Source organism: Ruegeria sp. HKCCD6647-2 (assembly GCF_057221075.1).
The window spans coordinates 398,631-513,973 of sequence record NZ_JBWVBD010000002.1; the positions used below are offsets into that span (position 1 = coordinate 398,631).

The 115,343-nt window shown below is 58.5% G+C and carries 104 protein-coding genes, 2 tRNA genes, 1 other RNA gene and 1 riboswitch (2 of these 108 cut by a window edge); of the genes, 48 read left to right on the plus strand and 59 right to left on the minus strand.

The window, feature by feature from the left end; genetic code table 11:
- A protein-coding gene (phnG, locus tag AC2TDJ_RS07995) for a phosphonate C-P lyase system protein PhnG (RefSeq protein WP_480840977.1) crosses the window boundary here: on the minus strand, positions 1-67 show its beginning. The gene continues 392 nt to the left of window position 1, outside the view; 67 of the gene's 459 nt are visible here — the first part of the coding sequence; it begins with the start codon at positions 65-67; the stop codon falls past the left edge of the window.
- Positions 68-170: 103 nt separating this feature from the next.
- On the opposite strand from phnG, the gene phnF reads away from it, so the two are divergent.
- The gene (phnF, locus tag AC2TDJ_RS08000) at positions 171-881 is read left to right on the plus strand and encodes a phosphonate metabolism transcriptional regulator PhnF (protein WP_480840979.1); all 711 of its coding nucleotides are present in this window, start codon (positions 171-173) and stop codon (positions 879-881) included.
- Positions 882-1,044: 163 nt separating this feature from the next.
- Here the strand turns inward: phnF and AC2TDJ_RS08005 are convergent, their stop codons facing one another.
- The 5 genes from AC2TDJ_RS08005 to phnC form a co-directional block, all read right to left on the minus strand.
- Positions 1,045-1,659 carry an LbetaH domain-containing protein gene (locus AC2TDJ_RS08005; RefSeq protein WP_480840981.1) on the minus strand — a complete coding sequence of 205 codons (615 nt, stop codon included), beginning with the start codon at positions 1,657-1,659 and terminating at the stop codon, positions 1,045-1,047.
- Positions 1,660-1,682: 23 nt separating this feature from the next.
- The gene (gene phnE / locus AC2TDJ_RS08010; protein WP_480840983.1) at positions 1,683-3,050 is read right to left on the minus strand and encodes a phosphonate ABC transporter, permease protein PhnE; all 1,368 of its coding nucleotides are present in this window, start codon (positions 3,048-3,050) and stop codon (positions 1,683-1,685) included.
- On the minus strand, positions 3,047-3,928 hold the full coding sequence (phnE, locus tag AC2TDJ_RS08015; protein ID WP_480840985.1) for a phosphonate ABC transporter, permease protein PhnE: 882 nt from the start codon (positions 3,926-3,928) through the stop codon (positions 3,047-3,049). The genes phnE (AC2TDJ_RS08010) and phnE (AC2TDJ_RS08015) overlap by 4 nt, the downstream gene beginning before the upstream one ends.
- 67 nt (positions 3,929-3,995) lie before the next feature.
- Positions 3,996-4,898 carry a phosphonate ABC transporter substrate-binding protein gene (phnD, locus tag AC2TDJ_RS08020; protein WP_480840987.1) on the minus strand — a complete coding sequence of 301 codons (903 nt, stop codon included), beginning with the start codon at positions 4,896-4,898 and terminating at the stop codon, positions 3,996-3,998.
- Between the two features lie 66 nt (positions 4,899-4,964).
- The gene (gene phnC, locus AC2TDJ_RS08025; protein ID WP_480840989.1) at positions 4,965-5,786 is read right to left on the minus strand and encodes a phosphonate ABC transporter ATP-binding protein; all 822 of its coding nucleotides are present in this window, start codon (positions 5,784-5,786) and stop codon (positions 4,965-4,967) included.
- Positions 5,787-5,954: 168 nt separating this feature from the next.
- Between phnC and rpe the strand changes: the two genes are divergently transcribed.
- On the plus strand, positions 5,955-6,644 hold the full coding sequence (gene rpe, locus AC2TDJ_RS08030) for a ribulose-phosphate 3-epimerase (RefSeq protein WP_480840991.1): 690 nt from the start codon (positions 5,955-5,957) through the stop codon (positions 6,642-6,644).
- 181 nt (positions 6,645-6,825) lie between these two features.
- On the opposite strand, the gene AC2TDJ_RS08035 is transcribed toward rpe, so the two are convergent.
- A complete protein-coding gene (locus tag AC2TDJ_RS08035; RefSeq protein ID WP_480840994.1) occupies positions 6,826-8,913 on the minus strand; it encodes a 3-hydroxyacyl-CoA dehydrogenase NAD-binding domain-containing protein in 2,088 nt (695 codons plus the stop codon).
- Positions 8,914-9,173: 260 nt separating this feature from the next.
- Between AC2TDJ_RS08035 and AC2TDJ_RS08040 the strand changes: the two genes are divergently transcribed.
- The 9 genes from AC2TDJ_RS08040 to AC2TDJ_RS08080 all read left to right on the plus strand — a co-directional run bounded on the left by AC2TDJ_RS08040 (position 9,174) and on the right by AC2TDJ_RS08080 (position 16,245).
- Positions 9,174-9,992 carry a cyclase family protein gene (locus tag AC2TDJ_RS08040; protein ID WP_480840996.1) on the plus strand — a complete coding sequence of 273 codons (819 nt, stop codon included), beginning with the start codon at positions 9,174-9,176 and terminating at the stop codon, positions 9,990-9,992.
- 151 nt (positions 9,993-10,143) lie between these two features.
- The gene (locus tag AC2TDJ_RS08045) at positions 10,144-10,350 is read left to right on the plus strand and encodes a hypothetical protein (protein ID WP_480840998.1); all 207 of its coding nucleotides are present in this window, start codon (positions 10,144-10,146) and stop codon (positions 10,348-10,350) included.
- A 232-nt stretch (positions 10,351-10,582) separates the two neighbouring features.
- Positions 10,583-11,785, plus strand: a complete 1,203-nt coding sequence (gene pcaF / locus AC2TDJ_RS08050) for a 3-oxoadipyl-CoA thiolase (protein WP_480840999.1) — start codon at positions 10,583-10,585, stop codon at positions 11,783-11,785.
- A gap of 72 nt (positions 11,786-11,857) precedes the next feature.
- Positions 11,858-12,850 (plus strand): 1,2-phenylacetyl-CoA epoxidase subunit PaaA, encoded by a 993-nt coding sequence (paaA, locus tag AC2TDJ_RS08055; protein ID WP_480841001.1) that lies wholly within the window; start codon positions 11,858-11,860, stop codon positions 12,848-12,850.
- Positions 12,851-12,873: 23 nt separating this feature from the next.
- Complete coding sequence (gene paaB, locus AC2TDJ_RS08060; RefSeq protein WP_170404692.1) at positions 12,874-13,158, plus strand: 1,2-phenylacetyl-CoA epoxidase subunit PaaB; 285 nt, start codon at positions 12,874-12,876, stop codon at positions 13,156-13,158.
- Complete coding sequence (gene paaC, locus AC2TDJ_RS08065) at positions 13,158-13,916, plus strand: 1,2-phenylacetyl-CoA epoxidase subunit PaaC (protein ID WP_480841003.1); 759 nt, start codon at positions 13,158-13,160, stop codon at positions 13,914-13,916. Before paaB ends, paaC begins: the two co-directional genes overlap by 1 nt.
- A 4-nt stretch (positions 13,917-13,920) precedes the next feature.
- A complete protein-coding gene (gene paaD / locus AC2TDJ_RS08070) occupies positions 13,921-14,379 on the plus strand; it encodes a 1,2-phenylacetyl-CoA epoxidase subunit PaaD (protein WP_480841005.1) in 459 nt (152 codons plus the stop codon).
- A gap of 13 nt (positions 14,380-14,392) precedes the next feature.
- Positions 14,393-15,466, plus strand: a complete 1,074-nt coding sequence (locus tag AC2TDJ_RS08075) for a 2Fe-2S iron-sulfur cluster-binding protein (protein ID WP_480841007.1) — start codon at positions 14,393-14,395, stop codon at positions 15,464-15,466.
- A gap of 17 nt (positions 15,467-15,483) precedes the next feature.
- Positions 15,484-16,245, plus strand: a complete 762-nt coding sequence (locus AC2TDJ_RS08080; RefSeq protein ID WP_480841009.1) for a Phenylacetic acid catabolic protein — start codon at positions 15,484-15,486, stop codon at positions 16,243-16,245.
- Here the strand turns inward: AC2TDJ_RS08080 and AC2TDJ_RS08085 are convergent, their stop codons facing one another.
- The 5 genes from AC2TDJ_RS08085 to paaG all read right to left on the minus strand — a co-directional run bounded on the left by AC2TDJ_RS08085 (position 16,246) and on the right by paaG (position 19,702).
- Positions 16,246-16,461 carry a hypothetical protein gene (locus AC2TDJ_RS08085; protein ID WP_480841011.1) on the minus strand — a complete coding sequence of 72 codons (216 nt, stop codon included), beginning with the start codon at positions 16,459-16,461 and terminating at the stop codon, positions 16,246-16,248. It abuts the gene before it with no gap.
- An 84-nt stretch (positions 16,462-16,545) separates the two neighbouring features.
- Positions 16,546-17,142 carry a TetR/AcrR family transcriptional regulator gene (locus AC2TDJ_RS08090; protein WP_480841013.1) on the minus strand — a complete coding sequence of 199 codons (597 nt, stop codon included), beginning with the start codon at positions 17,140-17,142 and terminating at the stop codon, positions 16,546-16,548.
- A gap of 21 nt (positions 17,143-17,163) precedes the next feature.
- Complete coding sequence (paaK, locus tag AC2TDJ_RS08095; RefSeq protein ID WP_480841015.1) at positions 17,164-18,471, minus strand: phenylacetate--CoA ligase PaaK; 1,308 nt, start codon at positions 18,469-18,471, stop codon at positions 17,164-17,166.
- Between the two features lie 15 nt (positions 18,472-18,486).
- Positions 18,487-18,915 carry a hydroxyphenylacetyl-CoA thioesterase PaaI gene (paaI, locus tag AC2TDJ_RS08100; RefSeq protein WP_480841017.1) on the minus strand — a complete coding sequence of 143 codons (429 nt, stop codon included), beginning with the start codon at positions 18,913-18,915 and terminating at the stop codon, positions 18,487-18,489.
- Between the two features lies 1 nt (position 18,916).
- Positions 18,917-19,702, minus strand: a complete 786-nt coding sequence (gene paaG, locus AC2TDJ_RS08105; RefSeq protein WP_480841019.1) for a 2-(1,2-epoxy-1,2-dihydrophenyl)acetyl-CoA isomerase PaaG — start codon at positions 19,700-19,702, stop codon at positions 18,917-18,919.
- Positions 19,703-19,902: 200 nt separating this feature from the next.
- On the opposite strand from paaG, the gene AC2TDJ_RS08110 reads away from it, so the two are divergent.
- The 18 genes from AC2TDJ_RS08110 (at position 19,903) to speB (ending at position 39,781) form a co-directional block, all read left to right on the plus strand.
- A complete protein-coding gene (locus AC2TDJ_RS08110) occupies positions 19,903-20,922 on the plus strand; it encodes a TRAP transporter substrate-binding protein (RefSeq protein WP_480841020.1) in 1,020 nt (339 codons plus the stop codon).
- 54 nt (positions 20,923-20,976) lie between these two features.
- Positions 20,977-21,480 carry a TRAP transporter small permease gene (locus AC2TDJ_RS08115; RefSeq protein WP_480841022.1) on the plus strand — a complete coding sequence of 168 codons (504 nt, stop codon included), beginning with the start codon at positions 20,977-20,979 and terminating at the stop codon, positions 21,478-21,480.
- A complete protein-coding gene (locus AC2TDJ_RS08120; RefSeq protein WP_480841024.1) occupies positions 21,480-22,832 on the plus strand; it encodes a TRAP transporter large permease in 1,353 nt (450 codons plus the stop codon). The genes AC2TDJ_RS08115 and AC2TDJ_RS08120 overlap by 1 nt, the downstream gene beginning before the upstream one ends.
- A 34-nt stretch (positions 22,833-22,866) precedes the next feature.
- Complete coding sequence (gene paaZ / locus AC2TDJ_RS08125) at positions 22,867-24,891, plus strand: phenylacetic acid degradation bifunctional protein PaaZ (RefSeq protein ID WP_480841026.1); 2,025 nt, start codon at positions 22,867-22,869, stop codon at positions 24,889-24,891.
- 59 nt (positions 24,892-24,950) lie between these two features.
- Positions 24,951-25,754: a PaaX family transcriptional regulator C-terminal domain-containing protein gene (locus AC2TDJ_RS08130; protein ID WP_480841028.1), complete on the plus strand. Its 804-nt coding sequence runs from the start codon at positions 24,951-24,953 to the stop codon at positions 25,752-25,754.
- A gap of 81 nt (positions 25,755-25,835) precedes the next feature.
- Positions 25,836-27,308 (plus strand): flavin-containing monooxygenase, encoded by a 1,473-nt coding sequence (locus AC2TDJ_RS08135; protein ID WP_480841030.1) that lies wholly within the window; start codon positions 25,836-25,838, stop codon positions 27,306-27,308.
- A 1-nt stretch (position 27,309) separates the two neighbouring features.
- Positions 27,310-28,287: an alpha/beta fold hydrolase gene (locus AC2TDJ_RS08140; RefSeq protein WP_480841032.1), complete on the plus strand. Its 978-nt coding sequence runs from the start codon at positions 27,310-27,312 to the stop codon at positions 28,285-28,287.
- An 80-nt stretch (positions 28,288-28,367) separates the two neighbouring features.
- Positions 28,368-28,444 (plus strand) — tRNA-Met (locus AC2TDJ_RS08145).
- Between the two features lie 280 nt (positions 28,445-28,724).
- Positions 28,725-29,993 (plus strand): imelysin family protein, encoded by a 1,269-nt coding sequence (locus tag AC2TDJ_RS08150; RefSeq protein WP_480841034.1) that lies wholly within the window; start codon positions 28,725-28,727, stop codon positions 29,991-29,993.
- A gap of 133 nt (positions 29,994-30,126) precedes the next feature.
- Complete coding sequence (locus AC2TDJ_RS08155) at positions 30,127-30,420, plus strand: (2Fe-2S)-binding protein (protein ID WP_480841036.1); 294 nt, start codon at positions 30,127-30,129, stop codon at positions 30,418-30,420.
- The gene (gene bfr, locus AC2TDJ_RS08160) at positions 30,368-30,853 is read left to right on the plus strand and encodes a bacterioferritin (protein WP_480841038.1); all 486 of its coding nucleotides are present in this window, start codon (positions 30,368-30,370) and stop codon (positions 30,851-30,853) included. The genes AC2TDJ_RS08155 and bfr overlap by 53 nt, the downstream gene beginning before the upstream one ends.
- A 13-nt stretch (positions 30,854-30,866) precedes the next feature.
- The gene (locus AC2TDJ_RS08165; RefSeq protein ID WP_480841443.1) at positions 30,867-32,357 is read left to right on the plus strand and encodes a di-heme oxidoreductase family protein; all 1,491 of its coding nucleotides are present in this window, start codon (positions 30,867-30,869) and stop codon (positions 32,355-32,357) included.
- A gap of 3 nt (positions 32,358-32,360) precedes the next feature.
- Positions 32,361-33,371, plus strand: coding sequence for an imelysin family protein (locus AC2TDJ_RS08170; protein ID WP_480841040.1), 1,011 nt, complete (start codon positions 32,361-32,363; stop codon positions 33,369-33,371).
- A gap of 3 nt (positions 33,372-33,374) precedes the next feature.
- Positions 33,375-34,451 (plus strand): DUF1513 domain-containing protein, encoded by a 1,077-nt coding sequence (locus AC2TDJ_RS08175; RefSeq protein ID WP_480841042.1) that lies wholly within the window; start codon positions 33,375-33,377, stop codon positions 34,449-34,451.
- Between the two features lie 111 nt (positions 34,452-34,562).
- The gene (gene speA, locus AC2TDJ_RS08180; protein ID WP_480841044.1) at positions 34,563-36,452 is read left to right on the plus strand and encodes a biosynthetic arginine decarboxylase; all 1,890 of its coding nucleotides are present in this window, start codon (positions 34,563-34,565) and stop codon (positions 36,450-36,452) included.
- 24 nt (positions 36,453-36,476) lie between these two features.
- Positions 36,477-37,688: a saccharopine dehydrogenase family protein gene (locus tag AC2TDJ_RS08185; protein WP_480841046.1), complete on the plus strand. Its 1,212-nt coding sequence runs from the start codon at positions 36,477-36,479 to the stop codon at positions 37,686-37,688.
- Between the two features lie 84 nt (positions 37,689-37,772).
- Positions 37,773-38,942: a carboxynorspermidine decarboxylase gene (gene nspC / locus AC2TDJ_RS08190; protein ID WP_480841048.1), complete on the plus strand. Its 1,170-nt coding sequence runs from the start codon at positions 37,773-37,775 to the stop codon at positions 38,940-38,942.
- On the plus strand, positions 38,939-39,781 hold the full coding sequence (gene speB / locus AC2TDJ_RS08195) for an agmatinase (protein ID WP_480841050.1): 843 nt from the start codon (positions 38,939-38,941) through the stop codon (positions 39,779-39,781). The genes nspC and speB overlap by 4 nt, the downstream gene beginning before the upstream one ends.
- A gap of 48 nt (positions 39,782-39,829) precedes the next feature.
- Here speB and AC2TDJ_RS08200 read toward each other — a convergent pair whose 3' ends face one another.
- Entirely contained in the window at positions 39,830-40,432 is a 603-nt protein-coding gene (locus AC2TDJ_RS08200) for an HD domain-containing protein (RefSeq protein ID WP_480841052.1), read from the minus strand.
- A gap of 100 nt (positions 40,433-40,532) precedes the next feature.
- Between AC2TDJ_RS08200 and AC2TDJ_RS08205 the strand changes: the two genes are divergently transcribed.
- Complete coding sequence (locus AC2TDJ_RS08205) at positions 40,533-41,363, plus strand: LysR family transcriptional regulator (RefSeq protein WP_480841054.1); 831 nt, start codon at positions 40,533-40,535, stop codon at positions 41,361-41,363.
- Here the strand turns inward: AC2TDJ_RS08205 and lptF are convergent.
- From lptF to AC2TDJ_RS08245, 8 genes are all read right to left on the minus strand, one after another.
- Positions 41,360-42,499 carry an LPS export ABC transporter permease LptF gene (lptF, locus tag AC2TDJ_RS08210; protein ID WP_480841056.1) on the minus strand — a complete coding sequence of 380 codons (1,140 nt, stop codon included), beginning with the start codon at positions 42,497-42,499 and terminating at the stop codon, positions 41,360-41,362. The two genes, AC2TDJ_RS08205 and lptF, sit on opposite strands and share 4 nt — an antisense overlap.
- Positions 42,500-42,568: 69 nt before the next feature.
- The gene (gene qhpG, locus AC2TDJ_RS08215) at positions 42,569-43,975 is read right to left on the minus strand and encodes a flavin-dependent monooxygenase QhpG (protein WP_480841058.1); all 1,407 of its coding nucleotides are present in this window, start codon (positions 43,973-43,975) and stop codon (positions 42,569-42,571) included.
- Between the two features lie 3 nt (positions 43,976-43,978).
- Positions 43,979-45,289 (minus strand): radical SAM protein, encoded by a 1,311-nt coding sequence (locus AC2TDJ_RS08220; RefSeq protein WP_480841060.1) that lies wholly within the window; start codon positions 45,287-45,289, stop codon positions 43,979-43,981.
- A gap of 2 nt (positions 45,290-45,291) precedes the next feature.
- A complete protein-coding gene (locus AC2TDJ_RS08225) occupies positions 45,292-47,049 on the minus strand; it encodes a ferritin-like domain-containing protein (RefSeq protein WP_480841062.1) in 1,758 nt (585 codons plus the stop codon).
- Positions 47,042-48,727, minus strand: coding sequence for a hypothetical protein (locus AC2TDJ_RS08230; protein ID WP_480841063.1), 1,686 nt, complete (start codon positions 48,725-48,727; stop codon positions 47,042-47,044). Before AC2TDJ_RS08230 ends, AC2TDJ_RS08225 begins: the two co-directional genes overlap by 8 nt.
- A gap of 40 nt (positions 48,728-48,767) precedes the next feature.
- A complete protein-coding gene (locus AC2TDJ_RS08235; RefSeq protein ID WP_480841065.1) occupies positions 48,768-50,327 on the minus strand; it encodes an FAD-binding oxidoreductase in 1,560 nt (519 codons plus the stop codon).
- A gap of 123 nt (positions 50,328-50,450) precedes the next feature.
- Positions 50,451-53,750: an adenylate/guanylate cyclase domain-containing protein gene (locus AC2TDJ_RS08240; protein ID WP_480841067.1), complete on the minus strand. Its 3,300-nt coding sequence runs from the start codon at positions 53,748-53,750 to the stop codon at positions 50,451-50,453.
- A 754-nt stretch (positions 53,751-54,504) separates the two neighbouring features.
- A tRNA-Trp gene (locus tag AC2TDJ_RS08245) sits at positions 54,505-54,580 on the minus strand.
- A gap of 143 nt (positions 54,581-54,723) precedes the next feature.
- Here AC2TDJ_RS08245 and AC2TDJ_RS08250 point away from each other — a divergent pair.
- Positions 54,724-55,449, plus strand: coding sequence for a lysophospholipid acyltransferase family protein (locus AC2TDJ_RS08250; protein ID WP_480841069.1), 726 nt, complete (start codon positions 54,724-54,726; stop codon positions 55,447-55,449).
- 14 nt (positions 55,450-55,463) lie between these two features.
- On the opposite strand, the gene AC2TDJ_RS08255 is transcribed toward AC2TDJ_RS08250, so the two are convergent.
- The 5 genes from AC2TDJ_RS08255 to rpsL all read right to left on the minus strand — a co-directional run bounded on the left by AC2TDJ_RS08255 (position 55,464) and on the right by rpsL (position 61,814).
- Positions 55,464-57,389, minus strand: a complete 1,926-nt coding sequence (locus AC2TDJ_RS08255) for a DUF3604 domain-containing protein (RefSeq protein ID WP_480841071.1) — start codon at positions 57,387-57,389, stop codon at positions 55,464-55,466.
- A 195-nt stretch (positions 57,390-57,584) separates the two neighbouring features.
- Positions 57,585-58,760, minus strand: coding sequence for an elongation factor Tu (gene tuf, locus AC2TDJ_RS08260; RefSeq protein WP_480841073.1), 1,176 nt, complete (start codon positions 58,758-58,760; stop codon positions 57,585-57,587).
- A 60-nt stretch (positions 58,761-58,820) separates the two neighbouring features.
- Positions 58,821-60,938, minus strand: a complete 2,118-nt coding sequence (gene fusA / locus AC2TDJ_RS08265; RefSeq protein ID WP_480841075.1) for an elongation factor G — start codon at positions 60,936-60,938, stop codon at positions 58,821-58,823.
- 18 nt (positions 60,939-60,956) lie between these two features.
- The gene (rpsG, locus tag AC2TDJ_RS08270) at positions 60,957-61,427 is read right to left on the minus strand and encodes a 30S ribosomal protein S7 (RefSeq protein ID WP_010441203.1); all 471 of its coding nucleotides are present in this window, start codon (positions 61,425-61,427) and stop codon (positions 60,957-60,959) included.
- A gap of 15 nt (positions 61,428-61,442) precedes the next feature.
- The gene (rpsL, locus tag AC2TDJ_RS08275) at positions 61,443-61,814 is read right to left on the minus strand and encodes a 30S ribosomal protein S12 (RefSeq protein ID WP_005621086.1); all 372 of its coding nucleotides are present in this window, start codon (positions 61,812-61,814) and stop codon (positions 61,443-61,445) included.
- Between the two features lie 398 nt (positions 61,815-62,212).
- On the opposite strand from rpsL, the gene AC2TDJ_RS08280 reads away from it, so the two are divergent.
- Positions 62,213-63,019 carry a putative rhamnosyl transferase gene (locus AC2TDJ_RS08280; protein WP_480841077.1) on the plus strand — a complete coding sequence of 269 codons (807 nt, stop codon included), beginning with the start codon at positions 62,213-62,215 and terminating at the stop codon, positions 63,017-63,019.
- Here AC2TDJ_RS08280 and AC2TDJ_RS08285 read toward each other — a convergent pair.
- The 9 genes from AC2TDJ_RS08285 to rplK all read right to left on the minus strand — a co-directional run bounded on the left by AC2TDJ_RS08285 (position 63,004) and on the right by rplK (position 77,037).
- The gene (locus tag AC2TDJ_RS08285) at positions 63,004-63,873 is read right to left on the minus strand and encodes a DMT family transporter (protein WP_480841445.1); all 870 of its coding nucleotides are present in this window, start codon (positions 63,871-63,873) and stop codon (positions 63,004-63,006) included. The two genes, AC2TDJ_RS08280 and AC2TDJ_RS08285, sit on opposite strands and share 16 nt — an antisense overlap.
- A gap of 113 nt (positions 63,874-63,986) precedes the next feature.
- Positions 63,987-64,442, minus strand: a complete 456-nt coding sequence (locus AC2TDJ_RS08290) for a macro domain-containing protein (protein ID WP_480841079.1) — start codon at positions 64,440-64,442, stop codon at positions 63,987-63,989.
- A gap of 262 nt (positions 64,443-64,704) precedes the next feature.
- Complete coding sequence (gene rpoC, locus AC2TDJ_RS08295; protein ID WP_480841081.1) at positions 64,705-68,946, minus strand: DNA-directed RNA polymerase subunit beta'; 4,242 nt, start codon at positions 68,944-68,946, stop codon at positions 64,705-64,707.
- 50 nt (positions 68,947-68,996) lie between these two features.
- Complete coding sequence (gene rpoB / locus AC2TDJ_RS08300) at positions 68,997-73,133, minus strand: DNA-directed RNA polymerase subunit beta (protein ID WP_480841083.1); 4,137 nt, start codon at positions 73,131-73,133, stop codon at positions 68,997-68,999.
- Positions 73,134-73,385: 252 nt separating this feature from the next.
- Positions 73,386-73,763 (minus strand): 50S ribosomal protein L7/L12, encoded by a 378-nt coding sequence (rplL, locus tag AC2TDJ_RS08305; RefSeq protein WP_093964343.1) that lies wholly within the window; start codon positions 73,761-73,763, stop codon positions 73,386-73,388.
- 81 nt (positions 73,764-73,844) lie between these two features.
- A complete protein-coding gene (rplJ, locus tag AC2TDJ_RS08310; RefSeq protein WP_480841085.1) occupies positions 73,845-74,363 on the minus strand; it encodes a 50S ribosomal protein L10 in 519 nt (172 codons plus the stop codon).
- Between the two features lie 399 nt (positions 74,364-74,762).
- Positions 74,763-75,710 (minus strand): AEC family transporter, encoded by a 948-nt coding sequence (locus AC2TDJ_RS08315; RefSeq protein ID WP_480841087.1) that lies wholly within the window; start codon positions 75,708-75,710, stop codon positions 74,763-74,765.
- Between the two features lie 177 nt (positions 75,711-75,887).
- Positions 75,888-76,586, minus strand: coding sequence for a 50S ribosomal protein L1 (gene rplA / locus AC2TDJ_RS08320; RefSeq protein WP_480841089.1), 699 nt, complete (start codon positions 76,584-76,586; stop codon positions 75,888-75,890).
- A gap of 1 nt (position 76,587) precedes the next feature.
- Complete coding sequence (gene rplK / locus AC2TDJ_RS08325; RefSeq protein WP_010440985.1) at positions 76,588-77,037, minus strand: 50S ribosomal protein L11; 450 nt, start codon at positions 77,035-77,037, stop codon at positions 76,588-76,590.
- 274 nt (positions 77,038-77,311) lie between these two features.
- Here rplK and AC2TDJ_RS08330 point away from each other — a divergent pair, with 274 nt between their 5' ends.
- The gene (locus tag AC2TDJ_RS08330) at positions 77,312-78,493 is read left to right on the plus strand and encodes an adenylate/guanylate cyclase domain-containing protein (protein WP_480841091.1); all 1,182 of its coding nucleotides are present in this window, start codon (positions 77,312-77,314) and stop codon (positions 78,491-78,493) included.
- 50 nt (positions 78,494-78,543) lie between these two features.
- Here the strand turns inward: AC2TDJ_RS08330 and nusG are convergent, their stop codons facing one another.
- The 7 genes from nusG to AC2TDJ_RS08365 all read right to left on the minus strand — a co-directional run bounded on the left by nusG (position 78,544) and on the right by AC2TDJ_RS08365 (position 84,754).
- Complete coding sequence (gene nusG / locus AC2TDJ_RS08335) at positions 78,544-79,077, minus strand: transcription termination/antitermination protein NusG (RefSeq protein ID WP_039539910.1); 534 nt, start codon at positions 79,075-79,077, stop codon at positions 78,544-78,546.
- A gap of 188 nt (positions 79,078-79,265) precedes the next feature.
- On the minus strand, positions 79,266-79,463 hold the full coding sequence (gene secE, locus AC2TDJ_RS08340) for a preprotein translocase subunit SecE (protein ID WP_480841093.1): 198 nt from the start codon (positions 79,461-79,463) through the stop codon (positions 79,266-79,268).
- A gap of 80 nt (positions 79,464-79,543) precedes the next feature.
- Positions 79,544-79,702, minus strand: a complete 159-nt coding sequence (ccoS, locus tag AC2TDJ_RS08345) for a cbb3-type cytochrome oxidase assembly protein CcoS (protein WP_170335604.1) — start codon at positions 79,700-79,702, stop codon at positions 79,544-79,546.
- Positions 79,703-79,707: 5 nt separating this feature from the next.
- Positions 79,708-81,885, minus strand: coding sequence for a heavy metal translocating P-type ATPase (locus AC2TDJ_RS08350; RefSeq protein ID WP_480841095.1), 2,178 nt, complete (start codon positions 81,883-81,885; stop codon positions 79,708-79,710).
- Between the two features lie 4 nt (positions 81,886-81,889).
- Complete coding sequence (locus tag AC2TDJ_RS08355) at positions 81,890-82,348, minus strand: FixH family protein (RefSeq protein WP_480841097.1); 459 nt, start codon at positions 82,346-82,348, stop codon at positions 81,890-81,892.
- Between the two features lie 2 nt (positions 82,349-82,350).
- Positions 82,351-83,778, minus strand: a complete 1,428-nt coding sequence (ccoG, locus tag AC2TDJ_RS08360; protein ID WP_480841099.1) for a cytochrome c oxidase accessory protein CcoG — start codon at positions 83,776-83,778, stop codon at positions 82,351-82,353.
- A 100-nt stretch (positions 83,779-83,878) separates the two neighbouring features.
- On the minus strand, positions 83,879-84,754 hold the full coding sequence (locus AC2TDJ_RS08365) for a LysR family transcriptional regulator (protein WP_480841101.1): 876 nt from the start codon (positions 84,752-84,754) through the stop codon (positions 83,879-83,881).
- Positions 84,755-84,854: 100 nt separating this feature from the next.
- On the opposite strand from AC2TDJ_RS08365, the gene AC2TDJ_RS08370 reads away from it, so the two are divergent.
- Positions 84,855-85,013 (plus strand): hypothetical protein, encoded by a 159-nt coding sequence (locus AC2TDJ_RS08370; protein ID WP_480841103.1) that lies wholly within the window; start codon positions 84,855-84,857, stop codon positions 85,011-85,013.
- 146 nt (positions 85,014-85,159) lie between these two features.
- Here the strand turns inward: AC2TDJ_RS08370 and ccoP are convergent, their stop codons facing one another.
- The 4 genes from ccoP to ccoN are packed head-to-tail and all read right to left on the minus strand — an operon-like array spanning position 85,160 to position 88,566.
- Positions 85,160-86,023, minus strand: a complete 864-nt coding sequence (gene ccoP / locus AC2TDJ_RS08375; protein ID WP_480841105.1) for a cytochrome-c oxidase, cbb3-type subunit III — start codon at positions 86,021-86,023, stop codon at positions 85,160-85,162.
- Positions 86,020-86,205, minus strand: a complete 186-nt coding sequence (locus tag AC2TDJ_RS08380; protein WP_480841107.1) for a cbb3-type cytochrome oxidase subunit 3 — start codon at positions 86,203-86,205, stop codon at positions 86,020-86,022. Before AC2TDJ_RS08380 ends, ccoP begins: the two co-directional genes overlap by 4 nt.
- 10 nt (positions 86,206-86,215) lie before the next feature.
- Entirely contained in the window at positions 86,216-86,944 is a 729-nt protein-coding gene (ccoO, locus tag AC2TDJ_RS08385) for a cytochrome-c oxidase, cbb3-type subunit II (protein ID WP_480841109.1), read from the minus strand.
- Positions 86,945-86,958: 14 nt separating this feature from the next.
- A complete protein-coding gene (gene ccoN, locus AC2TDJ_RS08390; protein ID WP_480841112.1) occupies positions 86,959-88,566 on the minus strand; it encodes a cytochrome-c oxidase, cbb3-type subunit I in 1,608 nt (535 codons plus the stop codon).
- A 195-nt stretch (positions 88,567-88,761) separates the two neighbouring features.
- Between ccoN and AC2TDJ_RS08395 the strand changes: the two genes are divergently transcribed.
- Positions 88,762-89,601 (plus strand): universal stress protein, encoded by an 840-nt coding sequence (locus AC2TDJ_RS08395; protein ID WP_480841114.1) that lies wholly within the window; start codon positions 88,762-88,764, stop codon positions 89,599-89,601.
- 50 nt (positions 89,602-89,651) lie between these two features.
- On the opposite strand, the gene AC2TDJ_RS08400 is transcribed toward AC2TDJ_RS08395, so the two are convergent.
- A complete protein-coding gene (locus AC2TDJ_RS08400; protein WP_480841116.1) occupies positions 89,652-89,906 on the minus strand; it encodes a GlsB/YeaQ/YmgE family stress response membrane protein in 255 nt (84 codons plus the stop codon).
- Between the two features lie 45 nt (positions 89,907-89,951).
- The gene (gene fnrL / locus AC2TDJ_RS08405) at positions 89,952-90,695 is read right to left on the minus strand and encodes a transcriptional regulator FnrL (protein ID WP_480841118.1); all 744 of its coding nucleotides are present in this window, start codon (positions 90,693-90,695) and stop codon (positions 89,952-89,954) included.
- Positions 90,696-90,756: 61 nt separating this feature from the next.
- On the opposite strand from fnrL, the gene hemN reads away from it, so the two are divergent.
- Both hemN and AC2TDJ_RS08415 read left to right on the plus strand, forming a co-directional pair.
- Positions 90,757-92,112 (plus strand): oxygen-independent coproporphyrinogen III oxidase, encoded by a 1,356-nt coding sequence (hemN, locus tag AC2TDJ_RS08410; protein WP_480841120.1) that lies wholly within the window; start codon positions 90,757-90,759, stop codon positions 92,110-92,112.
- A gap of 215 nt (positions 92,113-92,327) precedes the next feature.
- Complete coding sequence (locus tag AC2TDJ_RS08415) at positions 92,328-94,253, plus strand: elongation factor G (RefSeq protein WP_480841122.1); 1,926 nt, start codon at positions 92,328-92,330, stop codon at positions 94,251-94,253.
- Positions 94,254-94,277: 24 nt separating this feature from the next.
- On the opposite strand, the gene AC2TDJ_RS08420 is transcribed toward AC2TDJ_RS08415, so the two are convergent.
- The 5 genes from AC2TDJ_RS08420 to AC2TDJ_RS08440 form a co-directional block, all read right to left on the minus strand.
- Positions 94,278-95,855 carry an ABC transporter ATP-binding protein gene (locus tag AC2TDJ_RS08420; RefSeq protein ID WP_480841124.1) on the minus strand — a complete coding sequence of 526 codons (1,578 nt, stop codon included), beginning with the start codon at positions 95,853-95,855 and terminating at the stop codon, positions 94,278-94,280.
- A complete protein-coding gene (locus AC2TDJ_RS08425) occupies positions 95,852-96,958 on the minus strand; it encodes an ABC transporter permease (RefSeq protein WP_480841126.1) in 1,107 nt (368 codons plus the stop codon). Before AC2TDJ_RS08425 ends, AC2TDJ_RS08420 begins: the two co-directional genes overlap by 4 nt.
- On the minus strand, positions 96,959-98,053 hold the full coding sequence (locus AC2TDJ_RS08430) for a microcin C ABC transporter permease YejB (RefSeq protein ID WP_480841128.1): 1,095 nt from the start codon (positions 98,051-98,053) through the stop codon (positions 96,959-96,961).
- A 1-nt stretch (position 98,054) separates the two neighbouring features.
- Positions 98,055-99,965, minus strand: a complete 1,911-nt coding sequence (locus AC2TDJ_RS08435; protein WP_480841129.1) for an extracellular solute-binding protein — start codon at positions 99,963-99,965, stop codon at positions 98,055-98,057.
- Between the two features lie 170 nt (positions 99,966-100,135).
- The gene (locus tag AC2TDJ_RS08440) at positions 100,136-100,645 is read right to left on the minus strand and encodes a c-type cytochrome (protein WP_480841447.1); all 510 of its coding nucleotides are present in this window, start codon (positions 100,643-100,645) and stop codon (positions 100,136-100,138) included.
- Between the two features lie 119 nt (positions 100,646-100,764).
- Between AC2TDJ_RS08440 and AC2TDJ_RS08445 the strand changes: the two genes are divergently transcribed.
- Complete coding sequence (locus AC2TDJ_RS08445) at positions 100,765-101,598, plus strand: prephenate dehydratase (RefSeq protein ID WP_480841131.1); 834 nt, start codon at positions 100,765-100,767, stop codon at positions 101,596-101,598.
- Positions 101,599-101,600: 2 nt separating this feature from the next.
- Here AC2TDJ_RS08445 and AC2TDJ_RS08450 read toward each other — a convergent pair whose 3' ends face one another.
- Genes AC2TDJ_RS08450 through nudC form a run of 3 tightly spaced genes read right to left on the minus strand, consistent with a single transcriptional unit; the run spans position 101,601 to position 103,681 of the window.
- Positions 101,601-102,146 carry a chloramphenicol phosphotransferase CPT family protein gene (locus tag AC2TDJ_RS08450; RefSeq protein ID WP_480841133.1) on the minus strand — a complete coding sequence of 182 codons (546 nt, stop codon included), beginning with the start codon at positions 102,144-102,146 and terminating at the stop codon, positions 101,601-101,603.
- Between the two features lie 41 nt (positions 102,147-102,187).
- Entirely contained in the window at positions 102,188-102,655 is a 468-nt protein-coding gene (locus AC2TDJ_RS08455; protein WP_480841135.1) for an SRPBCC family protein, read from the minus strand.
- Between the two features lie 42 nt (positions 102,656-102,697).
- Positions 102,698-103,681 (minus strand): NAD(+) diphosphatase, encoded by a 984-nt coding sequence (gene nudC, locus AC2TDJ_RS08460; protein ID WP_480841137.1) that lies wholly within the window; start codon positions 103,679-103,681, stop codon positions 102,698-102,700.
- Positions 103,682-103,820: 139 nt separating this feature from the next.
- On the opposite strand from nudC, the gene AC2TDJ_RS08465 reads away from it, so the two are divergent.
- The 3 genes from AC2TDJ_RS08465 to rsgA all read left to right on the plus strand — a co-directional run bounded on the left by AC2TDJ_RS08465 (position 103,821) and on the right by rsgA (position 107,068).
- Positions 103,821-105,740 carry a bifunctional 2',3'-cyclic-nucleotide 2'-phosphodiesterase/3'-nucleotidase gene (locus AC2TDJ_RS08465; RefSeq protein ID WP_480841139.1) on the plus strand — a complete coding sequence of 640 codons (1,920 nt, stop codon included), beginning with the start codon at positions 103,821-103,823 and terminating at the stop codon, positions 105,738-105,740.
- A 39-nt stretch (positions 105,741-105,779) separates the two neighbouring features.
- Positions 105,780-105,878, plus strand: an RNA gene (gene ffs, locus AC2TDJ_RS08470) — signal recognition particle sRNA small type.
- A 161-nt stretch (positions 105,879-106,039) separates the two neighbouring features.
- Positions 106,040-107,068 carry a ribosome small subunit-dependent GTPase A gene (gene rsgA, locus AC2TDJ_RS08475; protein ID WP_480841141.1) on the plus strand — a complete coding sequence of 343 codons (1,029 nt, stop codon included), beginning with the start codon at positions 106,040-106,042 and terminating at the stop codon, positions 107,066-107,068.
- A 29-nt stretch (positions 107,069-107,097) separates the two neighbouring features.
- On the opposite strand, the gene AC2TDJ_RS08480 is transcribed toward rsgA, so the two are convergent.
- Positions 107,098-107,958: an alpha/beta hydrolase family protein gene (locus tag AC2TDJ_RS08480; RefSeq protein ID WP_480841143.1), complete on the minus strand. Its 861-nt coding sequence runs from the start codon at positions 107,956-107,958 to the stop codon at positions 107,098-107,100.
- Between the two features lie 165 nt (positions 107,959-108,123).
- Positions 108,124-108,346, plus strand: a riboswitch (cobalamin riboswitch).
- A 91-nt stretch (positions 108,347-108,437) separates the two neighbouring features.
- Here AC2TDJ_RS08480 and AC2TDJ_RS08485 point away from each other — a divergent pair.
- Positions 108,438-108,845, plus strand: a complete 408-nt coding sequence (locus AC2TDJ_RS08485; protein ID WP_480841145.1) for a hypothetical protein — start codon at positions 108,438-108,440, stop codon at positions 108,843-108,845.
- Position 108,846: 1 nt separating this feature from the next.
- On the opposite strand, the gene AC2TDJ_RS08490 is transcribed toward AC2TDJ_RS08485, so the two are convergent.
- Positions 108,847-109,350 carry a protein-tyrosine phosphatase family protein gene (locus tag AC2TDJ_RS08490; protein WP_480841146.1) on the minus strand — a complete coding sequence of 168 codons (504 nt, stop codon included), beginning with the start codon at positions 109,348-109,350 and terminating at the stop codon, positions 108,847-108,849.
- A gap of 138 nt (positions 109,351-109,488) precedes the next feature.
- On the opposite strand from AC2TDJ_RS08490, the gene AC2TDJ_RS08495 reads away from it, so the two are divergent.
- The 5 genes from AC2TDJ_RS08495 (at position 109,489) to AC2TDJ_RS08515 (ending at position 114,548) form a co-directional block, all read left to right on the plus strand.
- A complete protein-coding gene (locus AC2TDJ_RS08495) occupies positions 109,489-111,246 on the plus strand; it encodes a DNA polymerase III subunit gamma/tau (protein ID WP_480841148.1) in 1,758 nt (585 codons plus the stop codon).
- Between the two features lie 89 nt (positions 111,247-111,335).
- Positions 111,336-112,205, plus strand: coding sequence for a TauD/TfdA dioxygenase family protein (locus tag AC2TDJ_RS08500; RefSeq protein ID WP_480841150.1), 870 nt, complete (start codon positions 111,336-111,338; stop codon positions 112,203-112,205).
- A gap of 229 nt (positions 112,206-112,434) precedes the next feature.
- On the plus strand, positions 112,435-112,779 hold the full coding sequence (locus AC2TDJ_RS08505) for a YbaB/EbfC family nucleoid-associated protein (RefSeq protein WP_480841152.1): 345 nt from the start codon (positions 112,435-112,437) through the stop codon (positions 112,777-112,779).
- A gap of 65 nt (positions 112,780-112,844) precedes the next feature.
- Complete coding sequence (recR, locus tag AC2TDJ_RS08510; RefSeq protein ID WP_480841154.1) at positions 112,845-113,438, plus strand: recombination mediator RecR; 594 nt, start codon at positions 112,845-112,847, stop codon at positions 113,436-113,438.
- Between the two features lie 621 nt (positions 113,439-114,059).
- The gene (locus tag AC2TDJ_RS08515) at positions 114,060-114,548 is read left to right on the plus strand and encodes a hypothetical protein (protein WP_480841156.1); all 489 of its coding nucleotides are present in this window, start codon (positions 114,060-114,062) and stop codon (positions 114,546-114,548) included.
- Here the strand turns inward: AC2TDJ_RS08515 and AC2TDJ_RS08520 are convergent.
- On the minus strand, positions 114,545-115,186 hold the full coding sequence (locus AC2TDJ_RS08520) for a ribonuclease T2 family protein (protein ID WP_480841158.1): 642 nt from the start codon (positions 115,184-115,186) through the stop codon (positions 114,545-114,547). The genes AC2TDJ_RS08515 and AC2TDJ_RS08520 overlap by 4 nt on opposite strands.
- A 130-nt stretch (positions 115,187-115,316) precedes the next feature.
- Here AC2TDJ_RS08520 and AC2TDJ_RS08525 point away from each other — a divergent pair, with 130 nt between their 5' ends.
- On the plus strand, positions 115,317-115,343 hold the 5' end (the start) of the coding sequence (locus AC2TDJ_RS08525) for a DUF1013 domain-containing protein (RefSeq protein ID WP_480841160.1). The gene runs 735 nt beyond the window's last position; only the first 27 of its 762 coding nucleotides appear in the window; its start codon is at positions 115,317-115,319; its stop codon lies off the right edge, out of view.

A 115,343-nucleotide genomic window follows, 5' to 3' on the forward strand; every position in this document is an offset into this window, starting at 1 on the left:
GGGCACGCGCCAACAGCCCCATCCATTCCTGCCGCGCCGCGGTATCGGTTTCTGTCTGTTCTTTCATCGAAAGCCCTTGTCGCGGTTGTCTATACGAACTATACAACTAGACAAATATTACAGCTCGCGGCCGCGTGCTGCAATCCTCGATTCCATGAAGTTTTGGTGACATGAACAAAACACCTGTCTGGAAAAGCATCGCCCTGAGCCTCACATCAGATATCGCCGAAGGGCGTTACGGGACCGGAGATCGCCTGCCGACCGAAGCGCAACTGTCGGCGACGCACGGTGTCAATCGCCATACCGTTCGGCGCGCCCTGTCCGAGCTTGCCGATCAGGGCCTGGTCCACGCCCGCCGTGGCGCAGGTGTATTTGTGACAGCGCGACCCACGGACTATCCAATCGGTAAACGGGTCAGATATCACAAAAGCATATCTGCCAGTGGAAAGATTCCGGGCAAACGTATTCTGTCACTAACGACACGCGTCGCTGACGTAGCGGAGGCTGAGGCGCTTGGGCTGAACCCCGGCGACGCGGTGCACGTCTATGACGGCTTGTCCCTTGCCGATGGTCGGCCCGTGGCAGTGTTTCAAAGCAGTTTTCCGGCAATCCGCTTTCCGGACATCCTGCAGACCCTGACCGAAACACAATCCGTCACAAAAGCGCTGCAACGATGCGGTGTTGAGGATTACATCCGAATCTCCACGCGCCTGACCGCGCGGGCTGCTACTGCGACACAAGCCCTGCACCTGAACCTGAGTGAAGGGGCTCCGGTTTTGCATTCGGTCGGTATCAATGCCGACCCGGACGGGCGACCGGTTGAATATGGCAAGACAGTCTTTGCCGGTGAACGTGTCACGCTGACCATCAGCGATCCTTGATTGTCAGACATGCTCCCGCCCGTCTTCGGCCTCCTGTCGGAGTCCTCATCCGGTTGGGCCCGGCGCCGCGCGCTGCGCGGCGCCGGGCCCAAGGCCGCCAGGGGGTATCGGCGTAGCCGATGCGCCAGCGGGCGCGGGAGGGCCATGGCTCAAGAAATCCGCGTTATTCGTACTTTTCCAGGAATGCCTCAGCCTGAAGAGCGCGAAAATCTGGCAGCACTTCACGCAGTCTCGCATGGTCCCAGTCCCACCAGGCAAGCGCCATCATACGCTCAGAAATGTTCTCAGAGAACCGGCGACGAACCGGCTTGGCGGTCACACCGGCGACAATGGTATATGGCGGCACATCCTTGGTTACGATTGCTCCGGATGCGACCACCGCTCCGTGGCCGATGGTCACTTCGGGTTTGATGATCGCCGCATGCCCAATCCAGGTATCATGGCCGACATAAGTCGTCCGACCCGCACGATGGGCGAACCAGTCCGCATCGTGCTCGGCATCGTCCCAATAGTCTCCCGAGCGATAGTGGAAATGATGCAGCGAGGCCTTCTCCATCGGATGATCCGTGGCCCCGATCCGCGTAAAGCTGGCGATATTGGCAAACTTGCCGATCCGCGCATTTGCGATGTCACAGGTTCGGTCGCAGTAGGAATAGTCCCCAAAATCGGAGTTCGCCACGCGTGTACCGGCTCCGATCTCGACATACGCGCCAAAGGTACTTTCTGTGATCTGGCAATCGGGCTGGATGAACGGCTGATCGAAACGCAGTCGCGCCATGGTCTTGTCGTCCTTTTTCTTTCTTAAGGCAGCAGGAACGGCTTGGCCTTCGGGTCGCGCGGCTTGCGCTTTTTGCCGGCCTCACCCTGGATCAGGCGTTTGCGCAACCAGCCTGAGAACCAGTCCATCAGCATCACCATCAGGATAATCAGGACGATGTAATAGGCGACTTCTTCCCAGTCCTTCTGGGTGATAATCGCCTGCGTCAGCAACAGACCGATCCCACCGCCGGTGATCGCCCCGATCACGGTGGCGCTGCGGGTGTTGGATTCGAGAAAATAGAGAAGCTGGCTCAGCAGCACCGGAGTGATCTGCGGGATCACCCCAAACCGATAGCGCTGCGGTGCGTTCGCGCCGGTGGACTGGACGCCCTCGATCTGCTTCTGGTCGACGTTCTCCAGAGCTTCCGAGAAGATCTTGCCGAACGTTCCGGTATCCGTCACCAGAATGGCAAGCGCACCGGTTAGCGGGCCAGGGCCAAAGGCTCGGGCCAGAACGACCGTCCAGATCAGCGCGTCCACACCACGGACAAAGTCGAACACCCGTCGGGTGACAAACCGGACCGACCGCAGCGGGTTGAAGTTGCGTGTCGCCAGGAAGGCAAGCGGCAAGGCGATCATGCCTGCGCCCAAAGTCCCGAGGAACGCCATCAGAATGGTCTCGAAGATCGCCCAGGCCACGTCCTGATGCCGCCACATCTTGTTGGTCCAGAAATCGTTGAAGATCGCCCCGGCCTCTCCTGATGCCGCGCGCGCTGTCAATTCGGGAAAAGACTTGCCGTAGAAGGGGCTGTCGAGTGTGAACCAGAACAGCTCCCACCCGGTAAAATAGCGAAACACCTCGGACCGATTTCGGGTGACGGTCAGGCGGCCAGCGTCGGTGGTGATCGCCAATCGGTTCTTTGACACGTTGATCCAGTCAGGCACTTCACCTGCTGGCAACTCGGCCTGCACTCCGGCCGATCGGCTGGGCGTCGCGCGCACCGTGCCATAGCCCGGGATGTCGTACTCGACCGTTTCAGGGCCGAAGCGCACCACATGACCGTCTTCCAGATCAATCACCGTCGTCTCACCCAGCGCGACCCATTCGGGCGAGGTGCCCTCGGGATAAGCGCCTTTGCGTTCGCCCTCGATTGCGACGGATATTTCACCATTGCGATTGTCGCGCTCGACATGGGTTTTGTAGCTGTAGCTGTCAGACACAAGCGTCTTGCCGTTTTCCCAGTTGGCGCGTTCGGCCAGACCGGGGACATCGAAGGCAAAGACGACGTAGGTCAGGTATACAAGCACCAGCCCCGGCAGACCGAAATTCATGATACGCTTGCGGTTGAACAGGCGGTCGGCCTCGGCCTTGAGTTCGTCGATCGACAGGTCTGTGGCAAAGGTGCTCATGCGGTGGTTCCTTTTTCGGACCCGTGGGTCAGACGGTCGCGCAGATACCCGGACAGTTGATCCACAACGACGATGGTAACGAAGAGAAGGATAAAGATGGCTGCGGCCTCATCGTAACGACCCTGCCCCCAGGACATGGCGTTGCGCAGTTCGTAACCCAGACCGCCCGCTCCGACGAAGCCAAGGATGGCCGAGGCACGGATGTTAATTTCAAACCGCAGCAATGCATAGCTGACATAGTTCGGACCGACCTGCGGGATAACGCCCAGATACATTCGCTGTGACCAGTTGGCCCCTACGGAATGCAACCCTTCGACCGGTTTAAGTGAAGCGTTTTCATTAACTTCCGAGAACAACTTACCCAGCGCACCAGCCGTATGGATGGCAATGGCGATCATCGCAGGGATCGGGCCGCCACCCAGAATGAAGATCAGCACCAGCGCAATCACGATCTCCGGGATCGCGCGGAAGATATCCGAGATACGGCGGAAGACCGGGATCAGCGACGGCCAGAGCGCCATGCCGCGTGTCGACATGAGCGCAAGGAATGTTCCACCAATTGTCCCGACCAGTGTCGCGGCTGCGGCGATATTCAGTGTCTCAACCAGCGCCGGGAAAAACTCGACAAGATTTGCCGGCATCGCGCCGATCTTTTCCCACGCCTCGGACAACACCTCGGACGGGTAGTCCAGAATACGATGCCAGCCATCTGTGAAACTGCCCGCATTGCGGCTGTCTGCTGTGCGGAAGCCCGCAGCCATCAGCGCAACAAACAGGATCAGAAGGATACCACCATAGACCCGCTTGCGTCGTGTCATCGCTGTGTAGTCGTCGCGGATCTGATCGACGCCTGGGGACCCAGCAGTCAGGTCTGTCATGGAATGCTCCTGAGTGGAAAAACGGGGCCCGGTTTTCCACCGGACCCCGATCATTGGATATGCAGGCTTAGTTGGACTTCAGCTTGCGTGCTTCGATGATGATTTCGTAGGCGTCGTGGGTGATCGGCTCGAACGCCTTTGCCTCACCTGCGGCCACGCCATAGAAACACTCTTGGTCTTTCTCGTGCAGGCCGGCCATCAGGGCGGTCATCTTTTCCTTGACGTCCGCAGGCAGCGCGGTGCGCAGCACGATCGGTCCTTCCGGGATCGGTTTGGACTTCCAGATTTCAACCAGGTCGTTCATGTCGACCAGGCCGGCATCAACTGCGCGGCGCAGGGCACCCGAGTTGTATCCGTCTTCCCAATTGCCCAAACCGTCGGCCCAGGTCACACCGCCGTCGACGTCACCGTTGTTTACGGCAACAATGGTCTGCTCGTGACCACCGGTGAATTTCACTTCGCCGAAGTAATCACCCGAGTCCATGGTTGCGCCTGTAGCCTGCGGAATTTCGATCGACGGGATCAGGTAACCCGAGGTCGAATTCGGATCGCCGAAGCCAAAGGCCTTGCCCTTCATGTCTTCCAGCGAAGTGATGCCGCTGTCCTTGCGAGCGAAGCCAACCGAATAGTAGCCATAGCCACCGTCAAGGTTCACTTTTACCAAAACCGGCTCGACCGCTTCGGGGTCGCTCAGATAGGTTTTTGCATAGCCCGATGCGCCCAGCCATGCCATGTCGATGGTGCCGCCCAGCAGGCCCTGGATCACACCGTTATAGTCGGCAGGTGCAAACAGCTTGGTTTCAACACCCAGCTCTTCTTCGGTGTACTGACGAAGACACTCGTTGTTGTTCAGACGGTCCTGGGCGTTTTCGCCACCCAAGATACCGATGCGGAACTCGTTGATTTCCTGAGCCATTGCAGGTGCGGCCATGGCCGTGGTCGCAACAAGGGCAGCAATTAGTTTTTTCATCTGTCTTTCTCCAGGTTGATGTCCCCGACCTCTCATCGGGCCGGGCGATGAAAGGTGGTGGGGGGCTCAGATGGTGGCTTCGGCTTCCATCAGGGCCTTCTGGGTGGCGTCGAGCGTGTCGATCTCGGTCGATGTCGCCTCCTCCGAGAAGCTTGCATCGGCGCCATAGATCTCACGGGCGACGCCGGTGGTCAGCTGCTCGGGCAGCCCGTCGAACACGATGCGTCCGTCGCGCATGCCAACCACGCGGTCGCAATAGCGGCGCGCGGTATCCAGCGTATGCAGGTTGGCGATGACGGTGCGCCCGTCCTCTTCATGGATGCGACGTAGCGCCTGCATCACAACCTGCGCATTCATGGGGTCCAGCGAGGCGATTGGTTCATCCGCCAGAATGATCTTGGGGCCCTGCATCAGGGCCCGCGCAATCGCGACTCGCTGCTGCTGACCGCCCGACAAGGCTTCGGCCCGTTTCGGCGCATGTTCGGCAATGCCCAGACGGTCCAGAATATCGATGGCCCGATGGATGTCCTCCATCGGAAACAGGTTGAACATGGTGGCCAGCGTCGAATGCCGATTCAGCGTTCCGTGCAGTACGTTTGATACGACATCGAGGCGCGGCACCAGATTGAACTGCTGGAAGATCATCGCGCAGTCGGCCTGCCAGGCGCGCTTGTCTCGGCCTTTGAGTTGAGTGACGTCGCGACCTTCAAACAGAATCTGGCCATCGCTCGAATCCGTCAGGCGGTTAATCATCCTGAGCAGAGTCGATTTTCCCGCACCCGACCGGCCAATAATGCCGATCATGCAGGGCTTGTCGATGTCCAGAGTCGCGGCATCTACAGCCACGTTGTCGCCAAAACGTTTGGTCAGCTTGTCTATGCGCAGCACGTGCCACCCCCACTTCGTGTTGGCGGTCAGCTACAGATACCATTCAACGGCTTTGTGTCGGTTCGGTGAAAGTTTTGTAAACGTCCGCTGCCCTGTTGAGAGGCCTACACTTTGGCCACATTCGCGGATATATGCGCGTGACACCAAGTTACTCACATGAGGCCAACCATGAGCTTTGACCGCAAGATCAAGATCGCCCCGTCAATCCTCTCTGCCGATTTTGCCAATTTCGGACAGGAAATTCAGGCTATCGAGGCTCAGGGGGCCGATTGGGTCCATGTGGACGTGATGGACGGACATTTCGTACCGAACCTCACTTTCGGTCCGCCAGCGGTCAAAGCGTTTCGCCCGCATGTGAAGACGGTGATGGACGTGCACCTGATGATCACTCCGGTCGACCCATATATCCAGGCCTATGCGGATGCGGGCGCAGATGTGCTGACCGCGCATGTCGAAGCCGGACCGCATACGCACCGGACCTTGCAGGCGATTCGCGCTGCCGGGATGAAGGCGGGTGTAGCACTGAATCCCGGCACTCCGGCCGAGGCGGTCGAACACCTGCTTGATCTGACCGATCTGGTCTGCGTGATGACCGTGAACCCCGGATTTGGCGGTCAGAAGTTCATCGACATGACGAGCAAGATTCGCCGTCTGCGTCAGATGATCGGCGACCGCCCCGTCCATATTGAAATCGATGGCGGCGTCGACCCCAAAACGGCCCCCTTGGTTGCCGCTGCAGGTGCTGACGTTCTGGTCGCAGGCTCGGCTGTCTTCAAGGGCGGATCCGTAAACAAACCCGAAGTCTATGGCGAGAATATCCGTGCGGTTCGCGCTGCAGCCGAAAGCGTGCTGACCTGATCAGGCGGTACTCCCGCCAGCCGTCTGTGTTGCAGTCGAAACACCTCCTTTTGTTGGGCCCGGCATCGTGCTACGCGCGATGCCGGGCCCAAGGCCGCTAGCGGTATTGGCGCAGCCAATATCGCGCGGGCGCGGGAGGCTTTCGTTGCCTAAAGCCGACAACCCTTTACCAGAAGGGAAGCTATCTGTTCAGATCCTCGAAACAGCGCTCTTCTGCGACCAGTTTTTCAAGCAAAGGTGCAGGTTGCCAGAAATAGCCGTCCTCCGCCGACCATGAGCGGATATCGGACAAGACTTCTGGCAAACCTCGAATATCGGCCCATTTCAAAGGTCCGCCCCAATAGCGCGGGAAGCCGTAACCATAAAGCAGGACGACATCCACATCCAACGGGCGGCGGGCGATGCCTTCGCCAACCACCTTGGCGGCTTCATTTGCCATTGCGGTCAGGTAGCGGCGAACAATCTCTTCGTCCGAGAATGCACGCGGCGTGATCCCGTGTGTTGCTCGATCCGTTTCCACCAAAGTCAAAACTTCGGGGTTTGGCACACCGCCTCGCTTGCCCGGTTCGTATACGTAATATCCCCTGCCAGTCTTCTGTCCGAAATGCCCGGCCTCACACAGCTTGTCCGCGTATGAGCTGTCTCGGGCACGCGGGTCCAACCCTTCCGCCCGCTTGCGTTTTCGTGCGGCCCAACCGATGTCCAACCCGGCCAGATCCGATACCGCAAAAGGACCCATCGCAAAGCCGAAATCGGTGAGAGCCTTGTCAATCTGAAACGGGCTTGCCCCGTCCAAAACCATATGATCGGCGCAGGCGCGGTACGTATTCAGGATACGATTCCCGATGAATCCGTCGCAAACCCCTGCCCTCACGGACACTTTTTTCAACCTGCGCCCAAGAGCGAAACCAGTTGCCACAACCTCGGGACCGGTTTGCTCGGCCACGACGATTTCGAGAAGCTTCATCACATGGGCAGGCGAAAAGAAATGCAGCCCGATGACGTCAGAAGGCCGCCCCGTTGCCTTCGCGATCTCGTCGATATCCAGGTAGGAGGTATTTGTCGCGAGGATTGCACCTTCCTTGCAGACCGCATCCAGGCTGGAAAACACCTGCTTTTTGACCTTCATATCCTCGAACACGGCTTCGATCACAAGATCGGCGGCACTCAGAGCGCCGTACTCCGTGGCCAGTTCCAACTTATTGGCCAGGATGTCGTCATGGTTGCTCTGGGTCAGCTTGCCGCGCTTGAGCGCGCCACCAAGGTTCGAGGCGATCCGACCCTTGGCAGCGTGGGCGGCGTCATCGGACATCTCCAGCAGCGTCACCTGCAAACCTGCCAACAGGGCAGACGTTGCAATTCCGGCACCCATCGTGCCACCGCCGACAACGCCGATCTGATGCAGATCCCTCGGCGCGACATCTTTCAGTTCCGGCAGTTTCGACACCGCGCGTTCGGCAAAAAAGGCGTGGATCAACCCTTTGCGCTGATCAGACGCCATCAATTCCATGAACAACTCACGCTCACGCGCCTGACCGGCCACAAAACTTTCTGCCTCGCAGGCGGCCTGCACCGCGCGCACTGCGACGGCCGGTGAGAGTTGACCACGCCCCTTCTTCAACACGGCATCATAGGCCGCGTCGAAGTCAATCAGTTCAGGGGCGGGCATATCGCAGATCGGTCGGCGAGGCGTGTCAGTTTCCAGCAACTCGGCCACATACTCCAGACCGATCTGGCGCGGTTCACCCTCCTGGACCCTGTCCAGCACACCCAGTTCCAAGGCTTCGGGCGCCGACACATGGCGGCCTGTCGTAATCATGTCCAGCGCCGCCTGAACTCCGGTCACGCGCGGCAGGCGTTGAGTGCCACCTGCGCCCGGGATTATGCCCAGATTCACTTCGGGCAGACCGACCTTTGCAGAAGGTACGGCAATTCGGTAGTGACAGGACAATGCGACCTCGAGCCCGCCACCCAGCGCGGTTCCGTGCATTGCCGAAACGATCAATAGTGGCGATGCTTCGATCCGATCACAAAGTGCCGGGAGCCAGGGATCTTGCGGCGGTTTGCCAAATTCCCGGATGTCGGCGCCCGCGAAATAGGTCCGGCCATCTCCATGGATCAGCACTGCCCGCGCCCCCTCGGTCTCGGCGCGCTCGATCCCGGCCAAAAGGCCCCGTCGCACATCAACACCCAGAGCGTTTACCGGTGGGTTCTGCGCTGCAAGAACGGCAATATCTCCAACTTTCTCATATCCAATGACCTGGGACATTCGCCTCATACTCCCCCGATTGATGCACACAGCACACCCGCTTTTGGCCTTGTTATGGTGTGCGCCCGGAGACTGAACCGGGACGCGCTCGTATTCAACCCCATTTACCGACTAATCGTTCGGTTTTTTGCTAAACACCAAGAATTGATAAGTATTTTATGGGTCACCAATCGTGTGCGCCCTAAACTGACCAGAGGCTGTTGGGTGTACCAAGACCCTATGCTGTCGTCTTCACCAAGAACCAAACAGGGAGCATGATCATGTGCGATATTTGCGTCATCAACTCGGTGAAGGACCGAATGCTGTCCCGCCGATCGTTCTTCAAGGCCAGCGCCGCTGTGGCAGCGGGTACAGCACTCGGGACTGCACGCACCACTCCGGCCATGGCCGCAGGGCACGGAGAAATGGTGGACATGACCCACGTCTACGACGCCGATTTCCCAACCTATTTTGGCCAACCGGGGATCGAAGCGGACCAGATCTTCAATCTTGAGGACAATGGGTTCAACCTGTTCAGTCTGGCGGTCAATGAACACACCGGAACGCATATCGATGCGCCGCTGCATTTCTCGGCCGACGGACAGTCGGTGGATGAGATCCCGGTGTCGAACCTGGTCTGTCCGCTCTGCGTCATCGATATCGCCATGCGGGCGAGTGAGGATGCAGATGCCCAGGTCACCCCAGATGACCTAAAGACCTGGATCGCAGCGCACGGCCCGATCCCCGAAGGTGCCTGTGTTGCGATGCATTCCGGCTGGGGAAACAAAGCCAACTCACCTGAATTCCGCAACGCCGATGACGACGGTACGATGCACTTTCCAGGGTTTCACGTCGAGGCAGCACAGATGCTGATGGATGAAACAGGCGCAGTGGCTATTGCCGTAGATTCCCTGTCGCTGGATCATGGGCCATCAGCAGATTTCGCAACACATCACGCGTGGCTGCCAACCAATAGGTATGGAATCGAAAACCTGGCAAATCTCGATAAGGTACCGGCCAGCGGTGCCACTTTGATTGTAGGTGCACCCACGCACCGCGGTGGAACGGGCGGACCGGCCCGCATTTTCGCGATGGTTTAAAGACACATCCAATTGTGGCTATTGGGTTCAAGGACATCATACTTCTGATCTGCACACGCTGCACAACGGCTATGCGCAATACTGTATGGCCGATTGCGGCCAGGATGAATAAATCACGCTGGTGAAAAAAACCTCGACGAAAGATGGATCAATGCGCCAATCCACCACTCACCTGTCTTTGACCGAAATTGCAGCCGATATTGCCAAAGGCATCTGTGTCGCATTCGCTGAAATTGGCGAGGCACGCGCCAAGTCGCGCAAAGTGCAAATGCTTTGGTCGTTGAGCGACACCGATCTGGCCACGCGTGGAATTGATCGCAAAGACATCATTCGCCTTGTTATGGCTGGTGTCGTCTGAAGGTATCGCCAAGCCTTTTCAAGAGATCTGGATCAAAACCGTCGCATCGTTCTGACCGCCGTGACAGCCCGCAATTTTGCGGGCTTTTTCTTTTGTCAGGCTTGATATGTTACATTTTTCTTAACGCATCCAGATTCACGTTACATTTTTTCTTGCCGCGAATCACACGCAGGTTTATTAACCGACCTAGCGGTCAATTATTGTTGCTGACCTAGTAGGGAGAGTTCGATCCATGGATGCCTTTATCTGCGACGCTCAGCGGACTCCTATCGGTCGCTACGGCGGCAGCCTCAGCGCGGTTCGGACCGACGATCTGGCGGCTGTTCCGATGGCGGCATTGATGGCACGGAACCCACAGGTCGATTGGGCCAGTGTCGATGACGTCATCTTTGGCGATGCCAATCAGGCGGGGGAAAGCAACCGCAACGTGGCGCGCATGGCTGCCTTGCTGGCCGGGCTACCAGTGGACGTGCCGGGAACAACGTTCAACAGGCTTTGCGCCAGCGGAATGGATGCGGTTGGCATGGCCGCGCGGGCGATCAAGGCCGAAGACTACGACATGGCGATCGCAGGCGGTGTCGAAAGCATGTCGCGCGCGCCGTTCGTCATGCCCAAGGCCACATCCGCGTTTTCGCGTGCAAATGCAGTATACGACACCACTATTGGCTGGCGGTTCGTGAATCCCAGGATGCAGCGAGAGTTTGGTATCGACTCGATGCCGGAAACCGCAGATAACGTGGCGGAAGCTTATGGCATCAGCCGCGAAGATCAGGATGCATTTGCGGAACGCAGCCAGGCCCGCTGGGCCGCGGCGCACCAGGCCGGGGTGTTTCAGGAGGAGATCACCCCGGTCACAATTCCCCAGCGCAAGGGCGACCCGATCACCGTGGATACGGACGAGCATCCTCGCCCGGGCACGACGGCTGACAAGTTGGCTGCTCTCAAGGGGATCAACGGCCCGGACAAGACGGTTACAGCCGGAAACGCATCGGGTGTTAATGACGGCGCGGCGGCCATCCTGCTGGCGAACGAAGCTGCTGCGAGCAGAAATGGTCTTACCCCGATTGCACGCGTCGTTGGGATGTCCGTTGCGGGTGTCGAACCCCGTATTATGGGTATCGGCCCGGTCCCGGCCAGCCGCAAGGTGCTTGAGCGCGCCGGACTAAGCGTCGAACAGATGGATGTGATAGAATTGAACGAGGCTTTTGCCTCACAAGGTCTGGCCACGCTGCGCGAATTGGGTGTGCCTGACGACGCACCTCATGTGAACCCAAATGGCGGAGCGATTGCCATTGGCCACCCGCTTGGCATGTCTGGCGCGCGGCTGGTGATGACGGCAGCATACCAGCTCCGCCGCACTGGCGGTCGCTACGCGCTGTGCACGATGTGCGTAGGCGTTGGCCAGGGCGCCGCACTTGTACTTGAACGCGTGTGACGCGCAGCCCGAAAAGCGGGACCCGGATCTCGGTTTCCGCTGCGCGGCATCAAATATGGGAGGAGACCCCACATGTATGCTCAGATGATCAAAACGGCCGGAACGGGCGTCAAATCCCGCGAGGAGATGACCGAACAGGAACGCGCCTTTCAGGACAAGATCGACGCAGATATCAAGATCGAGCCCAAGGACTGGATGCCCGACGATTACCGTGCGACCCTGATCCGCCAGATCGGCCAGCACGCCCACTCCGAGATCGTGGGACAGTTGCCCGAGGGGAACTGGATCACCCGCGCCCCGACGCTTGAACGTAAGGCGATCCTGTTGGCCAAGGTGCAGGATGAGGCCGGGCACGGGCTTTACCTGTACTGCGCAGCGGAAACGTTGGGTGTCAGCCGCGACGAGATCACCGAGATGCTGCTGGACGGCCGCATGAAATACTCGTCGATCTTCAACTATCCGACGCTCAACTGGGCCGATATCGGCGCGGTCGGCTGGCTGGTCGATGGCGCGGCGATCATGAACCAGGTGCCGCTGCAGCGCACGTCATTTGGGCCGTATTCCCGTGCTATGATCCGCATCTGCAAGGAAGAAAGCTTTCACCAGCGCCAGGGCTATGACGCGATCCGAAAGATGGCGGAAGGCACGCCGGAACAGAAGAAAATGGCACAGGATGCGCTGAACCGGTTCTGGTACCCGTCGCTGATGATGTTCGGGCCATCCGACAAGGACTCGGTTCATTCAGCACAGTCGATGGCGTGGAAGATCAAGATCAACACCAATGACGAGCTGCGCCAGAAATTCGTCGACCAGACGGTCCCGCAGGCCGAATACCTGGGCCTGACAATCCCTGATCCGGATCTGAAATGGAATGAAGAACGCGGGCACTACGATTTCTCAGAGCCCGACTGGTCCGAATTCTTCGACGTCATTAAGGGGAACGGCCCTTGTAACGTGGATCGTCTGGCCGCACGCAACAAGGCCTGGGATGACGGCAAGTGGGTCCGCGACGGACTTCTGGCCCACGCCCGCAAGAAACGCGCCGGAAATCTGGCAGCCGAATAAGCCCACCCTGAGGAGGAAACCCGATGAATAACGAATGGCCCCTGTGGGAGATATTTATCCGCGGTCAACACGGCATGAGCCACCGTCATGTCGGCTCGCTGCACGCGCCTGACGCCGAAATGGCGATCAAGAACGCACGCGACGTCTATACCCGCCGCAACGAAGGCGTTTCGATCTGGGTGGTCGAGGCCAACAACATCTCGGCCTCATCGCCCAGCGACAAAGGCCCGCTGTACGAACCCAGCGAAAGCAAGGTGTACCGCCACCCGACCTTTTTTGACATCCCCGAAGAAGTGGGGGCAATGTGATGACCCGCGACGAAGCTTTCCTGCAATTCCTGCTGCGGATGGGGGACAACACCCTGATCCTGGGCCATCGCGTCAGCGAGTGGTGCGGCCACGCGCCCGTGTTGGAAGAAGACATCGCGCTGGCGAATACCGCGCTGGACCTGATCGGCCAGACGCAGATGTGGCTGGGGCTTGCGGGTGAGATCGACGGCGGCAAAAGCGCCGATGACCTGGCCTTTCTGCGCGACGCCTGGGATTTTCGCAATGTGCTGTTGGTTGAAGTGCCAAACGGTGACTTTGGCCGGACACTGATGCGGCAATTCCTGTTCGATGCGTGGCATTCGATCATGCTGGGGCGGTTGATGAAGTCCTCTGACGATCGCGTCGCCGCCATCGCGGCAAAGGCCAGCAAAGAGGTTGCCTATCACCTCGAACGCTCGGGCGACACTGTCGTCGGGCTGGGTGACGGCACCGAGGAAAGCCAAACACGGATGCAGGAAGCGCTGGATTACCTTTGGCCCTATGTCGGTGAGATGTTCGCCAGCGACGATGTCGATGCCGAGATGGTTGCGGCAGGTATCGCGCCCAATCCGGCCGATTTGCGCGCAGAGTTTGATGCTCTGGTCGAACGGATCCTGAACGACGCAACGCTGACGATCCCCGATAGTCGCTTTGCCCACAAGGGCGGGCGTGACGGGCGCATGCATACGGAACATTTGGGTCACCTTCTGACCCAGATGCAGTGGCTTCAACGCGCCTATCCCGGCGCGACCTGGTAAATCGATGCGTGCCTCGACAGATCAGATCTGGGAATGGCTGGATGCCGTACCCGACCCTGAGATTCCGGTGATTTCGGTCGTCGATCTGGGCATAGTGCGCGATGTGCGCTGGGACGAGAAGACGCTGAAGGTGACGGTAACACCCACCTATTCCGGCTGCCCGGCAACATCCGTCATCAGCATGGACATCGAAACGGCCCTGCGGGACCACGGTATCAGCGATATCCGCATCGAGACCAGTATCTCGCCTGCCTGGACGACAGACTGGCTGAGCGACAAGGGCAAGGAAAAGCTGGAAAAATTCGGCATCGCCCCACCGCAGCCTGCGGGTGGGCCTAGCCGCTGCCCGCGCTGCGGCAGCAAGGCGGTTGAAAAGATCAGCCAGTTTGGCTCGACCCCGTGCAAGGCGCATTGGCGCTGCACCGACTGCCTGGAACCTTTTGACTATTTCAAGTGCATCTGAGGAGGAGCACCGGATGGCACGCTTCCACGACCTGAAAGTCACCGACATCCACAAGACCATCCGCGATGCGGTGGTTGTGACCCTGGAGCCGGTGAACGGAACTGCGGATCAGTTCGATTTCACTGCCGGCCAGTACCTGACCTTCCGCCGTGACTTTGATGGCGAAGAACTGCGCCGGTCTTATTCGATCTGCGCCGGCAAGGACGACGGTGTATTGCAGGTCGGGATCAAGCGGGTGGACGGCGGCGCCTTTTCGAGCTGGGCCAATGCGGATCTCAAAGTCGGAGACATTGTCGAGGCAATGCCGCCCATGGGCAGCTTCCACACCCCGATCGAGCCGTCATCCGACAAGCAATATCTGGGGTTCGCCGGCGGATCGGGGATCACGCCTGTCCTGTCCATCCTGAGGACTGTCCTTGCGCGCGAGCCCAAATCTCAGTTCACGCTTATTTATGCCAACAAAGGCATCAATACGATCATGTTCCGCGAAGAACTTGAAGATCTCAAAAACCTCTATATGGGCCGGCTCAACGTCATCCATATTTTGGAAACTGACGCGCAGGAAATCGATTTGTTTACCGGGCTGGTCACACAGGAAAAATGCGCTGAACTGTTCAAGCACTGGATCGATATCAAGAACGTCGACACGGCCTTCATCTGCGGCCCCGAACCGATGATGCTGGGTATCGCCGCAGCGCTGCGCGAACATGGACTGGGGGACGACCAGATCAAGTTCGAACTCTTCGCCAGCGCTCAGCCCGGTCGCGCCAAGCGCAAAACAACTGCGGCCGATGCGGCGACTCAAGCTAATCAGACCAAAGCATCCATAACGCTGGACGGGTCGACACAGACCATAACCTTACCCAAGGATCAGTCCATTCTGGAAGCCGCCCTGGAAAACGCGATGGACGCGCCCTATGCCTGCAAGGCCGGGGTCTGCTCGACCTGCCGCTGCCGGGTGCTGGAAGGCGAGGTTGAAATGGTCGCAAACCACGCACTTGAAGACTACGAGGTTGAAAAAGGGTATGTCCTGAGTTGTCAGGCCTACCCGGTGACCGACCGCGTTGTCGTCGACTACGACCAGTAAAAAAGGGGAGAGGACCAATGGCCGAAGACATGACAATCGACAGCTATCTGGCTGCGGGCGGCGTTCTGACCAACCCGACCAACGTCCCGCCCCGCTATCGTGCCGAACTGATGAAGCTGATGGCCACATTCGTTGACAGTGAACTGGCCGGTGCCGCCGGGTTTGCCGACGTCATCAACATGGGCCCCGGCATCAAGGAACGCATCGCGGCCGCCAAGATCGTGCTTGAGAAAACCGACAACGCAGATCGCGTTCTGAAGATAATGGGCGAATTCGGCGCTGATACTCAGCGATACGTAACTCATCATCCGTGGACCACCCGGCTAAGCCGGGGCGCAGACATCGGCGCGACCCGTAGCGAGCACGATATGCGCCTTGCGGTCTTCAACTATCCGATCAATGGCTGGACAGATGCGGTAATCATGAACCTGCTGATGAGCCGCGCCGTAGCCGAGCAACTGGCCGAATTCTCGACCATCTCATACCAGCCATTGGCCGAGGCGTTCCGGTCCATCGCCCCGATCGAAGCACACCATGGTGAGCTGGCTCTGGAAGGTGCCGTCAAATTGGCCGAGCAGGGTGAAACCGAGCAGATGCAAAAATCGGTGGAGTACTGGTGGCCGCGCGTGGCGGCAAGCTTTGGCACTGCGAGCGACGAGAAGATGGAGCACCTGAGAAAGCAGGGGCTGCGTCGCCTGAGCGGGTCCGAACTGAAGTCGCGGTGGACGGTCCAGGCGACCCGCGCGGTCAAACAATTGGGTCTGACCGCCCCTGAATGATTAATCCGCGCGGCTGCGACTGATCAGCCCGTATTTCAAGGCAAAAGACCTGAGCGAACGACGTTTGGGCCTTTTCTGCGCAACGGATCGCTTCGCCTGAGCGCCGCCCTGACGGTTGAATTCATAGACGTCGATCACCTTTTCGGCACAACCACAGGCCTCGCCCAAACCGACTTTGGTGAAATAGAACTTGTCGAACCGTTCGGGTGTTTGCATGGGCGCCCTCCTGCCCCCTATTGAACCCCGAAAGACAGGAAAAACCAAATCACATCCGCGCAAGGGAGCCTTTGCCGTCGGTCCCTAAAGGCCATTCAGACCGTCCAGGGTCAGGTCGCTGACAAGCGTAGCATAATTTTTGCGGGCCTCGGCGTCAGCACCCGAGTTCCACATGTAAAACCAGTTCAGCATGCCAAAAACCGACATGGTCGTTGCGCGCAGCTTGGCAGCGTCTTCGCGCAGAACGTTCGGTGCTATATCGGCGAGGATGTCGCTGAGAAAAACCACAAGATCGCGCTGATAGCCGCGCAGCAACCTTTGCTGATCCGCAGGCAGGGCCGAAATGCCCGTGGACTGGACGCGGTGTTCATCGTCCACACCCTGATAAGCCAGCAGAATCTCCCGAACCGCCTTTCGTAGCCGGTCCGGCGCGCTAAGCCCGTCCATATCCAGCCCGCAAATCCCATCACGTAACTGCCGCAAATAGGATTCGAGCATGTCAAAAAGGATGGCATCCTTGCTATCGTAGTAGTGGTAGATGTTAGCCTTGGATATTCCGCACTCGGTTGCCAACTGCGCCATCGAGGCCCGGTCGAACCCTTCACGCGCAAAGACGCGCGCGGCCGATTTCAGAATGCGTTCGCGCTTGTGATCGTGGTCTTTCGCTATCGTACGGGCCAATTCGTGATCTCCGCCTCTGCCTTATTCATTCCGGTTGTCGATGACGCGGCGCGCCTTGCCCTGGCTGCGTTCAACTTCACCCGGGTCGCCTATATTGATCTCGGTCGAAATACCAACGACATCTTTGATCCGGCGGGTCAGCATGCGGACAGCAGCGGTTTTGCTCAGCTCGTCCGCGGCGTCCGGTGTGGCCTCGACATGAATGCGCATCGCATCCATGCGGCCGGCGCGATAGAGTTCGATCTGGTAATATGGCGCAAGCCCACCTGTGGCCAGAACCTGTTCTTCAATCTGGCTTGGGAACACGTTGACACCGCGCAGGATGATCATGTCGTCCGACCGCCCGGTGATCTTTTCCATCCGCCGCATCGACCGCGCCGTGCCCGGCAACAACCGCGTCAGATCGCGGGTACGGTAGCGGATCATCGGCAAGCCTTCCTTGGTCAGAGTGGTAAAGACCAGCTCACCCATTTCTCCGTCAGGCAGCACTTCGCCTGTCTCGGGGTCGATGATTTCGGGGTAGAAGTGATCCTCCCAAATGACCGGGCCGTCTTTGGTTTCCACGCATTCGTTGGCAACGCCCGGCCCCATGATCTCGGACAATCCGTAGATATCGACCGCGTGCATGTCAAAAGCCTGCTCAACCTCGGCCCGCATCGAATCCGTCCACGGCTCGGCACCAAAAACACCAACCTTCAGTGAACAGGCGCGCGGGTCGATCCCGACCTTATGATATTGTTCGAGAATATTGAGCATATAAGACGGCGTCACCATGATCCCGTCCGGTTTGAAATCGGTGATCAGGTCGACCTGTTTTGACGTCTGCCCGCCACTCATCGGGACAACCGTAGCCCCAAGCCTTTCGATCCCGTAATGCGCGCCCAGACCGCCGGTGAACAAGCCGTATCCGTAAGCGTTATGCACCATATCCCCACGGCGCAGACCGCTGGCCCGCAGCGACCGGGCCACCAGATCGGCCCAGTTGTCGATATCGCCCTGAGTGTATCCCACGACGGTCGGCTTGCCGGTCGTTCCCGAGGACGCGTGCACACGGATAATCTGATCTCGCGGAACGGCAAACAGGCCAAATGGATAATTGTCCCGCAGGTCGTTTTTGTAGGTGAATGGGAAACGGCTCAGATCGCTCAGCGTTTGCAGATCGTCGGGATGCACGCCCGTTTCGTCACACCGCTGACGATACATCGGCACATTGTCATAGGCATGGCGCAGCGACCATTTCAGCCGATCCAGTTGCAACGCCCGGATTTCGTCAATCGAGGCGATCTCAATCGGATCGAGATCCGCCTTGTTCGGAGTAAGATCCTTCATGCTATCCCCCTTTTCTCAGGTTTCTTCAAAGACCAAACCGCCAACTGCACGGGAAAAACCCCGAAACTCGGCGATCTTCCGGCCGTCTTGGTTGGTGACTGTCACATCATAGATTCCGCTGCGCCCGGTCAGGCTCTGTTCGGTCGCCAAAGCCGTCAGGCAATCGCCCGCGCGGGCCGGAGCGACATAGCTGATTACGTTATGCTGGGCCACGGTGGACTGGTTGCGGCTGTTGCAGGCAAAGGCAAAGGCGCTGTCGGCCAGCATGAAGGTCACGCCGCCGTGGCAGATGCCATGGCCATTGCAGTGATGATCCTGAACCTCCAGGGTCAGCCTCGCTGTGCCCTCTGCAATATGCGCCAGCTGCATCCCGGCCCATTTCGACGCGTTGTCCCGGCCCCACATGGCAGCAGCTGCTTTTTCTGCGCGATCGTTCGGCGTCATCCTATTTCCCTTGGAACACTGGCGCGCGTTTTTCGAGAAAGGCTGTCACGCCTTCTGCGTAATCCGCGCTTTCGCCGCAGGTTTTCATGGCGTCCGCCTCAAGCTCCAGATGGTCGGACAGGGACGTCGTCGCTGCGGTCTGAATGGTCTGCTTCGTCAACCCAAGTCCCAGCGTCGGACCGTTGGCGAACTGTTCGGTCAGCGCGCGGGCCTCGCTCATCAATTCGGCGTCCGGAATGGCTTTCCAGATCAATCCCCATTGCTCGGCTTGCGTCGCTGGCAACGGCTGACCGGTCAACGCCAATCCCTTGGCGCGCGCCTCGCCCAACAAGTGCGGCAAATGCCAACTTCCGCCGGTATCCGGTATCAGACCGACCTTGGAGAAGGACTGAATGAATTTGGCGGATTCAGCGGCCAACACGACATCGCAGGCCAAGGCGATATTGGCCCCTGCCCCGGCTGCCACTCCGTTCACGGCACAGACGACGGGGAAATCCAGCGAGCGAATCAGCTGCACGAGCGGCGCGTAAAACGTGCGGACCGTGTAGCCCAGATTGGGCGGGCCATCCATTGTCGCAGGATTCCGGTCGCCCAGATCCTGACCGGCGCAGAACCCTCGACCCGCTCCAGTCAACAGAACGGCACGCGCACCGCGATCACGGGCGGCCTCAAGCTCTGCCCGCAAGGCCAGGTGCATTTCATCGGTAAAGCTGTTCAGGCGATCCGGACGGTTCAGGGTGATTTCAACCCATTTTCCGTGATCCTGCGAAAGAATCGTATCAGTCATGCCGAATTCTCTTTGCATAAGTTTCAACAAACTTCTTGCATAAACCGAACGGTTGGTCAATAAATTCTGAGACCCTTGTGACTCGGCCACGTGGAAAGGCTCTGGACCAACATGCCCAGCCCGCCCCTCGCGTCGTTGATAGTTACAAAACGCACTATTAACATGTTCACGACTTACGCTTTTGAGGAGGAGACCCGGTCATGAAATTTTCCAAACTCACCACCCTGCTGGCCTCAGCAACACTGGCGGTATCAGGCACAATCGCGTTTGCTGCCGATTACACCCTGACAATCTCTAGCTGGGCGCCGCCGACCCATGGCATCAACGCAAAGATGTGGCCCAAGTTCGTCGAAATGGTCGAAGAGGCCACCGACGGCCAGGTCACAGCCGAATTGAAACTGGGCATCGCCCCGCCCCCGGCGCAAATGGACCTGATCATGGACGGCGCGGCAGATGCCTCGATCATTTTCCACGGCTACCAACCGGGGCGTTTTGTCACCACCAAACTGATCGAACTGCCAGGCTACGAAGGAACTGCGGAAGAGGCATCCGTTGCTTACTGGCGCGCCTATGACGCACACCTCAAGGCAGCTGACGAACACCGCGGCGTGAAGGTAATTGCGTTGCACACCCACGGTCCAGCGCAATTGCATTCCAGTGCTCCTGTGACCACGCTGGACGAAGTATCCGGCCTCAAGGTCCGTATCCCTGGCGGTGTTGGCGGTGACGTCGGCACGGCACTGGGAGCGACAGGCATTCAGGTTCCGGCCCCCAAAGTCTACGAAACATTGGCGTCCAAAGCGGCGGACGGCGTTGTCATGCCTTTCGAATCCCGCAAAGGCTTCAAGCTGACCGAGGTTGCGCAGAACGTTTATGAATTGCCGGGCGGCCTGTATCGCGGGTCGTTCGCCTTTATCATGAACGAAGACACTTTCGCTGACCTGCCTGAAGACCTGCAACAGGCGCTTGAGGAGAATGTCTTTGGCGAACCGCTCAGCCGGGAAATCGGCAAGATCTGGGATGAGATCGACGCCATCGGACGCGAAGCCACTGAAGCTGCCGAAGGCAACGCGATCAACGCGGCCAGCGATGCAGATCTCGAGAAATTCTCGGCCATCGCCGAAGATATTCGCGGCAAAGTCATCGCGGAAGTGGACGCGACAGGTGTCGACGCACAAGCCGCATATGACATGATCAACTCGGAACTGTCCTCCAACTGATCCAAGCTCCGGGGCGGTTGCCAATTCCGCCCCGGACCACTGCCCGAGGTACCGATGTCTCCCTTTATCCAGCTCATTCGCCGTGCCAGCATTCTTCCGGTGGTCGTGGCCAGCGTTGCGCTTTTCGTCCTGATGGTGATGACGTTTTGCGATGTCATCCTGCGGTCGGTTTTCAATGCGCCGATTGAGGCCGCGACCGAGTTGACCCGTATCCTGATGGCCATCCTGGTGTTTTCTGTCCTGCCCATCGTTTCGACCACAAACGGTCATATCGCGGTGGACCTGACCGACGGTGTATTCAACCGCCTCCACCTGTCCCGCGTGCGCGATCTGGTCATTTATCTGGTCAGCGGAATGATGCTTTACTGGCCTGTTCAGCGCGTATGGGTTCTGGCCGAGCGGGCACGGGATTATGGGGATGTCACCGAATACCTCTCGATCCCGACCTATCTGATCGGCTGGTTCATCACCTTGTCCGTTGCCGTGACTGCCGTGGTGATGATCGCCACCGGCCTGCTGCGTTTCTTTGCCCCTCACATCCTTTCGGAGACCAATTGATGACCGCCGCACTGATCGGATTCGCGATTGTCCTGATCCTTGTCCTGATGCGCCTGCCCATCGTCTTTGCCATGGGTCTGGTTGGAACGCTGGGTTTTGCCTATGAACGTGGCGGATCCATTTTCGACGAACGCGGCCTCAAAGCCGCCATGTCCATGGTGGGGCGTCAGATTACAGACACCGCGCAGGACTATGGCCTGTCGGTGGTGCCGCTGTTCATCCTAATGGGGCTGTTCGTGAACAAGGGCGGCATGGCGCGCGAGCTTTATGCCGTATCCAACGCTTTTCTGGGCCATATGCGCGGCGGTATCGCCATGGCAACGGTTGCTGCTTGCGGTGGGTTTTCGGCGATCTGCGGCTCGTCGCTGGCCACCGCCGCCACCATGTCCAAAGTCGCCATGCCGCAGATGCGCCGCTATGGCTATTCTGATGAGTTGTCGACCGCGTCCATTGCGGCGGGCGGCACACTCGGCATCCTGATCCCACCGTCGGTCATTCTGGTCATCTATGGGTTGCTGACCGAAACCTCGATTGGCAAGCTGTTCATGGCGGGCATCATCCCCGGAATCCTGGGTATTCTGTTCTACCTGTTCGCCGTGCGTTGGACAGTCTGGCGCAACCCCGAGGCCGGTCCTGCAGGCGAACGCTCAAGCTGGGCTGATCGCCTTCGCGCCCTGGGGTCTGTCTGGGCCGTCCTGCTACTATTCTTCCTGGTGATCGGCGGTCTTTATGGTGCGTTTGATTTCGAACCTCTGAACCTGACATTCTCGCCGACCGAAGCCGCCGGCATGGGTGCTGCCGGTGCGTTTCTGATCGCCCTGTTCCGGGGCGGACTGACAGTAGGCTCGACGTTCGAAGTCCTGAAAGAAACCTGCTTTACGGCCTCGGCCCTGTTTGCCGTACTGATCGGCGCACAGATCTTTTCGAATTTCATCAATCTGGCCGGATTGCCCGAGGCGCTGATCGCCCTGGTCACCGCATACGACGTGTCGCCCTTTGTCGTGATACTCATGATCCTCGGCATCTACATCATTCTGGGCTGTGTGTTTGAATCGCTGTCGATGCTACTGCTGACCGTTCCAATCTTTTTCCCGCTGGTCACTTCGCTGGGGTATGACCCAATCTGGTTCGGCATTGTCGTTGTGGTCGTCACCGAGATCTCGCTAATCACTCCACCTGTCGGGCTGAACGTCTTCATCCTGAAAGGCGTGGTCGGAGACGTCTCGACCGGCACGATCTTCCGAGGCGTCACCCCGTTCTGGATCGCCGACATCTTCCGCCTGGCGCTGATCGTACTTGTGCCCATCGTGGTCCTGTACCTGCCTCAGCAGATGGGCGCATTGGGGCACTGAGCCCGACTGACTGAAATTCAACAGGAGGACGCACATGTCCCTGCATCAGATTTCCAGCTTTGCCGCCGGAGCGTGGATTGCGCCCGGATCCGGCGCCCGGACCATCGCCTCGGCCATCACCGGCGCACCCTTTGCCACGGCGGGCAATGCCGATCTCGACGTGCAGGCAATGCTGGACTATGCCCGCAATACCGGTGGACCCGCCCTGCGTGCCATGACCTTCCATCAACGCGCCCGCATGCTGAAGGCGCTGGCACAGGCCCTGTCCGAGCACAAACAGGCGCTGTATGATCTCAGCTTCGAGACCGGGGCCACGCAAAAAGACCACCTGATCGATATCGATGGCGGAATCGGCACCATGTTCGTTTTTGCCTCGAAAGGTCGGCGAGAAATGCCTGACGCGCACGTCTATCTGGATGGCAACATCGAACAGCTGTCGCGCAACGGAACGTTTCTGGGGCAACACATCTGCACCCCGTTGAAAGGCGTCGCGGTACATATCAACGCATTCAACTTCCCGGTCTGGGGCATGCTGGAGAAACTGGCCCCCACCCTGCTGGCCGGGGTGCCTGCCATCGTGAAACCGGCAACAAACAGCTGCTATGTCACCGAGCTGGCCGTGCGGATCATGCTGGACAGCGGTATTCTGCCGGAAGGTGCGCTGCAACTGGTTTCGGGCGGTCTGGGCGATATGTTGGATCGTCTGGGCTGTCAGGATGTGGTCAGCTTCACCGGTTCGGCGGACACGGCGCTGAAACTGCGGCAAACACCGGCAATCGTGCGCAACTCGGTTCGGTTTGTAGCCGAGCAGGACAGCCTGAATGCCTCGATCCTGGGGCCGGACGTGGTCGCGGGCACGCCCGAATTCGACCTGTTTGTCAAGGAAGTCACCCGCGAGATGACCACGAAAGCGGGACAAAAATGCACGGCTATCCGTCGGATAATCGTGCCCAACGCGCAGATACAGGCCGTGATCGACGCGCTGTCCGCTCGGCTGGCTCAGGTCACGATCGGCGACCCGCGGCTTGACACGACACGCATGGGGGCGCTGGTATCGAACGGGCAGAAAGCAGATGTGCTCGCCAAGGCCGACGTGATCGGAAGTGAAGCCGAACGGGTCTTTGGTGACCCCGAGGCATTCAAAATAGAAGGGCCCGACACCGGCGCCTTTGTTCCGCCAATGCTGTTCCACTGTGCCAATCCCGACAACGCCCAGCGCGTCCATGATACCGAGGCTTTTGGCCCGGTTTCGACCATCATGGGGTATCGGGATCTGGATCATGCGGTGGCGCTGGTCAACCGGGGCCAGGGATCGCTGGTCACATCGCTGATCACCCACGACCCGGACGTTGCACGCGAAGTGGTTCTGGGGGCCGCCGCCTATAACGGTCGTATATACATCAATGACCGCGACTCGATGGCGGAATCCACCGGCCATGGCTCGCCTTTGCCGCACATGGTCCATGGCGGACCGGGCCGTGCGGGCGGTGGCGAAGAAATGGGCGGAGTACGTGGCGTTATGCACTATATGCAGCGCACGGCGATTCAGGGCTCGCCCCGTATGCTGTCCGCAATTGGACACAAATGGGTTCCCGGCGCGCCCGAAATCAGTGGCCCGGCGCATCCCTTCACCCGCAAGTTTGGCGAACTGAGCATCGGGGAAACCCTGAACACCGCACCGCGCACCATTACGCTGGAAGACATTGAGCACTTTGCCAATTTTACCGGCGACACATTCTATGCCCATATGGATGAAGACGCGGCGGCACGTAACCCGTTCTTCCCCGGGCGCGTGGCGCATGGCTATCTGCTGCTGAGCTTTGCCGCAGGGATGTTCGTCGAACCGAACGAAGGCCCGGTTCTGGCCAATACCGGACTGGACGGGTTGCGCTTCATGAAGCCGGTCGTCCCGGGCGACAGCATCAAGGTGCGTCTGACAGTCAAGCAGAAGACCCCGCGCAACGACGAATATGGCGAAGTGCGCTGGCACGTCACGCTCACCAATCAGGATGATGAATTGGTGGCAGAATACGAATTGCTGACCATGTGCGCGTGCTGACATCCGGCACACGGGAAATGTGATTTTCTTATTTCCCCGAAAGGGTTAAACTGGCGCGTATGATCAGCCAGGACACGTGGTTCGAAACGGCCGTTGCCGAATTGGCGGACCCGCGGGATCAGCGGGTGTGGTCGATCATCGTGTCTCTCTTCGGCGATCTCGCTCAGGAGCCCGGCGCACAGATCTCCGGCGGAGCGCTTACGCGGGTTATAGAACCTATCGGCATCAAGCCCGAGGCCATCCGTGTCGCGCTGCATCGGCTGCGAAAGGACGGCTGGATCGAAAGCGATCGCATCGGGCGGGTGTCGATGCATTTCCTCACCGATTATGGCCGCACACAATCCGCTGCGGTAACGCCCCGCATCTATGCCCGCAGTTCTGAGCCAAACCGCAAATGGCACTTGTTGATCGCCGAGGACGGAGGCGGTTCGCAGGTGCTGGATGAAATGCTTCTCAGCTACGACTGCACGCCCATCGCCCGCAATGTGGCCCTGGGCCCGGGTCCTGTGCCCGAACAGACCGAAGGCCTGCTGGCGTTTGAGGTTTCGGCCCACACTGCACCGCAATGGGTTCAGGATCGCCTGTGTCCGGCCGATCTGCGCCTTGCGTGCCGGTCTCTTCTGGAAGACGTGCAACGGGCAACGCATACCCGCCCGGCGGATTGGGCAGCCACTCCGGCGCAAAGCGCCACATTGCGTACCTTGTTGGTGCATCGTTGGCGTCGGGTTGTACTGCGTCAACCGGACCTGCCCGCAGTGTTTTTCCCGCCGGACTGGACCGGGCCGGAATGCAGGGATGCCGTGTTCGATCTGCTGGACACCTTGCCCCGCCCAGCGCTGAATTTCCTGAACAGCACGGCGTAACCCGACGGCAGGCTATTCACGGAAGCGTCGAACGGCCTATCCTGAGTGCGGGCAATCCAGCAATGCCGGAGGGAGCCGAACGTGACTGAAACGGATATGCTGATCATCGGCGCCGGTTTTTCGGGGTTGATCATGGCCATCGAGGCCCGCAAGCGCGGGATCACCGATATCACCATTCTTGAAAAAGCTGGTGATGTCGGGGGAACCTGGCGCGAAAACACCTATCCCGGCGTGGCCTGTGACGTGCCCTCTCACCTTTATTCAATGGCCACGCACCTGAACCCGGACTGGAGTCGGGCCTATGCCGGAGGGGCAGAGATTCTCTCCTATCTGCAGCGTGTGGCACGTGCCGAGGGCCTCTATGAGCTTTGCCACTTTCATCAGGAACTGAAATCCGCCCGCTGGAACGGCGCGCGCTGGCTAGTTGAAGCCCGCAACGGACACCGCTGGTCCGCTCGGTTCTTGGTGTCTGCAATTGGCGCGTTGCACATACCGCGTTTTCCGAACATCCTGGGCGCAGACAGTTTCCCCGGCCCCAGCTTTCATTCCGCTGAATGGGAGCATGAAGTCCCCCTGAAAGGCAAGAAGATCGCCGTGATCGGCACCGGCGCTTCGGCGGTGCAATTCGTACCCGAAATCGTCAAATCCGCCCGTCAGGTCACGATTTTTCAACGCAGCGCACCCTATGTGTTGCCGCGACCGGATGGACCGATCGCGCCGTGGATACGTCGACTTTACCGACGGCTGCCAGTCCTGCCACGTGTTCGGCGCCGACTGATTTATACATTGTTCGAATTTCGGCATCGTGTGTTCCGAGGAGAAAAGGGCGCGGTCGAGTTTGCCATGAAGATGTGGCGGAAGGCGCTGGATAGCGCCATCACAGACCCACTGGAACGTAAGAAGCTGACTCCGGACTACCGGATCGGATGTAAGCGTATCCTCAGTTCAAACGACTGGTATCCGGCTCTGGCGCGGGACAATGTCACGGTGATCCCGCATGGTGTTGCGTCAATCGACAAGGACCTCATTACAGCAACCGATGGCTCTCGGTTTCAGGCTGACGTGTTGATCTGGGGCACCGGATTTCACGTCACCGACGCGGTGGAAAGACTGGACATTACCGGAGCCAACGGCCTGACGATCCGCCAGGCTTGGGCAGACGGGATGCAAGCAAATCTGGGAACTGCCATCGCGGGTTTCCCGAATTTCTTTATTCTGCTCGGCCCTCATACCGGTCTGGGTCATAACTCGGTGGTGCTGATGATCGAAGCACAGGTTGCACATATCGGTCGTGTGCTGACTGAAATGGAGGCGCGGCAGTGGTCCGGTATCGCGCCTGATCCCGCAAAACAGGTGGCATTCACGCAGGAAATGCAAGACCGCCACAAAGACAGCATCTGGCAGGCCGGCGGGTGCACGTCCTGGTATCAGGATGCAAACGGACGCAACACGACCCTGTGGCCCGGAACAGTTTCAGAGTTCAAAAAGCGCATGGCGCGATCCGGGCTGGAACAATACCATCCAATCACCCGGCCTACGAATGGAGACGCCTGACATGACGGTACTTCTGACGATCCTCGCCCTGTTTGGCATTTTCTTACTGGGCATGAACCTCTGGACACGCCGCCTGACCCATCAAGGCATGCAGATCGTGCCGCAGCTGGGACAAATCATACCGGTACAGGGTGGACGCATACACTATGTCGAAAGGGGCGATCCGACGAATCCGGCTATTGTAATGATCCACGGGCTATCCGGCCAATTGCAGCACTTTACCTATGCTCTGATGGATGATCTGGCGGATGACTACCACGTCATTGCTGTCGACCGCCCCGGCTGTGGTTACTCAACGCGAGCCTCTGCGGCTCTGGCGACGTTGCCGGAACAAGCCCGCATGATCCACGAGTTCTTGCAGAACAAGGGCATTGAAAGCGCCGTGCTGGTGGGTCACTCGCTGGGCGGAGCAGTAGCGCTGGCCATGGCGCAGAACTATCCCAAAAATACCAAAGCCCTGGCCTTGCTGGCGCCGCTGACGCAGAAAATGCCGTCAACGCCGCCCGTCTTCAAACCCCTGGAGATTCGCACCGGATGGTTGCGCAACCTGATCGGATACACGATCGCGGTGCCCTTGGCGCGAAAAACCGCTCCGCTGGTGCTGAAAGACGTGTTCGCCCCTGAACCTGCGCCAGCGGATTTTCTCGACCGGGCCGGTGGTGCTCTGGGATTGCGGCCCTCTGCCTTTATTACCGCGTCTCAGGATGTCATTGGGGCCGAGGCTAGCATCGAGGCGATAAGTCATGGTTACCAGAACCTTCAGGTCCCCGGCGGCATCCTGTTTGGAGCTGAGGATCCGGTTCTGTCGCCGGATCAACACGGGGCCAAAATGGCGCAATTTGGCTTAACCTGTGAAACGCTGGAGGGCCGTGGGCACATGATTCCGATTACTGCCCCCGAAGCGTGTGCAGCCTTTGTCCGCAAGGTCGCGCAAAGCACTTTGTCGGATCAGACACGGTCTGATCAGGCCTGCACTTAGCTGGTTCAAGAATCCCCCAAGACTTGCACTTTTCCCTCTTGACCCTCCTGCGCCCCTCCCTTACATCGCCTTTCACTCGTGGCGGAGTAGCTCAGTTGGTTAGAGCAGCGGAATCATAATCCGCGTGTCGGGGGTTCAAGTCCCTCCTCCGCTACCAAAATTCCCCAAAAAGTTTACAGTTACGCCTAAGGTGGCGGGGCCTTCGATTGAAATGCCCGTGCGCAGGCGTTGACGCCACTCATTTGGCGGCGTCGAGGCACTGCACGTTTTATTGATCAGCCGGGTCTCCCACACACGCTGGAGTAACTTGCACAAAACCTAATCCGACAAAAAAACTCAGGTTGACATAGCTGAGTGTTTCTCTCAGATATTATCGCGCTCACTCCCCGAAACCTCGTGGGAATCGAATCCCGATTTGACAGGAAAGATCGAACCTTATGACCAAGTTTTTCGCGGCAACCAGCGCCATGACGCTTTGCATTGCGACGGCGGCTGTAGCCGAAGCGCCGTCCAAAGCTGATGTATTGAACACATATGCCGACATTGCCGAAGCAAAATACGAGGACAGCCTGATAACCGCCCAAAAGCTGCAATCAGCCGTCGAAGCTCTGATCGCAGATCCATCGGACGCAACTCTGAACCAGGCACGCGCAGCGTGGATTGCGGCCCGCGTACCCTATCAGCAAACGGAAGTTTATCGCTTTGGCAACGCTATCGTCGACGATTGGGAAGGCAAGGTAAACGCCTGGCCGCTGGATGAAGGCCTGATCGATTACGTGGATGCGTCTTACGGTGGTCCGAGTGACGAGAACGAATTCGCCGTTCTGAACGTTATCGCGAACCCCAGCTTCGAGCTGTCGGGAGAGACCATTGACGCCAACGAAATCACGCCGGAACTTCTGTCCGAAACTCTGCACGAGGCCGATGGGATCGAAGCGAATGTCGCCACCGGTTATCATGCCATCGAATTTCTTCTTTGGGGTCAGGACCTGAATGGCCACAGCGAAGGCGCCGGCGACCGCCGCTGGACTGATTACGCCAAGGGCGAGAAATGCACGGGCGGCAATTGCGAACGCCGCGCTCAGTACCTGAGCGCTGCCACCGATCTGCTGATCAGCGACCTGGAGTGGATGGCCGCCCAGTGGCAGCAAGGCGGCGAAGCGCGCGCAGCACTGGCTGCCAACGAAGATGCGGGTGTTGCCGCGATCCTGACCGGCATGGGCTCGCTGTCCTACGGCGAACAGGCGGGAGAGCGGATGCGTCTGGGCCTGATGCTGAACGACCCCGAAGAAGAGCATGATTGCTTTGCCGACAATACGCACAACAGCCATTACTATGACGGGCTGGGTATTCAGAATGTCTATCTTGGAAACTATACGCGCGTAGATGGCTCTCCGGTCTCTGGTGCTTCTCTGTCAGATCTGGTTGCCACAACTGATCCGGTACTGGATGCCGAGATGAAGACAAAGCTGTCGGCTACAATGCGAGCGCTTGGCCGCATCAAATCGACCGCCGAGGCCGGCTTTGCCTACGATCAGATGCTCGAACGCGGCAATGCCGGCGGTGAAGCGCTGATCATGGCAGGTGTTGACGGTCTGGTCGATCAAACCAAGACCATCGAGCGCATCGTCAGCACGCTGAAACTGGATCAGATCGAGTTTGAAGGCTCCGACAGTCTGGATAACCCCGACGCGGTGTTCCACTAAACAATGCACCGCTGCTTCGGAGGCGCGAACATGCGCCTCCGATACTCAAATCACAAAAGTTTGGATTGCCAGACTGGACCTCAGCCCAATAACCTAGTAAATAAGTAGGATATGTAAAACTGGTCGAATCGCCATGATCGTTTGCCATTGCACCAATATCTCGGACCACGATATCCGTGCCGCCATCGACTGGATGCGGACATCCGATCCGCAGGCGATCATTACCCCTGGCAAAATCTACCATGCCCTTGGAAAATCAGCGGATTGTGGCGGATGCATGCCCCTTTTCCTAGACACCATGAAGTCAGATGATAACCTGCAAGTGCCAATGCAACTGCGCGCCCTGCGCACCGCAGTAACACAGGAGAGTGTCAATGAAGGGCGATCCCAAGGTCATAGAATATCTCAACAAATCACTGCGGCATGAGCTGACGGCCGTCAGCCAGTACTGGCTCCATTATCGGTTGCAGGAAGACTGGGGTCTGGGCCACATGGCCAAGAAAAGCCGCGAGGAATCCATCGAGGAAATGGGCCACGCAGACAAGCTGATCGAACGGATCATTTTCCTGGAAGGCCACCCGAATCTGCAAAAGCTGGACCCGTTGCGGATCGGTCAGACACCGAAAGAAACTCTGGAATGTGATCTGGCAGCCGAAAACGACGCGCGTGCTCTTTACGTCGAAGCGCGAGAGTACTGCCGCGAGGCCGGTGATTATGCCTCGATGTCTTTGTTCGAGGATTTGATCCGCGATGAAGAAGGTCACATCGATTTTCTCGAAACGCAGCTCGATCTTTACGAAAGGATTGGCGAAGCCAATTATGCGCAACTCAACGCCTCGAAAATGGACGAAGGCGAATAGCCTTCTGTTAGTGGTGGCCGTGAATGCGGCCACCCCCGCCCTGTCAGCCGAGCTGCAGGACCTTCACCTGAACACCCTTCCCCGTACCGAAGAAGAAAAAGCCCGAATTTCGGACGTAACTTCCGCACCCGACGATTTTTCTGTCCACCAACGGTTCGAAGAGTTGTCGGCAGGCGCCGCAACGGTTCGTGTGCGCACGGATACGGATGCGTTTTCGCAACCCTCCGCCAATATCACATTTGAGCAGGAGCTGGACTTCAAGGTCGGCAACGGGCTGTTCCAAAAAATCTGGGTGTCATCCCCGTCATCGACGAAGGCCTCAGACGGGCTCGGCCCGCTTTACAATGCGCGCTCCTGCCAGCGGTGCCATATCAAGGACGGACGCGGGCATACACCAAATGGGCCGGATAACAACGCGATCTCCATGTTCCTCCGGGTCTCAGTCCCCGGCGTGCCCGAGGATGCGCCCGCGGAAATCGAAGACTACATCGCCACCCGGCCCGAGCCCAATTACGGCGGGCAAATGCAGGACTTCGCTCTGGCAGGTCACCCCGCCGAATACCGGTTGGGTATCACTTACGAAGAGATTCCGATGGAATTGCCCGGCGGTGAAATGGTTTTCCTGCGCAACCCGACTTACACACCGGCCGATCTGGGCTATGGGCCACTTCATCCGGATGCGATGCTCAGCCCACGCGTGGCGCCGCAGATGATCGGTTTGGGGTTACTGGAGGCAATCCCGGTCGACGATCTGCTGGCCAATGCCGATCCTGATGACTCGGATGGTGACGGCATCTCGGGCCGACCTAACATCGTATGGTCCGTTGAATTCGACCAACCCATGATGGGTCGGTTCGGACACAAGGCCGGGATGCCCACGGTGATGGAGCAATCCGCCGCCGCCTTTGCCGGCGACATCGGCATTTCCAGCCCGCTTTATCCGGTGCCTTTCGGTGATTGCACCGAAGCGCAGACCGACTGTGTCAACGCCCCGCATGGGGATCAGGACGATCGCGTGTTCGAAATTGACAAAACCGGCATGGATCTGGTTGCGTTCTACAGCCGCAATCTGGGGGTTCCGGCGCGTCGGGTTGTGGACAATCCACAGGTCCTGCATGGCAAGAAAGTGTTTCACGAAACAGGGTGCGCCGCTTGCCACACGCCCGCGTTCGTCACGCACAGAATGCCGGATCGCCCGGAACACAGTTTTCAGCTGATTTGGCCTTATACCGACCTGTTGCTGCACGACATGGGCGAAGGTTTGGCCGACAACCGCCCCGAGGCCCGCGCAACAGGGCGGGAATGGCGCACGCCTCCGCTTTGGGGTATCGGCCTGACCGAGCGTGTGTCCGGACATACTCAGTTCCTGCATGATGGCCGCGCCCGGTCACTACTCGAAGCGATCCTGTGGCACGGGGGTGAAGCTCAGGTCGCCCGCGACACTGTCGTTTCGATGCCCAAGGCCGACCGCGACGCTCTGATCCGATTTCTCGAAAGCCTCTGACCTATGCGCATAATCAGCATTCTAGCCGCGCTGCTGTTGCCCTTGTCTGCCATGGCTCAGGATCATGCCCCGATCCTGAACGACGTGACGGAAAATCATGTCCTGCCGAAGTTTGCGCAATTGGCCGACGACGCGCGACAGCTTCAATCTGCCGCCGCGAACGATTGTGCGCCGAACTCTCCGGAGTTGCGTGCAGACTTCGGTGCAGCATTTGACAGCTGGATTTCCGCCAGCCACCTGCGCTTTGGCCCGACTGAAAAAGATGAACGCGCCTTTGCTCTGGCATTTTGGCCCGACACCAAAGGATTTACCCCTAAATCCCTGTCGCAACTGATCACGGATGAAGATGCGACCGCAAGTGAGCCCCAGGCGTTTGCCGCCACATCCATTGCCAGCCGCGGCTTTTTCGCATTGGAGCTCATGCTTTACGACCCGGAATTTGTGGCCAGGGGGCGTGACACTTATCGTTGCGCTTTGATCCGGGCCATCGCGGGCGACATTGTTCGCAATGCCACCGCCATGAACGACGATTGGCAAACCTATGCGTTCAAGCTCACGCAACCCGGGTCGAACGGCCCCTATCGGACTGAAAAAGAAGCTTTGCAAGAGCTGTTCAAAGCCCTGAGCAGCGGGCTGCAATTCACTGCCGAAACTCGACTAGGCCGCCCTCTTGGAACGTTTGACCGACCACGCCCCAAGAGAGCCGAGGCGCGGCGCTCCAAACGATCCACACGCCACGTGGAACTTTCTCTGGTTGCATTACGCGATCTGGCTGCGCGGTTGTCCATCGATCATCCGAACATCGCGGGCGACCTTGACGCCGGTTTTGATAAGGCACTTGATCGCGCCCGTTCCTTGGGTGACCCATCATTTGCGGGTGTAGACACTCCGCATGGACGATTGCGGGTCGAGGCACTACAGCAGTCGATCAACGATATCCGCACGATAGTAGCCAATGACCTCGGTCCGACGCTGGGTATCAGTGCCGGTTTCAATTCGCTTGACGGAGACTGAGCCATGACCACGCGTCGACATTTCCTGGCCGGCCTGGCCGCCGCATCATTCGCACCTATCCGGGGATGGTCAGCTGTTGGCGCACCCGCATTTCTGGCCGCAGCGCTCTTTCCTGATGGTTCCTACCGGCTGGCCGGGCTGGATTCCGGCGGAACGATACTGTTTTCGGTGCCCCTTCCCGCCCGTGGCCACGCCGCGGCGGCTCATCCGCACCGTGCGTTGGCCATAGCCTTCGCCCGCCGTCCGGGAACCTTTGGGCAGGTGATCGATTGTGCCGCAGGACGAATACTCGAACAAATCCATGCCCCGGCTGGGCGCCATTTCTACGGCCACGGCGTATTCTCATCCGACGGCACCCGGTTCTTTACGACCGAAAACGACTTTGATGCTGGGGCTGGTGTGATCGGCGTTTGGGAAACCGACAGCTACAAGCGGTTGGGTGAATTCTCATCCGGCGGTATCGGGCCCCACGACATTCGACTTATGCCGGACCAGGACACTCTGGTCATCGCGAATGGCGGCATCGAAACCCACCCCGACACGGGCCGGAGCAAGTTGAATCTGCCCACAATGCAACCGAACGTGACTTTTGCCAGCCTGTCAGGGGTCGTACGAGAGCAGGTGAAGTTGCCCGCCTCCTTGCGCAAGAACTCGATCCGACATCTTGCCGTGCACCGCGATGGCTTGGTGGGTTTTGCGATGCAGTGGCAGGACAACCAGACCGAGCATCCGCCCTTGTTGGGCCTGCATCGCCGGGGTGCGACGCCACGCCTTTTGACGGCACCGGAAAGCGAACAAACCACATTGCGAGGTTACGCAGGCAGCATCGCCTTCTCCGCAGACGGAAATACCATTGCCATCACTTGCCCGCGCGGCAACGCATTGCACCGGTTTGACGTATCAGGCGGCGCGTTTACCGGTGCGTTCCAACTGGAGGATGTCTGCGGTCTCGGCACCGGTCCGGATGGGTTTGTTTTTACCACCGGCACCGGCCAATTCGGGGTTTTGGGTCGCAACCGCCCGACGGCATTGGCCCATCTGGATTGCCACTGGGATAACCACCTGATCCCGATAGGCTGATTCAGGTAAAGTTCGGCAAAGCCAGTTGCATAGATTACACTTGGAAGAATCAAACTCCTGCCGTATTGGCGGGCGCGAACTCGGACATCCGAACGGCAAGGACTGACTTGATTGAAACAGACGCCTGACGCACCGCATTCCATCTACGGGGTTGAGAAATGGGGCAAAGGCCTCATCGAGGTGACGGAGCAGGGCGAGATCGGTCTGCGCAACCCGATGGCGCCAGAGGCGGCTGCGATTAGTCTGCCGGGCATTCTCAGCGATCTGGACGAACGTGGCATCAAAGCCCCGATGATCCTGCGCGTCAGCTCCTATCTGGAAAACGAAATCGCGCATATCAACGAGAGCTTCGCCGAAGCAATAACGCGCACCGGATACAATGGCCACTACCGCGGCGTGTTCCCGATCAAGGTGAACCAACAGGCGCAAGTGGTCGACCGGATCGTCGAGTTCGGTCAGAAGTATAACTATGGGCTCGAAGCTGGGTCCAAACCCGAACTGGTGGTGGCGCTTGCCCACCGCCTGGCCCCCGAGGCGCTGATCGTCTGCAACGGCGTCAAGGATGCCGAGTTCATCCAGCTCGCGATCCTCAGCCGCAAGATCGGCTTCAACACAGTCATCGTGCTGGAAAGCCCGAAAGAGGCGGACACGGTGATCGAGGTCTATAACGAACTTGGCATTGAACCCCTGATCGGCGTGCGGGTGAAATTGACCAATCAGATCAGCGGCAAGTGGGAAGAAAGCTCGGGCGACCGCTCGGCATTCGGCATGAACACCGATCAACTTGTCGCTACGGTGGACAAGCTGAGCGCGGCTGGCCTGCTGCATTGCCTGAAACTGCAGCACTCGCACCTGGGCAGCCAGGTGCAGGACGTCAACGACGTGCGCCGTGCGGTCGGCGAGGCTTGTCGCTATTACACCGAACTGACGCGTGAAGGCGTGCCGCTAACTCACCTTGACCTCGGCGGCGGTATGGGCGTGGACTATACCGGCGAAAAGAAGGCCGCCGAAAACTCGATCAATTACACGGTCGAAGAATACTGTGCCAACGTCGTCGAAACGGTGGCCTATGCGATGGATGAAGCAGAAATAGCCCACCCCACTCTGGTTACCGAAAGCGGCCGTGCGGTTGTGGCGACCTCTTCGATGCTGGTGTTCAACGTGTTGGAAAGCACGCTGTATGACGCGCCCAACGGCCCCGAGGTCGAACCGGACGATCACCACATGGTTTCGGACCTCGCATTGGTGCACACGTATCTTTCCCGTGATCGACTCCAGGAATGCTGGAACGACGCCACCTTCTATCGCAACGAACTGCGCGCCCTGTTCCGCCGGGGCTACGTCGACCTACGCCAAATGGCCCGGGGCGAACGCATCTATTTGTCGCTGATGGCGCGCCTCAAGGCGCTGGCTGCCAGCGATGATCTGGAAACAGATGTGGACGATCAGCTTGAGAAGGTGGCCGATATTTACCACTGCAATTTCTCGTTGTTCCAGTCGCTGCCGGATGTCTGGGCCATCGACCAGCTACACCCGATCGTTCCACTACAGGGCTTGAACCAGAACCCGGATCGCCGCGCGGTGTTGTCCGACATCACCTGCGACAGCGACGGCAAGATCGATCGGTTCATCCTGGCCGACGGCGTCTCACCCAGCTTGCCGGTGCATTCCCTGCCCGAGGACCAAGAATACTTCATGGGCGTTTTCTTCGTCGGTGCCTATCAGGAAACGCTGGGCGATCTGCACAACCTTTTTGGTGACACCAACGTCGTCACCATCGACCTGCGCGCCGATGGCGGCTTTGACTTGCTGCATGAACAGGAAGGCGACACGATTTCCGAGGTCCTCTCCTATGTCGAGTTCGACCCGCAGGACTGCGTCGCCGCCTTCCGCAAAATGGTGGACGAAGCGATCTCGACCGGTACTCTGAAAGCCAAGGACCGCAAAACCCTGATGAGCGCCTATCGCGACTCGATCAACGGCTACACCTATTACGAATAACCCCCTGTGAGAGGAGAATACCCCATGGGCAAAACACTGGTTGTCGGCGCGGGTGGCGTATCCCACGCCGCCGTGCACAAGATGGCGATGAATTCGGATATCTTCACCGAGATCACGCTGGCCAGCCGCACGAAATCGAAATGCGACGCCATTGCCAAAGCGGTCAAAGAGCGTGTTGGTGTCGATATCGCAACCGCTGAGCTGGACGCCTACAAGGTCGAAGACACGGTCAAGCTGATCAAGGAAACCGGAGCGGAGATTCTTGTGAACCTTGCTCTGCCCTATCAGGACTTGGTGCTGATGGACGCGTGCCTCGAGGCGGGCATCCACTATCTCGACACCGCGAATTATGAACCCGAGGATGAGGCCAAGTTCGAATACCACTGGCAATGGGCCTATCAGGAACGGTTCAAAGACGCTGGCCTAACCGCCATCCTCGGCTCGGGCTTCGATCCGGGTGTGACATCCGTCTTCGCGAAATGGCTGAAGAAACACAAGCTGGACACGATCCGCCAGATCGACGTACTGGACGCCAATGGTGGCAGTAACGACCAAGAGTTTGCCACCAACTTCAACCCCGAGATCAACCTGCGCGAAGTGCTGGCCGAAGTACGCCACTGGGAAAACGGTGAGTGGAAACACTCCCCCGCCATGACCCACAAGGTCGAGTTCGACTTCCCCGCCATCGGCCCCAAGAACATGTACCTGATGTATCACGAGGAACTGGAATCGCTCTCGACCCACTTCCCCGAGATCGAACGCGCCCGCTTCTGGATGACCTTCGGCGACGCCTACATCACCCACGCCAAGGTACTGGAAAACGTCGGCATGACCCGCATCGACCCGGTGATGCATGACGGCAAGGAAATCATCCCGATCCAGTTCCTGAAAACCCTGCTGCCCGATCCCGGCGATCTGGGTGCCGAAACCAAAGGCAAGGCCTGCATCGGCGACATCGCAACTGGTCAGGCCAAAGACGGTTCGGGCGAGAAGACCTATTACATCTACAACATCTGCGACCACGAAGAGTGCTACCGCGAGGTTGGTTCTCAGGCCGTCAGCTATACCACCGGCGTCCCAGCCATGATTGGCGCGGCGCAGGTGCTGAAGGGCAACTGGCGTGAGCCCGGCGTGTGGAACATGGAACAGCTCGACCCCGATGACTTCATGGACATGCTGAACGAACATGGCCTGCCGTGGCAGGTCCACGAACTCGACAGCCCGGTCGACTTCTGATCCGATTGCGCTTCATCTTTTCGAAAATACTCCGGGGGTCCGGGGGCAGCGCCCCCGGCCTCTCCACCCAAGGAGACGCCGGACATGTCTGACATGATGACAACCCAGGCCGGAGATGCCGGAGCCTTTCGCAAATTCGACCTCGGCCGTGTACCATCGCCGTGTTTCGTGGTCGACGAAATAGCTGTCGAAAGAAACCTGCGCATCCTTGCCGACGTGGGTAGCCGATCCGGCGCACATGTGCTGAGCGCCCTCAAGGCATTCTCCATGTTCTCGCTGGCACCGCTGGTCCGACAACACCTCGGCGGCACCTGTGCGTCCGGCATCTATGAGGCCCGTCTGGGCCGAGAGGAATACGGCGGCGAGGTCGCCACCTTCTGCGCCGGATACAAGGATGCCGATATCGACGAGATACTTGCGCTGTCCGACCACATCATCTTCAACTCACCGGCCCAGAAAGACCGATTTCTCGCCAAGGCACAGGGCGCAGGCGTACAGGTCGGCCTGCGGATCAACCCGGAACATTCCGAAGGCGAGGTCGCCAAATACGATCCCTGTGCGCCCTGTTCTCGTCTGGGCACACCAGTCAGTCAGTTAACTGCCGAAACGCTGGACGGAGTCGTCGGTCTGCACATGCACACGCTCTGCGAGCAGGGGTTCGAGCCCTTGCATCGCACATGGGCCTCGGTGGAGCCGAAACTCAAGCCATTCATGGGCCACCTGAAATGGCTGAATTTTGGTGGCGGCCATCATATTACCCGTGACGACTACGACAGCGATGGGCTGGTTTCCTTCATCAAATCCATCCGAGACGAGTACCACATTGATGTCTATCTCGAACCCGGCGAGGCCGTCGCGCTGGACGCAGGCATTCTGGTCGGCGAAATCCTCGACCTGCCCACCAATGGCATGAACCTTGCGATCACCGATATCTCGGCCACCTGCCACATGCCTGATGTGATCGAAGCGCCCTATCGCCCCGCTCTGATGGACGAGATCAGGGCTGGCCACACCTACCGTCTGGGCGGCCCGTCCTGCCTGGCCGGCGATGTGATCGGTGACTATACGTGGAAGAAACCGCTGGAGATCGGTCAGCGCTTCGCCTTCCTCGATCAGGCGCATTACTCAATGGTCAAGACCAACACGTTCAACGGTGTTCCCCTGCCCACAATCGCGCTATGGAACAGCGAAACGGACGAGCTGAAGATCATCAAGCAGTTCGGCTATGACGACTTCAAGGACAGACTCTCATGACCATTTTCCTCGACAGTGAACTGACAGAATCCGAGCGCACCGAAGACGCCCGCTTTCGCGTGATCCCGGTGCCGCTGGAACGCACTGTCTCCTACGGATCGGGCACCGCGAATGGCCCCGCAGCGATCATCGAGGCCAGCAACGAACTGGAACGTATCACCGGCCACGCCGAACCCTGCGTCGAGGGCATTTTCACCGAAGACCCACTGGATTGCGACGCCGCCCTGCCTGACATCATGGAACGCCTCGCCCAACGCACCGAAGCTGCCGTCCGAGCGGGCAAAGTGCCGGTGACCTTGGGCGGAGAGCATTCCCTCACCTACGGCGCGGTGACGGGCGTGGCGCGCGCCCTGAACCAGCCTGTCGGCATCGTCCAGATCGATGCTCATGCCGACCTGCGCAATGCCTATCAGGGCGAGAAACACAGCCACGCCTCGGTCATGCATCTGTTGGCCGAAGAAGGCATCCGGCTGGCTCAGTTCGGCGTTCGCGCCTTTTCGACGGAAGAGGCCAAAAGCCGCCTGAGAAACCACGTCTTTCATGTGGATGCCGAGGATCTGGTCACCGGCAATATCCACGCCGTCGACCTGCCCAGCGACTTTCCCGATCTGGTCTATGTCAGCTTCGACGTCGACGGGCTGGACCCGTCTTTGATGCCCGCAACCGGTACACCAGTCCCCGGTGGGCTGGGCTATTATCAAGCCCTGAGGCTAGTGGAGCACGCCTTGAAAGGCCGAACATGCGTGGGATTCGACGTGGTGGAACTGGCCCCGGACGGCAATGCTGCCTGGGACTTCACCGCGGCACAGATTGTCTATCGTTTGATGGCAAGCTGCTGAGACTGCAATCGGTCAGGACGGGCCAGCCCGGCCCGCCCTGCACGCTTTTCAATCCGATTTGCCGTCGTCTGCGGTCTCGTTCAGCTCCATGTGACCTTCGCTCTTGTCGAGTATGCGGCGCAGCATGGGTTCGAAAAACTCCAGCGGTTTGGTCGGATAGTTCGGATCAAAAGCGCATTGATCGTATTCGTGGCAGAAGTACCGGCAATCTTCCCAGTAAGGGCTGTCGCGGTACTTGTCGCGCGCATTCCGGTCACCCCCAAGAAAGTGGTTGTAGTAATAGCCCTGAAACACACAGTGGTGTTTGAGTATCCAATAAGTACGTTCGCTGACATAAGGCTTCATCATGGCCGCCGACAGCTCACCATGGTTGTACGGAGACAGGATATCGCCTGTATCATGCACCAGCGCTGCAATGACAATCTCCTCGTCTGCGCCGTCGTTGTAAGCACGGGTCGCAGCTTGCAGGCTGTGCTGGTAGCGATTTACCGGGTAAGGCGTCCACTCTTCATCCAATGATCGGATCGCGTCCAGAATACGATCCGCCAGGGCCGCGTTATAGGCGTCCTCGTAATCCATCACCGCCAGAAAATCTTCCTTGGTGGCGTTTTCGAAACTGGTCCAGGTGGGTTTGTGGCTTTTGTCCAGCATGGCGCGTCCTTTGGCTGATGAGCTACGCCCAGTCTACCAAATCCAGCGTGAGTAAAAAAATGAATTGATTTTATCAAACTGATAAAAAAATACTTTCGATATGCAGATCAAAGCCCTTGAAACATTTCTGTGCGTAGCCGATTTGGGCGGGTTCCACGCCGCAGCCCGCAAGCTAAACGTAACACAAACCGCCGTCAGTGCCCGCATCCGACTGATTGAAGAGGAAACCGGAAAACCCTTGTTCAGTCGTGGCGCGGGCGGCACGAGCCTGACAGACTTTGGACGACAATTCCGGCCTTATGCCGAACAGATGCTGTCGCTCTGGTCCTTTGCTTCCCGCGATTTACCCCTGCAAACCCAGAACCGAGTTGTCCTTCGACTTGGGGCGCAACTGAGTGTCTGGGACCCGCTTCTGGTTGATCTGGCCGTGCTGTATGAACAGCGCCTCGGCCAACTGTTGATGACGCTCAACTACGATCATGACCTGAATATGGTCGAGGCCGTCGCGACCCACGTTCTGGATGCAGCACTGACCCACGAAAAACCCTCGGACCCGCGTGTGCTGTATCGGGAACTGAACGCTGAACGCCTATTGCTGGTAGAAACCAAGGGATCCGACGAGGACCGGGTTTTCGTAAACCTGGAACTGGGTGAGATCTATCAGGATCATGTGCGATCGGCAGCGCGACAGGCATCCGGCCAAACGGTTTTTCTTGGAAATTGCATGATGGCTTTGCGCTATGTCCTGCGGCGGGAAGGCGCCGGGTACTTCCCGCAATACGTCATCAAAGAACACCTGCGTACAGGTGAGCTGGTCCCGGTTGCCGGATCATTGGATTTGATGCTGCCTCTATATCTGGTTGCCAGGCGAGACGGAACCGCATTTGACGACATACTTGGCTGCCTGATCGATCTGCGAGAGGTGTCTTAGGCCTGGGACAACGTTCCGTTCGCGCCCTTGGGTCGAGCACGAAATAAGGGTCGCCCCGATATCATCAGGAAAAGGCAAGAAATCAGGATGCCAATGATCGCCGGCAGATACAGCAGTATCCACAGGTTCGGATCTTCGATCACAATGGGCGAAATCAGCCCCCTTACACCTTCCAGCAAAACCAGAATCAAGAACGCGCAGAGAATTTGCGGCCAGAGGCCGAAGCGAGAGAAACTGCCAAGCGTCAGGGTCGCGTACCCGACCAAAGCCACAGCGATACAAATCGCAATCCAGGAAAAGCGCTGATGCAGTTCTTCGATCAGGCGCCCCTGACTGTGCCCGTCGGACTGCGCGACCGCATCGCGGTTATTGATCAGATCAATGGTTGAAATCGCACCGATACTGCGGTGACCCATTTCGCCACCACTGGTCAACTCCGTGATATCATAGGACGCGTCTTCAAACAGGGTCGATGACAATGTCTTTCCGTCGGCATTCAGCCTGAGCGCAACACCATCCACCATCACGAGGTGAATGCCCGTTTCCTCGTTGACGAGATAAGCTGTCGTACTGGAATAGCTGACCGGGTTTTCTTCGTCCCGCCGGTCGGACACAAAAACCTCGTGCAATGTGCCGTCCAGATCAATCTGCCCAATGTAGACCGTAACACCTTCTGCCGGGTGCAGAAATTCACCTTCGTTCAGTAGCTGTGCAGTGACGTCTCCGGCAACCTCGGCTTGCCGCAGTTCCAGTTGCTCGACCGACGCCGGGCGCAGGAAGACACTGATCACCGCCATCATCAGACCGGCGATCAGACCAAAGAAAAAAACGGCTCGCGCAAGCCGCCATGGGCTGGACCCGGTGGCCAGCATTACGGTCATTTCGCTTTCACGGCTCAATCGGTTGGTGGCGTAAACCGCCGCGGCGAATATCGCCATCGGCATCACGGTTCGGATCAGCGTTGGAAGTGTCAGAGCCGTGAATTCCAGAAACACCATCGCGGACTGACCGCCACTGATCACACGATCAAACAGGCTGACTGACCGCGTGATCCAGAAAACTCCGACCAGAACCAGAGTAAAAAAGCCGAACAGAACCAGCAATTGCCGCAGGAAATACCCATCAAAACGCGACATGTGACCTCTTCTTGGCTGTTGGCGACGTGCGGGGACATTAGGGCAAACGCAGGGCAGAGGAAACCGGGATTACCCGACCAGAATCCTGTTTTGCCAGAGCCACCGTAGTATCCGCGTCGCGCGATCCACGCCCAGAATGTCCGACCATCGGCTGAGAATACCCGCCGCAGATTCCGGGCGATCCAGCTGGTTTAGCAACGGAATGATCGGGGTCCCTTCAAGATTGGCAACCGGACGCGGCAAGGCTGGATGATACAGGACGGTCGCGGGCTCGATATGGGTTTCAGTCTGAAGGCCAGACACCGATACTCTGGTTTCTGGGGCCAGTTGCAGCGGCATTCCTTTGGGTATGTCGGTCATTTCCGGCTCGACCGGGGTTCGAGAAACCGAACTCATCGGGTGAGAGCGCGCCGACCAGAACTCCGCTGACGAAACCTTATGCTGCCGGGCATAGAATTCAGCGGCCAGAGCAGCGTGTGTCTGAACCCTCTCGGTCTGCCGGTCGCGGTAGAACGACAACGCCAGATCTGTATTTTCGGGGCGAGTCAGAACCGTATTAACAACCGCGGCGGCCTGCACCGCCTGACCCATTGCCAGCTGCACCCCTTGTGACGACAAAGGGTCAACTGTGAAACTGGCTTCTCCGACCCGCAATAAGTGCGATTCAGGAGATGTGGTTTCGATCAGGCTGGTGGCGTCGATGCGTCGGACGGGGCCAATCCGTTGCTGTTCCAGGCAGGGCGACAAAAGCGTCGATTGCGCCAACAAGTTCAGATAGAGATCGCGGCGATCTGCCGGCGACAATCCGGTGCACGAGGCCGGATCGACAAACACCATCGCGTTGACGGAATGATCTGGCAGCATCGCCCCCCAGTACCAATGCGCGTATCCTGCCTCGACACGTGTTTGCGCGCCGAATCCTCGGGGCGCGTTCCAGTAAGCGTAGAGTGCAAGCAGCGGTTGCGAAGCTGGACGAAACCTGCGCCCCAAGCCCGCCTGCCGACCGGCAGCATCCACCAATATCCGGGCGCGGATGTACTGTACTCCGCCCCGATTTTTCACGGGAATTTCCCACCCGGTTTTGAAGCGCCGAGGGCGATAAGCCCGGGCGGAATCCAAAACCTGTACCCCAGCTTTACCTGCACATTCCAACAGCAAAGCGTCAAACTTGCCACGATCGACCAACAGCCCAGTCTCTCCTTCACCAGGTCCACGACGCTCGAATGTGCCGCCCCAATGAAGAATCGAGCCGGTGGAATTCAGAAAGCCGCCTGATGCGATCTGCTCTGACAGGCCCAGAAGGTGTAGAATTGGCCTGATCGAAGGAGGCAGCGACTCTCCGACATGGGCGCGGGGAAACGCCGCGCGCTCAAGCAGGCAAACCTTCCGACCGAGCTGTGCCAATCGCAGCCCAACAGTCGATCCGGCGGGTCCCCCACCGATCACGCAGACTTCAGTGTCTATAATCTCAGGCATCGATCAGGCAGACACGGATTGTGCCGTCCCGCCAAAGTAATCCGGTCGGGCCTCGGACAGGCGGACATACGCTTGCAGGCAATAGTGCAACCAGCCGCGAATGTAGTCGCAGGCCGGGCGACCGCGATGAATCACCTCGTGATGGCACCCACCACCGCAGAGGTAGCGCGCCCAACATGTGTTGCAGGGCGACTGCCCATGAACGTGCCGCTCCACCAGCCAACGATCGCGGCGCAAATCCGGTCCGTTGAAAACATCGCCCATAGCGCCTGCCTTGTCCTCGACAAAGCGGTGACAGGCGAACAGACCGCCTTCGGCCGACACACCGAAATACCCCGCTCCTGCGCCACAGGCATACGGGCGATGGGTGCCGCGGTGAATTTCCTGCATGGCGGCCGACATGTTCGAAAACGGATAGCGCCGCCCCCGGATCACCGCCGCCTCAAACGCTTGCCCACAGAGGATCATCTGCCCCAGCATGTCGTCCAGATCCGAGCGGCTCAGCTCGTGACGGCCATTTGGCGAGGCCAGCATCGGTGAGAACCCCACCGAGTGAAATCCCATGCCCACAAACTGTTCCAGTGTTTCCGGCAATTCCATGTTCTGAGGCGTCACGGTCACACGCGCGCCGACCTGCATTCTATGCTGCCTTTCCAGCAGCGGCTCAACGCGCTTCAATATTGTGTCATAGCTGCCGCGCCCGCCACGATTGGGGCGCAAACGATCATGCGATGCGCCCACTCCATCCAGACTGATCGTGACTGCAAATCCATACATTTCAAAGAATTCGGCATCCTCTGGGCGCAGCAACGTGCCATTTGTGGTGACCGAGAACCCAACCCGCAAACCATGCGCCCGCGCGCGATCTGCTGCATACTCGGTGGTCCGATGGATTAAGTCACGATTGATCAGGGGTTCGCCGCCAAGATAGGCCAGATTGATCCGCACGCCAGGTTCGGCTTCGGCCACCAGACGGTCGACCGAGGCTTTGGCAACTTCCCATTCCATGTTCCGCGCAGGGCCTCCGAATTCTCCACCCGAGGCGTAGCAATAGGTGCAGGCCAGATTGCATTTCTGCGCGACAGCCAAGGACAGGGACCGTACGGGCATGTCTTCCGGCGGGCGGTCACCGATATACGGCGCTCCCTCCAAACCCATCGACAAGAGGTAAGCGCGCTGAGCGTCGGGATCGGAGGCGGCAAACCGCTCAGCTGCATCAGAAGGCACGTCAAAAACCCGCGACCCATCCACCGCCAGCATGTGGTGCCCGTGATCGGTTTCAAAAAAGTGCACCTGCGATGCGGGCGGAATCACACTCAATCCTCCGGCCAGAACGGGATACCGATCTCTTCCGCCGCCAGCTTTTCGCCTTCGACGCGGAGCAGTTTCATGATGTCACGCACCTGTTGAATGTAATCTTGCGCCTTTTCGTACTGATTTTTGGCCTCCAGAGCGTAAGCGTTGTTCAGGCCATCCTTGACCTGCTCAAACAGCCTGAGCGCGTCTTTGGTCTGCGCTTCGGTTCCCACCTGAACCGGTCGCAGATACGCAGGAGTCCCCTCTCCGGTATCGTATTTGGCCAGAACCTCTTTCATTTGGCGGAACCGCAGGAAATGCTCGTCACCGTCACTGTCGATCCGCACAGCCAGGGCGAAGAGGCGGCGGTTGGTGAAGGTCTTCTGCTCCAACGTCTTTACACATTTCGCATAAGCACGGTCGATGTATCCTCCGGGGCGTTCGATCTCGATAAAATCGTCGATTGCCTCCTGTGTCAGCGGTCGTAGCGACCTGAGGTAGACCTTTCCGTGCCCCGGCCCAAAGCGCAGGGTCTTGGCGGGGGTCAGGACCGGCTTGTATGCGTCACCCTGAAGTTCCCACAGCAGTTGGTTGGCCCAACGCATATGGGTCATTTCTCCGACGGCGACCTCCACCAAAGCGCGACGGGCAAAAATCAGATCGTCTTTCAGCGTCGGCCAACGCTTGGTATCGGCCGTCTCGGGATCGGCCAGCGAGAAGTACGCGTAGAGATACTGCAGGCTCAGCGTCATCTCCATCGAAGCCAACCGCTCTTGCAGATCATCGATCATTTCTTCGATCGAATCGTAGGGCTCGGTATCCGGCAATTCCGGATCAACTTCGTAGACCTCCCCGGTTTCCCGGCCTTCCACCACAATGGGCAGCTCGCTCCACATCTTGTTCACCTGATAGTGGTCAATCTGATAAGGGCGGTTCTGTTCCACCGTATTCATCGCTGCCACGTTCCCGGACGGAGATTTGTCCGACCGCAACCAGTCCAGATAGGTCTCGGCCGCGATGGGATTGTCCGGTTGCCCAGTGGGCAGAGCAGCATCATGCGGCACTTCGGCAACCACCACATCGGGGTGGTTCGACGGCCAGTAGTGGCAACCGCAATCGCGAAAATCGTGGGACCAGGGATTGCACAGGCTCTGCGTCAGTTCACCGGGGTCATAGGCGTCGCTGAACACTCCGGCGTCGGTCCTGTACTGGCGGCGATAACCATGTAGAACCACTTGCTCGGTATCTACAACGCCATCGTGATTGCGGCGTTCCAGCGCGATGGTGACCGGGTTGCCGTCACCGCATTCCAGGCTGCGAATAAAACGCCACACCATGAGCCCGTCATACGGCTCACCATTCTCATCCCTGAAGGTGATCCGCTTGCCCCCCTGTTCGACCCAGGAAAGGAACCAGCGGCCCTGGCTGAGCTTGGCGCCAACCTCACCGCTATAGGCCGTCAACAGGGATTGCACCCAGTCCTCGGGGCTGTTGTCGGGCAGCATCGGGTCGTAGAAATAGTCGACAAAGACCAGATGGAAGCCCTGCGTGTTCTTCGGTGCCTCAGGCACCGGGCTGAGCGGGACACGCGCCGCGTTGAAAACCAGACCGGGGAAAAACCGCCGGTCGAGATTGCGAACATCCATCTCAAGGCCGGGGAAACAGTTTCCGACCGATCCGTCCATGCGCGTATTGTCCGGGTTGCCCGGCACCTTATAGGCTGCGCGCGCTGTCAGGTTGCGGGGTTTGACGCGGATTTGGTCGGGGCGATCAGACATCCTGAACCTCCGTTTCCTGAGAGGACGATTGCGCCGCCAGATAGTCGATGAACGAGATCACCAGATGGTATTGCCGCCGCGAAAGGGACAGCGGGTAATAGTTGGAATCGCGCATATAAGGCGGCATCCGCGCATCGTGCATCATGTCGCGCACAATCCGCGGATCACGGAAGTTCGGGTTCGGCGTCTGGTCCGAGTTCGGGTCGGTCTCAAGCTGAGTCAGGATGCCATAAGGGGGACGTAGCAGGGTTTTCACGAAATCCGGGCGACGGCGCAGAAAATCCAGCAGATTCTCCTCATCAATCAGTTGCTCGTGCACGAATTTGGTCGCCACCGTGTAGGGCAGCCGGTCATTCGGCACCGAGTTCGAGAACACCGACACAGGTTGCGGTCGGATCAGGTCAGGGATCTTGTCGGGCGGTCTGGCGTCTTCTTCGGTCATCGAGGCCGCGTCGGTCGAGGGAAGGCCCTCGGTTGGTGAAATCTTGGTTTTTGCCTGAAGCTTGGCGTTGTCCTTCAGGCCCTGTGCCCGAATATCGTCGAGATTGATCAGGCTGTTGGTCTCGAACGCACGGCGGAAAATATCGACGACTTCGGCCTTGGCCTGCACGAAATTGTCTTTGGTTACGGACACCAGAGATAAGTCACGGTCGGCCAGGTCGTCTTCGAGACTGTAGAACGGCCGACAGTCCGGAGCGAAATCAGGCGGACCCGTCATGATATTCGCCCTTGCGGTAAACCTTTGCCCGCGCACGGACAATGTGGCCTCGATCGTGCCGTCGCTGGTATCGTCAGCCACGCCCCAGGACTGATCGTTTCCCACGCGCGCGCCGTCATAGCTGTCATGCGGTTCGGGGTCGTCCGACATCCCGCTCATCATGATCCATTTCGACCACGGCGTATCCGGGTTCAGAATGCGGTTCTGTTCGGGTACGATTTCGTGAATGCGACCATACTCGGATTTCGGCGGGTCGTTCTGGTAGCCCGGTACGGCCAGCGTTGCCGGACCGTAGGCAGCGTCGGGTGGGCCATAGACCTCGCCCTTGGGCGGGGTAAAACGCAAACGCAGGATGCTGCGGTCGACAGGCTGACCTTTGACGGGCTCGTCATGACCGCGCACCGGGTGGATGGCGCGCACCGACCCCAGAGGGATCGGGTTATGCTCATAGACCATCGGTTGTTGCTCGGATGTATGGGGACTGAAGGCCAGCAGAGGTTTCGGCGCAAAATCCTCGCCCGCGATTTCGACCCGAGCCCTGAAACCGCAAGCCGCGTCGCCGGTCCGACGTTCCGCCTTCTGGTTGCCCACTGCAACGGTGTACCGAATATGCTGCAGCGACAGCCCCTGCCCATCGAGAAAATCCAGCGAAACAGGGGTTTCGTATTCTTCACCGGTTTCCGCATCATGCATCCTGGCCCACAGCTCAAAAAACGGCGCGACCGGGCGCAAGGCACCGCCTTCATCCCGGAACCGAATTGTCTTGGGATCGGGCAGATAGGCTGAGATGCTGCCATCCTCGTTTTCGCGCAGGGTCACGTTGGATCGGATTACGGTCTTGTTGTTCCCATGCGCATCCATGTCCTGTTGCCATTCATAGCTTTCCAGGGGTGTTTCACCCGGCCCCAAACGGGCAACCGCCATTGGTGGCAAAAAAAATATCTCCTGTATCGTATCCATGCTGGGCCCTCCCCCCGTTTGGCCATGGCGGTCCCTGTTTTCAGGGCTTGGAATAGAATTGGTAACTGATTGTCTTGTCCTTGAAAAACGACTTGGACTTGTCCCGGATAATGTACCCGGGCGATCCCTTGGGGACCGGAGAAATACTCTGCTGATAGTGGAAGAAATTGTGCGGGTCGTATTTCTGCTTCACGAACAGAAGAGAGTTGAAATTGTCGCCCCAATACATCCAGCGATAGTTCAGCTGCGTCCGGCGCGGATAGTTCTGATAGACGTGACCGTTAAAGAACTCTTTCTCGTTCATCAGCTTCATGAACCCGTCAAGCCACGGCACGACAATGTCCTTTTCTTCTTCGGACAACCAGAAGACATCCACGTAAAAATTCAACGAGACATTGCGGTGAATGAAGGCATTGCCGTCCTTGCCGACCGGCACTTTGTTGATGGCACCTCCGTAGGGCTCGATCGCGACGGCGCCATACGCATTCGGCGTGCTGTCGAGGTAGTCGACCACCAACTGCCAGTCCGACGCGCTGAGCTGGCGATCAATGTAACCGGCCTGCTTGTCCTCGCGGGCCTGATCAGGAACGACCGGAATGTCGTATTTCTCGTCATATAGCCACGAGTTGATCTGCTGATACGTCCCGGTCTTCTGGTTCTCAAGCTGACCACCGATGGGTTTGTCCAGCAGCGGCTGGATCACCTTCATTCCGTCTTTCTTGCTGCCGTGATACAGACCCGAGACCAGCAGGACCTTTTCGTCCCCCTGATATGCCAGAAAAATATAAGCTCCGAACTTGTCGGAGATACCGTCTCTCATATAGTTGGCCTGCAGAAACTCCAGCGCCTTGGCCGCCTTCTTCAGCGGCCATTTGATGTGGAATCCCCAGACCTTGTAGAGCTTGTGCAGCTTGTAACGTATTTCAAGCAGCACACCGAAATTGTTGCCGGTTCCTCCCCGGATGGCCCAGAACAAGTCAGGGTTTGTCTCTTCGTCGGCGATCACGATGCTGCCATCCCACAACATGACCGTGACGCCCAGCACGTTGTCACAGGCCATACCGAACAGGCGCGAGGTGAAACCGTACCCACCGCCCATCATGAAGCCCGCCACGCAGACATCCTGGCAGGCCCCGCCCGGCACATGCAGGTGATACGAGTTCAGCACAGAGTTCAGCATCTTGAACGGCGTGCCCGGACCCACATACGCCATCGGCATATCCGGATCGACGGTCACATAGCGCATTCGGCTGGTGTCCAGCACCATTGCGTTGTTGACCGAGTACCCCGCGGTACTGTGTCGGCCGGACCGCGCGACCACCCACAGATCGTGCTCGCGCGCAAAAGCAAGGCTGGCACGCACGTCCTCAATGGTTTCGCAATATACGATGATTTCGGGATAGTCCTGAAACGCCGGATTCCAGACCTGCCGATCATTGTTGTAGTCCGGGTCCGTTGGCAATACCACCGAACCAATCAACCCCTTTTCAAACGCGCGGATCTGCTTCGGTTTGATCGGGTGAAACCGCTGTAGCGTCAGATCCGTTCGGCTTTGAATGATGCGATCTTTGGACAATAGGGTCTTACTGATCTTGCGCATTGGCGCTCCTCAATACAGATACGACATGGGCGCAGATACGCCTGGATCCGCGCTTTGAAATTGAATTTCAGGTATCAACCCATATCTGCCCGCACCCAAGCTGGCAGCAATCGACCCCTTCGGTCAAGTCAATGTTTCCAACAACAAGCGTGCTTCTTTCAGGTCGGGCAAGTCGTCATCCCGAGCGAACCGCGCCAGAACCGACCCAAGATCATCGCCCAGCGGTGCATCGTTCTGCTGGCGCCACTGGGCCAGAGCTACGGCCGAGCGCAGCTCGTAGAGGCGCGCACCTTGCTTTCCGGCAGTTTCGATTGCACGCAGCAGCAGAGGCTCCGGGTCTCCGCTTGTTTCAATCGTCAACTCGGCCTGTATTCGCAAGTGCTCTGCTTCGGCCCATTTCTCTTCTGTGTCTGCCAGAAACCGCCCGGCTTGTTGCAGCATGCGCCGCGCAGCATCGTAGTCGCCGACCTGTATTTGCAGCTCTGCAATAAGGGACAGGAAGTAACTTTTGTAGTTCCCTGCCCCGACGGCCCACCAGGCTTCGGCAGCCTTGTGCAGGTTTTCTATGCTCTCTGCGTTCGGCGTTGTCGCTGCGTCGGCCCAACTGCCCCAGAAGCGCGCGATGGTTGCCATCAGGGGCAAGGAATGCTCTTCCGCTACCTTGGCCAATGTCTCGACATCCTTCCGCAAAGCGGGAATATCGCGGGAAAGAAGGTGGACCTTGCACATGTAGACCAGGGTTTGCGCGACACTGTGTGCGTGGTTGAGTTCTTGTGCAAGCCCCAGTGCAGTGCGCTGTATGCGCAAGGCTTCCTCGTGCCGTCCCATCAGACAGTAGCACGTCCCCAAAAACGCCGCTGTGATCGCCGAATGGTCGGTGCCATAGACATAGGCAAGTTGGCCGTGCTGATCAAAGTCGTACAGCGCCCAGGCTTTTTCCAGATGCTTCTCTGCCTCTGGCAGGTTGCCCAGATGCAACTGGACCGCGCCCATAGCACGATGGCCAACCATCTGATGCTCGGTCCGGCCACTGTCTGCCGCGAGGTCGAGAATCTGAGTAGCCACGTCCTGGGCCATCCGGTATTCGGCCCGCACCAGATGGAATGCATAAAGCCCGTTCAGGACGGGGAACAACCTCTCGGTCTCGTTCGCGCGGTGACACAGTTCGCGCAGACGGGCGTAGGCCTCGCCGGTGGCGTCACCCGGTATTCCGCTTGTGGACCGCAACACACCCGCGCGCAGGATTTGAATGTCAATTTCGCGCAGGTCCCGCTCCTGGCTTTTCGGCAAATCCGCCAATTCGTCCAACGCTTTTGACAAGTGGGTCAATGCCTCGGCCAGGCCCGACCTTTCAATTGCGCGACGCCCGGCCTTTTGCCAATGTTCGACGGCCTCATCTTTGCGATTGGCCAATGTGTAGTGCTGCGCCAGAACTTCGGGCTGGGTCTGCGCCATTTGCGGCCGGTTCTCCAGCAACGCGCCGGCCGCCCGGTCGTGCATGACCTGGCGTTCGGTGCGCAACAGGCTGTCATAAGCCATGTCGCGGATCAGCGCATGCCGGAACATGAACTCATCCCCTGCGGATTCCGAAACCTGAAGGATCAGCCCTGCCGAGGACAGCTGATCCAAGCCCGCCTGCAACACTGTCGGCGACAGGATCGAAACAGACGCCAACAAGGCCAACGAAAACTGGCGTCCAAATACCGCCCCGGTCTGGGCCACTTCCTTGGCCATGCCTAGGCGGTCCAGACGCTCCATCAACGAATCCTTGAGCGTGTTGGGCACCGACAACGACGGCAGCGGGCCTGTGAGGGCATAGCCCTTATCCGTCAGTTGCAACTGCCCCGATTCCAACAGGGCGCGCGTAACCTCTTGCACATAGAGCGGAATGCCGTCGGTCTTGGCCGCGATAAGCTCACAAACCGGGGCCGGAACCGCGTTCCCCCCAGCGACGTCTGCAACGATCTCGGCGACGTCCCGATTTGCCAAACGCCTGAGGGGAATATGCAAAGTATTGTTGTGATGCCCCCAGCCCGGATCGAAACCCGGCCTGGCGGTCATCACAATAAGTACCGGCAGATCTCTGATACTTTCGATCACGTGATTGGTCAGCGACAAAGTCGTCGGATCGACCCAGTGCATATCCTCGAACAGCAGCAGAACAGGCTTTTCCTGCGCCAGCGCCGCCAATTGTTCCGTCACCGCTTCCAACGTTTTCTCAAGCTTGACCTGCGGCGGCAATTCAAGCGGGCCCAACGTGCTATCGGCGTCGACACTCAGAAGATCGGCAATCAGACGCAGATGCTCGGGCGGATGGCGTCGCATGATATGCGCCAGCTTCGCCAGTTTTTCTGCATCACTGTCTGCAGGTGCAAGACCGGCTGCGCTTTCAAGATGCTGAATGACAGGGAACAGAGCACTGTTAGCGTGCAATGGCGAGCATTGCAGATTCAGCCGCAACACGTCCTGTCCCTGCAATTCCTGACCAAGCCCTTCGATCAGGCGGGATTTTCCGATGCCGGCCTCGCCCGTAATCAGGATCGATTGACCGGCGCCCTGGCTGGCTTCGTGCCATTTCTCACGCAGCTTGTGAAACTCGGAATGGCGCCCCACAAGCCGACCGGCGCCTGCGCCTGGCATGATATCGAAACGTCGTTCAATCCGGGCCTGACCAGTGACGGTCCAAGCCTGTATCTTTTCAGAAAAACCTTTCAGTTCAAAATGGCCTTTGTCTTCCAGATCAAAGGCATTTCCGATCAATCTTCGGGTCGATGGGCTGATGATCAGATCGTTCGGCTCGGCCAGTGCCTGCAGCCGTGCGGCCAGATTCGGTGTGCGCCCCATAACCACGTCATGCTCTTTCAGGCCCTCGCCGTGGATGGTGCCTACCACCACCAGCCCGGTGGACACCCCGACCCGCGCCCGAAGCGTTTCCTGCCCTTCGATGCGTTTCAAGCCGTCCAGAATTTCCAGCCCCGCGTTAATGGCGCGTGAGGCAGCATCTTCAAGCGCGTGCGGATACCCGAAATAGATCATCGCTCCATCGCCCATGAAGCTGGCAACGTGGCCCCCAAACCGCGCAACTGCGGTTGTACAGGTTTCCTTGAAACGTCGGATCAGCTCACCCAGATCCTCGGGGTCCAGGCGTTCTGACATGGCTGTTGAACCGACCAGATCCACGAACATCACCGTCAGTTGCCGCCGTTCGGCGACAATCTTGCCATGCCCAATGACCGGAGCAACGGCCCCGGTGTCACTCAATGCCGCCATAAGGCGCCGCCTTGGCCCCAACGGCAACCCCATGTCAATCAGATCGTGTTCGGACAAATGCGCGAGATCCGACAGCGTTACTTCGTTCGACGAGAATACGGGCACGTACTTCTCCAGCCCGAGCTCCTCCAAATATGCGCCAATCTCTGTCATTGCCCCCACTGTCCCCATCCGACACCGGCTTACCGCCACCGGCCAGAGCAGACCAGTCCCGAGTAAAAGCCGTTCAGCCTTGGCAGCTTAGGCCAAGTAACTGGCGCTTTCATCGGCTGTGCGGGTAGCTTTTTCTTTCTACCCCAAAACGTCAAGTGAATTAACGGGGGCAGACGGACTTCCAACAGCCAGATTCGTGACACATTTGTCCGCCCAGAGCGGAAGCGCCGAAGCAAGTGCACTGTCCGTGTCAGCACGAAAATGCTCTATGAGGAGCATTTAGGCTGTCAGAGAAATGAGCAGATCATGGAAGGGAGGGTTCGTGGGGCGGCACCTCGCACTCGTAACCCCCTCGATAAACCAGTTGAAAAACCAGTATGTGCTAAAATTCAGACGTGCCGCCCACCAACGCAGAGTGACATTGTGGCAAAATTGTGTCCACGATTCATTGGGAAATTCACTGTTTTCAGATTTGAAACGAAAATCGGCCGCCAGAAAATGGCGCCATTAAGGGATTTCCCCAATTTCGCTGTGTCCATGCAAATCATAAAGTGAAGTTATCGGAACGCATTTATCGGACCGTAGATCCCCGAGAGGGGCTGGTGATAACCCCCTCGGCCAGCCCCTCGAACCTTCCACGCCAATATGCCGTCCGACCTGCCGACGGTCACGGTTTTCCGCCAGATTGCGCTTGCGCGGGCCGCCTCCAGAAACTCAGCGGGCAGCGTAATGCGGGATCGGTGATTGATTTGAATGGCAGGGGCAGCAGGGTTCGAACCCGCGACCTACGGTTTTGGAGACCGTCGCTCTACCAACTGAGCTATACCCCTATGGTGCGCCCTCAGATATGCCAGTGGCGCGGCGGACTCAAGAGGCTTTTTCACATTCTCCGACAGTTTGCCGCCTGACAAAAAAGTTGCGCTTGACGAGCAGTTCTTTAAGACAGGGCTCGGCCAGCAGAAGGACACCACTCTTGAGCATCCGCAAGAAAATCGCCGACAGCGAAGCCGTTCTGAACTGGTTTGCCCGGCGCATTGCAAGCTATATCCGGTTGGTCCACCGAAATACGCGCTGGCAGCGCATCGGCTATGAAGAGCTTGACAAGCTGGCCGAACAAGGTGAGCCGGTCATCGTTGTCCTGTGGCATCAACGTCTGGCCCAGTCGCCTTATTTCTTCCCCCTCGACAAAGGGCGGATCTGTTCCATCACTTCTGCCGCGCGTGCAGGCAGCATGGTCGGCCGCGTTCAAAAGCTGTTCGGGATGGATACCATCGCCATGACCAGCAGAAAACGTCATGTCGCCCTGTCCCGAGAAGTTTTGGGCAAGATGAAACAAGGCGTCTCGATCGGCATCGCCGCAGACGGGCCCCGTGGTCCGGAACGGGTTTCATCGACGGTACCGCTCATCTGGGCCCGCACCTCGGGCAAACGGGTCTTTGGCATCACCTACTCGGCCCGATATGGCCGCGAGGCAAGCACCTGGGATCGTTTGCTGATGCCGCGCCCCTGGCGCAACGAAGGCGTGTTTCTGTGCCGGGAATGGACCGAAACCGTGCCCCGCAAAGCGACCGAAGACCAGATTGAGTCTTTGCGGCAATGCCTTGAGCAGCACATGAACGACATCACCGCCGAAGCGGACCGAATGGTTGGTCGCGAACCATGGAGCCCGGAACCGCAATCAGCGCAGTTCCAGGCCTAAGGTCTGGATATATCTCATTCCGCCTTGGGTGTGTACCAGATCGGCGAGGAATAGGCCCGCTCCTGGTGGGTCAACTGAGCCTCCGGCGGCAACTCCACCCCATAGCGAAGCTTGTCGTACAAAACCCAACGCGGAGTCGGAATCTCCAGAACACGGACATAGTAGAACGCCCTCTCGGCAGGATCGAAGTCAGGATCGGTCCACACCGTGACGAACTCGGATGTGCCAATGCTGTTTATCCAACTCGCCTTCTCTAGGTCCACAGTGTTACCCACTGCGGGTAGCTTGCCGTTTCCATCCGGCTCTCTGCCGTCGGACCATGCGACATCATAGACCTTTTCCTGCAGCGTTCCGTCTGCCCTTAGCCAACCTTTGACAACCTGCACCCGGTCTAGGTTTGCGCCCACCGGATCGCGCAAAGCAGCGATCAGGAAGTTTGGCGCCCCGTCACCTTCGCGTTCTCTCAGATCACTGCCCATCGGAACGCCTTTGACATAGCCGACATCAGCGACAGCGCGCGTCTGAAGGTCTTCTTCATTGAAGTCCCAACCGCCGAAGAATCTCAGCCAAATTCTAGGTCCGGTCGTTGCATACGTCTCGCGACGTTTGAAAGCGTCGAAAATGGCGGAGCGCGAGTTTTCAGTGGCCCAAACGGCGGTGTAGCCGGAGGCGACAAGTGTGTGGCCTTCGAAGGCGCCCAAATCGCTTTGCACAAACGGATGTAGCACGCGGGTTGAGGAGGGTTCGGCGCTGACGCTTTTGCCGAAATAGTTGTCTTCTTCGGCAGTTGCCAGTGATGTATGGCTGTCGGTCGCCCCACCCATGCCGAATTTATAAGGATTCACTCCAAACTTTTCTTCTAACATGAGACCGCGCTTCAATGCCTCGCGCGCGTATTCGCCGGCCAGCATTTCGTCCGTCTTGAGCTCTGTGATATCCAGATTCCCAACGTCCCAGTTTTCGTAGTCGGCAAACTCGTCATCCGGGCTCAGAAACGGGTGCGCTTCGCCATCCCCTTTGATTTGGGTCACTTCGTAATGGGGTTCCCACTTGGCGCGATTGCTCACGTACTCTTCGTCGACTTTCCCGCCATGATACGTATCCTCGGTCGGGAACATCCAGCCATTTGACAAGTTGCCGTTATGCGCAAATGCAACTGCGCGCCCGCCCGTTTTCTCTTGATACCGCTCGAGCCATGCATAAAGGCTTTTCGGGTCCGTATCACCAAATGGGGGCTGCGTGACCGGGGGCACAAACTGCAATGCCCGAATTGGACCGTCGCGCAACATGACATTGCGGTGCAGGTTGAAGCCCTTTGGAACCGACGTCCATTCAAAACCGATGAATGCGGTAAATTTCCCCGGATCGTTGTGACGCTCAGCGGCCATCACAATATGCTCCCAGGTGAAGGCAAATGCGTCTGCACCCGGGCTATACGAGTTCAGAAGAACCTCAGGCAAAGTGCCCTGAGAAAAGTTACCTATTATGTCAAATGCGGCCTCGCCTGCCGCATCACCGCCAGCCTTGTACCCTTCATACCACTCAAGTCCCTTGGGATGGGACAACACCCCCGGCTTGCCCGCCTGCAGGTCTGGCGCGAAGCCCATCAGATCCGTGTGATCAGTCAGAACCATCCAGTCCAGCGGTCGCGCTAGCCTGACGGGTTGTCCTGTCGAAGAGATTATTTGCTCTCCTTTCGCAAACCGCCACGCTTCATCCGGTAGCAACGTATTGCCAAAGGCTCCAGCATCGAGGGACAGGCCCGTATGAAGGTGCGTATCCCCCCAAAGCGGCCGCTCAGGGATAGTCCGGTTCGCATAGGGCGAAAACGGCTTCTCTGCAAAGGTTCCTTCGGCCGCTTCCTTGCTTGGGGCACCATCCGAGAATGCCGATGTTGCAAAAACAAAACCTAAGGCGAACGAGGTCAGGAACCGAACCATTTTTTCCTCCACAAACGGCTACGCAAAAGGCTCTTTTGGTTTTGCTCGCCATCTATTTTCTAAAAAACATTATATTTACAGTCTTGAATACAATGTCGTGGAATTTCGATTCTGCCAAGCTGGGAGAAAATCCGGCAATGAAAAAAAGGGCGCCCCGAGGGACGCCCTTTCTGTCTGCTCATTCGCTTACGCGACTTACTCGATGATTTTCGACACGACGCCGGCGCCGACGGTGCGGCCGCCTTCGCGGATGGCGAAGCGCAGGCCGTCTTCCATCGCGATCGGGGCGATCAGCTCGACGGTGAAGCCGACGTTGTCGCCAGGCATGACCATCTCGGTGCCTTCGGCCAGGGTCACGGTACCGGTCACGTCAGTGGTCCGGAAGTAGAACTGCGGACGGTAGTTCGCGAAGAACGGAGTATGACGGCCGCCTTCTTCCTTGGTCAGGATATAGGCTTCGGCTTCGAACTTGGTGTGCGGGGTCACCGAACCCGGCTTACACAGAACCTGACCACGCTCAACGCCGTCACGGTCGATACCGCGCAGCAGGGCGCCGATGTTGTCGCCCGCTTCACCGCGATCCAGCAGCTTGCGGAACATTTCAACACCGGTACAGGTGGTTTTCTGAGTGTCGCGGATGCCGACGATTTCAATCTCGTCGCCAACGTTGATCACGCCACGCTCGACACGACCGGTCACAACGGTACCACGGCCCGAGATCGAGAACACGTCTTCAACCGGCATCAGGAACGGCTTGTCGACTTCACGCTCGGGGGTGTCGATGTAGTCATCAACGGCCGCCATCAGTTCCTTGATTTTCTCTTCGCCGATTTCCGGGTTGTTGCCTTCCATCGCGGCCAGAGCCGAACCTGCGATGATCGGAACATCGTCGCCGGGGTAGTCGTAGCTGGACAGCAGTTCGCGCACTTCCATCTCAACCAGTTCCAGCAACTCTTCGTCGTCAACCTGGTCAACCTTGTTCAGGAACACGACCATCTTCGGGATGCCAACCTGGCGGCCCAGCAGGATGTGCTCGCGGGTCTGCGGCATCGGGCCGTCAGCGGCGTTCACAACCAGGATCGCGCCGTCCATCTGAGCGGCACCGGTGATCATGTTCTTGACGTAGTCGGCGTGGCCGGGGCAGTCGACGTGCGCGTAGTGGCGGTTGTCGGTCTCGTATTCCACGTGGGCGGTCGAGATGGTGATGCCGCGCGCTTTCTCTTCCGGCGCACCGTCAATCTGGTCATACGCTTTGAAGTCACCAAAATACTTGGTGATTGCTGCGGTCAGCGTGGTCTTGCCGTGGTCAACGTGGCCAATCGTGCCGATGTTGACGTGCGGTTTTGTACGCTCAAACTTTTCCTTTGCCATGATGGCCTCCTTTTTCGGTAATGAAGGGAGCCCGTTACCCGAGCTCCCTCAAATCTTCGCTTATGCGTATTTCGCCTGGATCTCGTCCGAGATGTTCTGCGGAACCGGATCGTAGTGGTCGAACTGCATGGTGAACTGGGCACGGCCCGACGACATCGAACGCAGAGTGTTGATATAGCCGAACATGTTCGCCAGCGGAACGAACGCGTCGATCGCGATCGCGTTGCCGCGCGGTTCCTGACCAGACACCTGGCCCCGACGCGAGGTCAGGTCGCCGATGATACCGCCGGTGTATTCTTCCGGGGTGATCACTTCGACCTTCATGATCGGTTCCAGCAGTTTCGCGCCGGCTTTGCGCATGCCTTCACGCATACACATCCGCGATGCGATTTCGAACGCCAGAACGCTCGAGTCAACGTCGTGGAACTTACCGTCCAGCAGGGCAACCTTGAAGTCGATCACGGGGAAGCCAGCCAGCGGGCCGCTGTCCATAACCGACTGGATGCCTTTTTCGACACCCGGGATGTATTCCTTCGGAACGGCACCACCAACGATGCGGCTTTCGAACGAGTAACCTTCGCCCGGCTCGGTCGGGGTGATCTCCAGCTTGACTTCCGCGAACTGACCCGAACCACCCGACTGTTTCTTGTGGGTGTAGGTGTGTTCGACAGGCATCGAAATGGTTTCACGGTACGCCACCTGCGGTGCACCGATGTTCGCCTCAACCTTGAACTCGCGCTTCAGACGGTCCACCAGGATGTCCAGGTGAAGTTCGCCCATGCCCTTCATGATGGTCTGACCCGATTCCAGGTCGGTTTCCACACGGAAAGACGGGTCTTCAGCGGCCAGACGGGCCAGACCCTGGGACATCTTCTCTTGGTCGCCCTTGGTCTTGGGCTCAACCGCGATCTCGATCACCGGATCGGGGAAGGTCATGGTTTCCAGAACCACCGGATCCTTCGCATCACACAGGGTGTCACCGGTGGTGGTGTCTTTCAGACCCGCCAGCGCGATGATGTCGCCTGCAAACGCTTCTTCGATCTCTTCCCGGTTGTTCGAGTGCATCATCATCATACGACCGATGCGCTCTTTCTTACCTTTGGTCGAGTTCAGGATCGAGTCACCCTTGTTCATGGTGCCCGAGTAGATCCGGGTGAAGGTCAGCGAGCCAACGAAGGGGTCGTTCATGATTTTGAACGCCAGACCCGAGAAGGCCATGTTGTCGTCTGCACGACGGGCGATGTCACGAACTTCTTCCTCGTCGCCGGGCTTGAAGCCCATGTAATCAACAACGTCCAGCGGGCTGGGCAGATAGTCGATCACAGCGTTGAGCAGAGGCTGAACGCCCTTGTTCTTGAACGCCGAACCACCCAGAACCGGAACGAACGCGATTTCCAGAGTACCTTTGCGCAGCAGGGCGCGCAGGGTTGGAACGTCGGGCTCATTGCCTTCCAGGTATTCCATCATCGCGTCGTCGTCCATTTCGACGGCCGCTTCGATCATCTTGCCGCGCCATTCGTCAGCCATGTCTTTCAGGCTGTCGCGGATCGGAGCTTTGATCCAGCTTGCGCCCAGATCTTCGCCCTGCCACAGCCACTCTTCCATGGTGACCAGGTCGATCAGGCCTTCCAGCTCGGACTCGGCACCGATCGGAATACCAACCGGAACAGCGCGCGCGCCGGTGCGGTCTTCGATCATGTTGACGCAGTTGAAGAAGTCCGCGCCGATCTTGTCCATCTTGTTGACGAAAACCATACGCGGAACCTTGTAGCGGTCAGCCTGACGCCACACGGTTTCGGTCTGGGGCTCAACACCGGCGTTTGCGTCCAGAACGCAGACGGCACCGTCGAGAACCGCCAGCGAGCGTTCAACTTCGATGGTGAAGTCAACGTGGCCGGGGGTGTCGATGATGTTCAGGCGGTGCTTGGGGGTATCGGCGGTCTGACCGTCCTCGGTGCGTTCCCAGAAGGTGGTGGTCGCAGCCGAAGTGATGGTGATGCCGCGTTCCTGCTCCTGCTCCATCCAGTCCATGGTGGCTGCACCATCGTGCACCTCACCGATGTTGTGGGATTTACCAGTGTAATACAGGATACGCTCCGAGCAGGTGGTCTTACCTGCGTCGATGTGCGCCATGATACCGAAGTTACGGTACAGTTCGAGCGGATATTCGCGTGCCATTGGTCTAAGCCTCTCGGATTACCAACGATAATGGCTGAAGGCTTTGTTCGCCTCTGCCATCTTGTGGGTGTCTTCACGCTTCTTCACGGCGGTACCACGGGACTGTACAGCGTCCAGCAGCTCACCGGCGAGGCGTTCTTCCATGGTGTTTTCGTTGCGGCCACGCGCAGCAGTGATCAGCCAACGGATGGCCAGTGCTTCGCGGCGCTCGGGGCGCACTTCGACCGGAACCTGATAGGTTGCACCACCAACCCGGCGCGAGCGAACCTCGACCGACGGTTTGATGTTGTCGAGCGCTTCGTGGAACACTTCGACAGGAGCGCGCTTTACCTTGTTCTCAACGCGGTCAAATGCGTTGTAAACGATGCGCTCTGCGACCGACTTCTTGCCGTCGATCATCAGGTTGTTCATGAATTTGGTCAGTACCTTGTCGCCAAATTTGGCGTCAGGCAGGACTTCGCGTTTTTCGGCGGCGTGACGACGTGACATATCAGCCTCTCCTTCTTACTTGGGACGCTTCGCGCCGTATTTCGAACGACGCTGCTTACGGTCTTTGACGCCCTGAGTATCCAGAACACCGCGCAGGATGTGGTAGCGCACACCGGGAAGGTCTTTCACACGGCCGCCACGGATCAGAACAACCGAGTGCTCCTGCAGGTTGTGGCTTTCACCGGGGATGTACGAGATGACCTCGAACCCGTTGGTCAGGCGCACCTTGGCAACCTTACGCATAGCCGAGTTCGGCTTCTTCGGTGTGGTGGTGTACACGCGGGTGCAGACGCCGCGTTTCTGCGGGCACTGCTCCAGGTGCATGGACTTCGAGCGTTTTACTTTGGGCTGCCGCGGCTTGCGGATCAGCTGTTGAATAGTTGGCATTCCGGTTTCTTCCCCGTTTTGCAACACACATGACATGCACGCGCGTTGCGTGCGGTTAAATTCGCTGCACTCATGCGTCCACAAGCGCAAAATCCGCGAGCGTTCCCATTCCGAGGTGAACGTCGCGGTTGGTTATCAGAGGGCGCGAACTGCAAAATTGCCCGGGCCTTGACCAGTTCATTACTGAAATCGGTTATGGGGCGGCCCCCGGTACCGAGATGACGCGCGTAATAGGGGGAGTCGGCCCGAGTGTCAACAGCACAGCCCTTTTGACTGTCCGCGGGCCAGATTTCGCTTGTTTATCAAAGCGTGTCGCGCGCATCCAGTCCTCTGATCAGTTGCGGGCCGGGCGGTGTGAAAGCATAGTCTCATCGTGCAAAATCTATTGAGGTTGAATCATGCAAGTCATCGGCCTGTGCCGTTTTTCCTACCCCGCCAAAGGCGGGTTTCAGGTCGAACACGACACGATTGATGATCGGCGCGCCTATCTCTATGCCGCCGACCGCCTGAACGAGAGGTTTCATCTGTTCGAAACCCTGACTCTGCCCGGCCTGCGCGCGCAAACGGATACAGATTTCGACTTTGTCATTGTGATCGGAGATTGCCTGCCCAAAGAATCCATCGAAAGGCTGCATGATCTGACTGCAAACTTGAAGCAGGTCCGCATCTTTGCAGAGGCCCCGGATGAGCATCGCAAGGTCATGAAGTACATACTGAACGACGCACGCAAAAGCCCGACGAAACCCTGCATTCAATTTCGGCTTGACGATGACGATGCCGTCGCTGTGGATTTCGTCGAACGTCTGCGCGGTGCGGCCCAAGATTGCCCGGGGCTGCTCGGGGCCAATTACACCGTCGCCCTCGATTTCAATAGCGGCTATCTGGCGGAACCCGGCAAGGATGGCATTTGCGCGATGCACCTTTATCGCAGCCTCATTTCCGCCGGGTTGGGAATGTATGTCGGAGGCGATTGCGATCTGACGGTTATGAATTTCGCGCATCAGAAAATGGGCCGGTTCATGCCTGTCGTCAGTTACCCGGACGCGCCGATGTGGATACGCACTCTGAACGGGTTCAACGATTCACCGAATGCGCGCAAGGGAAAGTTGAAACTTGAGATATTGAACAAGGATCTTACGAAAGTTTTTGCCGAACGGTTTGCGGTGAACGCACCTGCCGTGCAGCAGTATTATTCCGACGCATGAACAGCGCGTTCGCGGAACAGTGTGAACAACCCTGCACCGACGACCAAAGCGGCACCAATCATCGTGACAGGATCCGGCCAGTCGCCAAAAACAGCCCATCCCAACCCCAGAGCCCACAACAGGCTGGAATATCGGAACGGCGCGACAAACCCGACCTCCCCTACCCGCATGACCATGACGCTGAACAGGTAACCCATCAGAACAAAGAATGCCGCCGAGGCCACGAGGCTTCCGGTCGCCGGAGAGACCGGCACCCAGCCCTGGAACACAGACGCAATAGCGGCTGTTACTGTGATCGTCAGCGACGTGGCCAGCGTGACAACCATCGAGGGGACATCAGCCGACATGCGTCGGGTGATCAGGTCCCGCACTGTGATGGACAGCACCGCAACCAACGCGAAGATCGCATAGAGGCTGAACCCTTCCGGACCGGGTCTGACTATCAGCAACATGCCTGCAAACCCCATCCCGATCGCTAAGATACGCCGCCAGCCGATGCTTTCACCAAAAAACAATGCCGCCCCCAACGTCACCGTCAGCGGTAGCGCCTGCAACACGGCTGTCACATTTGCCAGCGGCATATGCATGAGCGCAGTCAGGAAAAAGAACGTGGTGGACAGCTCGCTCAGGCAGCGCAAGGCCACCAGCCATTTGTCATGCCTTGAAAAATTCAGATGCAGCGTGCCCAGATGACGTGCCAACACATATACAAGGATCGTGGCCAGGACGCCGCGCATGGCAATCAGCTGAAACAGGGGCAAATCCCGCAACCCTAGCTTCACCAGCGTGTCATTGACGGTAAAGGCCGCCATGCTGCCCATCATCAGCAGTGCGCCTTTGACATTTGGCGTCATATCGGGGGAATTCCAAACTACGTTGCTCGGCTCATTGGCCGGATTTTGCGCCGGGTTGTCAATAATCATCGGCGCGCGAATACTCGGGCGCAAAAGCCATTCAAATGTTGAAACTATCCGGAAAACACGACCAGCCTGTGGTCCAGGCCGGTCAGGGCCTTGTCAATTCGCGGCTCAATCTCGGACCAATCGCCGCCAGCGAGGCCGGCACCAATCAGCGGATACCCGACACGTGCCGTGGGAAAACGACGCGCGATTTCTTCGAAGCACCCCGAGATCGCATCGTAATCGGCATTTCTGCCAGGTCCTTTCCAATCAAACTGGGTATAAGCGTTTACGACGACGAAACTGGCGCTACCTCGGGTGATGGTTGCCGACGAGATGGTACCGAGTTTCGACCGAACCCCGTAATCCGTCTGTATGTCGGCCTCAAACGCTTCGGGAAACTTGGAGGCAATGATCTTGGCTATTCCAGCGTCCATTGCATGGAAGCAGTTGCAGCCGTGCGCAATGACGTCGAACTCTCCGATCATCGCAAGCTGGATGAGATCGCCCTTGATCGTTTCCATCGAATTCCTCCGTGTCCGCTACAAATTCGTTCCATTCCGATGTCGGTGCCTCATCGCGCGTGCCAGCTCTCTTCCTGGCAAGCCAGCAGGTCCGGTAGGAAACCACCGGAACAGTTTCCACGGTGCACATCGCTCCTTGAAGCGCACGAACTGCCGAACCGCCCGTAGAGCGCTGAATTTCACGTGCAAAGCGGACAGCATTAGGCAATAAAAAAAGGCCCCGCGCAATCGCGGGGCCTTTTCATTATCTGTTTGGCAAATTTTACTCGCGGCTTTCCGGAGTTTCGACCAGTACGTCCAGCTCGTCTCCGACCATGTCGTCGTCGATCATCGGCGCGGCCAGAGCAGCGGCCGCTTCGGCCTCTTCCCGGCGGGCTTCGATGACCACGTTGTCACGCGACTGCGCGATGTGGCGAACGGCCTGGGTTGCACCACCGGTACCGGCGGGGATCAGACGACCAACGATGACGTTCTCTTTCAGGCCAACCAGCTTGTCTTTCTTGCCCTGAACCGAAGCTTCGGTCAGCACGCGAGTGGTTTCCTGGAACGACGCCGCCGAGATGAACGAACGCGTCTGCAGCGAGGCTTTGGTGATCCCCAAGAGGATCGGCTCGCCCTGAGCTGGACGACCACCGCGGGCGATGGTCTTCTCGTTGGCCGCGTCGAACTCCTGCTTGTCGACATGCTCGCCTTTCAGCAGGGTGGTGTCGCCTGAATCCAGGATCTCCCACTTCTGCAGCATCTGGCGCACAATGACTTCGATGTGCTTGTCGTTGATCTTCACGCCCTGCAGACGATAGACGTCCTGCACCTCGTCGATCATGTAATCCGCCAGCGCTTCGACACCCATGATGGACAGAATGTCGTGCGGAGCCGGGTTACCGTCCATCAGGTATTCACCCTTCTGGATGAAGTCCCCTTCGGCGACCGGGATGTGCTTGCCCTTGGGTACCATGTACTCGATGGTCTCCATGGACTCGTCAGCAGGTTCGATGCTGATGCGGCGCTTGTTCTTGTAGTCGCGGCCAAAGCGCACGTAACCATCGGCTTCTGCGATGATCGCGTGATCTTTCGGACGACGCGCTTCGAACAGTTCGGCCACACGCGGCAGACCACCGGTGATGTCCTTGGTCTTGGCGCCTTCACGCGGGATACGCGCGACAACGTCACCGGCTTCAACCTGCTGACCGTCTTCGACCGACAGGATCGCATCCACCGACATCGGATAGTGAACCGGATTGCCCGCATCGTTGCGGACCGGCTCGCCATCTTCACCGACCAGAATGATCTCAGGCTTGAGGTCGCTGCCTTTGGGGGCGGCGCGCCAGTCGATCACGATCTTCTGGGTCATACCGGTTGCTTCGTCGGTCTCGTCGCGGACAGCGAGGCCCGAAACCAGATCGACATATTTCGCAGTACCGGCTTTCTCGGCGATGATCGGCAGGGTGTACGGGTCCCACTCGAACAGCTTGTCGCCACGGGCCACTTTGGTGCCGTCCTTGACGAACAGCTTGGAACCGTAGCCCAGCTTGTGGTTGGCACGCTCTTCGCCGTGTTCGTCCTTGATCACCAGCTTCATGTTCCGGCCCATGACCAGGCTTTCGCCTGCGGCATTGACCAGAATCTGCGGGTTCTCGAAGGAAACAACACCTTCCTGGCTGGCTTCCTGGAACGACTGCTGACCACCTTGCGCAACACCACCAATGTGGAAGGTCCGCATGGTCAGCTGTGTACCGGGTTCACCGATCGACTGCGCGGCAATGATGCCGACAGCTTCACCCGTGTTCACCATCGTACCGCGTGCCAGGTCACGACCATAGCAGGTCGCACAGACGCCTTCCTCGGACTCACAGGTCAGAGGCGAGCGGATACGCATCGACTGAACACCGGCTTCGTCGATGGTGTCGGCCATACGTTCGTCGATCAGCTGACCGGCTGCGACGATCACCTCATCGGTGCCCGGACGCAGAACATCGTCAGCGGCCACACGGCCCAGCACACGTTCGGCCAACGAGGCGACAACCTCACCGTCGTTCACAGCCGCTTCGGCCGTGATCGCACGCTCGGTGCCACAGTCGATCTCACGCACGATACAATCTTGCGCCACGTCCACCAGACGACGGGTCAGGTAGCCCGAGTTCGCCGTCTTCAGAGCGGTATCCGACAGGCCCTTACGGGCACCGTGGGTCGAGTTGAAGTACTCGAGAACGGTCAGACCTTCCTTGAAGTTCGAGATGATCGGCGTCTCGATGATGTCGCCGTTCGGTTTGGCCATCAGGCCGCGCATACCGCCCAGCTGTTTCATCTGAGTGACCGAACCACGCGCACCCGAGTGGGCCATCATGTAGACCGAGTTCGGTTCCTTGTCGGCACCGTTTTCGTCCTTGGCCACATCCGAGATCGTGCTCATCATCGCCTCAGTCACGCGGTCGTTACATTTCGACCAGGCATCGACGACCTTGTTGTACTTTTCGCCCTGAGTGATCAGGCCGTCCATGTACTGCTGTTCAAAGTCCTTCACCTGATTGCGGGTATCATCAACGATGCCCCACTTGTCGCCCGGAATGACCATGTCGTCCTTACCGAACGAGATGCCCGCCTTGAACGCTTCCTTGAAGCCCATCGACATGATCTGGTCACAGAAGATGACCGACTCTTTCTGACCGCAGTAGCGGTAAACGGTGTCGATCACCTGCTGCACTTCTTTCTTCCGCAGCAGACGGTTGACCAGCTCGAACGGCGCTTTGTTGTTCATCGGCAGCAGAGCACCCAGGCGCAGACGGCCCGGAGTGGTTTCATACCGCTTCTGAACTTCGTTGCCTTCGTCGTCGATCTGCGTGATCCGCGCGGTGATTTTCGAGTGCAGATGCACCTCACCGGCGTCCAGCGCGTGCTGAACTTCTTCGATCGAACCAAAGACCTTGCCTTCGCCCGGCATGCCTTCGCGCTCCAGGGTCACATAGTAGAGACCCAGGATCATGTCCTGCGACGGAACGATGATCGGTGCGCCGTTTGCAGGCGACAGAACGTTGTTCGTCGACATCATCAGAACACGCGCTTCCAGCTGCGCCTCAAGGCTCAGCGGGACGTGAACGGCCATCTGGTCACCATCGAAGTCGGCGTTAAAGGCCGAACAGACCAGCGGGTGCAGCTGGATCGCTTTACCTTCGATCAGAACCGGTTCGAACGCCTGAATGCCAAGACGGTGCAGCGTCGGCGCACGGTTCAGCATGACAGGGTGTTCGCGGATCACCTCGTCGAGGATATCCCACACTTCGGGCCGCTCTTTCTCGACCAGTTTCTTAGCCTGTTTCACGGTCGAAGACAGACCCTTGGCTTCAAGACGCGAGTAGATGAACGGCTTGAACAACTCCAGCGCCATCTTCTTGGGCAGACCACACTGGTGCAGCTTGAGTTCCGGACCGGTCACGATGACCGAACGGCCCGAGAAGTCGACGCGCTTACCCAGAAGGTTCTGACGGAAGCGGCCCTGCTTACCTTTCAGCATGTCCGACAGCGATTTCAGCGGACGCTTGTTGGCGCCGGTGATCACGCGGCCACGACGGCCGTTGTCGAACAGAGCATCCACAGATTCCTGCAGCATCCGCTTTTCGTTGCGGACGATGATGTCAGGCGCGCGCAACTCGATCAGACGCTTCAGACGGTTGTTCCGGTTGATGACGCGGCGATACAGATCGTTCAGATCCGAAGTCGCGAAACGGCCACCATCCAGCGGAACCAGCGGACGCAGTTCCGGCGGAATGACCGGGATCACGGTCATCACCATCCACTCGGGGCGGTTGCCCGACTCGAGGAAGGATTCGACAACCTTCAGACGCTTGATGATTTTCTTGGGCTTCAGCTCGCCGGTTGCTTCGGCCAGATCAGCACGCAGCTGCTCGGCTTCGGCTTCCAGATCGATCTGGGCCAGCATCTCACGGATGGCTTCGGCACCGATATTCGCGGTGAACGCGTCCATGCCATAGGCATCCTGCGCATCCATGTACTCTTCTTCGGTCAGCATCTGGCCGTAGGTCAGGTCAGTCAGACCGGGCTCGATGACAACGTAGTTTTCAAAGTACAGAACGCGTTCCAGATCACGCAGCGTCATGTCCAGCATCAGACCGATGCGGGACGGCAGCGATTTCAGGAACCAGATATGTGCGACGGGCGCGGCCAGTTCGATGTGGCCCATACGCTCGCGGCGGACTTTCTGCAGGGTGACTTCCACGCCGCATTTCTCGCAGACAACGCCGCGATACTTCATCCGCTTATATTTGCCGCACAGACATTCGTAATCTTTGATCGGGCCAAAGATACGCGCGCAGAACAGACCGTCACGCTCGGGCTTGAACGTCCGGTAGTTGATGGTTTCGGGTTTCTTGATCTCGCCATAGGACCAAGACAGGATCCGCTCGGGCGACGCCAACGAGACCTTGATCTCGTCGAAAACCTTCGGCGGCGTCAGCGGGTTGAACGGGTTGTTGGTGATTTCCTGGTTCATTTGTTACCTCAAATCTTGCGGAAGGGGGGACGGGAGAAAGGGCAGCGCCCTTACTCCTCAACCTCCGCATCCAGGAGTTCCATATTCAGGCCGAGGCCACGGACTTCTTTAACCAGAACGTTGAACGATTCCGGTACGCCCGCTTCAAAGTTATCCTCGCCCTTGACGATCGACTCATAGACCTTGGTCCGGCCGGCAACGTCATCCGATTTCACGGTGAGCATTTCCTGCAGGGTGTAGGCGGCGCCGTAAGCTTCCAGAGCCCAGACCTCCATCTCACCAAAACGCTGACCACCGAACTGCGCCTTACCGCCCAGCGGCTGCTGGGTAACCAGGCTGTACGGCCCGGTCGAACGCGCGTGGATCTTGTCGTCCACAAGGTGGTGCAGTTTCAGCAGGTACTTGATGCCCACGGTCACCGGACGTGCGAACTGCTCACCGGTACGGCCGTCGAACAGGATCGACTGACCGCTTTCCGAGAAGCCCGCACGCACCAGCGCGTCGTTGACGTCGGCTTCCTTGGCACCGTCGAAGACCGGGGTGGCGATCGGAACACCGCGGGTCACGTTGCCCGCAGCCTCGATCAGGCCATCCTCGTCCAGACCGGTGATGCCTTCTTCGTAGACATTCTCGCCATAGGCCAGCTTCATCGCTTCGCGCACCGGGGTCAGATCGCCGGACCGGCGGTATTCACCCAGCGCGTCGTCGATGTTCAGACCCAGACCGCGCGCGGCCCAACCCATGTGGGTTTCAAGGATCTGTCCTACGTTCATACGCGAAGGCACACCCAGCGGGTTCAGACAGAAGTCGACCGGCGTACCATCGGCCAGGAACGGCATGTCTTCCATCGGAACAACCTTGGAAATCACACCCTTGTTCCCGTGACGACCGGCCATCTTGTCGCCCGGCTGCAGCTTGCGCTTCACGGCGATGAAGACTTTGACCATCTTCATCACACCCGGCGGCAGGTCGTCGCCACGGCGGACCTTCTCGACCTTGTCTTCGAAACGGGCGTCCAGAGCACGCTTTTGCACTTCGTACTGCTCGTTCAGAGCCTCAACGATCTGTGCATCCTGCTCGCCTTCCAGCGCCAACTGCCACCACTGACCGCGGGTCAGGGTTTCCAGCAGCTCCTCGGTGATCACCGACCCTGCCTTGACGCCTTTAGGGCCTTTGACAGCGGTTTTACCCAGGATCAGGCCTTGCAGACGCGCATAGATGTTGCGGTCCAGGATCGCCAGCTCGTCGTCCCGGTCACGGGCCAGACGTTCGACTTCCTCACGCTCGATCTGCAGCGCACGCTCGTCTTTCTCGACGCCGTGACGGTTGAAGACGCGGACCTCGACAACCGTACCGTAATCGCCCGGCTTCACGCGCAGCGAGGTGTCGCGCACGTCTGATGCTTTTTCACCAAAGATGGCGCGCAGCAGCTTTTCTTCCGGGGTCATCGGGCTTTCGCCCTTCGGAGTGATCTTGCCGACCAGAATATCGCCCGGCTCAACATCCGCACCGATGTAAACGATGCCCGCCTCGTCGAGGTTGCGCAGCGCTTCTTCACCGACGTTCGGAATGTCGCGGGTGATCTCTTCCGGACCCAGCTTGGTGTCACGGGCGGCGACTTCGAATTCCTCGATATGGACCGAGGTAAAGACGTCATCCCGCGCGATACGTTCCGAGATCAGGATCGAGTCTTCGTAGTTGTAACCGTTCCACGGCATGAACGCGACGACCACGTTCTTACCAAGGGCCAGTTCACCCATATCGGTCGACGGACCGTCGGCAATGACCTCGCCCTTCTGCACGGTGTCACCCACCTTGATCAGCGGACGCTGGTTGATGCAGGTGTTCTGGTTAGACCGCTGGAATTTGCGCAGACGATAGATGTCAACGCCAGCGTCGCCCAGTTCCAGATCTTCGGTGGCGCGGATAACGATACGCTGGGCATCGACCTGGTCGATGATTCCGGCACGTTTCGCCTGAATCGCAGCACCCGAGTCGATCGCAACCTTTTCCTCGATCCCGGTACCGACCAGCGGCGCTTCGGCGCGCAGCAACGGAACCGCCTGACGTTGCATGTTCGAGCCCATCAGAGCGCGGTTGGCGTCGTCATTTTCAAGGAACGGGATCAGCGATGCAGCAACCGAAACCAGCTGTTTCGGCGACACGTCGATCAGGTCCACATTCTCGCGCGGGGCGAGGGTGTAGTCACCGGCCTGACGGGTCGAAACCAGATCGTTGATGAACTTGCCATCAGCGTCCAGGGTCGCGTTCGCCTGCGCCACAGTATGGCGCATTTCCTCGGTCGCGGACATGTAGTGAACCTCATCGGTCACCTCGGCGTCTTTGACAACGCGGTACGGTGTTTCGATGAAGCCATACTTGTTCACGCGGGCAAAGGTGGCCAGCGAGTTGATCAGACCGATGTTCGGACCTTCCGGCGTTTCAATCGGGCACATCCGGCCATAGTGGGTCGGGTGCACGTCGCGAACCTCAAAGCCCGCACGCTCACGCGTCAGACCACCCGGGCCAAGCGCCGAGAGGCGGCGTTTGTGGGTGACTTCCGACAGCGGGTTGGTCTGGTCCATGAACTGCGACAGCTGCGACGAGCCGAAGAATTCACGAACCGCAGCCGCAGCCGGTTTCGCGTTGATCAGGTCTTGCGGCATGACGGTGTCGATCTCGACCGACGACATACGCTCTTTGATCGCGCGCTCCATACGCAGCAGGCCAACGCGGTACTGGTTTTCCATCAGTTCGCCGACCGAACGCACACGACGGTTGCCGAGGTGGTCGATATCGTCCACGTCGCCTTTGCCGTCGCGCAGTTCCACCAGCGCCTTGATGCAGGCCACGATGTCTTCGCGGCGCAGGGTGCGCATGGTGTCCGGCGCGTCCAGAGCCAGGCGCATGTTCATCTTCACCCGGCCAACGGCGGACAAGTCATAACGCTCGCTGTCGAAGAACAGCGTGTCGAACAGGGCCGACGCGGCCTCGACGGTGGGCGGCTCGCCCGGGCGCATGACGCGGTAGATGTCCATGAGCGCGCTTTCGCGGTTCATGTTCTTGTCCTGCGCCATGGTGTTGCGCATGTAGGGGCCGACATTGACGTTGTCGATGTCCAGAACCGGAATGTCGGTGATGCCCGCGTCGATCAGCTCTTTCGCGGTGCCGCCGATCAGATCGCCGTCCTTGTCGTATTCCAGCGTCAACTCATCACCGGCCTCAACATAGATCGCGCCGGTTTCTTCGTTGATGATGTCCTTGGCGACGTATTTGCCAACGATGTGATCGAACGGAACCAGCAGATCGGTAACGGTGCCCTCGTCGATCAGCTTCTTGACCGCGCGCGGAGTGACTTTCTTGCCCGCTTCGGCAATCACCTCACCGGATTTCGCGTCCACCAGATCATAGGTCGGGCGAGTACCGCGCACACGCTCGGGGAAGAACGGCGTGACCCAGCCCTTCTTCTTGTCCAGCTTGTAGGACACGGTGTTGTAATACGCGTCCATGATCGCTTCCTGATCCAGACCCAATGCATAGAGCAGGGTCGTCACAGGCAATTTGCGGCGACGGTCGATCCGGGCGAACACGATGTCCTTGGCGTCGAACTCAAAGTCCAGCCAGCTGCCGCGGTACGGGATGATGCGGCAGGCAAACAGCAGCTTGCCCGAGGAATGGGTCTTGCCCTTGTCGTGGTCAAAGAACACACCGGGCGAACGGTGCATCTGGCTGACGATCACGCGCTCAGTGCCGTTCACGATGAACGTTCCGTTCGGCGTCATCAGGGGCATGTCGCCCATGAACACGTCCTGTTCCTTGATGTCCTTGACCGACTTGGCGCCGGTGTCCTCATCGACATCGAACACGATCAGACGCAGGGTGACCTTCAGCGGTGCGCTGTAGGTCATGTCGCGCTGCATGCACTCTTCGACGTCGTATTTGGGTTTTTCCAGATCGTATTTCACGAACTCCAGAACGGAGGTTTCGTTGAAATCCTTGATCGGGAAAACCGACTGGAACACGCCCTTGATGCCTTCGCCGTCGGTGGGCTGCTCTGCATCGCCGGAGCGCAGGAAAAGATCATAAGAAGATTTCTGGACCTCAATAAGGTTCGGCATCTCCAGCACTTCGCGGATTTTGCCGTAATATTTACGAAGACGTTTCTGGCCAAGGAACGTTTGAGCCATGTCAGATGTCACCTTTCGATGTTCTCAGCGGGCAAAGACACCGTCGGGCCCCGGCGCCTTGCACATTCGAGACGACACGTCCGGATCAATTCATGGCCACCGTCCCGAGTGGCGACCTCCCGATCCGCGAACCGCGTCTTAGAAAACGCCCCCTTTGCATGAGGCCCTTTCTAAGACAGGTTCGGCTGGACCCGGATTTCTCCGGACCCAGCCAAAATTTTTGATGCATCAGAGATGCACCAGAAGACTGACTTAGGCCAGTTCGACCTCGGCGCCAGCTGCTTCCAGCTTGCCCTTGATCTCTTCGGCTTCTGCCTTGTCGACGCCTTCTTTGATCTTGCCGCCGGCTTCGACCAGTTCCTTGGCTTCTTTCAGGCCCAGGCCGGTGATGCCGCGAACTTCTTTGATGACGTTGATTTTCGAAGCGCCGGCGTTCTTCAGAACGACGTCGAATTCGGTTTTTTCTTCCTCAGCTGCACCGCCAGCATCGCCAGCTGCGCCTGCGACCATCACGGCGCCGCCAGCTGCGGGCTCGATGCCGTATTCGTCTTTGAGGATGGTTTTCAGTTCTTGTGCTTCCAGCAGGGTCAGACCAACGATCTCTTCTGCCAGTTTCTTCAGATCAGCCATTGTATCAGCTCTTTCCGTTTACAGTGTGTGTTCCAACGTCGGGGCATCATCACCCCACGCAGATCATTCAGTGCCAACCGCTTACGCAGCTTCCGCCTTCTCTTCGATGGTGGAAAGGATGCTTGCGATGTTGCTTGCAGGTGCGCCAATCGCGCCGGCGATGTTCGAAGCAGGTGCGCCAATGCAGCCCACGATCGAAGCAATAAGCTCCTCACGAGACGGCATTTTCGAAACGGCTTCAACGCCTTTGCGGTCCAGAGCGTTCTCGCCCATTGCACCGCCAAGGATTTCGAACTTCTGGTTCTCCTTGGCGAAGTCCTCGGCCACCTTGGCTGCTGCCACGGGGTCCTCGGAATAGGTCAGAACGGTCATCCCTGTCAGCAGGTCGGCCATGCTTTCACACGGCTTACCCTCAAGGGCGATTTTGGCGAGCCTGTTCTTGGCAACACGCACGGCACCACCCGCGTCACGAGCACGTGCGCGAAGGTCCTGCATCTCGGCAACTGTCAGACCGGCGTAGTGAGAAACCACCACGACGCCAGAGCTTTCGAAGATCTGGCCGAGTTCCTCGACCACTTTCTCTTTCTGGGCTCTATCCACAGTTCTCTCCAAGTTTGGGGTGATATCTCACCCCGGCTCATATTTGCCGCAGCTTACGCTCCAGCGTTCAGGTCCGTTGTTACGGGATTGGCCAAAACTCGCCCGAGGATCGTGACCCTCAGAATTCTTTGGTCTTACCCGTCTCAGGCAGGGAATTAAGGGGCCGTATGGACCCACCCACCGTCTTGGACGAAACGAAATAAAGCGCACGACGAATCGCACGCTTTATTCCGCAGGTCTTATTAGGGCAGATAGCTGGGGTTTCCAAGGGGTAAATTTGGTCAACTGGTCAGAATTCGGGCTTTGCAAAAGTGAGGAACTCAATCACCGCAGCAGTGTCCAGACGGCATCGTATCTCATATAGAAACGCCGCTCTTTCCGGACATCAAGCGGGAACACCTACAGCGTCAAAACACCGATCAGAGGAATGGCAATCAAACTCATCGCGAAGGTTGCGATCAAAAGCGCCGATGCCACGGCTGCGTCACACCCATATCTGGCCGCAATCACGACGGCCAAGGCCCCCGAAGGCATTGCCGCCTCAACAATCAAAATACTCCTCTGGAAGTCAGGCAAGCCGAGAACAATCGCAAACCCGCCCGCAACCACCGGCTCCAACACCAACTTGAGGAAGCAAACGAGCAAAAACAGGCCTGCCATACGCCCCATCCCAACCGGCCGAAGCATGAGCCCGATGGTAAATGCCACCAGGAAAGTCAGGGAATCCGCAGCAATTGCAAGAAACGCGTTCAGCAGTTGCGTCAACTTGACATCCTGCGGGACGCCTAACAGAGAGGCAAAGATCCCCAATAAAAAGGCGATAAAGATCGGCGATTTGATGAATGTTCGCAGGGCCGCGCCGACACGTGGGCCGTCTTTGGCGCTTTCACCGAAGTAACTGGCGATGGCGACACCGATGGTAAACAGGGGCAAAACCACCCCGACCTCGCCCATGATCACCAATTGGCTCATGACAGCGCTGTTGTCACCGTAGATGTTCTGAATAAGCGAGTATCCGAGTGTCGACGTACTTCCAACACCCGACACCAGTATCACCGAACCAAGGACGGGGCTTTCCAGCTTCATCCGGCTGCCGATCAACCAAGCCACACACATGACTATCGCAATTGCCGTAAACAGCACTGCGGCAAGTTTGAAATTTCCAAAGTCGAAAGGCTCGCGGCTTAAATTGGCAAATATCAGAGCGGGAAGCGCGAAATCCGTAACCAGCCGGGCAAAAACGCTTTGTTCATGCTCCTGGATAATGGCCCTGCGCTTGAACCAGACTGCCGCCCCAACCAACGCCAGCAAAACAATAAAGGAGTCCAAAAGACTTTCGAACTGCACCTTGCCACCGACTCCACTGATTACTCACAGAAACCAACACCTGCTTTTGCGAAGGGTTCGAGGATCATAGCAAAAAAACTCCCGCCACAACATCCTGCGCCTTTTGTGGCGGAAAACAAAAAATCCCGGGTGACGAAAACCACCCGGGATCAATTATTACGCGTTGTGTGCTAAGGCTTATTCGCCTGCGGCAGCAGCCACGTCCAGTGTCACGCCGGGGCCCATGGTCGAGCTTAGCGCGATTTTCTTCATGTAGGTGCCTTTGGCGCCCGACGGTTTGGCCTTGGCCACGGCCGAAACGAACGCACGGACGTTTTCGACCAGCTTGGCTTCGTCGAACGACGCTTTGCCGACGCCGGCGTGCACAACGCCACCTTTTTCAGCCTTGAACTGAACTTCACCACCTTTGGCAGCTTCCACGGCCGCTTTCACGTCCATGGTCACGGTGCCAACCTTGGGGTTCGGCATCAGGTTGCGGGGACCCAGAACCTTACCCAGACGACCAACAACCGGCATCATGTCCGGCGTAGCAATGCAGCGGTCGAATTCGATGGTGCCGCCCTGGATGGTTTCCATCAGGTCCTCTGCGCCGATGATGTCCGCGCCTGCTTCTTTCGCTTCGTCCGCCTTGGGGCCACGTGCGAACACAGCAACGCGCATCGCTTTGCCGGTGCCGTTCGGCAGGCCAACAACGCCGCGAACCATCTGGTCCGCGTGACGGGTGTCAACGCCCAGGTTCAGTGCGATTTCGATGGTCTCGTCGAATTTCGAGGTTGCGTTGGCTTTGACCAGGGCAACTGCTTCTTCGACCGACAGGTTTTCCTTGCCGGCGACAGCTTCGCGCGCAGCGCGGGTACGTTTACCGAGTTTTGCCATCTTACTTCACCTCGATGCCCATAGAGCGGGCCGAGCCCAGGATGATCTGCATTGCGCCTTCGACGTCGTTGGCGTTCAGATCTTTCATTTTGGCTTCGGCGATTTCACGAACCTGCTTCGAGGTCACGGTGGCCACGGTCTCACGACCGGGGTTCTCCGCACCGCGGGGACGGTTACGCTTGCCGACCGGCTTCAGACCAGCCGCTTTTTTCAGGTAGTAAGACGCGGGCGGCGTCTTGATGTCCATGGTGAAGGACTTGTCCTGATAATAGGTGATCACGGTCGGGCAAGGAGCGCCGGGCTCCATGTCTGCGGTCTTGGCGTTGAACGCCTTGCAGAATTCCATGATGTTGATGCCGCGCTGACCCAGCGCCGGACCAACTGGCGGCGACGGGTTCGCCTGACCTGCAGGAACCTGCAGTTTCATTGTACCAGCAAGCTTCTTGGCCATTTAGTTTTCCTTTCTCAACTCTCTCAGATCGCGACCCGAGAGATATGCGTGATGTGGTTCGATCCGGCACGCGCGCGCGCCTCGTCTCCCACAGGGATTGCCGCTTTCGGCGACAGAGCTGCGCCTTACTAGCCTGAACAGAGAATCGCAAGACGTTTTTGCACAAAGCCGATCCACACCCATACCCGGAACTTGATGTCGAAACACAAGACGGTCACAATTTCCATGGCGCGGATCAGACGTTTACGCCGCATCGCAATTCGAGGCTATCAACTTGCCCCTGTCACCGGAACCGAACCAGCAAAAAGCAAAGATTGATGCACTTATCGAATGGATGGTCGACGGAGCCCGTTCGGCGGGCAATGCCGTGGACATCATCGAAGGCATCTGCTCTCGCCTGCTGAATGCCGGTGTCGCCGTCGACCGGTTCGGGCTGTTCATCTGGACGATGCACCCCAACCTGACAGGACGCCGTTTCATCTGGAAAGCCGGTAAAGGTGTAGACAAGGTCGACGCGCCGTCGCAGCTGTTCACGACAGCGATTTATACCGATAACCCCCTGCCACACGTGATCGAGCGGCAAAAGCCCATCCGGCGCCATCTGGAAGACCCCAACTGCCCCGAGGACTACATCATAGTAGGTGAACTGCGCGAGCAAGGGTTCACGGATTACCTTGCACAACCCCTGATCTATCTCAATGACGACACCCATGTATGCACGTGGTCAAGCGCGACCCCCGGCGGTTTTTCAGACCGGGATCTGGCCATTCTGGAGAGGGTTCGCGGACCGCTCGCGCGGCTGACGGAAACCTACATGCTTCGGCTTGACGCAACATACCTTTTGTCGACCTACGTAGGCCGCAACAGCGGTTCCCAAATTCTGGACGGTAAGATTCATCGCGGCGATGGCGGCCAGATTGAAGCTGTTATCCTGTTTGCGGACCTGAAGGGGTTCACCCAGCTTTCGAACTCGGTATCCGGGGACGCGCTGGTCCGGCTGTTGAATGAAACCTTCGATTGCCTGGTTCCCGCAGTGATGGAGCACGGGGGCGAGATCCTCAAATTCATGGGGGATGGCTTTTTTGCGATCTTCCCGACCAGTGAAGCCCTGCCGCCGGAAGCACAGATCAAAGCGGCCATTTCTGCGGTGCGCGAGGGCCGGACGTCGCTGAGTACCGCCGAATTCGACAATAAGCTTGGCGTTCGAACGGCGATCCACCACGGTCGCTTTCACTACGGCAATATCGGTGGCGGAGACCGTTTAGATTTCACTGCAATCGGTCCGGACGTCAACTTGACGGCACGACTAGTCACAGCGGCAACCGAACTGGATTGCGACAACGTCATCTCCGAAGCGGCGGCATCAATTCTACCGGAACTGTGCGAACGGATTGGAACCGTGTCACTGAAAGGGTTTGGCGAGGATCAGACGGTCTGGCAAACCCGAAAGTCATAGAAAAAGGGGTGCCCAAAGGACACCCCGAATTACGTTTCTTCGGCTACCGTTCAGCTTTGTTTGGTGACCTGCGTAAAGTCCAGCTCGACCGGGGTTTCCCGACCGAAGATCGAGACCGAGACCTTCAGCTTCTGGTTTTCGTCGTCCACGCCTTCGACCATGCCGTCGAAATCCTCGAACGGGCCGTCGTTGACCTTGACCTTCTCGCCCACCTCGAAGGTGATCATCAGCTTGGGCGCTTCTTCACCTTCCTGAACGCGGTTGAGGATCTGGTTCACCTCGGCGTCGCGCATTGGCATCGGGCGGCCCTGCGGGCCCAGGAAACCAGTGACGCGGTTGATCGAGTTGATGAGGTGGTAGCCCTGGTCGGACATTTCCATATGCACCAGCACGTAACCCGGCATGAAGCGGCGTTCGGTGGTAACCTTCTTGCCCCGGCGCACTTCGATCACCTCTTCGGTGGGCACCAGAACCTCGTCGATGTCGTCCTCAAGGCCCTGTTCAGCCACCGACGTGCGGATCTGCTCTGCGATCTTCTTTTCGAAATTCGAAAGAACGCTGACCGAGTACCACCGTTTCGCCATGAACCTGTCGTCCTTGTTTACCGTCAGGGCGGCTGAGCGCCCTTCATTGAAATTCTATCGCGTGACCCGGAATAAAAAGCGGCGCGCAACCTGATTCGCCGCACGCCCATTCCGAATAGTCATGTCACCTACTCCGACATCGCACGCTGTGCAAGGGGGCAGTGGCGTTTACACCTGCCCAATCCGGGTTAGCTGAACGCGCCAAGGATCAGTTGCAAACCGCCACGAATACCCAGATCAACCAGTGCAAAGAACACCGCTGTCAAAGCCGCCATGATGAACACCATGACCGTGGTCAACAGCACCTCACGCCGGGTCGGCCAGACGACCTTTGCGACTTCGGCACGGACCTGCTGAATGAACTGGATCGGGTTTGTGGTGGCCATGAGGCTTCAATCTCTCTGCTAGCGGATGGGCCGGACATAGCCGGGCATTGCGGCAATTTCAAGGGCTCGTGAGGCTTAACTCAGGGCTTGGGCTTATCGTCCCACTCATCACTCAGGATGCGTCGCGCGTCACCTTCTGGGTCGTCATACTGGTTCGATCGGACCGTGTAGATAAACGCGACCAGGCCAACGCCGCCCAAAAGCAGGGAAATCGGTATCAGATAGGCCAGTACTTCCATATCAGCTACCTCAGGCGCAATGCATTCAGGGACACGGTTATCGACGACGTCGACATCGCCAGCGCCGCAATCAGCGGTGTGGCCAGCCCGGCCACGGCCAGCGGCACGGCAACTATATTATAAACGGTCGCGATGCGGAAGTTCTCGCGAATCCGTCTGGTCGCCTTGACGGCTGTGTCGCAGGCATCCGCGATTGGGGCCAGGTCGTTGCCCAGCAGAACGATATCCGACGCCACCCGCGCCGCATCCAGCGCCGAAGCCGGAGAGATCGATACATGCGCCGCCGCCAGAGCGGCCGTGTCATTCAGGCCGTCCCCGACCATCAGAACATGACGTCCCTGCTCGCTCAGTTCCTGAACGCGGGCCGCTTTGTCCTGCGGCAGCGCCTGCGCGATCCAGGTCTGAATACCCAGCTTGTCGGCCAAAGATTCGACCGCGCCCTGTGTGTCACCAGAAATCAGAATGACCTCTTTGCCAGATTTCCGGAACGTTTCCACAGCCTCGACGGCTCCGGCTCTCAAGGAGTCCGAGAAGGTAAACGCCACAGGCTGTTGCGTCCCGATTGCCAGCCAGGCCGAAGTTTGGTCGCTGTCTTCTGCGCCAACCCAGGCCGCCCGACCCAACCGGACGCGCTTATCGTGATACACAGCTTCGGTACCGTAACCCGGCACCTCGATGATGTTTCGGAGCGCAGCCGGTCTGATCCCCGCCGCGCGCGCCGCACGCGCAAGCGCAACTGACAGCGGATGGGCAGAGGCTTCGGCCAGTGCCAGTGCGACTTCAAGTTCAGCCCGGGAATGGTCGCCCAGATTAGTCAGTTCGGGCGTGCCTGATGTCAGGGTTCCGGTCTTGTCGAAAACAACGGTGTCCACCTCGGCCAGACGTTCCAGCGCGGTTGCGTGCTTGATCAGCATCCCGCTTCGGAACAACCGACCTGACGCCGCTGTTGTCACTGCAGGTACAGCCAGTCCCAATGCGCAGGGGCATGTGATGATCAAAACTGCCGCAGCGATGTTCAGCGCGGTTCGGATGTCGCCGGAATAGATATACCACCCCAGAAAACTGAGCGCTGCCAGAATGTGCACTCCGGGCGCATAGAGCTTGGCTGCCTTGTCGGCCAGCGAGGTATAGCGCGAACGACCGGATTCCGCGATTGCCACGAGGTCGGCCATTCGGTGCAGCGACGTATCTTCACCCACCGCAGTGGCGCGAATGGTAAGTGGACCGGTCAGATTTACCTCACCGGCACTGACAGACAGCCCTTCCTGCGCGAAAACGGGCAGCGTTTCGCCGGTCAAAAGGGATCTGTCCAGCTCGGATTGCCCCGAAACAATCTGACCATCGACGGGCATCCGGCCACCGGGACGAACAAGGATCAGGTCACCGACATTCAATGCGGAAACGGCTACCTCTTCTTCGACGCCATCCACAATCCGGATCGCGCGGGGCACCTCTAGCGCCGTCAGTTCTTCGGCTGCGGACCGGGCGACGGCCCGGGTTCGGTAATCAAGGTACCGTCCGGCCAGCAAAAAGAAGGTCAGCGTCAATGCGGCGTCGAAATACGCGTGTTCCCCACTCAACGCCGTTTCCCAAAGCGACGTGACCAGTGCCAACAGGATGGCCAAAACGATCGGCACATCCATGTTCAGGCGGCGCACACGCAGTGCGCTCCAGGCGTTGGAAAAGAACGGCTGCGCGGAAAACGCGACTGCGGGCAACGCGATGGCCGCCGAAATCCAGTGGAACATATCCCGCGTGGCGTCAGTGGCGCCTGACCAGACCGAAACCGACAGCAGCATCACATTCATCGAGGCAAACCCGGCCACTGCCAGCCGCATCAACAGGTCGCGCCCGGCCTTGTCGGATTGCGTTGCCGACAAGGCACCCGGATCCAGCTCGTGCGCCTCATAGCCTGCGCGTTCCAGCACGGGGATCAGGTCGGCGGCGCGGATATCGGGCGCGGCTTTGATCATCGCCCGCTTGAGCGTCAGGTTGACCCGCGCATCCTCGACACCCGGCTGGGCATTCAGCTCACGCTCGACCGTAGCGATACAGGCCGAGCAATGGATGCCCGGCAATGACAATGCGATCTGCACGTCCTCGGGCGTGGGGCGAGCGGGTTCTGCCGGTGCAGCGATGCATCCGGGGCAAGCCGCCGTGCCCGGAGATATCTGCACCGTCATTGCATCAGCCCCTTACATACAGCGGAACACGCTGCGCAAATTCTGCCCCATCACGATCCTTGGCAACCAGACGGATGTTCCAATTGCCTATGCCCAATGCAGCCGGAGTTGAATAGGCGGTACCGTCAAATGTGAAGTCCGGGGAAAAGTCGTCTTTGACGTGCGTTGCACGACCGACGACGGCTTGCAATTCTTCCACTTCAACCGGGGTGCCGGTCTGATCCGTGATGTGCAGGATCAGCAACCCACCCGAGACTTCGGCGCGGATCTCCCAACCCAAGGCCTGTTGCTCTTGCAGACGTTCATTGAACTCCTGGCTGGCAACGTAGGAGTTCTTGACCTCGAGCCCCGGGAAAGTCTTGACGGCACTGTAAGCCAGTACGAGATTCACGGCGATGATCACCCCGAAGGCAGCGACAAACACCGCCAGCGCATGTTTCCCCGTGAATTGACGTTCCGACATGATCAGTTCCCTCGTCCATTGAAGGTGGTGTCCTTGTACGCCCGTTCACCATTGGTCAAGTCTTCGACCCAGATGCGCACCGGAGTCGCGCCTGCGGCTGCCGGTCCCGTTTCCTTTGACGCAACGATGTAAACGCGCGTCAATTGTGCCGTATCCGCAGACACATTGACAGTCTCGCCTTCGATACCCTCAATCTCGATCCGCATTGCCGGATCTCCGGCCAGCGACAGCCTGAACGGCCGATCCTCGCCATGCTTGTTGCGCAGACGGACATCATAAGTGTTTCGGATCGTCCCATCGGACAGGGTCACAAATGTCGGGTTGCGAACCGGTGCCACGGTCAGATCGATATCGGACCGGATGAAGAGTGCGAACAGCAATGCAAATCCGACAAGCGACCACAGCGCCGTGTACATGATGGTCCGTGGACGCAGGATGTGTTTCCACACACTCTTGGGCGGTTTCCCTTCGCGTTCGCGCGTCTCGTCGCTCAGCGCCATGTAGTCGATCAGACCGCGCGGCTTCCCGATCTTGGCCATCATGTCGTCGCAGGCGTCGATACACAGGGCACAGGTGATGCACTCCAACTGTTGACCGTCACGAATGTCGATACCCACCGGGCAGACATTCACACATGCCATGCAGTCAATGCAGTCGCCCAGCTCGGACTCTTCAGTTCGCTTGCCCTTTCCGCGCGGCTCTCCGCGCCATTCGCGGTAACCAACGACCAGAGTGTCTTCGTCCATCATTGCAGCCTGGATCCGCGGCCAGGGGCAGGCATAAATGCAGATCTGCTCGCGTGCGAACCCGCCGAACAGGAAGGTTGTGCCGGTCAGGATCAGTATGGTGGTATACGCCACCGGGTGAGCGTTGCCAGTCACCAGATCACGCGCAAGCGTCGGCGCATCGGCAAAATAGAAAACCCAGGCTCCGCCTGTCGCCAATCCGATCAGCAACCAGACCGACCACTTGGTCAGTCGCAACCGGGCCTTACGAAAGTCCAGCTTCTTCTGTCGATGCAAACGCAATCGGGCATTCCGGTCGCCCTCAATCCAGCGCTCGACCAAGATGTAAAGATCGGTCCACACAGTCTGTGGACAGGCATAGCCGCACCAGACCCGCCCCAAGGCGGACGTGAACAGGAACAGGCCCAGCCCTGCCATGATCAACAGACCGGCGACAAAATAGAATTCGTGCGGCCAGATTTCTATCCAGAAGAAATAGAAGCGCCGGTTTGCCAGATCCAGCAGCACCGCCTGATCCGGCAGGCTCGGCCCCCTGTCCCATCTGATCCATGGCGTCACGTAATAGATCCCCAGCGTGATCGCCATGATGATCCACTTCAGATTGCGGAATGGTCCAGATACCCGTCTCGGAAAGATTGGTTCTCGGGCGGCATAAAGACTGGGGGCAGGATCGGGTGCGCTCACGGGTTGGCTCCGGGTGTGGCTATTGCTGAGGACTAATTCCAGATCACAGGCATTCAAACTTTGACATGGGTCAAAATGCGCATCGAGCAAATACCTTTTATCACACTTCCGGGGATTGCCGTATCAACCACTGAACAAACGTCTTTACGGACGGCCGGAGTGCGGTTTTTGCCGTTAAAATATGGTATCCGCGTTCATTTGGCTCGGTATAGAGCTCGACGAGCCGCCCTGATCGGATGTCATGCTCGACGAAATGTCGCACGGTCACGGTCACGCCCTGCCCCGCGCGCAATCCTTCCAGCACCAGATTGCCGGGCAGCTCGATACGTCCGGCGCTTGGCCCGTGATCAACGCCGTGTTCGGCCAGCCATGTAGTAGCTTCGGTTGTGCCCAGCTCTTCAAGCCAGGGCAATCGCCCCAGTTCTTCCGGGGTCCAGTTGGTCTTGCCGTCCAACAACTTGGGCGCAGCGACGATGACCACGGGTGTTTTCAGAAGCATTTGCACATCGACGCCGGGCCAGTCTCCTGCACCGTACCTGATGGCAACATCCACTCCGCCAGGATCAAGACTGACCAGGCTCGGCGACGGATCAAGTGTCAGGTCGACTTCGGGGTGCGCCGCCTGGAATGCCGGCAACCGTGGCATCAGCCAAGACGCGGCAAAGGATGACGTCAGCGAAACATGCACCGGACGCTCCTCGCCGGACTGCCTCAAGGTGTCTACAGCCGTTCCGATCGCGCCAAAGCCAAGCTGCAAGGCGCGTGCAAACTGTTCGCCTTCAGCTGTCAGCGACAGGGACTTACCCGATCGATCCAGCAAAGCAACACCCAGGTGCCTTTCAAGCGCCCGCAACTGCTGGCTTATTGCAGCATGACTGACATTCAGCGCCGCGCCGGCCTGAACTACATTTCCCTTTTCGACAAAGGCCGAAAAGGCCCTGAGAGACGCCAGAGGCGGAAGACTCAGCCAATCCATATGTAACTCCTGCTTACATATTGGAATGGCAATTGAGTCGCATTTCCGACCCCAAAGATCAATCCTTTACCTAATCGAAACCAGATACAGGAGAGATCCCATGCTCTCGATCTTTGCCAGAACATTCATGATTGCCTCCGGGGTTCACGACCCGGGAGTTCGTGCCGGCAAAACCAAAGACGCGCCCAAAGGGGTATGGCTGCCGGACGGCCATTGGTGGAAGGAAAAAGAAAAGGAAGGCAGTGTCCGCACATCGTGATCTGCCTGGCGACCCATCTGGACCGGAACACGGCAAGTTTGTACGTTGCAAAAGCGGCACCGGCTGTTCAGGAAACGCGCGAACAGATGGAACAGCCGGTGCCTCAACCTTCGGGCGGGAGACCGCCCGGAGGTGTTCCCTGGACATTACTGACCGCCGCCCAACTGGTGGACATAGGCCGACACAGCGCGAATCTGCGCCTGGGTCAGACGGTTTTCCCACGCAGGCATGACGCCAAAGCGGCTGTTGGTGACAGTCTCGGTCAAAGCCTCTTCGCTGCCGCCATATAGCCAGATCGCGTCGGTCAGATTCGGTGCGCCCTGGAAGACGTCGCCTGTGCCGTCCTCACCGTGGCAGGCCGCACAGTTGTCTTCAAAGACAACCTTGCCCGCCTGCGCCGCGGCATCGTCAGTCTGAGCATTGGTCAGCGACATCACATATTGAACCACCTGAGTGATCTCTTCGGGCTCGAGGATTTCGCCGAATGCCGGCATCTCGGAATAGCGCGCATCGTCGCTTTCCTCGTTACGGATACCGTAGGCGACAGAGTATTCGATGTCCTCCAGCGCACCGCCCCACAACCATGCATCATCCAGCAGGTTCGGGAAGCCCGGCGCGCCCTGCGCACCCGACCCGTGACACTGAGCGCACCAGGTGCGGAACACAGCGCCACCCGCGTTGACAGCGTATTGCTGCAATTCGGCGTCCTTGGAGATGTCCTCCAGCGGCGTCTCTACCAGCTTGGCGTTCCATGGCGCGTTCGCTTCCTCGAACGCGACCATTTCCTGCTGTACGATTTCGCGCGAGGACCAGCCCAGCACACCGGCAGTTGCCGATTGGACCAAGGGCCAGGCCGGATACATGATCGTGTAGATCACGCCCCAGATGATCGTGGCGTAGAAGGTCCACAGCCACCAGCGCGGCATCGGGTTGTCGAATTCTTCAAGCCCATCCCAGGAGTGTCCGGTTGTCTGCGGATCACCCGGTAGTTTTTCAGGTGTCTTACTCATTTCCGCGCCTCCTCGGATGTGGCGGGTTTGTCTTCATGCCGGAACGGAATGTTGGCTGTGTCCTTGTATTCCTTGCTGGCACCAGGGCGGAAAACCCAAATGACGATGCCAATGAAAAAGGCAAACAGCAGCAGCAGCATCCAGCTGTCGGCGAACTGCCTGAGGAATGTGTATTCTTCCATCACACCCTCCTTAGCGGCTCGGATCTGGGGTAAAGGTCGAGAAGTCGACCAACGTACCCAGCATCTGCAGATAGGCAATCAAGGCGTCCGCTTCGGTCAGTTCGGGCTGACCGTCGAAGTTGCGCACGTTGACCTTGTCGCCATAGCGTTCCAGCAAACCGTCAAAGTCGCTGTCCGGATCAGCCTGAGCGCGGAAGTCCGCAACCGCGTTTTCCAGCATCTCGTCGGTATAAGGTGTACCGACCAGAGCGTTCGCAGCCATGATGTCGCCGATATATTTGCCGTCCAGCTTGCGATGCTCAAGGAAGCCGTATTTCGGCATCACCGATTCAGGCACAACCGACTGCGGATCACGCAGGTGGTCCATCTGCCACTGGTCCGAATACCGGCCACCGACCCGAGCCAGATCAGGCCCGGTCCGCTTCGATCCCCACTGGAACGGGTGATCATACATCGACTCGGCCGCCAGCGAATAGTGGCCATAGCGTTCGACCTCATCCCGCATCGGGCGGATCATCTGGCTGTGGCAGACATAGCAGCCTTCGCGGATGTAGATCTCGCGCCCGGCCATTTCGAGAGGGGTGTAAGGGCGCATGCCCTCCACCTTCTCGATGGTGTTCTCAAGATAGAACAGCGGGGTGATCTGCACGATGCCACCGATGGTCACGACCAGAAAGCTGAACACCAGCAGGAGGGTCGCGTTGGTCTCGAGGATCTTATGTTTGTCGAGAATTGCCATTGCTCCGGCCCTCCTTATTCAGCCGGGACCGCGACGGTCAGGCTGGCCTCTTTGGCCGGCGCTTTCCGCACGGTCATCCACAGGTTGTAGCACATGATCACAGCGCCAGCGACGAACAGGACGCCACCCAGAGCACGCACCACATACATCGGGAACTTGGCCGCCACGGTGTCGGCGAACGAGTTCACCAGGAAGCCATTGGCATCCACTTCACGCCACATCAGGCCTTCCATGATACCGGTCACCCACATCGACGCGGCGTAGAGCACGATGCCGATCGTAGCGAGCCAGAAGTGCCAGCTGACCATCTGCAGCGAGTACAGACGCTCGCGCTTCCACAGGACAGGCACCAGGAAGTACAGCGCACCAAAGGTGATCATGCCGTTCCAGCCCAGCGCGCCCGAGTGCACGTGACCGATGGTCCAGTCGGTGTAGTGGCTCAGTGAGTTCACGGCGCGGATCGACATCATCGGACCTTCGAAGGTGGACATGCCGTAGAAGCCGACCGAGATCACCATCATGCGGATCACCGGGTCGGTGCGCAGCTTGTCCCATGCACCCGACAGGGTCATCAGGCCGTTGATCATGCCACCCCAGGACGGCATCCACAGGATAACCGAGAACACCATGCCCAGCGTCGAAGCCCAGTCAGGCAGCGCGGTATAATGCAAGTGGTGTGGACCAGCCCAGATATACAGGAAGATCAGCGCCCAGAAGTGGATGATCGACAGCTTGTACGAGAACACCGGACGCTCGGCCTGTTTCGGGATGAAGTAGTACATCATGCCCAGGAAGCCTGCAGTCAGGAAGAAGCCCACGGCGTTGTGGCCGTACCACCACTGGATCATGGCGTCTTGGACGCCCGACCAGACGATGACCGATTTCGAACCCCAGACGCTGACCGGAATGGTCATGTTGTTGACCAGGTGCAACATGGCGACGGTGACGATAAAGGCCAGATAGAACCAGTTGGCGACATAGATGTGGGGCTCTTTCCGCTTGACGATCGTGCCCAGATAAACGGCCAGATAGGCGACCCAGACAACCGTCAGCCAAAGGTCGACGTACCACTCGGGCTCGGCGTATTCCTTGGATTGCGTGCCGCCCAGCAGATAACCGGTCGCGGCCAGTACGATGAATAACTGATAGCCCCAGAACACGAACCATGCGAGGTTTCCGCCCCACAGGCGCGCGGCGCTGGTGCGCTGAACGACGTAGAACGAAGTCGCGATCAGCGCGTTACCGCCAAAGGCAAAAATCACCGCCGAGGTGTGCAGCGGACGCAAACGGCCAAAGTTCAGATATCCCTGCGCCCATTCGAAGTTCAACGCCGGAAAGGCCAGCTGGAACGCGATGAAGGTCCCTGCCAGGAACCCGACAACCCCCCAAAACGCGGTCGCGATCACGCCATAGCGGATCACCCCATCCATGTATTCACCTGAACGGTCTACAAGAATATCTGGCTCGTCTGTGTTTCTAAGCGTCCAGATGAAAAGACCACCGGCAATCAGCATTACCAGTATCGCGTGCACCTGATACGCCAAATCTCGTGCGTAATTGGACCCGATCGCGGCAAACACCACGACCAGACCAAGCACGATCAGCTTGATGTAATTTGACATATTGCGTCCCTTTGCCATGCCTCGCGCGATTCTTGGTGCCGCACGAAACCCGTTTGACTGCGTGTTTTAATGCAGTGAGGTTGGTAATCTTGCTTTGATCTGTGTCAAGACAAGTGGCTGTTTTCTGTGACAGGTATTTTCGCAGAGGCAGGTGCAGGCCCTGATCCGGCCCGCACCTCGAAACAAGAGGACGACATGGCTTATAAATCACTCTTGACGGTCATGACAGAAACCAGTCTGGCAAAAATCGCATTAAACCAGATGATTGCCCTGGCCGAAGTACAGGATGCCCACGCCGAAGCCCTGTGCCTTGGCGTCGACCGCAGCCAGACAGGTTACTATTACGCTGGTGCAAACGCATTGATTCTGCAGGAAACCCTGAGCCGCGCGAATGCCGAGGCCGATGCAATACAGACCCTCGCCAAGGATATTCTGGGCAAGTCGAACGTCCGCTGGTCGACCGAAAGCGGGGTTGCCCAGATTGCCGATCTCGGACGTCACGTGGCGCGTCGGGCAATGTTCTCCGATCTGATCATCCTGCCGCGCCCCTACGGCAAAGACCGCGATGCCGAGGCTGAACCGATTGTCGAGGCTGCCATGTTCGAAGGCCACGCCCCGGTGCTGCTGGTCCCCGACGAGGCAAAGCCAATAACAACGCCTAAGACCGTGATGATTGGCTGGAATGAAAGCCCTGAGGCTATGCGGGCCATTCGCCGGGCCCTGCCGCTTCTGAAACAAGCCGATCTGGCGCGGATCGTTGTCATCGACCCACCCCGACACGGACCTGACCGTTCGGATCCCGGCGGGATGCTATCGCAAATGCTGGCCCGGCACGGTGTGAAGTGCGAGATCGACGTCCTCAGCAAGACAATGACACGCGTATCAGACATCCTGAATCGCCACGCCGCAGATACCGAAGCCGATTTGATCGTCATGGGTGCATATGGTCATTCGCGTTTCCGCGAAGCCATTCTGGGCGGCGCGACACGGAATATGCTGGAACAATCGGAAGTACCGGTTTTTCTGGCCCACTGAACGTTGGATTATCGGGCGCCCTGGCCACGGGTCTGGGTGTTAGATGACGTCTAAGTCTTGCGCACCAATCCGATAAGAAACAGCAGGATCACCGCGCCGACCGTCGCAAAGAAGATCGAGGAAAACAGCCCTCCGCCGACAGCGAAACCCAGGGCCGGGAAGATCGTGCCGGCCAAAAAGGCGCCTACGATACCGACAATCACGTTTCCGATCAGGCCGAACCCGCGCCCTTCCATGATTTTGCCCGAAAGCCAACCGGCAATCGCGCCGATGAAGATCATCGCCAATACGCTGCTGAATTCCATATCCCGCTCCTGATCTTGACTGGCAAGGGCCCGTCCGGCCAACCGTTACACTAGGAAACCACCGTCCGTGTCATCGCCCGCCTCTTCCATGAGGCGCCCCATATCGGGGATCGTTACGTGGCGCTTGCCTTCCAGAGTGATGATCTGATCCTTTTTCAGGGCCGAAATCTGCCGGCTGACCGTTTCCAGCGTCAGACCAAGATAATCGGCCATCGCCTCGCGGGTCAGCGGCAGATCGAACACGATCGGCCCCGACATGCCCTTACGATGAATTGACGCGTCCCTGCGCGCAATGATCGACAGCAGGCTGGCTATCTTCTCGCGCGCGGTCTTGCGCCCCAGCACCAGCATCCATTCCCGCGCGGCATCCAGCTCGTCCAGCGTCATCTGAAGCAAACGATGGGCGATATGCGGTGTCCTTCCCATCAGCTCTTCAAATGGTTTCTTGCGGAAGCAGCACATTACCAGATCGGTCGTGGCGATCACGTCGTAAGCCGCAGATTCGCGCCCCGGTCGCCCGACGAAATCGCTGGGCAGCAAAAGGCCGACCATCTGCGTCCGCCCGTCTTCCATCGTTTGCGTCAGTGACGCAATTCCGGACACGACAGAGCCAACGAAATTCATCGGATCGCCGGACCAGATTAAGGTCTGTCCGGCCTCAAAACTACGATAATATTTAATACTCTCAAGCTCTTCCAGCTCGTCTTTTTCGCAATGCGCACACACTGCCCGATGCCGGATCGGACATTCTTCACAGTTGGTGTGCTCATACAAAGCCTTGAGTGTCATTCGCGTTTCCACTTGATCTCGGTCAAAGTATCTGAGCCTCTCCCGGTATAGCCGTATCGTTATGACAATAAAACCGCAACTGGCACGGCTTGGACTTTTTGACGCGAAAGTACCGCGTTACACAAGCTATCCCACAGCCCCGCATTTCAATAATGACGTAGGGTCAGATCTGTTTGGCGACTGGGTATCCGGCATCGCTCCGGGCAGCGCCATTTCGCTCTATATCCATGTGCCTTTCTGCCGCAGACTTTGCTGGTTTTGCGCCTGCAGAACGCAAGGCACACAGACAGACAACCCAGTCATCGCTTATGTCGATGTTCTGAAGGCAGAACTGGACCTGCTGGCGGCCCGCCTTCCCGAAGGCGTGAAGCTGTCGCGCCTGCACTGGGGCGGCGGAACGCCAACTTTGCTGAACCCCGATCTGATGCGGGAACTGGCTGCCCGTATCCTTGACACCGTCCCCCTTGGCCCCGATGCCGAATTTTCGGTCGAGATCGACCCGAATGAAATCGACGAGGAACGACTGGACGCGCTGGCCGAGGCCGGCATGAACCGCGCTTCGATCGGTGTTCAGGATTTCGATGACGAAATCCAAAAGACCATCGGACGCATTCAGGGTTATGACGTCACGCGTGACGCCGTCGAAATGATCCGTGCCCGCGGGATATCCAGCCTGAACGCCGATATCCTTTACGGACTGCCCCACCAGACAAAGGCGCGCATGACCGAAAGCGTGCAGAAGCTGCTGTCTCTGTCGCCGGATCGCGTTGCGCTTTACGGGTATGCGCACGTGCCGTGGATGGCAAAACGCCAGCAATTGATCCCTTCGGATGCACTGCCGACGCCGGAACAGCGGCTGGAGCTGTTCGAAACCGCACGTCGATTGTTCCTGTGGGACAATTACGCCGAGATTGGTATCGACCACTTTGCAACGCAGGATGACGGATTGACCCATGCGCTGAAGGCCGGGCGGCTGAAGCGGAACTTCCAGGGTTACACGGATGATCAGGCCGAGGTTCTGATCGGAGTGGGCGCCAGCTCGATTTCACGGTTTCCTCAGGGGTATGCGCAAAATGCGCCGGCGACCTCGGCGCACACCAAGGCCATCCGCGACGGTCGCTTCTCAACTTCGCGCGGACACCTGTTCAAAGGTCAAGACATACTGCGCGCGCGCCTGATCGAGGCGCTGATGTGCGATTTCCGGATCGACACGGCCGAGATTCTGCGGGATCACGATGTCTCCCGGTCGGAGTTGCAACAGATGTACAAGAGCGCAAACGCCGCGTTCGACGGATTGCTGCAGATTGACGATAGGGGTCTGTTCATACCGCCGGAAGCGCGCGCTCTGACCCGCATGATTGCCCGCAACTTTGACGCCTATGACCTGAGCAAGGCCGGGCACAGTTCGGCGATCTGAGATCTGTTTGACGGGCCGGTATTCGGCCCGTCCCCTTCTAAAACGGCACGGGGGCTTGACGCACGCCTTCGGTTTTCTCCACACTCTAGGGGTGGAGAGGCCCGCCTCTTCGCACTCTGAGGCAGGCGAAATCGCAGACAGTTCTTGCCGGCGCAAACGCGTTCGACAGCCCTTTTCGTGCAGCCATTCTGCAACCTGAAAGAGGGACAGCACTCATGCGCGTTTTCACCGTCCTCGGCCCCAGCCAATCGGGCAAATCCACCCTGGTCGAGGCCATCAGCCGCCTCGACAGCCGCCCAACAACATTCGACGTATCCGGGACCGTGCATTTGCACGGTTTTTCTTACTTGGACGAGCCCTGGTGCGCAATTGACGTGGATGGCGGCGGCGATGCGCTGGCCTATGTCGGGCCCGCAATGGCCATCTCGGACGCCGCTGTCGTGGTCGTGCCACCCGACCCGGACGCAGCCGTCCTGTGCGCACCCTATCTGCGGCTGGTCGAAGAGGCCGGCATCCCCTGTTTCCTGTTCATCAACCGCATGGACAACCCCAACGGGCGGATTCGCGATATAATCTCGGCCCTGCAAACCTATTGCACCCATCATATCGCCCTGCGTCAGGTGCCGATCCGCGAGGGGGACACGATCATCGGTGCCGTCGACCTGATCTCGGAACGCGCGTGGAAGTATCAGGAAGGGCAGCCCTCGGCCCTGATCGAACTGCCGCAGTCGGTGGAAGACCGCGAGCAGGAAGCCCGCACCGAGTTGCTGGAAACACTGTCCGATTTCGACGACAACCTGCTGGAACAGCTGATCGAAGACAAACAGCCACCCAGCGCAGAAATCTATGACCTGGCCGCACAGGTGCTGCAAAACCATCAGTTGATACCGGCCTGTCTGGGCGCGGCGAGCCACGGGAACGGTCTGACCCGTCTGATGAAGGCCCTGCGCCATGAAGCGCCCGAGTTCGACATCGCCGCGGGACGGGACGAAGCCGCGGAAAACGCGCGGGCCATTGCCGGATTCGCAGACGTCAAGAAACATATCGGCAAGATCATCGTCCTGCGCGGTCTGGGCGACGGCGTGAAAGCACATGAGCCCCTGGGCGGCGAAACGGTCGGAAACCTGACGACGCTGGATGCCAAAACCCAAATCGGCGCGCTTGAGGCCGGTCAGATCGGGTTGGCCGTGAAGTCCGACCACCTGAACCCCGGCTACCTGTATGACAGCAACTCGGCGACACCGCTTCCGGAATGGGCGGCTTCGCACCCGGCGGCGCACCGTCAGGTCGTATCGCCTGCCCATGAGCGGGACGACGTGCGGCTGTCCAATGCCCTTTCTCGCCTGGTCGAGATCGATCCTGGCTTGCATCTGGAGCAGGACGAACTGAGCGGCCACGCGGTTCTGGGATCGCAAGGGCCACAGCATATGCGCCGCGTCTCTGCAAAACTGGCCGAAGATTTCGGGATCGAGATCGAAGCTGAAGCTGCCGAAACGGCGTATCGTGAAACCATCCGTTCGAAAATCGAACACCGTCACCGTCACCGCAAGCAGTCTGGCGGCGCAGGCCAGTTCGCGGATGTGGTTATCACGGTTCAACCATTGCCGCGCGGTTCAGGCTTTCAGTTCGAAGAGGTGGTCAAGGGCGGCGCGGTGCCCAAGAACTACATCCCATCTGTTGAACATGGTGCCAAGGATGCCCTGGTACAGGGGCCCGAGGGGTTCCGCGTGGTGGACGTCAAGGTCACACTCAGCGACGGCAAGCACCACAACGTCGATAGTTCGGACTATGCCTTCCGCACCGCAGGTAAAAATGCCGTGCGCGAGGCGTTGCCAGAGGCCAAACCGGTTGTCCTGCAACCGATCCTGAATGCAGAAATCCACCTGCCTTCTGTCTTTGTGGGGGATCTGGTGCCAACCATCAGTTCGCTGCAAGGGCAGGTGCTGGGGTTCGAAGGAAATCCCAACGCCTCGGGCTGGGAGATTTTCAACGCGCAACTGCCTGCCGTAGCTCAGGACGAACTGCACCGCACCCTCGCCAGCGCTACGCGCGGTACCGGTTGGGTAAAGCTGCAATTCGATCACTATGAAGAGTTGCGAGGACCGGTACCCACGCCCACACAACGCAAGGAAATCGCCTAGGCGACTAAGGCACGCGGGCTGGTTTCAGCCCGCCGCCGCGATCAGTTCGCGGGTATAATCGGTCTGAGCATTTTCAAACAGATCCTCGGCCTTGCCCATTTCGATTACATCGCCATTCCGCATGACGATGACATTGTGAGACATTGCCCGCACGACCTTGAGGTCGTGGCTGATGAACAGATAGGCCAGACCATATTTTCGCTGCAGGTCGCGCAGTAGGTCGACGATCTGTACTTGCACTGTCATGTCGAGCGCGCTGGTCGGCTCGTCCAGCACCAGCAGCTTGGGTCGCAACACCATGGCCCGCGCGATGGCTATTCGCTGCCGTTGACCGCCCGAGAACTCATGCGGGTAACGATCCATTGCGGCCGGATCCAACCCAACCTCGGTCATGACCTCGGCAACAAGCTCGCGCGGGGCGCGATGGGGGTCGACTTTGTGGATTGCCAGCCCTTCGGCAATGATCTGCTGGCAGGTCATCCGCGGGCTGAGGCTGCCGAACGGGTCCTGAAACACGATCTGCATATCCTTGCGCAGCCGCCGCAATTCACGCGTGGACCAGCGGCGCACGTCCTGGTCGCGGAATGTTATCTCGCCTTCCGAGGAGATCAGGCGCATGATCGCAAGCGCCAGCGTGGTCTTGCCCGACCCGCTTTCGCCCACGATGCCCAGCGTCTCGCCTGCGCGCACGCTCAGTGTGGCGTCATTGACCGCTTTTACATAGCCGACCGTCCTTTTCAGGAACCCACGCTGGATCGGAAACCAGACTTTCAGGCTTTCCGTCCGCGCCACCTCTTCAGCGTCCGAAGCAACTGGATCAGGATGCCCGGACGGCTCTGCTGCCAACAGCTTTTGTGTGTAGGGGTGTTGCGGGTTGTCGAAGATCTCGGACGTTACACCGGTCTCGACAATCTCGCCATCCTTCATGACACAAACCCGGTCCGCAATTCGACGCACGATGCCCAGGTCGTGGGTGATGAACAGCATCCCCATGTTTTCCGACTTCTGCAATTCTGCCAGAAGCTCAAGAATTTGCGCCTGGATGGTCACGTCCAAGGCCGTTGTCGGCTCGTCGGCGATCAGAATGTCCGGCTTGTTGGCCAGCGCCATGGCAATCATGACACGCTGGCGTTGCCCGCCAGAAAGCTGATGGGGATAGGCGTCCAGCCGCTCCTGCGGGTCGCGAATGCCAACCTTGGTCAACAGTTCCACGATCCGATCCCGCGCCGCGTCGCCGGATAAGCCCTGATGCAGTACAAGCGACTCCGCCATCTGCTTCTGGATCGTGTGCAGCGGGTTCAGCGAAGTCATCGGTTCCTGAAATATGAAACTGATATCGTTGCCGCGCACATCCATCAGCTTGTCTTCCGAGGCGCCGATCATCTCGTGCCCATCATATTGCACCGAGCCTTCGACAATCGCGCTGTCGCCCAGCAGGGATACGGTCGACAGGGCCGTGACGGATTTGCCTGACCCAGACTCGCCCACCAAGGCAACCGTCTCGCCGCGGTCCACGGTGAAGGAAACTCCGTTGACCGCCGCGCTGACCTGCCCGTCCTGCCGGAACGAAACCTTGAGGTTGTTCACATCCAGCAAGCTCATGAAAAGGTCTTTCTCGGGTCAAACGCATCGCGCACGCCTTCGAAGATGAAGACCAGCAGGGACAGCATGATGGCAAAGGTGAAGAAGGCGGTGAAAGCCAGCCACGGGGCTTGCAGGTTTTGCTTGGCCTGCAAGGTCAGTTCCCCCAGCGATGGCGCCGACGACGGCAGGCCGAAACCCAGGAAATCCAGCGAGGCCAGACCGCCGATGGTTCCCGTCACGATAAACGGCATGAAGGTCAGCGTTGCGACCATCGCGTTGGGCAACATATGACGGAACATGATGGTCATGTTCCCGACGCCCAGTGCCCGGGCCGCGCGCACGTATTCGAGATTGCGGGCCCGCAGAAATTCGGCGCGCACCACACCCACCAGTCCGGTCCAGCCGAACAGGATCATAAGTGCGACCAACAACCAGAAACTTCGCCCCAGAATGGCGAACATGATGATGATCACGTACAGCGAGGGGGTGGCAGACCAGATTTCAATGATCCTTTGAAAGATCAGGTCCAGCCACCCGCCGAAAAAACCCTGAATTGCACCGGCAAAGATGCCGATCAGACTGGCCACACCCGTCACGATCAGAGTGAACACAATCGACAGGCGGAAGCCATAGATCACACGGGCCAGCACATCGCGTTTGGTGTCATCCGTGCCCAGCAGGTTCTGGCCGTTGGGCGGCAATGGCGCGGCCCCCGGCCGATCCACGCTGGTGTTGAAGGAATATGGGATCAAGGGCCAAATGGCCCAGCCGCGCTCGAACCCTTCGGCCTTGAAAGTACCTGCCTTGATCTCATCGATAATTCCTTCGGGATCGTCAAAGCATTCGTCAAGCCCGCCGCTGTCAATCAGGCACTGTACTTCGGGGTCGCGATAGATAGCTTCGGTCTGGAAATCGCCGCCGAACTCGGTTTCTGCGTAGAAGTTGAAGACCGGCGTATAGAACTCACCCCGATACTTCACGAGGATCGGTTTGTCATTGGCGATGAACTCGGCGAACAGTGACAGTCCGAACAGCACCGAGAAAATGATCAGCGACCAGAACGCCCGGCCATTACGTCGAAAGTTGCGCCAACGGCGCTGGTTAAGTGGGGACAGCGCCATTTACCCCTCCCGCTTTTCGAAATCGATGCGCGGGTCGACAAGAACATACATCAGGTCGCTGATGATGCCGACGACCAGCCCCATCAATCCGAAGATGAACAGCGTGCCGAAGATCACAGGATAGTCGCGTGCCACCGCGGCCTCAAAACCCAGACGACCCAAGCCATCCAGCGAGAAAATGGTTTCGATAATAATCGAGCCGCCGAAGAACACGCCGATGAACACCGCCGGAAAGCCCGCGATGACGATCAGCATGGCATTGCGGAAAACGTGGCCATACAGCACCTTCCCCTCGCTCAACCCTTTTGCGCGGGCGGTCATGACATACTGCTTTTTGATTTCATCCAGAAACGAGTTCTTGGTCAGCAATGTCAGCGTGGCAAAGGCCGAGATGGTCAGGGCAATGATCGGCAAGGTGATATGCCAGAAATAGTCCGTGATCTTACCAAACAGGCTGAGGCTGTCCCAATTGTCCGAGGTCAGGCCACGCAGCGGAAAAATCTGCCAGTAAGAGCCGCCCGCAAACAGCACAAGCAACAGAATCGCGAACAGGAATCCGGGAATGGCGTAAGCCACAATGATCGTGCCGCTGGTCCATGTGTCGAACTTGGACCCGTCCTTGACTGCCTTGCGAATGCCCAACGGGATGGACACCAGATAAGCGATCAGGGTCGACCACAGGCCCAGCGAAATCGAGACGGGCATCTTCTCCAGCACCAGATCGATCACACTGATCGAGCGAAAATAGCTCTCGCCGAAGTTCAGCGTCAGGTAGTTGCCCATCATCCCTAAAAAGCGTTCGAGCGGCGGTTTGTCGAACCCGAATTCTTTTTCAAGCTCGGCAATGAACTCAGGCGGTAAACCGCGCGCGCCGACATATTTGTCGTCGAATGCGCCCCCGGCCGGTTCGGCCCCCGCACCGGCATCACCGCTGCCTGCAAACCCGGCGAAGACGTCGCCCTGGCCCTCGATTTGCGCGATGATCTGTTCGATCGGTCCACCCGGCACGAACTGCACCAAGGTGAAGTTGACGATCATGATGCCCAGAAGGGTCGGAATGACCAGCAGCAGACGTCTTAGAATATAGGCGCCCATGTTACCGCAGCGCGCCTTTCGCTTTCAGATCCGCCTCTTTCTCGGGGTTCACCCACCACAGGTCCAGATAACCCAACGAGAATGGGGGCAGGTTTTCGGGGTATTCGTACATGTCGTAATAGGCTGTCCAGTAATCCGCCACATAGCCATCCGGGATGACGAAGAACTCATAACGCAGAACACGATCCAGCGCCATAAGTGCGGCATCCTGTTCAGCCTGATTTGTCGTATCGAACGACGCCTCGATCACAGCGTCCACCAGCGGGCTGGCCAAACCGGCGGGGTTGAACAGACTGAACGCGGCTTCCTCGGATCCATACATCTGACTCAGCCCTCCGCCTGTTGACAGGAAGGCCCCGTACCGGGTGGTGTAGACCATGTCGTAATCCCGCTCACGGCGGCGCAGGGTGAACTGCGAAGGGTCGACTTTTTCGGCAGACGCATCGACACCGATGGACTGCAGGTTTTGCACGAAAGTTTCGATCATCGTCGCGATCGACGTCGGAATGCTGGACGCGTAAGGGATGTTAACCTTGAGAGTCTGGCCTTGCGCGTTCCGGCGCAGATTACCCTCACCCACGGGCCAACCGGCTTCGTCCAGCAATTTCGACGCCTTACGCAGATTGCGGCGGTCGTTCAGACGGGCGGGGTTCGATTCATGGGTCACAAGCGCCGGTTCACTGAGCACTTCGGCGGGGACCACGTCGCCGAGGCTTTCCAGAAAGGCCAGTTCAGCACCTTCGGGTGCGCCTTTGGCTTCCAGATGAGTACCCTGAACGAACGAGTCGCGGGGCGAATTCAATCCGAACATCAGCGACTCATTGGCCCATTCAAAATTGAACGCCAGCGCTATCGCCTTTCGCACGTTCTTATCGGCAAATTGCGGCTTGCCCAGGTTAAAGACAAAACCCGAAGGTGTCGGCGGACTGCCGTCCGGTATTTCATCCCGAACGACAAGGCCATCACTGAGTTTCGGAAAATCGTAGTTCGAGGCCCAGAGCTTTGGATCACTTTCGATCCGCATGGTGTATTCGCCGGCCTTGAACCCTTCGAAAGCAGCGGTCTGGTCGGCGAAATATTCAACGCGGATCGTGTCATAGTTGTTGCGCCCAATATTGATCGGCAAATCCTGCCCCCAATAATCGTCGCGGCGTTTGTACACGATACGGCGGTTGATATCGTAGCTGTCCAGCTTGTAAGGCCCTGATCCAACGGCAACTTCAAGCCTTGGTTCATCCAGCCGACGGGAGTCATCGGCTTCGAACCATGCTTTCGAAAAGACCGGAGTCGACCCAACGGTTTCGATCAGACCGCGCCGGGTCACATCTGGGCTGAATGTGAACTTTACGGTGTTGTCGTCCAGCGCCTCGGCGCCCGTAACCATCCGCCCCACGGCTTGCGCATATGACGGCAAGCCCTGTTCGATGAACAATCGGTGGCTGTACACCACGTCTTCGGCAGTGACCGGGGTGCCATCCCAGAATGTCGCCTCGGGGCGCAGGTGAAAGATCACGTAATTCCGCCCTTCGTCATATTCCATACTTTCGGCCAGAACGCCGTAATACTGGCCCACACTGTCCGCCGTACTGTCGATCAGCGGGTCATATTGCAAAGTTGTCAGCGCACCGGCCCGCCCTTTTCGAGAGTAGGGGTTTAGAGAATCAAACGTCCCCGATCCGGCCAATGACAGTTCGCCGCCCTTTGGCGCGTCAGGGTTGACGTAATCGAGGTGAGGGTAGTCCGCCGGGTAGTCCAGGTTGCCGAAATAGGAATATCCATGACTGCGGGTGATGTTATCCTCGGTCGCGGCAACCAGACCACCGCTGGCCAGAACCATTGCCGCCGTTATCCCCAAAACCCCCGCCCAGGACCGAACAGTCGAAACGCGCGTTGCGGGCAGGAGGGGTTTCATATCGCTCATCCTCTGGTTCGTTTGGCTCTTTATGGCGTGCAGGCCAGCTAAATGGCCAGCACTGTCAGTTGCAAGTTTAGAATGCGTGAACGCTTTGTGAAGTTTTTCTTAGACAAAAAAAGCCGCTGCTCTGGGCAGCGGCCTTGGAATTTTCACTTCTGACCGAAGGATCAGTTGCCGATGGTCTGCAGATACGCAATCAGGTCGGCACGCTCTTGTGGTTTTTTCAGACCGGCAAAGCTCATGGACGTTCCCTGAATGTAGGCGTTGGGGCGCGTCAGGAAGGCATCCAGGGCTTCGGGCGTCCAGTTGCCGCCATGGGCCTGCATCGCCGCGGAATAGCCGGTGAACCCTTTGGCCGAAGCAACAGGGCGATCCACAATTGCGTACAGATAGGGCCCGGTACCGTTCGCGCCGTCTTCCAGCTTGTGGCAGGCGGTGCACTTGCGGAACACGCGCGCGCCTTTTTCCGGGTCGGCTGCGGCCAGCATATCCTCGAAGACCACTTCTTCGCCATCGGCGCTTTCGCCAGAGCTTTCGGTTTCAATGACGTAGGCGGCTTCGGCACCATGCCCACCCACGTAATAGAGGGTATCAGCCCCCCACTTGGCGAGAAGAAGCACCAGGAAGGTGCCAAACAGGCCGGCTGCGGCCTTGGTAACTGTCATCGTGTCGAACATTGATCGCGAGTCCATTTCAGCTGTCTGCGGGGTGTCTAAGGCTTCCCCTTGCAAGAGGCAAGGTATAGACACCGCGACTAAACGCCCAATTCACGAACTTGTTGCACGGAATCGACCAAATGACCAAACGCATCGCATTTCAGGGAGAACCCGGCGCCTACAGCCACGAGGCCTGCCGTAATGCTCGGCCCGATATGGACGCGCTGCCCTGCCGCACGTTCGAGGATGTAATCGAATCAGTACGTTCCGGCGCGGCCGACCTGGCGATGCTTCCGGTGGAGAATTCCACTTACGGTCGTGTCGCCGACATCCACCGTCTGCTGCCGCATAGCGGATTGCACATCATCGAAGAAGCTTTTGTGCGCGTGCATATCAACCTTCTGGGCGTGCCTGGCGCTACTCTGTCCGACATCACCGAGGCACATTCCCACCTGGTTCTTCTGCCGCAGTGCGCGGGCTTCCTGAAAGAGCACGGAATTCGTGGTCGGGTCAGCCCCGACAACGCGCGTGCGGCCCGCGAAGTGGCCGAAGTTGGGGACAGGCATTCGGCCGCGCTTGCCAGCGAACTGGCAGCCGAAATCTATGGCCTGAACGTGCTGGCGCGCCATATCGAAGACCATGGCGACAACACCACCCGATTTCTGGTCATGTCGCGCGAGGCCGAAGAATCGCGGCGGGGCGAGCATGAAATGATCACCAGCTTTGTGTTTGAAGTGCGCAACATACCGGCGGCTCTGTACAAGGCGATGGGCGGCTTTGCGACCAATGGCGTCAACATGACAAAGCTGGAAAGCTATATGCTCGATGGCTCGTTCACCGCCACGCAGTTCTACGCGGATGTCGTCGGCCACCCCGAGGACCGGAATGTCCAGTTGGCAATGGATGAGCTGGAACATTTCACGACGAATGTCGAGATTCTGGGCGTCTACCCGGCGGCGCGACCACGTGGATAGCGTCACCCAAATTGGGCCTTTCGGAATTCGGAGATCCGACGACCGTTTCTCAATGCATCCAGGATGGCAATTGTGTTTGCCTCGACTCCATCTTCAGACTGGATATTCAAATCGTACTTCAACCCAGCATGTATCTCACGCTGATCCCGTTCGGCACTTCCCACTTTGCGGTCTCCGCGGTATCCCTCTCGACGATTAAGTTCAGGGATTTGACATTGTAATCCGACAAACAGAACATCGTGGTCACGCAGTAGGTCTTGTAGTGTTTCCAGCCAACCCTTTGTATCCAGAATATGCTCGAGAATGAGATTGTTACCTGCATCAGCGTAGGCCTGAATGGATTTGTGAAACCCTTCAAAAGCACTATCGCGGGATGTGGCCCAGTCAAATTCACCGTTTCGAAAACGCTCCATTGGCAGGGCACCGGAATCTCTCAGTTGATCAATGCTGATATGCCAAAACGGGAGATCAGTGCGTTGTTGCAGGGCTTTTGCCAAGGTCGTCTTGCCGCTACTCGAAGCACCATGCAGGAAAATGATTTGTGCCATGTGTTTTCTCTCGTGCAAATTGCTTCCATCAAGCTACACCTTCACGCCCCGTGCAAATGACGCTCTTCCAGCTCTCGTGCAAAATCGCTGAGACGTATCTGGAACTGGCGGCGGAAACGCGATTGCCCCAGCTTCAGTGACTGCAGCAACAGCCGGGCTGGCAGAGTTTTTGCTGCCAGCGACATGTCGATGATCAGACGCGTACGGCGTTGGGACAAGGCCAGAAGTTCGATCGTCGTGGCCCCATTCATACCCTTGCTGCTGGCGTGAAACCGCATCAGCGAAGGACGGTCGCAATCTGTCATTTCCACAGTGATATGACGCGGCTTGCCTCGGATCTTGAGCGTGGTTTCCCATGTGGTTCCTGCGCCCGGCTGAAGGGGACCAGGCGCACGCCGCACCTCGGCACCGCGCCGCATGGCCATTCGCTCAAACCGCTCGAAATCGGCAACCATGTCGAAGACGGTGTTGATCGGAGCCTGGATATCTTCCTGCGCTGAAAACTGCATTTCGGTGTTCCGATCGTCCTCGTCTTGCGTTCCAGTGATTCGTCAGTCCAACGTATCCGCAAGCCAGTGCTGCAACAAAAAACGGGCAATCGCCCCTTTGCGGGCTGGCAACAGTTTCGGGTGATCTCCGGCAAAGGCCTGCATCATCTCGGTCTTGCTGACCCACATCGCTTCTTCGATTTCGACCGGGTCAATCCGGATATCGCGCGACAACGCCTCACCCGCGCAACCAAACATGAGCGACGCCGGAAATGGCCAGGGTTGGCTGGACAAGTATTTCACGGCACCGACGGGTACACCCGCCTCTTCCATGACTTCCCGCCGTACGGCGGCTTCCAGCGTTTCGCCGGGCTCGACAAACCCGGCCAGCAAGGAGAACATCCCTTCGGGCCAACCGGGGGATCGCCCCATAAGTACGGAATTGCCGTGCGTGATCAGCATGATAACCACCGGATCGGTGCGCGGGAAGTGTTGCCCGCCGCATTCCGGACAGCTACGCTGCCACCCGCCCTGAGACATCTCGCTGCGTTCCCCACACCGGGCGCAGAACTTGTGCGTCTCGTGCCATCCGATGATGGCTTTTGCAGTTGCAGCCATTTCCGCGTCGCGTGGCGACAGGCGCGTCATGATGCGGCGCAATTCCGCAAAAACGTGACCATCCGGTAGGTCCGGGTGTTGCTGTTCGGTGCGATCGACGAATGCGCCAACACCGGACAAATCCAGCCCCTCTGCCGCCCATCCCGAAATATCCATGGCAAAAACCGGCACGTCGCCATCGGTCTTCCCGAGAAAAACCGGCGAGGCAATCACTCCACCCGGTCCGTTGTGCAACAGATCATAACTCATCGGGATCAATGCCAGGCGGTCCAGTTGTTCACCCTGAACCAACACCTTGCCGCGCCACAACAACACGCAACGCGCAGAGGGGTCGGACTGCGCCGCCAATAGCCTGTCTTTGTCGCCCCGCAGCAGGGCCGCCCGATCCAAGCCGGATCCGCCAAATGTCACTTGTTCCGCGCGTTTCATTCCTGCCTTCCCAGACTGCCGGCAAAAGGGCTGCCACGTCTTCGTCTTGGGCGCAACGGAATTCCACCGCGCGGCAAAACAGCGCTGTCGTTGAATGGCCGCAGGATTGCCCCGGAATTTGCACTAATTCCACCAATCAGTGAAATCATGCATACAACAACATCCAGAAGCTGAAGTTTTGACACCCAATACATCGCCGGGCCAGAAGCCAGAGCCGGTCGCGCATATTCAGATCTTGGCGACAAGCGATCTTCACATGCACCTGATGGGTTTTGACTATTACGCAGATCGCGCAGACCCCCGAATTGGGTTTACTCGCACGGCAAACCTGATCCGTGCAGCGCGGAAACAGGCCCGGCAAATGGGGACACTAAGTCTGTTGTTTGATAATGGCGACTTTTTGCAGGGAACCCCGTTGGGAGACTGGGCCGCCGAGAACGTTGCCGAAACCCATCCCATTGCAATGGCGTTCAATGCACTCAACTACGACGCGGTGGGATTGGGTAACCACGACTTCAACTATGGCCTTGAACTGATCGACCGTCTGGCCGAACAAGTCTCTTGCCCTGTGATCTGCAGCAATCTGCTGCGCAACGACAATGCCCGAATTCCGCAACAAAGTGCCGTACTGCAACGAAGCGTTGCTTGTGACGGCGCCGAATTGCCGATCCGCATCGGCGTGTTGTCCGTTTTGCCGCCCCAAACCGCGCAATGGGAGGCGCACAAGCTGGAAGGGATGGCTCAGGTCGACGACATCCTTACCACTGCACGGGACACGGCGAGCGCATTGCGCCGGCAGGGTTGCGACGTCATCATTGCGCTGGCCCATTCGGGGATTGCCGAAACGGATGCTGCTCCAGGGCTGGAAAACGCCGTCGTTCCGTTGGCGGCACTCAAGCACATCGACGTTGTCATCGCCGGTCACACACATCTGACCTTACCGGGCGACGCGCATGAAGGCGTCGCCCATGTCGACAATTCCGCAGGGCTGGTACACGGTAAACCGGTGGTGATGCCCGGCTTTGCCGGCTCTCATCTGGGCGTCATCGATCTGACGCTTTCCCGGAACGGCACCAAAGGTTGGCGTGTCGTCAAACCCCATGTCGAACTTCGGCCTATCTACTCTGAAAGCCACCGGGCCCCTGTGTCGGAAGACCCCGAGATGGTTCGCCTGTTTGCCAAAGGTCACAAAGCCACGCGCGCGCGCGCCGCTGAACCGGTTGGCCGCCTGTTTGCACCGGTTCACAGCTTTTTCAGTTTTTGCGCCCCTGATCGCGGTCTTGCGTTACTGGCGGCAGCTCAGGCGGCGGCGCTTCGTCCGTTTCTGGCCGGGACCGAATTGGAAACACTTCCACTCCTGTCGGCTACGGCGCCCGCCAAGTTCGGCGGTCGGGCCGGGCCGGGATATTACACAAACATCCCTGCAGGCGAGATTTCGATGCGTCATGTCGCCGATATGCACGTTTTCCCAAATGAACTGCGCGCTGTCGTGGCGACCGGGGCTCAAATCCGTGATTGGCTCGAAATGTCCGCAGGGATCTTTAATCAGGTCGGGGCGGATCGCAGCACCGTTCTGACGAATCCGCTGCGGGCAGGTCACAATTTCGACGTACTGCACGGGTTGCGCTATCAGATCGATCTGTCTCAACCTGCGAAGTATGATTTGGGTGGAAAGCTGACGGGTTCGTCGGGCGGGCGCATACGCAACTTGACGATGAAAGGTCGCCCTGTCCCTGGAAACCAAAAGTTTGTCGTCGCAACGAATAACTACCGCGCAAATGGTGGTGGGCATTTTCCGATGATTGCACAAACGATTTCAATCGAACTGCCCCCCCTGCGCGTTCAGGACATCCTTCGGGACTATCTGGCGAAACAACTGCCCGACGAGCTTTTGGCCGGCGCGCCACAGCCATTCAGTCTGACCCCCCTTGGTGGTGCAAATGCCATTTTGGAAACCGGCACGGCCGCGGAAGCTCATTTGGACGAGTTGTCAGGCTTTGCGCCCCGAGTTCTGGGCCTGAACGCCACGGGGTTTCTTCAAATCGAACTGACGCTCTGACGGGTTGTCATTTCCGGTTTGTGCGCCTATATCCATCGATGAGAGGTTGGCGCGGGCGAGCGCCTCGCCAACCTGGTCAGGTCCGGAAGGAAGCAGCCACAACGAGCCCCGCTTGGGTCGATGTCCAACCTCTCACTTATCCGAACCATCAGCCGCAGGAGGGCGTTTATGATTGTAGCAATGACCCTTCAGGCAACGCGGTTCTGATTTCACCCATCAACTCGACTGCCTGAACACATCGCCCGCAGATGCGCGTTCGCCATTTGCTGGGCTTTCTGTACCTGAACACAGGCAGACCAATGTCATTTACCCTTTCGGACCTGGGATGGTCCTCTCATTTCGCCGCGCAGCAAGCGGCACACCCTAAGTTGAATCCATTCCGCGTAACGGCGGTTCATCGTGATCGGTTGTTTGGGCACCACCCGAACAGAGAAGCAGCTTTGTTGACCGGAGGCCGCCAGACGGGCGATTTCGCGGTCGGCGATTGGGTGCTGTGCGATGCGCAAAACCGCGTTCAGCGTCTGCTGGATCGTCGCAGCCTTCTGAAGCGCCGTGCCGCCGGAACCGGGGCTGACACGCAATTGATTGCTGCAAATGTGGATGTTCTGTTCATCGTCAGCTCATGCAACGCAGATTTCAACCTTGCGCGGCTGGAACGTTACCTCGCACTGGCCCATCAGGCGGGGTGTTTCCCGGTCATCGTTTTGACCAAGGCGGATATCTGTGAAAGCGCTGAGCAATACGTGGATCAGGCGCAAGCGCTGTCCCCACTTCAGACCGTGTTGTCAGTGAACGCGTGGAACGCGCAAGACGTACACCGCGTGCTGGATTGGTGCCCGTCCGGTCAAACGGCTGCATTGGTTGGGTCCTCCGGTGTTGGGAAAACGACGCTCGCGAATGTCATGACCGGATCGCAGGACTCGACCGCCGATATTCGTGAGGACGACGCGCGCGGTCGGCACACCACAACAGCACGAGCCCTGTACCGGATGCGAAATGGTGGCTGGCTGATCGACACGCCGGGTATGCGTGCCCTTCGGTTGCTGGACGCAAAAGATGGCGTGGATGAGGTCTTTTCCGACATTGTTGAGCTGGCACAGAACTGCCGCTTTTCCGATTGCGAACACCAGACCGAACCCGGCTGCGCCGTCCTCGGCGCAGTGGACGAAGGCACCCTGAACCCTGACCGGCTGGTTCGATGGCGCAAATTGCGGCGAGAGGACATGCGCAATTCCGATACCGTGGCGCAAGCCCGTGCCCGTGATAAGGCATTCGGGAAAATGGTGCGCAATGCGACGCGCGGCAAACCCTCGCGCACCGGGCTTTGACAAGATGGGGCGCCGAGACCCGGCGTCCCTTACTTCTCGATCAATCGGGGCCAGACAGCCGCACTTCGGCGCGCAAAGACCCCGATATGACCAATGCCGGTCAGCCCAGTGTCCTGCGGGTCGATGAGGATGCGATTGGCGTCTGGTCCATAAAGATCAGCCAGCCTCCAGACCGCGTTGGGCGGAACCATTTGATCGTCGGTGAATGCGAACAGATCAACCGGTCCTCCGGCCCGGGACCAATCCACCGCGGGCAGGCTGGAACCGGTCTCGGGCACATAGCTGGATGGTGATGTGCACCACTTGCGCCACTGCCAATACACTTGCGGCGGAAGATCCGAGCCGAAGCCAAGCGCCTTGCCGGGCAGATAGCCCAGCATATGCACGGCCAACGGCGCGTGGCCATACCAGAACAACCCGGCCAGCCCGCGATAGGGCCACGGGTGATCTGACAACGTGACCAAGCCCGAGCAAACGCAGATCATTCGGTCGATCATCTCGATATCCGGCTGCAAAGGACCGAGCATTCCACCGACCGAGTGGCCGATTGTCCAGTGTTGCGCGTTCGGAAACCGTCGTCGCATCTCGGCCCGGGCCGCGGGCATATCGACCAGTGCCCAATCTGCCATTGTGACTGTCGATTCCTTCAATCGGCCCGAAAGGGAATGGCCGAAATCCCGATAATCATATGTCAGACAGGCCATACCCCGTTCGGCTGCAAGCCACTGCGCGAAATGCCGATAATAATCCCTTGGCACCCCGGTCGCGCTGTTCAGCACAACAACGGTTTGCGGGTCGGAATGCGGTAAATACAAACGCCCCGACAGCATGGCCGGCCCCGAAGGGAACCGAATATCTTCGGCAATCACCGTATACCGAGCGTCCAACATCTGTTCTCCAGCCCTAACTGAACCGATCAGTTCACTCGCTCAATCGGCCCTATCCACCCCTCCGAGTCAAGGCCGGATTAAGGTGACCAAACGTCCACTTACCGCGCTGAAAAAGTCTCGCGAACCATTGAATGGCCAATCTGCTTGACTCGGCCACACTGCAACCGCTAGCGATGCGGTGATGGTTCCCGCGCCCTCTCACGATGGCCGGGATGAAAAGGGAACGCGGTGCGGTCCACCCCGGTTGATCCGGTTGGGACCAAGTCCGCGACTGCCCCCGCAACTGTAAGCGGAGAGCGATGCCGAAACACCACTGACCGAAAGGTTGGGAAGGTCGGCAAAGCAGCGACCCGCAAGTCAGGAGACCTGCCATCAGAACTTGAAACCGAAACTCGGGCGGGGTGTCCGGGCGGGATTTGGTCGCAGTTTGCAGCCTTTCCCGATCTCTCACCCTTCGTCCCACGCGCGGAGGGCGCAGCATGATCTGGAAGACCGAGACACATCAATTCACAGCTACCATTTGCCAGCGCACCGGCAAAACCTGCCCCGCGCTCGCCCGCATGGCGCGCGCCATGGTTCAAGCCGTTGCAGCAGCAGGGCATTCGACCACGAATGAGTTCGAAATCGAAGGCAGTTCGGACCTGACACACTGCCCGCAAGGATGTTCCGCCCGCTTTCGCGCGCGACCTGACCAGGTGAGAATTTATTGCGGCGCGGATCCCGAAACCAGTTCTGACAGGTTGGATGATTACGCCGAGCTGATGTTTGGAACAGAGCTGACGTCCCTGCCCTCTCAGGCGATCAGCAACCCGCCCTGCGCATTACTGGAAGCGGTAGCACTGGCGCCCAGCCATCCGGTGCAGGCGGAAGCCTTCGCAACGGCCTGACCTATTGCGAATAAGGTGCGCGGGCGGCTCCCACGGCCCAGCGCATCTGCCCGTCAGTTTCGACGGCACAGGGGCGAATTGCGCGTAGTCGGGACAGCGCCGCCTGGGGCGCTTCACCGTTTTCCACCATCAATCGCAGAACCACCATTCCGGATCGACCACACCCGCCACGACAATGCACCAGGACCCGACCTCCGTGCGACAAAGTCCTCAGCACGGTCTTGCTAACTACCGGCCATCGCTCGACTATTTCGGCTGGTGGTGATCCGAAATCCTCGATGGGCAGATGAACCCACCGGACCCCATTGCTTTTGACGTCCTGGCCAAAACTTCCAGCTCCTCCTTGCGTCAACTCGGCCGCAGAGGTCATAGAGATTACGATGTCCGGCGCCCAGTTTCTGAGCGTGTCCAGATCGGCGGCGTAGTCTCCACCGCGCCCCGGAAGGGGTGACAATGCCAACGTGCCGCCGCCAAGCGGCAAGTCGTAGATTTCAAACTGAGCCATCGGGTTTCCAATTTCACCTTGCCGGCAGGTTCTATCCCGACCCGGCGACTTTCAAAACAAATTTCGTTCCGCCCTGCGGTGGACGCGGAGGTCGGGGCGCTCTACGCTGCGGCGTAACTCGAATCCGCCAGAGCAGACATGACCGACACGCCCAGCCCCGCCTATCAGGTTCTCGCCCGCAAGTATCGCCCGGAAACCTTTGCAGACCTGGTTGGCCAGGATGCCATGGTGCGCACGCTCAAAAACGCGTTCGAGGCGGACCGGATCGCGCAGGCCTTCGTCATGACCGGCATTCGCGGGACCGGTAAGACAACGACCGCCCGCATCATTGCGAAAGGCATGAACTGCATCGGTCCTGACGGAAATGGCGGCCCCACGACCGAACCCTGCGGAAAATGCGAACACTGCGTAGCGATCATGGCAGGCCGCCATGTCGACGTGATGGAGATGGACGCTGCCAGTCGCACCGGTGTCAACGACATCCGCGAGATCATCGACAGCGTCCGCTACCGCGCGGCTTCAGCCCGCTACAAAATCTATATCATCGACGAGGTTCACATGCTGTCGACCAGCGCGTTCAACGCGCTGCTCAAGACGCTGGAAGAACCGCCCGAGCATGTGAAGTTCATCTTCGCCACAACCGAGATTCGCAAGGTTCCGGTGACGGTTCTGTCCCGGTGCCAGCGATTTGATCTGCGCCGGATCGAACCCGAAGACATGATCGGCCTTTTGCGTAAGATCGCGGATTCAGAAGGTGCGCAGATTGCCGAGGACGCGCTGGCCCTGATCACCCGCGCTGCGGAAGGGTCCGCACGCGACGCAACCTCACTGCTGGATCAGGCCATTTCCCATGGAGCAGGAGAAACCAGCGCCGATCAGGTCCGCGCCATGCTGGGGCTTGCCGATCGGGGCCGGGTATTGGACTTGATGGACATGATCCTGCGTGGGGATGCGGCGGGCGCCCTGACCGAGTTGGGCGCTCAATATGCCGAAGGTGCGGATCCGTTGGCCGTTCTGCGCGATCTGGCCGAGATCACCCACTGGGTGTCGGTCGTCAAGATCACACCCGACGCTGCCGAAGACCCGACGGTTTCTCCCGATGAACGCGCGCGTGGCCAGCAGATGGCAGAGGCCCTGCCGATGCGTGTCCTCACGCGGATGTGGCAGATGCTGCTGAAGGCACTGGAAGAAGTCTCCGCCGCGCCAAACGCCATGATGGCCGCGGAAATGGCAGTTATCCGCCTGACCCATGTCGCGGATTTGCCAAGTCCGCAGGAACTGCTGAAACGCCTGCAAGACGTGCCTCCGCCGCCCATTGGTGGGCCCGGCGGCGGTGTTTCCGCACCGGGGAATACCGCGCCTGTGACCCAACACACGGGGCAACCTGCCTATGCTGCATCTACGACCGGAAACAGCGGAGGACCCACGGCAGCTCTGGCACAGGACGTTCAGGCCGCGCTGGCACGCTATCCCACATTCGATCATGTGGTCGAACTGATCCGCGCGAACCGGGATGGGGTCTTGCTTGAAGAAGTCAAAAGCTATCTCCGGCTGGTGGCTTATCAACCGGGCCGGATCGAGTTCCAACCCACCGAACGCGCCTCGGCCAATCTGGCTCAACGGCTCGGAACCGCGCTGCAAAGGTGGACCGGGAATAGATGGGCCGTGACCGTTGTGAACGAAGGCGGCGGCGAGACGATCTATGAGAAAGAGAACGCCGCCGAAGAAGCGCTGAAGAGCGAAGCCAAAGAGCATCCACTTGTGCAGGCCGTATTCGCTCAGTTCCCGAACGCCAAGATCACCAAAATCGAAACGCCCGAGCAACGCGCCGCCAAAGTCGAGACCGAAGCGCTGCCCGAGGTCGAAGACGAGTGGGACCCGTTCGAAGAGGATTGACCCAGCGCGCGCGCCATGTGTCGCAAATGAGGCAGATTGTTCCAGCGGACGATCGGACCCTGCCATTACGCAGATGATGGAGGAACTTGATGCACACAACACCGCTGCACCCCCGTTTCGGGTTGACCGTTCACGATGTCGATCTGCGCGCAGTCACCAAAGAAAATTTGTACCCGGAGATCAGGCAGGCATTCGAGACCCATTCGGCGCTTCTGTTCCCTGCCCAATCGATCTCGGACGAGGATCACATTCGACTGGCCGAGCTTTTCGGCCCACTGGAAAATCGCGAGGCCATGGCAGCAGGCCGTCCTCTTGAGTTTGAGGTTCCCGAACTCACCAACCAGACCAAGGACGGGCTGCGCGCAAAGGATGACCTGCGCCTGCTGGACCTGCAGGCCAACATGTTGTGGCATACCGACAGCACATTTCTGCCAACCCCCGCATTGATCAATATCCTGACCGCCAAGATCGTACCGCCCAGCGGCGGTGAGACCGAGCTAGCCTCGACCCGAGCCGCCTGGGCCGACATGCCGGAGCGTCTGCGATCCGCCCTGAAGGACGCGATCGTCTGGCATCGCCTGTCACATTCCCGGTCGAAAATCTCGACCGATTTGGCGGCTTTGCCCTTCATGACCCGATGGCCCGACCGCCCCTGGCGCGCGATCTGGCCCAACCCCGTCACGGGCGAAGACGCGCTGTTCATCGCCTCTCATGCCTTCGCGATCGAGGGGCTGGGGCATGAGGAAAGCCAGACGATACTCGAGGACGCGTTGGCCTTCTGCACGCGACCGGAATATGTGTATTCGCACCAATGGGCCGTGGGCGACGTTCTGATCTGGGATGAGCGCGCGACCCTGCACCGGGGCCGCCCGTGGGACTATGGCCACCCACGCACGCTCAAATCCATCTGCTGTTCGGTGACAGCGGCCGACGGATTGAATTCTGTTCGTGTGGTATGAACCCCTTCCGAAAACCAAACCCTCCCGCGTCCGCCACGGGCCATCGGCTGACGCCGATTCCCCTGAACGGCCTTGGGCCCGGCAGCGCGGGCAGAGCCCGCGCTGCCGGGCCCAAGGGGAGGAAAGGTCTTGCAAAAGACCTTGACGACGGGCGGGAGCACCCTCGCCCCTTGTGCCGCGCCGATGGCATCCGTATTTAGGCGGCAAACCGATTTACAGGAGACGATCGATGCTCAAAGGACTTGGCGGCTTGGGCGATATGGCCAAGATGATGAAATCCGCGCAGGATTTGCAGACAAAGATGACCGACATGCAGGAAGAGCTGAACAACATGATGGTTGTCGGCGAATCCGGGGCCGGGCTCGTCAAGGCCACCGCAACCGCAAAGGGCGAGTTGAAAGGTCTGGATATTGACCCTTCGATCTTCAACGGTGACGACAAGGAAGTGGTCGAGGACCTGATCCTGGCCGCCATCAAAGACGCGCAATCCAAAGCGACCGAACGCGCGCAGGAAGAAATGACCAAGCTGACGGAAAGCATGGGCTTGCCGAAAGACATCAAGCTTCCGTTCTGATACAAGCTCCTGACGGATCTTTGGCCGGGTAGAAATTGCCCGGCCCATTTGCAGGAGCACGCGCCTTGAGTTCGAACAGCGATATCGACAATCTGATCGACCTGATGGCCAAGCTGCCGGGCCTCGGCCCTCGCTCGGCCCGCCGCGCCGTGCTGCATCTGATCCGCAAACGCGCCCTGCTGTTGACGCCTCTGTCAGACGCCATGCAGCAAGTGGCCGTCACCGCCCGCGAATGCCTGAACTGCGGCAATGTCGGCACCACCGATATCTGTGACATCTGCGACAACGAGGCCCGCGCGACCGGAGAACTCTGCGTAGTCGAAGACGTCGCCGACCTCTGGGCGATGGAACGGGCCGGAGTGTTCAAGGGCCGCTATCACGTTCTGGGCGGCACTTTGTCGGCACTGGACGGAGTCGGGCCGGATGAGCTGCGCATTCCCCGGCTCAAGGACCGGGTGATGGCCGAGGGGATTTCTGAGGTCATCCTAGCCCTGAACGCCACCATCGATGGCCAGACCACTGCCCATTACATCGCCGATCAGTTGGAGGGGCAGGTCCGCCTGACCTCGCTGGCGCAGGGTGTGCCGATTGGGGGGGAGCTGGATTATCTGGATGATGGGACGATTACGGCAGCGTTGAGGGCGCGGAAAGAGTTGTAGGTTTGCGCCCGAGTAGGCGTTGCAAGCCTTCCCGCAAGCCACCATTATTCTACTTTGGCATTTAGCAATAAGGGCGTTTTTGCGGAAGTTCTTAACGATAGGGGCTGCGTCCTTCATCGGCGTTGTGGTCGTTTTCTACTTGCTGCTTTATCCACCGTTTCCTGTTCCGCCAGAGATTGGCCGAGGATTGCCGAGTAACTTTGCTGACGCCGACAAAGAGTTCGCTCAAAGGATCGCCTCTGAATTCCTCCTGCCATTGGACGAGCAGGAACTAATCCAAAGTTTGAAACGCAGCGGGTTTTCTATCTCCAGCGGTAACGACTATGCCTTTTTTGAGAAACAATCATTTCCCTGCTTACTTTTCTGGCGCGTTTTTTGGAAAGCTCAGGATGGAATTGTAACGGAATTGTCGCCGAGGTACGGGGGGTCATGTTTATAGAGACAGTAGAAGCGCCAGGCTCTCTTAACCCAGAGCCATCAGGTTTCTAAACTCCTTTTTCAATAAGCGAATGCCGGAAGCCGTAGAAAATAGCTGGATCACGACAGGAGAATACTCTTGGCTGCGCCTGTTAATTCAGTAACGTGGATGCCATTCCACAGTCTTTTTTCCGGAAACACTATATGACCCGCCTTCTCGCCCTCACCCTCGCTGCCTTCACCGCCACCTCTGCCCTCGCGCAAGACCTCGTCGACAAAGGCTTTGTCGAAGGATGGAACATCATGATGGACCCCGCGCTTGGGAACGGGTGTCTGATTCAGACGGTGTATCAGGACCTCTCGGTCGTGCGGTTGGGCTATGACGCGCTGGGCAATCGCGGGTATTTCGCCGTCTACAACAAGGCCTGGGGCGACATTAAACAGGGTGAGAGCTATCCGATCCGGTTCGAGCTGGACGGCAAGAGCTTTGACGCAACAGCCATAGGCTTCAATCAGCGCGACGTGCCCGGCGCGACGGTTTTCTTCACCGACCGCAGCTTCGTCAATGCGATTGCGCAGAACAAGACCCTGACCGTCTATAACCCGGCAGGCGAGGTGGTGATGGCAATTGACCTCAAGGGCACCGCCAAGGCGCTGGAATACGCCCGCGAATGCCAGAACCGGGAACTCTAACGAATCGGATCGAACAACGCGTCCTGGGCCATGCAGTCCCGGATAACGTCCCGGCCACACGGCACCGGTTCAAGGTCACGAGACAGGCATAGACGAACCTCTTCGATGTATCCCTGTTTGCAGGTGACGGTGACCATGTCCCGCTCAAGCTCGGGGTTGGCTTCGAGGAAGGCCTCTTCCACGACCGAGGCAGGCAGCTTGACCGACGCATCCAGTTTTCGGAACACCTGTGGGCGTTCGACCCGCTCATAGGCTTTTCGTGACAGGGCAAAGTAGTCGGGCGCGCTGAGGCCCGTGCAGGTGCCGTGCTTTTTCCATTGATGCCAGGCGAGACCGGAACTGCCCTGAATATCGACCATTTGCCTGGTCATGCGTCGGGTGGGCGGAGCTTCGGCTGTGCGACAGAACGCAGGCCAGCCTTGATGGTATTGCGGCCAAAGGCCGTGCAGTATCCAGCCGTGGTCATGCCGTGCATCGCATTGGTCCGAACCGCGCGCGTCGCCTTCTCGGGCGCACCAGTTGGGTGACCAACTCAGCGACAGGACATAGTAATCGAACTCGTCCGCCTTTTCCCCATCGGCCAGCGCCGTCGTCGCGCTGAACGCCGACAATACCAACCCCAAAATCCCTCGGCGCATTCGCCTCTTCCCTTCTTGCCTTGCCGCGACTATATACAGCCCAAGTTCCCCGACAACGGAAACCTGCCCCAAGACCACGGGGCCGCCGAATTCCGGCGACGGGACAGATGTATTCAAAGGAGACGGGCTGATGGCAAAACCGCTTATGGCCAAGGCA

Coding starts and splice junctions, on each gene's coding strand:
- phnF (WP_480840979.1), top strand. CDS start 171: ATGAACAAAACACCTGTCTGGAAAAGCATCGCCCTGAGCCTCACATCA.
- AC2TDJ_RS08005 (WP_480840981.1), bottom strand. CDS start 1,659: ATGGCGCGACTGCGTTTCGATCAGCCGTTCATCCAGCCCGATTGCCAG.
- phnE (WP_480840983.1), bottom strand. CDS start 3,050: ATGAGCACCTTTGCCACAGACCTGTCGATCGACGAACTCAAGGCCGAG.
- phnE (WP_480840985.1), bottom strand. CDS start 3,928: ATGACAGACCTGACTGCTGGGTCCCCAGGCGTCGATCAGATCCGCGAC.
- phnD (WP_480840987.1), bottom strand. CDS start 4,898: ATGAAAAAACTAATTGCTGCCCTTGTTGCGACCACGGCCATGGCCGCA.
- rpe (WP_480840991.1), top strand. CDS start 5,955: ATGAGCTTTGACCGCAAGATCAAGATCGCCCCGTCAATCCTCTCTGCC.
- AC2TDJ_RS08035 (WP_480840994.1), bottom strand. CDS start 8,913: ATGTCCCAGGTCATTGGATATGAGAAAGTTGGAGATATTGCCGTTCTT.
- AC2TDJ_RS08040 (WP_480840996.1), top strand. CDS start 9,174: ATGTGCGATATTTGCGTCATCAACTCGGTGAAGGACCGAATGCTGTCC.
- AC2TDJ_RS08045 (WP_480840998.1), top strand. CDS start 10,144: ATGCGCCAATCCACCACTCACCTGTCTTTGACCGAAATTGCAGCCGAT.
- pcaF (WP_480840999.1), top strand. CDS start 10,583: ATGGATGCCTTTATCTGCGACGCTCAGCGGACTCCTATCGGTCGCTAC.
- paaA (WP_480841001.1), top strand. CDS start 11,858: ATGTATGCTCAGATGATCAAAACGGCCGGAACGGGCGTCAAATCCCGC.
- paaB (WP_170404692.1), top strand. CDS start 12,874: ATGAATAACGAATGGCCCCTGTGGGAGATATTTATCCGCGGTCAACAC.
- paaC (WP_480841003.1), top strand. CDS start 13,158: ATGACCCGCGACGAAGCTTTCCTGCAATTCCTGCTGCGGATGGGGGAC.
- paaD (WP_480841005.1), top strand. CDS start 13,921: ATGCGTGCCTCGACAGATCAGATCTGGGAATGGCTGGATGCCGTACCC.
- AC2TDJ_RS08075 (WP_480841007.1), top strand. CDS start 14,393: ATGGCACGCTTCCACGACCTGAAAGTCACCGACATCCACAAGACCATC.
- AC2TDJ_RS08080 (WP_480841009.1), top strand. CDS start 15,484: ATGGCCGAAGACATGACAATCGACAGCTATCTGGCTGCGGGCGGCGTT.
- AC2TDJ_RS08085 (WP_480841011.1), bottom strand. CDS start 16,461: ATGCAAACACCCGAACGGTTCGACAAGTTCTATTTCACCAAAGTCGGT.
- paaK (WP_480841015.1), bottom strand. CDS start 18,471: ATGAAGGATCTTACTCCGAACAAGGCGGATCTCGATCCGATTGAGATC.
- paaI (WP_480841017.1), bottom strand. CDS start 18,915: ATGACGCCGAACGATCGCGCAGAAAAAGCAGCTGCTGCCATGTGGGGC.
- paaG (WP_480841019.1), bottom strand. CDS start 19,702: ATGACTGATACGATTCTTTCGCAGGATCACGGAAAATGGGTTGAAATC.
- AC2TDJ_RS08110 (WP_480841020.1), top strand. CDS start 19,903: ATGAAATTTTCCAAACTCACCACCCTGCTGGCCTCAGCAACACTGGCG.
- AC2TDJ_RS08115 (WP_480841022.1), top strand. CDS start 20,977: ATGTCTCCCTTTATCCAGCTCATTCGCCGTGCCAGCATTCTTCCGGTG.
- AC2TDJ_RS08120 (WP_480841024.1), top strand. CDS start 21,480: ATGACCGCCGCACTGATCGGATTCGCGATTGTCCTGATCCTTGTCCTG.
- paaZ (WP_480841026.1), top strand. CDS start 22,867: ATGTCCCTGCATCAGATTTCCAGCTTTGCCGCCGGAGCGTGGATTGCG.
- AC2TDJ_RS08130 (WP_480841028.1), top strand. CDS start 24,951: ATGATCAGCCAGGACACGTGGTTCGAAACGGCCGTTGCCGAATTGGCG.
- AC2TDJ_RS08140 (WP_480841032.1), top strand. CDS start 27,310: ATGACGGTACTTCTGACGATCCTCGCCCTGTTTGGCATTTTCTTACTG.
- AC2TDJ_RS08150 (WP_480841034.1), top strand. CDS start 28,725: ATGACCAAGTTTTTCGCGGCAACCAGCGCCATGACGCTTTGCATTGCG.
- AC2TDJ_RS08155 (WP_480841036.1), top strand. CDS start 30,127: ATGATCGTTTGCCATTGCACCAATATCTCGGACCACGATATCCGTGCC.
- bfr (WP_480841038.1), top strand. CDS start 30,368: ATGAAGGGCGATCCCAAGGTCATAGAATATCTCAACAAATCACTGCGG.
- AC2TDJ_RS08170 (WP_480841040.1), top strand. CDS start 32,361: ATGCGCATAATCAGCATTCTAGCCGCGCTGCTGTTGCCCTTGTCTGCC.
- AC2TDJ_RS08175 (WP_480841042.1), top strand. CDS start 33,375: ATGACCACGCGTCGACATTTCCTGGCCGGCCTGGCCGCCGCATCATTC.
- AC2TDJ_RS08185 (WP_480841046.1), top strand. CDS start 36,477: ATGGGCAAAACACTGGTTGTCGGCGCGGGTGGCGTATCCCACGCCGCC.
- nspC (WP_480841048.1), top strand. CDS start 37,773: ATGTCTGACATGATGACAACCCAGGCCGGAGATGCCGGAGCCTTTCGC.
- speB (WP_480841050.1), top strand. CDS start 38,939: ATGACCATTTTCCTCGACAGTGAACTGACAGAATCCGAGCGCACCGAA.
- AC2TDJ_RS08200 (WP_480841052.1), bottom strand. CDS start 40,432: ATGCTGGACAAAAGCCACAAACCCACCTGGACCAGTTTCGAAAACGCC.
- AC2TDJ_RS08205 (WP_480841054.1), top strand. CDS start 40,533: ATGCAGATCAAAGCCCTTGAAACATTTCTGTGCGTAGCCGATTTGGGC.
- lptF (WP_480841056.1), bottom strand. CDS start 42,499: ATGTCGCGTTTTGATGGGTATTTCCTGCGGCAATTGCTGGTTCTGTTC.
- qhpG (WP_480841058.1), bottom strand. CDS start 43,975: ATGCCTGAGATTATAGACACTGAAGTCTGCGTGATCGGTGGGGGACCC.
- AC2TDJ_RS08225 (WP_480841062.1), bottom strand. CDS start 47,049: ATGTCTGATCGCCCCGACCAAATCCGCGTCAAACCCCGCAACCTGACA.
- AC2TDJ_RS08230 (WP_480841063.1), bottom strand. CDS start 48,727: ATGGATACGATACAGGAGATATTTTTTTTGCCACCAATGGCGGTTGCC.
- AC2TDJ_RS08235 (WP_480841065.1), bottom strand. CDS start 50,327: ATGCGCAAGATCAGTAAGACCCTATTGTCCAAAGATCGCATCATTCAA.
- AC2TDJ_RS08240 (WP_480841067.1), bottom strand. CDS start 53,750: ATGACAGAGATTGGCGCATATTTGGAGGAGCTCGGGCTGGAGAAGTAC.
- AC2TDJ_RS08255 (WP_480841071.1), bottom strand. CDS start 57,389: ATGGTTCGGTTCCTGACCTCGTTCGCCTTAGGTTTTGTTTTTGCAACA.
- tuf (WP_480841073.1), bottom strand. CDS start 58,760: ATGGCAAAGGAAAAGTTTGAGCGTACAAAACCGCACGTCAACATCGGC.
- fusA (WP_480841075.1), bottom strand. CDS start 60,938: ATGGCACGCGAATATCCGCTCGAACTGTACCGTAACTTCGGTATCATG.
- rpsG (WP_010441203.1), bottom strand. CDS start 61,427: ATGTCACGTCGTCACGCCGCCGAAAAACGCGAAGTCCTGCCTGACGCC.
- rpsL (WP_005621086.1), bottom strand. CDS start 61,814: ATGCCAACTATTCAACAGCTGATCCGCAAGCCGCGGCAGCCCAAAGTA.
- AC2TDJ_RS08280 (WP_480841077.1), top strand. CDS start 62,213: ATGCAAGTCATCGGCCTGTGCCGTTTTTCCTACCCCGCCAAAGGCGGG.
- AC2TDJ_RS08285 (WP_480841445.1), bottom strand. CDS start 63,873: ATGACGCCAAATGTCAAAGGCGCACTGCTGATGATGGGCAGCATGGCG.
- AC2TDJ_RS08290 (WP_480841079.1), bottom strand. CDS start 64,442: ATGGAAACGATCAAGGGCGATCTCATCCAGCTTGCGATGATCGGAGAG.
- rpoC (WP_480841081.1), bottom strand. CDS start 68,946: ATGAACCAGGAAATCACCAACAACCCGTTCAACCCGCTGACGCCGCCG.
- rpoB (WP_480841083.1), bottom strand. CDS start 73,133: ATGGCTCAAACGTTCCTTGGCCAGAAACGTCTTCGTAAATATTACGGC.
- rplL (WP_093964343.1), bottom strand. CDS start 73,763: ATGGCTGATCTGAAGAAACTGGCAGAAGAGATCGTTGGTCTGACCCTG.
- rplA (WP_480841089.1), bottom strand. CDS start 76,586: ATGGCAAAACTCGGTAAACGTACCCGCGCTGCGCGCGAAGCTGTCGCC.
- rplK (WP_010440985.1), bottom strand. CDS start 77,037: ATGGCCAAGAAGCTTGCTGGTACAATGAAACTGCAGGTTCCTGCAGGT.
- nusG (WP_039539910.1), bottom strand. CDS start 79,077: ATGGCGAAACGGTGGTACTCGGTCAGCGTTCTTTCGAATTTCGAAAAG.
- secE (WP_480841093.1), bottom strand. CDS start 79,463: ATGGCCACCACAAACCCGATCCAGTTCATTCAGCAGGTCCGTGCCGAA.
- ccoS (WP_170335604.1), bottom strand. CDS start 79,702: ATGGAAGTACTGGCCTATCTGATACCGATTTCCCTGCTTTTGGGCGGC.
- AC2TDJ_RS08350 (WP_480841095.1), bottom strand. CDS start 81,885: ATGACGGTGCAGATATCTCCGGGCACGGCGGCTTGCCCCGGATGCATC.
- AC2TDJ_RS08355 (WP_480841097.1), bottom strand. CDS start 82,348: ATGTCGGAACGTCAATTCACGGGGAAACATGCGCTGGCGGTGTTTGTC.
- AC2TDJ_RS08365 (WP_480841101.1), bottom strand. CDS start 84,754: ATGGATTGGCTGAGTCTTCCGCCTCTGGCGTCTCTCAGGGCCTTTTCG.
- AC2TDJ_RS08370 (WP_480841103.1), top strand. CDS start 84,855: ATGCTCTCGATCTTTGCCAGAACATTCATGATTGCCTCCGGGGTTCAC.
- ccoP (WP_480841105.1), bottom strand. CDS start 86,023: ATGAGTAAGACACCTGAAAAACTACCGGGTGATCCGCAGACAACCGGA.
- AC2TDJ_RS08380 (WP_480841107.1), bottom strand. CDS start 86,205: ATGGAAGAATACACATTCCTCAGGCAGTTCGCCGACAGCTGGATGCTG.
- ccoO (WP_480841109.1), bottom strand. CDS start 86,944: ATGGCAATTCTCGACAAACATAAGATCCTCGAGACCAACGCGACCCTC.
- ccoN (WP_480841112.1), bottom strand. CDS start 88,566: ATGTCAAATTACATCAAGCTGATCGTGCTTGGTCTGGTCGTGGTGTTT.
- AC2TDJ_RS08395 (WP_480841114.1), top strand. CDS start 88,762: ATGGCTTATAAATCACTCTTGACGGTCATGACAGAAACCAGTCTGGCA.
- AC2TDJ_RS08400 (WP_480841116.1), bottom strand. CDS start 89,906: ATGGAATTCAGCAGCGTATTGGCGATGATCTTCATCGGCGCGATTGCC.
- fnrL (WP_480841118.1), bottom strand. CDS start 90,695: ATGACACTCAAGGCTTTGTATGAGCACACCAACTGTGAAGAATGTCCG.
- hemN (WP_480841120.1), top strand. CDS start 90,757: ATGACAATAAAACCGCAACTGGCACGGCTTGGACTTTTTGACGCGAAA.
- AC2TDJ_RS08415 (WP_480841122.1), top strand. CDS start 92,328: ATGCGCGTTTTCACCGTCCTCGGCCCCAGCCAATCGGGCAAATCCACC.
- AC2TDJ_RS08420 (WP_480841124.1), bottom strand. CDS start 95,855: ATGAGCTTGCTGGATGTGAACAACCTCAAGGTTTCGTTCCGGCAGGAC.
- AC2TDJ_RS08425 (WP_480841126.1), bottom strand. CDS start 96,958: ATGGCGCTGTCCCCACTTAACCAGCGCCGTTGGCGCAACTTTCGACGT.
- AC2TDJ_RS08430 (WP_480841128.1), bottom strand. CDS start 98,053: ATGGGCGCCTATATTCTAAGACGTCTGCTGCTGGTCATTCCGACCCTT.
- AC2TDJ_RS08435 (WP_480841129.1), bottom strand. CDS start 99,965: ATGAAACCCCTCCTGCCCGCAACGCGCGTTTCGACTGTTCGGTCCTGG.
- AC2TDJ_RS08440 (WP_480841447.1), bottom strand. CDS start 100,645: ATGTTCGACACGATGACAGTTACCAAGGCCGCAGCCGGCCTGTTTGGC.
- AC2TDJ_RS08445 (WP_480841131.1), top strand. CDS start 100,765: ATGACCAAACGCATCGCATTTCAGGGAGAACCCGGCGCCTACAGCCAC.
- AC2TDJ_RS08450 (WP_480841133.1), bottom strand. CDS start 102,146: ATGGCACAAATCATTTTCCTGCATGGTGCTTCGAGTAGCGGCAAGACG.
- AC2TDJ_RS08455 (WP_480841135.1), bottom strand. CDS start 102,655: ATGCAGTTTTCAGCGCAGGAAGATATCCAGGCTCCGATCAACACCGTC.
- nudC (WP_480841137.1), bottom strand. CDS start 103,681: ATGAAACGCGCGGAACAAGTGACATTTGGCGGATCCGGCTTGGATCGG.
- rsgA (WP_480841141.1), top strand. CDS start 106,040: ATGTCATTTACCCTTTCGGACCTGGGATGGTCCTCTCATTTCGCCGCG.
- AC2TDJ_RS08480 (WP_480841143.1), bottom strand. CDS start 107,958: ATGTTGGACGCTCGGTATACGGTGATTGCCGAAGATATTCGGTTCCCT.
- AC2TDJ_RS08485 (WP_480841145.1), top strand. CDS start 108,438: ATGATCTGGAAGACCGAGACACATCAATTCACAGCTACCATTTGCCAG.
- AC2TDJ_RS08490 (WP_480841146.1), bottom strand. CDS start 109,350: ATGGCTCAGTTTGAAATCTACGACTTGCCGCTTGGCGGCGGCACGTTG.
- AC2TDJ_RS08495 (WP_480841148.1), top strand. CDS start 109,489: ATGACCGACACGCCCAGCCCCGCCTATCAGGTTCTCGCCCGCAAGTAT.
- AC2TDJ_RS08500 (WP_480841150.1), top strand. CDS start 111,336: ATGCACACAACACCGCTGCACCCCCGTTTCGGGTTGACCGTTCACGAT.
- AC2TDJ_RS08505 (WP_480841152.1), top strand. CDS start 112,435: ATGCTCAAAGGACTTGGCGGCTTGGGCGATATGGCCAAGATGATGAAA.
- AC2TDJ_RS08515 (WP_480841156.1), top strand. CDS start 114,060: ATGACCCGCCTTCTCGCCCTCACCCTCGCTGCCTTCACCGCCACCTCT.
- AC2TDJ_RS08520 (WP_480841158.1), bottom strand. CDS start 115,186: ATGCGCCGAGGGATTTTGGGGTTGGTATTGTCGGCGTTCAGCGCGACG.